Origin of the sequence: Gordonia sp. GONU, from assembly GCF_024733855.1 — a bacterium.
Classification (GTDB): Bacteria; Actinomycetota; Actinomycetes; order Mycobacteriales; family Mycobacteriaceae; genus Gordonia; species Gordonia amicalis.
On record NZ_JANRHB010000014.1, the window covers coordinates 1 to 113,984 of the forward strand.

Sequence of the window (113,984 nt, forward strand, 5' to 3'; positions counted from 1 at the left end):
CGGGTTGCTGCATCCCGAGCAGGGGTCGGTGATCATCGATGGCACCGATATCACGCAGTGTTCGGCCAAAGAGCTCTATGAGATCCGGACGTTGTTCGGTGTGCTGTTCCAGGATGGTGCGTTGTTCGGTTCGATGTCGTTGTTCGACAACATCGCGTTCCCGCTTCGTGAGCATACGAAGAAGAAGGAGAACGAGGTTCGCGACATCGTGATGGAGAAGATCGATCTGGTGGGTCTGACCGGTGCCGAGGACAAGCTGCCGGGTGAGATCTCCGGTGGTATGCGCAAGCGTGCGGGTCTGGCGCGCGCGTTGGTGCTCGATCCGCAGATCATTTTGTGTGATGAGCCGGACTCGGGTCTGGATCCGGTGCGTACGGCCTACATCTCGCAGTTGTTGATCGACATCAACGCCCAGATCGATGCGACGATCCTGATCGTGACGCACAACATCAACATCGCGCGGACGATCCCGGACAACATCGGCATGTTGTTCCGGAAGGAGTTGGTGATGTTCGGTCCGCGTGAGCAGTTGTTGACCTCGGAGCAGCCGGTGGTCAAGCAGTTCCTCTCCGGTGATCGGTTCGGTCCGATCGGTATGTCGGAGGAGAAGGACGAGGCTCTGGTGGCGCAGGAGGCGGCGATGGCGGCGGCGGGTATCTCCGGTGGTGGTACCAAGGAGGATTTCACCGAGATCATTCCGCAGGTGCAGCCGAATCCGGGTATGCCCGAACGCAAGGCGGTGGCTCGTCACCGGGAGCGCGTGCATGCGATGCTGCCCGACCTGCCGCAGAACGCGCAGGAGGCGATTCTGCGCAGTATGGCCGAGGAGGACCGCATCCGCGCGGAGGGCGACGCCCATGCGGCCGACGTGGCAGGCGGCGTCGCGGGCCCGGGGGCGCGGGACTGGCAGGACGCACCCACACAGGTCCTGCCCAGGATCTGAGAGCGCGTCCGGCGCCCCGTCGGCGCGCCGGCCGACGCATGCCCACTACCTATTGATGTTAGGTTTGTGTCCCGTGTACGGGCCGTGAACCGTCACGAGTGTCCATGCCTGAAGTGGAGGCGAATCGCCCATGAGAATTGATCCCCGTACCCCTGTCGTCGTCGGGGGCGGACAGGTGAACGAACGGAACGGCGGGGTCGAACCCGTCGACCTCATCGTGCGGGCCGCCCGCGACGCGGCCGAGCAGGCCGGGGCGCCGAAGCTGCTCGAGAACGTCGACTCGGTGCGTGTGGTCGGATTGCTCTCCTGGCGTTACCGCGATCCCGGGGCGCTCGTGGCAGAACGACTCGGTGCGGCACCGGCGCACACCGGTTACACCGGAAATGGCGGCAGTACCCCGCAGGTGCTCGTCAACGCCGCCGCCGAGGACATCGCCGCGGGACGGGCCGATGTCATTCTCATCGCCGGCGCGGAGTCCTGGCGCACCCGGATGAAGTTGCGTGCCAAGGGTGAGCGGCCGGCGTGGACCAAGCAGGACGAGTCGGTGCCGGCGGCCGAGATCATCGTCCCGGACGTGCCGATGGAGGCCGAGAGCGAGCGCCGGATCGGGCTGGACCGCCCGTCGTACGTCTACCCGCTGTTCGAGCAGGCACTGCGAGTCTCTGCCGGTCGGACCATCGCGGAGCACGCCGAGTACATGGGCGCACTCTGGTCGTCGTTCAGCGAGATGGCCGCGACGAACCCGCACGCCTGGACGCAACGTGCGCTCACCGCGGCCGAGATCGCGCAACCCTCGGAGAACAATCGCTGGATCTCGACCCCCTACCCGAAGTTGTTGAACTCCAACAACATGGTGGACCAGGGCGCGGCGCTCATCCTGTGCTCGGCGGAGGCGGCGGAACGTTTTGGCGTGCCGCGTTCGGAGTGGGTGTTCCCGCACAGCGGCACGGAATCGCATGACACCGACGCGATCGCGGCACGTGGCGCGCTGGACCGGTCGGCGGCGATCCGGATCGGTGCTCGACGCGCACTGGAGCTCGCCCGGGTGGGGATCGACGACGTCTCGTTCCTGGACATCTACTCGTGTTTCCCGTCCGCCGTGCAGGTGGCCGCCATCGAACTGGGCCTCGATCCGAGTGGTACGCAGCGCCCGCTGACCTGCACCGGTGGTCTCACCTTCGCCGGCGGGCCGTGGAACAACTACAGCACGCACGCCATCGCCACGGTCGTCTCACGACTTCGCGAGTCGCCGGGTACGTACGGTCTGGTGACTGCCAACAGCGGGTACCTGACCAAGCATGCGTTCGGCGTCTACAGCACCGAACCGCCGGTCGACGGCTTCCGCCGCGAGAACGTCCAGGCCGAGGTGGACGCCGAACCCACCACCGCGGTGGCGGAATCGCACGACGGTGTCGCCGAGATCGAGTCCTGGACCGTCGCCTTCGGACGAGACGGTAACCCCGAGAAGGCATTCGTGGCGGCTCGCGTACCGGGCGGCGCCCGCACTCTGGCAGTGGTCACCGACTCCGGTGACCTCCGTGAGCTCGCCGAGGCCGAGATGGCCGGCCGCCGACTGCGGGTCGAGCAGTCCGGCACGGCCCGCCTCGATTGACCGAGAATATCTAAAGACGTAAGGTTTATTGCACAGACGCCGGGCATCCGGCGGTGAAGGAGTGACGCGATGAGCGAGATCGACGACTTTCGTGCGCGCTATACGCAGCACGTCGGCCACGTCGCCGCCGGGGACATGAAGTCCGCAATGGCGGAGATGGTCCAGGAGAACCTCCCGACCGTGTTCGAGGGCGTCGACGTGCCCCGTGGCGCGATCGAGAACCACCGGATCGTCGGCGTCCGGGCGGACGGCGACCGGATGATCGGTGAGGCGGTGTACGCCTTCGATGGCCGCGAGATCGGCCTCCGCTCGATCTGGGAACGCCACGACGGCACCTGGCTGGCCGCGGCGCTGGAGAACTTCCCGCCCGGTGATCGCGCATGACCGCCCCGACGGTCGACGTCCCGTGGGGGCCGGCGGCAGACGGTCTCGATGCGCCGTATTGGGAGGGCCTTCTCGCCGGTGAACTGCGGCTACAACGCTGCGGCACCTGCCGGACCTGGATCTGGAGTCCGCAGTCGGTGTGCGGCTCCTGCCACGGCTTCGACCTCGGATGGGAGCGCGTCGAACCGGTGGGCACCGTCTACAGCTGGAGTCGGAGCTGGTACCCGTACATCGAGGAACTGTCCGACCGGATGCCCTACATCAGTGTTCTCGTCGAACTGGCCGACGCCGGCGGTCGCCGCGTCCTGGGCCTGCTCGTCGACGACGTCGAGCGGACACCGCGGATCGGCGAGTCCGTCACCGGTGTCTTCGAGCACAAGGCGGGCGAACCCTGGCCGCTGCTGCGGTGGCGCCGGGCCGACTCGCCGAATGGAGAGCAGTGATGTCCGGATCGATTCGTGGTGCGACCGCCGTCGTCGGCGTCGCCGAGATGCATTACAAGCGTGGGCAATCGCCCATGACCGAACAGCAGATGACCATCAAGGCCATCATCGACGCCTGTGCCGACGCCGGGGTCTCGCCCCGTAAGATCGACGGATTCGTCTCGTACGCAGGCGGTTCCAACGACGGCCCGATCCTCGGCGCGGCCCTGATGGTCGACGAACTCCGTTGGTCGAACATGATGTGGGGCGGCGGCGGAGGCAGTGTCGCCGCGGCCGTCACCAACGCGGCTGTCGCGATCGCATCGGGACAGGCGCAGTGCGTCGTCGTGTACCGGGCCATGTCCCAGGCCGACACCGGACGACTCGGATACGCCAAATACCACTACGGCCCGCATTTCGTGGCACACGGAGTGGGTTCACCCGCACAGATCTGCGCCATGCGGACGCAGCGGATGCTCGAGCACGACGGCGTCCCGCGGACGGCGATGCGCTCGCTCGTCCTGGCGGCCTATCAGCATGCGCAGCAGAACCCCACGGCTCAGGGGCACGGCCGGCCGCTCGACGAGGACACCTACGAGTCGTCGCGCCTGATCGCGGAGCCCTTCCACCTGTACGACTGCTCGCGGGAGAGCGACGGGGCGGTGGCACTCGTCCTGGTCTCCGCCGACCGGGCGCGCGACCTCCGTGCCGATCCGGCCTACGTCATCGCGGGCGCGCAGGGCGCGCCGGGCGGATACTCCGAACGCGTCGACAACGACGAGCAGTACTCGACGGCCGGTTTCGGTCCGGCCAACAACGGTAAACCCGGTGTCGCCGAACGTCTCTGGGCGTCGGCAGGTCTGGGCCCCGACGATGTCGACGTGGTGCAGGTCTACGAGAACTTCAGCGGCCCCGCGGTTGCGGCGCTCATCGACCATCGCCTCTGCCCACCCGGTGAGGCGGCCGGCACCGTGATGACGGTGGAGAACCTGACCGCCCCGCACGGCAAGCTCCCGGTGAACACCAGCGGCGGCAACCTCGCCGACTCGTTCATCAACGGACTGAACCTCGCCGTGGAAGCGGTGCGACAGATCCGGGGTACGTCGACCAACCAGGTCGCCGACGCGAAGACCTCGCTGTTCATCGGTGGTCCGATGGCGCCGCTGGTCAGCTCCGTGTTGTTCGGCCACGCAGACACCCTGTAGCCAGGCACTCAGACTCCGAAGGGTCATCATGTTGGATCGCAACGAACTGTTCATCGACGGCACCTGGACGGCGCCGGCGTCGGGTGAGCACGGCGACGTCATCGAAGCCGCCACCGAGAAGGTGCTCGGCCGAAGCGCTCTCGCGGGACCGGCGGACATCGATGCCGCCGTTGCAGCCGCGCGCGCCGCGCTCGACGGACCGTGGGGTTCGATGAGTCGCGCCGAACGTGCCGACCTCCTCGACCGTTTCGCGGCGGCGATGACCGCCCGTGCTCGTGGCACCGCCGAACTGGTGAGCCGGGAGAACGGGATGCCGATCAGCCTCGCGAAGCCGACGAACGGCTACGGCCCCGCGGCGATGCTGTCGTACTACGCCGGCCTGATCCGGTCGGCGGAGGACGAGGAGGTGCGGCCCGGTGCGCTCGGCGGTCGGACCGTGGTCCGCAGCGAGCCCGTCGGGGTCGTCGCCGCGATCACGCCGTGGAACTACCCGCAGCCGCTCGCCGCGATGAAGATCGCGCCCGCACTTGCGGCCGGCTGCACGGTGGTACTCAAACCGGCGCCCGAAACCGCCCTGGATGCTTTCGTCTTCGCCGACGCGGCCCAGGAGGCCGGTCTGCCGGCCGGTGTCCTCAACGTCGTCCCGGGCGGTCGCGAAGCCGGTGCCCACCTCGTCGGACATCCCGGGGTCGACAAGGTGGCCTTCACCGGGTCGACCGTCGCCGGACGGGCGATCGGTGAGGTGTGCGGTCGGCTCCTGCGGCCGGTGACCCTGGAACTGGGCGGCAAGTCGGCGGCGATCGTCGCCGAGGACGCCGATCTCGGGGTGTTCGCCGATCACCTGCTGGAGGTGTCGCTGGTGAACAACGGGCAGACCTGCCACGCCAGCACGCGGATTCTCGCTCCGCGGTCTCGCTACGGCGAGGTCGTCGACGCGGTCACCGAGACCGTCCGTGCGCTGCGCGTCGGTGACCCGCTGGACAAGACGACGGCCATCGGTCCACTCGTCAGCGCCGCACAGCGCGAGCGGGTACTCGGCCACATCGAGTCGGGCCGGGCCGACGGTTATCAGATCACCACAGGGGGAGGCGTTCCCGCCGACCTCGCGCAGGGCTGGTTCGTCGAGCCGACCGTCTTCGCCGGCGTCGACAACTCTGCCTCCATCGCGCAGGAGGAGATCTTCGGTCCGGTGCTCACCATCACCGAGTACGCCGACACCGACGACGCGGTGCGCATCGCCAACGACTCGGTGTACGGACTCGGCGGCACCGTGTGGACCGCCGACGAGGAGCGCGGACTCGAACTGGCCCGCCGGATCCGAACGGGGACGGTCGGTGTCAATCACTACGCCCTGGACCTCACCGCTCCGTTCGGCGGTGTGAAGGCATCGGGTCTCGGACGTGAACTGGGCCCAGAGGGTCTCGCGCCCTACCTCGCCCCCAAATCGGTGTACTTCGCCACCCGCTGATCGACCGACCTGCAACAGGAGTGACATGACGGATCTGCCCCTCACCGGTGTACGGGTCGTCGACGTGACCGACGGCCTCGGCGAGTCGTGCGGCCGATTCCTCGCCGACCTGGGCGCCGAGGTGGTCCGCGTGGAGCGGCCCGGTGGTTCGGCCTCACGCCGGTCCCAACCGGTCGAATCCGGGATCAGCATCCCGTTCGCATTGAACAACGCGAACAAGCGGGTCGTCGTCCTGGATCTGGACTCCGGACCGGACCGGACTCGTTTCCTGGATCAGGTTGCCGCCGCCGACATCCTGGTGGAGAGCACCCCGAACGGGCTGCCGACGGGAACGGGGTTGGGCGCCGCAGACCTCCTGGCCATGGCCCCCGGACTCGTCGCCGTCTCGATCAGCGGGTTCGGTCAGACCGGTCCGTACCGGGACTGGGCCGCGACCGAATCCGTGATCTACGCGATGAGCGGGGTGCTGTCCCGATCCGGCGAACCGGGCCGTGAACCGCTGCTGCCGCCGGCCGGCCTCGTCGAGCAGTCGGTGGGGGTGCACGCCGCATGGTCGGCGTTGCTCGCCTACTACGACCGACTGCGGACCGGCAGCGGACAACTCGTGGACATCTCGGCATTCGAGTCGGTGGTCCACGGCTTCGATCCCGGCTTCGGCGTGCAGGGGTCCGCCGCGGCCGGTCGTCGTGACGACTTCCCGCGTGGGCGTCCCGATGCGGCGAATTTCTATCCGGTCCTGCGGTGTGCGGACGGACAGGTGCGGATCTGCCTGCTGGCCAAGCGACAGTGGCGCGCGATGTTCGCCTGGCTCGGCGAGCCCGAGGAGTTCGCCGACCCCGCCTACGACACGATTCCGGCGCGCTTCGCCGCGGCCGACCGGCTGCATCCACTCATCGAAGAGCTCTTCGCCGGGCGCACGCGCGACGAACTGGTCGCCGAGGGTGCCGCGCGCGGGATTCCGATCGGGGGCGTGCTGCGTCCCTCGGAGGTGCTCACCAACGACCACTTCGCGGCTTCCGGCACCCTCGTCGACGTCGAGATCGCCCCGGGTGTCGAAGCGCGCATTCCGTCGGGTTACGTCAAGTTCGACCGACAGCGCGCAGGCTTCCGGCACGGCGCGCAGTCGCTCGACGAAGCGGCCGACTTCTGGTCCGGGACAAACGATCTCCACGAGTCGATCCCCGACGCGGGCGTGGCGGGGCCCCATCCGTTCACGGGGCTGCGTGTGCTCGACCTCGGTGTGGTCGTCTTCGGCGCCGAACTCGGTCGCCAGTTCGCCGACCACGGCGCGGACGTGATCAAGGTCGAGAACCGCGACTTCCCGGACGGTCTCCGCCAGTCGAAGAGGGGCGCTTCGCTCGCCGCATCCGTGGCGTGGGGACATCGCAACCGCCGCTCGCTGGGCGTCAACCTCCGCACCGACGAAGGCCGGGAAGTGTTCCGGCAGCTGGCCGCCGAAGCCGACGTGGTCCTGGCCAACTTCAAGCCCGGAACCCTCGACTCGATGGGGATCGGCTACGACGAACTGCGCAAGATCAATCCGCGCATCATCGTCTCCGACGGCAGCGCCTTCGGCAGCACCGGTCCGTGGAACAACCGACTCGGGTACGGGCCACTCGTGCGCGCGGCCTGCGGGGTCTCCGCACTGTGGCGATACTCCGACGCCGACACCGGCCTGAGCGACGGCTCGACCGTCTACCCCGACCACATCGGCGGCCAGGTCGCGGCGGTGGCCGTACTCGCCGCGCTGATCGCCCGACTGTCGCACGGTCGCGGTGCCGAGATCGAGGTGGCGCAGGCCGACGCCGCTCTCGTCGCGCTCGGCGGGCAACTCGTCCGCGAATCGCTGGCGCCGGGATCGGTGTCGGCGGTGGGCAACACCGACCCGTTCGCCGCGCCCGCGGGCGTGTACCCGTGTGCCGGTGACGACGAGTGGTGCGTGGTCGCCGTCCGCGATGATCAGGACTGGCGCAACCTCACTCACCTCATCGGCCGCGACGATCTCGCCGGCGACCCCCGATTCGACGGCGTGGCCAAGCGGATCGAGAACCGCGACGAGGCGGACAAGGTGCTGACCGAATGGCTGTCGGAGCGGACGCCGACCGAGGCGATGACCGCCCTGCAGGAGGCCGGCGTACCCGCCGGGGCGATGGTCCGGCTTCCCGAACTGCTGACCGACCCGCACCTGTCGGCGCGTGAGGCCTACACCCAACTCGAGCATCCGCTGCTCCCGGCGCCCCTGCCCACCGCGGTGCGCGTCGCGCGGTTCACCTCGATTGCCGACGCGCCCCTACGGCCGGCCCCTCTGCCCGGCGCCGACACGCACGAGATCGCCGTGGAGCTGCTGGGCCTCGACGAGGCCGGGTACAGCAGGCTCGTCGCCGACGGAGTGCTCCAGCCACTCGAGGAGAGTGCACGATGATCACCTATGAATGGCGTCCTCGCCTCGAGGGCGACGAACTCGACGAAGTGATCGAACTCGTCACCACCGCAGCCGAATACGACGACGAGGCCGGGTTCTCACACATCGACCCCGCGTTGGTGAGGGAGGTCGGTGACGGTACCCGCACCGTTGCGCACCTGCCCATCAAGGCACGTCGCGATCTCAGCCCGCTCGAGGACGTCCCGATGGTGATCGTGGCGTACCTGCACCTCACGGTCGACGCGGACGGGTTGGGGACCGTCTCCTGTGTGGTTCATCCGGACTACCGGTCGCGCGGTATCACGACCCTGCTCGTCGAGGAGATGGGTCTCGACACGGCCGGCCCGGACGGCTGGGATCACACCGGCGCCACCGCACTTCGGTGCTGGGCATATTCGACGCATCCCGCTTCGGGGCGCCTGACCCGGCGGTTCGGTGTCCCGGCGGTCAGCCGGCAGTGGACCCTGGTGCGGCACCTGACCGGGCCGTTCGCGCTGCCGCTGGACAAGCCGGTGGTCCCGGCCGGGGTCACCCTCACCGAGCCGCGGGAACTCACGGCCGACGACCCGGTGCTCGCCGATGTCCTCGAATCCGCCGAACTCGCACCGCGGCACCGTGATCGCATCACCGACGAGCTGCGGCTCGGCGGCAGGTTGATCGCCGATGCACGGAACGCGGACGGAGACGTACTGGGCTTCGTGTGGTTCTCGATCGACCACCGCCGTCACCTCGACCTCAGGTCTGCGCCGGTCCACGCGCTGGTCCTCTCGGCCGCCGCGCGCGGCGAGGGCGTGGGCACCGCGCTCCTGCTCGGTGCGCTCTGGCACCAGATCGACGCCGACGTCCAGCTGTCCACGTTGCGAATCGATCCGGAGGACACGGGCGCGGTCCGGATGTGTCGTCTGCTCGGCTACGAGCAAGAGGACGTGCACTCCTGCTACCAGGTCGGCGAGAGCGCGAGTCCGCCACCGGCATTCCGCTGACACGACGTCACGACATGTGAGAAGGCCCTAGATGAACGACAACCTGACCGGCGTCGGCGTGCTCGACCATCACAAGCTGCGCGTCGTCGCGAAAGAGGTTGCGGCCGAAGGGGTCGTATCGCTCGTCCTCGCCGACCCCGACGGCGGCGACCTCCCGGCGTGGTCGCCGGGCGCGCACCTCGATCTGGTGCTCGGGCAGAACCTGATCCGCCAGTACTCCCTGTGCGGTGCGGTCACCGACCGGCGTCATCTCCGGGTGGCGGTCCTGCGCGAACCGGAGGGGCGCGGTGGGTCGCAGAGCGTGCACGATGACGTGGCGGTCGGCGACCTGATCGCGGTCAAGGGGCCGCGGAACAACTTCCCGCTCGTCGACGCACCGGCCTACCTGTTCGTCGCCGGCGGAATCGGTATCACCCCGCTGAAGCCGATGATCGCCGAGGTCGACGGGTGCGGTGCCGAGTGGACCCTGCTCTACGGTGGCCGGACGGCGGCGGGGATGGCGTTCGCGGATGTTCTGGCACAAGAGTATTCGGATCGGGTGCAGGTGAGGCCGCAGGACGAGCACGGACTGCTCGACCTCGACGCGGCACTCGACGCCGTGAGTCCGGGTACTGCCGTCTACTGCTGCGGACCCGAACCGTTGCTGGCGGCTCTCGAAGAGAAGTGCCGGTCCCGCGGCGTCGAACTACACCTGGAGCGGTTTTCGCCGAAGTCCGTTCCGTCCGAATCGGATTCACCCGGCGATGCGTTCGAGGTGGTCCTCCACCGAAGCGGACGGACGGTGACCGTCGGAGCGGACGAGACGGTCCTCGACGCGCTCCTCCGCGATGGCGTGGAGGTCGACTTCTCCTGCCGCGAGGGCACCTGCGGAACATGCGAACAGACCGTCCTCGACGGCGTTCCGGACCACCGGGATTCGGTGCTCGACGACGACGAGCAGGCCGCGAACGACTGCATGATGGTCTGCGTCTCGCGCAGCTGCTCGGCGCGGCTGGTTCTGGATCTCTGACCCGAAAGGACCGTCCGAGCGCGCCCATCGTCAGCCCGCTGCGACCTCGTCCGCGGCCGGGAGGTCGTGATCCCGGATGATGCCGTGCAGGAAGCTCCGCATCATCGCCTCGAACAGCTGCTTCTGGGTCAGTTCGTTCTTCGACAACGCCTCGGCGAGAAGCGGTTGCGAATCGGCCGACACGTTGGGGAAGATCGCCGAGCGCGGTCGCGGCGGCCGCATCGCCTCCATGAGTACCGCGCCGATGGACAGCGTCTCCATGCCGTCGAGGATGCGGACATGCAGGTCGACGGGGACTCCTGACTCCAGCAGGAACTCGGCGGTGTCCTCGTAGGTGGCGGTGAACAGGTCGCGGGGCAGGTGCTGCAGCAGAACCGGTGCGGCATTGCGATGACGGAGGATCGACTGCCGGAAGTTCAGGGCCAGGTTCACGAAGAACTCCGGCCAGTCCGGTCCGGGTTTCATCCGGGGCCGGCGCACCGCGGTGCCGGCGATGTACCGGGCGACCTCGGTGAGGATCTCGTTCTTGTCGTCGAAGTGGTGGTACAACGACGGCGCGCGGACCCCGAGATGCTTGGCGAGTTTGGGGAGGCTGAAGGCGTCGAGCCCTTCGGAGTCGATGATCTCGATCGATGCCATCACGGCGGCATCGCGACTGATCAACGGCTTGGACGGCCGTGCCATTGTTCCCCTCTCAGCGCGTCACAAAGTGCGGCACACCTTATGCGCGCCCGCATCTGACCTAACCACAGTAGTTTCTGCGTGACCGATCGTCCATGTGGTGGGGGCGATTCTCTCCGGTCAGTCCAGGCGGCGCTCGGCGTACGCCCTGAGCTCCTCCACCTGGACCGGGTCGAGGGAGGGGCGGACCCGTCGCCGGGCCTCGGTGACATCGTCGGCGGTGACCGCGGCGGCGTTGATGTCCCGGCGCATCGCCGACAGGGCGGCTTCGCGCAGGAGCGCCGAACAATCTGCGGCGGAATAGCCGTCGAGGTCGGCCGCGAGTTCGTCGAGGTCGATGTCGTCGAGCGGGACGTCGCGGCCGCTGGCGCGCAGGATGTCACCGCGGGCGGCGGCATCCGGCGGCGGTACGAAGACCAGTCGTTCGAGGCGTCCGGGCCGCAGCAGAGCGGGATCGATGAGATCGGGCCGGTTGGTGGCGCCGAGCACGACCACGTCCTGCAGCGGTTCGACCCCGTCGAGTTCGGTGAGCAGCGAGGCCACCACGCGGTCGCCGACCCCGGAGTCGGTGGACTGTCCGCGGCGGGGAGCGAGGGCGTCGACCTCGTCGAGGAAGATCAGCGACGGCGCCGATTCCCGTGCGCGGGCGAAGAGGTCACGGACCGCCTTCTCCGACGAGCCGACCCACTTGTCCATCAGCTCAGCACCTTTGACGGTGTGCACCGACAACTGGCCGGACGCGGCGAGCGCCCGCACGACGAAGGTCTTGCCGCAGCCGGGCGGGCCGAAGAGCAGCACACCGCGCGGCGGGTCGACGCCGAGACGGGCGAAGGTGTCGGGGTGCTGCAACGGCCACAGCACGGCCTCGGTCAGGGCCTGCTTGGTCTCGACCATGTCGCCGACGTCGGCGAGCGTGATCGAACCCAGGGCCACCTCGGGTGAATCCGACCGTGAGACCGGGCGGATCACGTCGAGCGCGCCCACCAGGTCCTCGGTGCGGAGTGCCGGTTCGGACCTGGTGTTGCTGGCACGGGTGGCGGCGCGCAGCGCGGCCTCCCGGGTGAGCGCGGCGAGGTCGCCGGCGACGAAGCCGGGCGTGCGTGCGGCCACCGAGTCGAGGTCCAGGTCGCCCTCGGTCGGAACCGTCGACAGGATCGCCGACATCAGCCGCGCCCGCGTCGCGGCGTCGGGTAGGCCGATGATCAGTTCGCGGTCGCACAACGACGGATCGCGAAGGCGCGAGTCGAGGCGGACCGGCTCGGCCGTGGTCGCGACGAGTGCGATGCGACCGTCGGCGATGCCCGACCGCAACTCGTCGAGGATGAGGGTGGCGACCGGCTCGGGTTCGGACGGCAACAGGGCGTCGACGTCGGTGATGAGCAGGACCCCACCGGTCGCGCGGGCCCGGGCGACGGCGTCGGAGACCGTGCGCAGGCGGGTGTTGGGTTCGGTCGCGCCGGTCGTCGGGCCGTCGACGGTGACGAGTGTGCGTTTCGCGCAGACCGACCGCACCACTGTCGCCTTGCCGCCGCCGGCCGGCCCGGTCACCAGGACACCGAGGCGGGGTGCGGCTCCCAGGGTGCGCAGCACGTCGGGCTCGTCGAGCGTGATCGCCAGCCATTCGGTGAGCTTGGTGATCTGGGAATCGACGCCGACCAGCTCGGACACCGGCCGGACCGGGACGTCCGGCTCCTCCACCGGGAGGCGGCCGACGCCGGCCGCGGTCGCCGGGGCGGGTGCGCTGACCTGCGCCTCGGGCACGATGCCGAGTGCGCCCGGAAGACGCGGTGAACCGGTGCGGTCGTCGCCGAGCGGGGGTACCACGCCGGCGGTCGTCGACCACAACACCGCGGTGTTGGTCTGGACGCTGACGGGGGAGCCGGGATCGGTGCCGGTGACCGTGAGCAGTTCGGTGGTCCAGGTGATGCCGACGGACCGGGCCAGGGCGCGCGTCGCCTCGGTGGCGGCGAGTTCGGGGCCGAGGTCGCGCGGCAGCAACGACACCGCGTCGCCGACCGACAGCACCTTGCCGAGCAGCGCGCGCCGGAGCGTGGACTCGGTGATCGACTGGGTGGCCAGTACCGAACCGTTCACGATCACCCGGCTCGCCCCGTGCACGACCACCGGTGCCAGCACCACCGAGGCGTTCTCTCTGACCCCGGCGTTGGAGAAGAGGATCTCGTCGAGCAGCGCGATCCCGGTCGGCGACGCCGCGCCGGTCGCCGCGACCACCGCGGCGGTCACGCGGGCGCCGGTGATCGACACGGCGTCCCATTCCCGCAGCGACAGCGCGGTCAGCACCTCGGGATGGACCCGGATGATGCCGCGCCGGGCCTCGGCCGCGGAGGTGTTGAGCCGCGCGGTCAGCGTCAGGGACACCTGTGAGCTCACTCGGTCTCGCTTTCGGCTTCGGCGGCCACCGGTCCAGCGCCGGCGGTCGCGGCGTTCCGGTCCGCGGTGTCGTCCTCGGTCGGGCGATCAGCGGGCTGGTGAGCAATGGCCGGGGCGCCGGTCGGACGGTTGAGGCCGAGCCGGCGCTGCGACTTGAGGACGGGGCGTCGTCGACGGCCGTCGGGCTCGGTCTTCGACGCCTTCCGCTGTGCGCGACGTTCGGCGGGCCTCTCCTCCCAGTACTCCGGTCGGGAGGCGACCCAGCGCCGTGAGCGCCACGCGAACGGGATGTGGATCGCGTAACCGAGGATCGCGATCATCATCAGCACGTACGGGTAGGTCAGCAGGAGTGCCGCGCCGACCGCGACGAGGACGAGGAGACCGGCGACCGCGCGGGGCGGGATCGACGCGGTCTTCAGCGACGCGGTCGGGACCCGGCTGACGGCGAGGAAGGCCACCAGGACCAGCCAGCCGCCGACGGCGGGAAGCGACGTCCACCAGCCCTCACCGAACTGCTGGGCGAGACCGATCGGCAGCAGCGCGGCGATGGCGGCCGCGGGCGCCGGAACGCCGACGAAGAAGTCCCTGGTGTAGCCGGGTGCCTCCTCGTCGTCGAGCAGGGTGTTGAAGCGGGCCAGGCGCAGCACGACCGCGCAGCAGTAGACGAGCGCCAGCGCCCAACCGAGATCCTGGCCCTCGAGCAGGTGGAAGTAGACGATCATCGCCGGCACCACGCCGAAGTTGATCGCGTCGGCCAGGGAGTCGATCTCGGCGCCGATCCGGCTGGTCGCGCCCATGAGCCGGGCGACCCGTCCGTCGATGCCGTCGAGGAAGGCCGCGGCCACGAGCAGACCCATGGCGGCGTCGATGTCACCGGTGGTCGCCGCGCGCATCGCCGTCAGTCCGGCGCAGATCGCGAGGATCGTCAGCGACGACGGGATGATGATGCGCCCGGCCTGCGCCTGTCGGCGGACGCGACGCCGCTCGGGTTCCCGTGGCGCCGCCGGTGTCGGGGCGTGGGCCTGCGCCTGGCGTCGTGCCGACCGCGCGGTGGGGTTGCGGGTCGTGGAGGGTCGGGTCGGTCGGCGGATCCCGGGGCCACCGGCCCGGAGTCCGGAGTGGCCGTCGGAGGAGTTCGCTGCGGGGGGGTTCACGGGCGGGCCGGGTCAGAGATCCAGGTAGGCGAACGGGGTCTCGCCGCCGACGGCGCGCTGACCCACCGAGACGCGGGGAGTGGTGCCCTCGGGGAAGTAGACGTCGACCCGGGAGCCGAAGCGGATCAGCCCATAGGTGTCGCCGAGACGCAGCGTGTCGCCGACCTCCGGATCGCAGACGATCCGGCGTGCGACGAGTCCGGCGATCTGGACGACCGCCAGGTCCGGCCCCGCCCCTCCGCCGGTCGCCGTGGTGCGGATGGTCATCGTGGTGCGCTCGTTGTCGCGGCTGGCCTCGGGCAGGTCCGCGGACAGGAATGCTCCGGGCGTGTGGGTCACCGCGGTGACCGTACCGGCGATGGGCACACGCTGCACGTGGACGTCGAAGATCGACAGGAAGGTCGAGACGCGGGGCAGCGGCTCGGTGCCCAGGCCCGATTCGGCGGGCGGCACCGCCTCGTCGACCAGCGCGATCGTGCCGTCGGCGGGGGCGACGACCACGCCCGGCTCGGTCGGCGGGATACGGCCGGGGTGGCGGAAGAAGGCGGCACAGGCGCCGGCGGTGAGGGCCGCGGGGCGAGCGATCCAGCGGTGGCGGCGCCCGAGGAGCGCGACCGCCGCGGGAGCGGCGACGAACGGGATACCCGCCGGATGGATCGGTGGGATGGTCTCGCGGGCCAGGTCTAGGAAATGGGCGACACGGCCGGTGTTGCCCTCGTCCGGACGCGGACGTCTGGCCACGATCTACCTCCTGTTGTGCCCGGTGTGGGGCGACTCGATGAAACCTCGTGCACCACGGTGGGTGCGACTCCGGTCCAGCTTAGAGCTCAGCGCAGGACGAGCACGTCGACCGGAGATCCGGCGGCCAGGCCGTCGGTCTCGGTGGGCACGTCGATGAGCGCATCGGCCTCGGCGAGGAACCGCAGGTGATGGGACGCGGGCGGCCCGATCGGATCGACGACGACGCCCGATCCGCCCTCGTCCGTCCGAAGGACTCCGCGCAGGAATTGCCTCTTGCCCTGCGGTGAGCGGATGTCGGCGCCCAGGCGCGCGGTCACACGAGGCCGGTGCGGCGGCAACCCCGTCGCGGTGCGGAGGGCGGGCCGGATGAAGACCTCGAAGGACACCAGGGCGCTGACCGGGTTGCCCGGCAGTGTGATGATCGGCACGGTGGGTCCGGCCGTCCCGTCGGACCCGGCGGACGCGACGTGGTGACCGCACCCCTGCGGCATGCCCGGTTGCATCGCGACCTTGACGAACTCGACGGAACCGGTGGCCGACAGCGCGTCCTTCACGACCTCGAAGGCGCCCGCACTCACACCCCCGGACGTGATGATCAGGTCGGCCTCGCCGGCGACCTCGTCGAGACGCGCGAGGAAGTCGCCGGTGTCGTCCGGCACGAAGTGCACATGCCGGCCGAGCGCGCCGGCCTCGATGGCCGCGGCGGTGAGCATCGCCCCGTTCGATTCGTAGATCTGGCCGTGCTGCAACGGGTTTCCGGGTTCGACGAGTTCCGAACCGGTGGACAGGACCTCGACGCGCAGCGGGCGCGCGACGGTGACCTCGACGATCCCGAGCGCGGCGAGCAGCCCGACCTGCGGCGCGCCGATCACGGTGCCGGCGGGCAGTGCCCGTGCTCCCCGCCCGATGTCGGACCCCGCGCGCCGGATGTGTTTGCCGGACTCGACCGGTGCCGTGAAGGTGACCGTCTCGGCGGCCGCGACCGGGCCGATCACCGCGTCGGTCAGTTCCACCGGCACCACCGCGTCGGCGCCGGCCGGCAACGGGGCGCCGGTCATGATCCGGTGCGCGGTGCCGGGCGCGAGCGTGAGGGTGTCGGTGCGCCCGGCCGGGATGTCCGCGGCGACGGGCAGTGTGACGGGGGAGTCGGGGCCGGCGGAGGCGAGATCCGCGGCGAGGACGGCGAATCCGTCCATCGCGGAGTTGTCGAAGCCGGGCAGCGACAGTGGTGCGTCGACGTCGGCGAGCGTTGCCCGGCCCAGTGCCTCCGGGACGGGCAGCCGGACGGGGACGGGTGGGCCGAACAGCGCCGCGACGACGGCCTGATGCTCTGCGACGGTACGCATGCGCTCAGGATGCCAGGTGGGCGGTCGCGTCTCGCCGCGGTCCCCGATTCGCGGGATGCCTGCACTGCGTCGCCGGGGACCGCGGACTACATTCGTGCCCATGGCATTGGGTCTGCTTCTCGACATCGACGGGGTGATGGTCACCTCGTGGAAGGCTCTGCCCGGCGCGGTGGAGGCCGTCTCCCGACTCGCCGACCGCAAGATCCCGCGGATGTTCCTGACCAACACCACCTCGCGCTCGCGCAACGAGATCGCGGAACTGCTGAACGACTGCGGTTTCTTCGTCGACGGCGGCGAGATCCTGACCGCCGCGAAGCTGACCTCCGAGTATGTGGCGTCGACCTTCCCGGGAAAGCGGGTGTGGGTTCTCAACCAGGGGCCGATCGCGGAGGACATGACCGGCGTCGAACTCACCGACGACCCGTCGGACGCGGAGGTCGTGGTTCTCGGTGGGGCCGGGCCCGTGTTCACCCACCACGCGCTGTCGAAGGTGCTCGAGATGCTGCTCGACGGCGTGCCGGTCATCGCCATGCACCGTTCGATGACGTGGTCGACGGCCGACGGGCTGTCGATCGACACCGGCGTGTACCTCGAGGGCCTCGAGAAGGCATCGGGCAAGAAGATCAAGGCGATCGGCAAACCGTCGCCACTCGGGTTCCGGGCCGCCACCGACATGTTAGGGCTGGAGCCCAACCAGGTGGTGATGGTCGGGGACGACATGCACAACGACGTCCTGGGCGCGCAGGCGTCGGCGCTGATCGGTGTGCTGGTACGCACCGGCAAGTTCCGCGAGGAGGCGCTGAACGCGCTGCAGCGTGACGAGTTCGGGCCCTACCCGGACCACGTCATCGACTCGGTGGCCGACCTCCCCGAGCTGATCGACAAGATCAGCCGAACCTGATGGCCCTCAGACGCGGTCGAGCTTGCTCTCCGCGGCGCGCTTGATCTTGCCGAGGGTCTCGGCCATGCCGAGCTTGAGTTCGGCCTCGAAGGACTCGGTGCCGCCCATGACCTTGTCCACGAGGACCGACGACACCTTGGTGGTGGTGCCGTTCAGCTCACGACGTTCGGTCACGGTGACGCCCGACCCGTTCGGGGTGATGGTGTAGCTCCACACGGTGCGGTTCTCGGCCACGCGGAACGCGATCTCCTGGTTCGGCGTGAAGCGCACGACCTTGGAGGTGGTCGGCCACACCAGCGGTCCCCGGCGGTTGATGTTGATGGTCTTCGTCCCCAACCCGACGGTGCCGCCGCGGATGATCATCTTCTTGCACTGCGGGCTCCACTCGCCCATACGCTGGAGATCGGAGATCACCGACCACACCTGTGCGGGAGTGGCGTCGATGTCGATGGACTCTTCGATGAGTGATGCGGTCATGGTCGCCAACAGTATGGGCTTGTAGGCGCACCGTCAATACGTTGTTGGCGGACCGTCAACAAGCGCGATCGGTGCGACGGAGGGGCTCAGACCAGCAGTGTGATGCCGATGACGGCGCCGATGCCGACGAATACGGCAGCGGTGATCCACCCGGCGGGGTGCTCGTCGTTCTCGAGGAGCAGCGTGCCCAGCTTGCCGGGGGTCAGCCAGTCGATGAGCACGAACGACCACATCATCACGGCGATCGTCAGGACGACGTAGGCGGCGGTGTAGAGGAGCGCGCGCCACAGTGCGAGGAGTTCGGTGTCGACGACCGAACAGGCGAGCACGATCGACAGTCCGATCACCATCGACGTGGTGAGGATGACCGCGTTGCGGTTGTGGTCGACCCACACCAGCTGCCGCAGACGGCCGGGGGTCACCAGGTCGAGCGCCACGAATCCGAGGACGAGCAAGGCGATCCCGACGAGGCTGAAGGACGCCCCGGCGGCCAGATTGTCACGCAGCAGTTCCATCCGAGTCCCTCTCCATCGCCGAGTGTGCTGAGGAAACAGTATCGGTGGGTGGGGGTAAGTGGTCGCCGACACGAAAGCGCCTGCCGAACGACGACCCGCTGCCTGATCCGGAAGAACCCGCCACCGATCCGCCGGGCACCCGCGACTGGTACGCGGCGAAGTGACGTCGCGTGCGACCTCATTTCTTTCTCACTGACGCGGGCTCGGTGGCCAGATGAGCCGGCGGCGCGAAGCACTTCGTGATGCGGCGAGTCGTTGACGGACATGTCCCCGTGAGCATCCTCCGAGGGCATATTGCCCTCCGAAGCAGCTCAGATGGACGCGAATTTCCGATCGCGAGACCCGCTGTGGGGCATTCGTCGCCAGAACCGCGGAGAGCGCGACACTTCCGTGGGTAGCACGAGTTCTTTCGTCCTCACGACGGCCAGCAGGCCGCGGGTACTGAGGTGTGAGGAGCGAAAGCGACGAGCCACGAAGGGTTGGTGAGAATGTCACCAGCCCTTCGTGGCTCGCAAGCTCGCACCTCAGGGAGCGAGGAGATGCGTCAGCCGACGCTGAGCATGTCGTAGGAACCGAGGTCCTTCGACAGCTTGGTGACGTGCGCGTCCGCGTCACCGAGGGTGTGGCTGATCGCGGTCAGGCGGCTCACGTAGTGCGCGATCGGGTACTCGGCGGTCATGCCGATGCCGCCGTGCATCTGGATGGCCTCCTGGCCGATGAGGCGTGCCGAGCGAACGGTCTGCAGCTTCACCCGCGAGGCGATGGCCGCGTCGGCGATGCCGTCGGCGAGTGCGGTCGTCGCGTACAGCACCAGGCTGCGCGCGAGTTCGAGCTGGACGTACATGTCCGCGGCGCGATGGGTGAGCGCCTGGAAGGTCGCCAGCGGAACGCCGAACTGCTTGCGCGACTTGAGGTATTCGACGGTCAGCTCGAGGCTGCGTTCCATCGCGCCGAGGGCTTCGGCGCACAGCGCGGTCTGGATGCCGATCTCCGCGTTGGCGATGAGCTCCGACGCGTCGCCGCTGCCGAGGCGCGTTCCCTTCGCGTCGTTGAAGGTGATCTCGGCGCCGCGTCGACGATCGTGCGTGCGGTAGGGGGTGCGGGTGACGCCCTCGGCGTCGGCGTCGATGAGGAACAGGCCCACCTCGTCGCCGGCGCGCGCCGAGACGATCAGCTTGTGCGCTGCGTCGCCGTGTCCGACAAGGGATTTGGTGCCGTTGAGCACGCCGTCGGCGGTGGCAGTGGTGGCCACCGCGGCCACTGGCCAGCGGTCGCCGGGCTCGTTGTGGGCGAAGGCCATGAGCAGTTCGCCGGAGGCGAGGCCCTGACGCAGCTCGCCGCGGGTCGCGTCGTCGGCGGCCTCGAGGAGCGAGCCCGGGACGAGCACCGAGTCCAGGTAGGGCTCGGGTGCCAGGGCGCGACCGAGTTCGGTCATCACGCTGGTGAACTCGACCGGTCCGGCGTCCATGCCGCCCTCGGACTCGGGAAAGGTCAGGCCCAGGATGCCGATCTCCGCGAGCGACTTCCACACCTTCTCGCTCCAGCCGAGATCGGTGTCGGTCACCTTGCGGAGGGTCTCCACGTCGTAGGTCTTGGTGAGGACCTCGCGCACGGTGTCGCGCAACATCCCCTGTTCTTCGGAAAGCTCGAAATCCATTGTCGTCCTTGGTCTGTGAAGTCGAAAGTGAGGTCAGCGGGGCCGGCGGTCAGAGACCGAGGACCGCCTTGTCGATGATCTGGCGCTGGACCTCGGAGGAACCGCCGTAGATCGAGACCTTGCGGTAGTTCAGGTAGGTCGGGGCGGCGAGCTGGGCCCACTCGGGAGAGGTGACCGCTGCGCTGCCGTTCGCGGCGTCGACGTCGACCCCGGCGACCGGGAGCGAGTCCGGTCCGGCGATGTCGGCGATGAGTTCCATGGCGGCCTGCTGCAGCTGGCTTCCCTTGAGCTTCAGCAGCGACGACGCCGGGTTCGGCTTGCCGTCGGCCGACGACGCGGCGACGCGGAGCTGGGTGATCTCGAGGGCGAGCAGCTCGTTCTCCAGTTCGGCCAGGCGGGTGGCGAACAGCGGGTCGTCGAGCAGCGTGCCGTTGGCGGTCCGGACCTCCCTGGACAGTTCCTTGGCGCGCGCCAGCTTCGACTTCGTGTAGCCGACCCGGGCGATGCCGTTGCGCTCGTTGCCGAGCAGGAACTTGGCCTGCGTCCAGCCGCTGTTCTCCTCGCCGACCATGTTCTCGACGGGCACGCGGACGTCGTTGAAGAAGACCTCGTTGACCTCATAGCTGCCGTCGATGAGCTGGATGGGGCGCAGCTCGATGCCGGGGGTGTCCATCGGGATCAGGAACATGCTGATGCCGGCCTGCTTCTTGACATCCGGGTTGGTCCGGGCGAGCAGGAAGATCCAGTCGGCGTACTGACCGAGCGTCGTCCAGGTCTTCTGACCGTTGATGACGTAGTGGTCGCCGTCGAGGACCGCGCGGGTCTTCAGCGAGGCGAGGTCGGAGCCGGCCTCGGGTTCGGAGAACCCCTGGCACCACCAGATGTCGAGGTTGGCGGTCTGGGGGAGGAACTTCTCCTTCATCTCCTGCGACCCGAACTGCGCGATGACCGGACCGATCATGCTGACGTTGAACGGCAGCGGGTCGGGGACGAACGCCAGGCTCATCTCCTCGCGGTAGATGTGGTGCTGGATCGGCGTCCAGTCCTTGCCGCCCCACTCGATCGGCCAGCTCGGAGTCAGCACGCCGTGCTCGTTGAGGACGCGCGAGGCGGTGACGATGTCGTCGGGGTAGTTGAGGTTGCCCTCTTCGTTCCGCTTGCGGATGTCCTCGGGGACCTTCGCGAAGATGCCGCGCAGTTCCTCGCGGAACGCCTCTTCCTCCGGACTGAACTTCAGGTGCATGGGTTCTTCTCTACTCCTGTCGGGGGTTGCCGGGTGTTCGGCGACACCGGTCGCGGACCGCCTACCTGGAAAGACCGGGAAGACCGCCGCTGACTAAGCGCTTGCTTAGTGATATGTTGCACTATGCCGCGCCGCGTGGACGGTGTCAATCGGCAAGGTTGGCGCATGGTCGCCGAGCTAATTCGAGGAGGCGTACATGGTCTCGTCGACCGAACCGACGACCCGGGTGCAACCGGTCGCGGCCCGGCAACGACTCCTGCTCGCCGCCGTCGAGGCGTTCGCGGCGAAGGGCTTCAACGCCACGACGACCCGGGATATCGCCAACGGGGCGCAGATGAGTTCGGCCGCCGTCTACGTGCACTTCCGCTCCAAGGAGGAGCTCCTCTTCGAGCTCTCCGACGCCGGGCATCGAAGCATCCTCGACATGATCGACGAGGTCGATGATCCGGCGTCGTCGCCGGGTGACCGGCTGGCGACGGTCATCGGTGCGTTCACCGAGCATCATGCGCGCGAGCACGTCCGCGCTCGCGTCGTGAACTACGAACTGGCCTCGCTCGCGCCCGATCACCTCGAGACGGTCATGGAGCTGCGACGGGAGATCACCCGCCGGGTGCGGGCGATCGTCGATGCGGGTATCGAGAACGGCGACTTCGATGCTGCCGATTCGCAGGCCACCACCAACGCCATGCTGTCGATGGGTATCGACGTCGCGCGGTGGTATCGCGCCGAGAACTCGCTCCCGCCCGAGGAGATGGGGAAGTTCTACGCGCGGCTGGCCACCCGGATGGTGGGTCTGCGGGACCGGGACTAGCTGTACCAGCCCGTCGGTCAGGGTTCGCCGGCCGCCACCGGTTGTCGTGGGCCGGTGTCGCCGATCGTGGCGATGGCGCGGTCGGCTCTCGTGGCGGCACGACGCATGAGGAGGGCGAGTACCGCGCCGAACAGTGCGACCACCAGGACGTAGCCGATGATCGTCGCGCGAAGACCGATGTGGGACAGGACAACCCCCGCGATCACCGCCGGCACGCTGAACGCGAGGTAGCTCGCGACGAACACCGACGAGAAGACCTGCCCGCGCTGGGCGGGCGGTGTCGCGGCGGTGATGTTGTCCATCGCGCTGAGGAAGGTCGCCGCCCATCCGGAACCGGCCACGATAGAACCGAGGATGTAGAGCGGCAGGGCCTCGGTCAGCACGCCGGACAGCGAGATCAGCACGCCCGCGGCGAGGGTCGGGTAGCCGACGGCCTGCTTGACCGTCGACGGCCGTCCCGTGATGACCAGGGACGTGATGGTCGCGCTGGCGAAGAACGTGAAGAGGATGAGTCCGGCCGCACCGTGGTTGGTGACGCCGAAGACCCGTGCGACAACGGATGATCCGAGCGACAGGTACAGCCCGCCGAGGGACCAGGTGGCCACCAGGGTGGGCACCGCGGCGAAGAACACGGGACGTACCTCACGGGGCACGCGAACCTGGGGGGCGAGGGTGACCGCGAGGTGGCGGCGTGAGCGGAATCCCTCGCGCTCGCGCGTCTCGGGGATGATGAGCAGAGCGGCGAGAAGCATCGCGAAGAAGCCGAGAATGATCTCGTAGACCAGGATTCGCGGCGCGGGCGCGTACTCGACGAGCAGGCCGGCGACACCGACGCCGGCGGCGAGCCCGAACGCCGGTGCGGCGCCGATGATCGTCGAGCCGAGGCGAGCGGTGGGCTGGAGGTCGACGGTGGTCGCGGTGAGGGTGCCCATCGCCGCGCCGGTGGCCAGGCCCTGGAGTGCGCGGGCGGCGAGAAGCGTGCCCACGTCCTGGGCCGCGACGAACAGCACCATGCTGGCGATCAGCAAGACGAGCGCGACGGCGAGCACCGGGCGTCGGCCGATGTGATCCGACAGCGATCCGACCGTCAGCAGGCTCATCAGCATCGTGACCACGTACACCGCGAAGACCAGGGTCAGCGTCAGCGACGAGAACCCCCAGAGCTCCTGGTAGATCGGGTAGAGCGGCGACGGCGCGGCGGAGGCGACGAGGACCATCACGTAGGTGGCCGCGATCAGCCAGAACGCGCGGTGAGGATGTAGCGGTGCCATCTCGTCTCCTTAACGCAAACGCAGTTGCATTAAGCACGACGATAGGCAGGGATCGCTTCCAAAAGCAATTCGATTTGCAATAATGGTCGCATGGCTATGGGAAGCGCAACGTCGCAGTCGGACTCCGCGGATGCGGCGCCGCGCGCGAGGCGGCCCGGTGGCCGGAGTGCGCGGGTGCAGTCGGCGGTCTATGCCGCGGTCGGCCAGCTCGTCGGCGCCGGACAACGCGACACGATGACCATTCCCGAGGTCGCCGACCTCGCCGGGGTCAACCCGACCAGCATCTACCGCAGGTGGGGGTCGATCGACGTGCTCCTGGGTGAGGTGGCGGTCGCCGCCCTGACGCAGGGCGAACCGCTTCCCGACACCGGGGTGCTGCGCGAGGACGTCGCGGAGTGGGCGCGCGTCATAGCCGCCGACATCGGCCGACCCAAGCGCCGGGCGTACCTGCGGGCGATGGTCGCGGCCCGCGACGACGTCGTCGAGGTGTGCCCGTGCTGGGAGATCCGCCGTGAGCAGGCGGAGGAGATGATCGCGCGGGCCCGCGCGCGTGGCGAGTCGGCGCCATCGGTGCGGCAGCTGCTCGACCACGTGATCGCGCCGCTCTACCAACACGCGGTGTTCGGCCTGGCCGTCGACGATGCGTATGTCGCCGAGTTGATCGACGATGTCGTCTCGATGTTCTCCAGCCGCCCCGGAGACCCGCTTCCGGGCGATAGGGTCCGGGCATGAAGAAGGTTCACGCGTTCCGAGACGACGCGCTCGGTGATCTGGACGCGGTCGGCATCGCCGCGGCAATCGCCTCCCGGGAGATCTCGGCAGCCGAGGCGGTCGAAGCGGCCCTCGCCAGGATCGACGCGGTCAATCCGCAGCTGAACGCGATCGCCTTCGACGACCGCGAACGGGCCCGGAAGCGTGCCGTCGACAACGACTTCCCGCTCGGGTCGTTCGGCGGCGTGCCGTCGATCATCAAGAACAACACCGACTTCGCGGGTCTCCCCACGTGTCATGGGTCGGCGGCGGTCGCTCCGAACCCGGCCGTGGCGAACGAGGCCTTCACCAACCAGTTCCTGGCGACGGGCGTCAACTTCGTCGGCGCGTCGAACATGCCGGCCTTCGGGCTGACCGCCACGACGGAGTATGTCGACCGCGAGCCGACGCGCAATCCGTGGGACACCGACCACTCCGCCGGCGGCTCGTCGGGTGGGTCCGCTGCGCTCGTGGCCGCGGGTGCCCTGCCGATCGCGCATGCCAACGACGGTGGCGGTTCGATCCGAATCCCCGCTGCCGCATGCGGTCTGGTCGGTCTCAAACCGACTCGGGGTCGCACCGCGCCGGCGAAACAGGCCGAGGACGCCCCGATCGATCTCGTGTGCAACGGGATCGTGAGCCGTTCGGTGCGCGACACCGCCCGCTTCCTCGACGACTCCCAGGGTTTCCGTCCCGCGCCCGGCCTGCCGCCGGTGGGTCTCGTCGAGGGACCCGGTACCAAGCGTCTGCGGATCGCACTGATCACCGAACCGATCACCGGCCAGCTGCTCGATCGCGACACCCAACGGTGCGTCACCGATGTCGCCGAGCTCGTCGAATCCCTCGGTCACCGAACGGAAATGGTGCCGTTGCCCGTCGATCGCGCCTACATCCGGCAGTTCATCGACTACTGGTCGCTGTTGGCGTTCGCGCTGGACCGTACCGGTAAGCGACTGCACGACAAGGGGTTCGACCGCAAGAAGCTGGACACGTTCACGCGCGGCCTGTCGCGGAACGCGCTGCGCCACTTCTATCGCATGCCGTCGTCGATCCGCGGACTCCGTCGCTCCACGGCCGCTTTCCGCTCGCTGCACGACCAGTTCGACGTGATCTTGTCGCCGACTCTCGCGCACCTACCTCCGGAGATCGGATACCTCGACCCGGGTGTCGATTTCGCCGAGGCGATGGATCGTCTGACCCGGTACGTCGCGTTCACGCCCGCCAACAACACGTCGGGAACCCCGGCCATCAGTCTGCCGCTGGGGCAGTCGACGTCGGGGCTGCCGGTCGGAATCCAGTTCTCGGCCGACCTCGGCGATGAGCGCACGCTGTTGGAGTTGGCGTTCGAGCTCGAGGCGGCCCGCCCGTTCGCGCGGATTCAGGACGCCTGAGCGTCGGTATCGCCCTCCGCTGACAAACCCACCCCTAATCGGCAAAATCACCACCTGGAAGGGTGGTGATTCTGCCGAAAAGGGGTGGGTCTGCCGGAAAGGCTAGTGCTGCACTGCCTTCTCCGCGCCGATGCCGGTGAGCGAGCGAACCTCCATCTCCGCATTGCGCTCGGGGGTGCCGGTGTCCGCCGGGCTGGTCAGCGTGCCGATGATGCCGAGGACGAAGGCGAGCGGGATCGAGACGATGCCGGGGTTGGCCAGCGGGAACCAGGCGAAGTCGGCGCCGGGGATCATCGCGGTCGACGAACCGGAGACGGCCGGCGAGAAGACGATCAGCACGATCGTGGAGATCAGGCCGCCGTACATGCTCCACAGGGCGCCGCGGGTGTTGAACCGCTTCCAGTAGAGCGAGTACACGATCGTCGGCAGGTTCGCCGCCGCGGCGATGGCGAAGGCCAGTGCCACGAGGAAGGCGATGTTCTGACCGTTGGCCAGGATGCCCAGGACGATGCCGAGGATGCCGAGCACGACGACGGTGTAGCGCGAGACGCGGACCTGGTCGTCCTCACTCACCCTGTTGCGCTTGATGACCGACGCGTAGATGTCGTGGGCGAAGGACGCCGACGCGGTGATCGCCAGACCGGCGACGACGGCGAGGATCGTGGCGAAGGCGACCGCCGAGATGATGCCGAGCAGCACCACGCCGCCGATCTCGAACGCCAGCAGCGGTGCCGCCGCATTCTGTCCGCCGGCGGCGGCGAGGATCTTGTCCGGACCGACCAGAGCGGCTGCGCCGTAACCCAGGACCAAGGTGAACAGGTAGAAGGCGCCGATGAGCGCGATCGCCCAGACCACCGACTTACGAGCCTCTTTCGCGGTCGGCACGGTGTAGAAACGCATCAGCACGTGCGGCAGGCCCGCGGTGCCGAGGACCAGCGCGATGGCCAGCGACAGGAAGTTGATCTTCGATTCCAGCGAACCGCCGTACTGGGCGCCGGGCGCGAGAACGTCACGGGCGGCCACCTTTTCGCTCGCCGAGCCGGAGATGGCGTCCTGGGCCGAGCCGAGGATCGAGGACAGGTTCATGCCGAATTTGGCGAGGACGATGAAGGTCATGATCGCCGCACCGCTGATGAGCAGTACCGCCTTGATGATCTGCACCCAGGTGGTGCCCTTCATGCCGCCGATGAGGACGTAGACGATCATCAGCGCCCCGACCACGGCGATCACGATCGACTGGCCCACGCGGCCCTCGATGTCGAGGAGCAGGGCGACGAGGCCACCGGCACCGGCCATCTGGGCGAGCAGGTAGAACAGCGAGACCGCCAAGGTCGAGATGGCCGCCGCGAGACGGACCGGCCGCTGCTTCAGGCGGAAACTGAGGACGTCGGCCATGGTGAACTTGCCGGTGTTGCGCAGCAATTCGGCGACGAGCAGCAGAGCCACCAGCCAGGCGACGAGGAAGCCGATGGAGTAGAGGAAGCCGTCGTAGCCGTAGACCGCGATGGCACCGGCGATACCAAGGAAGCTGGCGGCCGACAGGTAGTCGCCGGCGATGGCGATCCCGTTCTGCGGTCCGGAGAAGCCACGGCCGCCGGTGAAGAAGTCCGCGGCGGAGTTGTTGTTCTTGCTCGCCCGGATGACGATGTACATCGTGATCGCCACGAACGCGGCGAAGATCGCGATGTTGGCGGCCGGACTGCCGACGGTGGCGGCGAGCGTGGTGGTGTGTACGGAGGTGTTCACAGCGACGGTCCGCCTTCCATCTCGTTGCGGATGGCCTCGGCGCGCGGGTCGAGTTCGCGGTTCGCGAAGCGCACGTACAGGCCGGTGATGACGAACGTGGTCACGAACTGCAGCAGGCCGAGGATCAGGCCGACATTGATGTTGCCCCAGACCTGGATCGACATGAAGTCATGCGCGAAGGCGCCGAGGAGCACGTAGACCGCGTACCAGATCAGGAAGAACGCGGTCATCGGGAAGATGAACTTGCGCAGCCGTGCCTTCAGTTCCTGGAACTGAGGGCTGTTCTGCATCTCGATGAACTGCTCGCCCGTCGGCGCATGCGGTGGTGCCGCTGCTGGTTGGTCGATGTTCGACACACTGTCCTCCAAGGTGATGGGGCCACGGTGGTGGAGCCCCACGGTGATGGCTCTTCGGGGAACAGCCTGATTGAGGCCCAGATCACACCGCAATCGGGTGTCGTGGGTCACACGCCGAAGGTCGTCGTCTGTGCGACGGACGGTCGATCGGATCCGACGAACGGTGAACGGTCAGACGTCGCGTCGGTCCGTCTGCCGATCGGCGGGAGGCGTGTCGACGGTCCGACCGGGTAGACGGTCCACGCCCATCCCGACGCGTTCGGGAACGTGCATGCGTGCGAACGTCCGGGCGAGGTCGCCGGGCAGCCGTCGTCGGGTGGCGAGGCTGACCAGCACCATCGTGCCGAAAGCGAGCGGCACGGTGACCGCGCCCGGATAACCGGCCAGCGCGGCCGCCCATCCGCCGAGGACGTCGTCGTCGATCACCCCGGCGATGGCGAGCGACGCCGCCGAACCCGACGACAACCCGCCGACGACCAGACCGGCGATCGCACCGGTTGCGGTGAGACCTCGCCACCAGATCCCCAGCACGAGCAACGGACACAGCGTCGACGCCGCGACCGCGAACACCAGCCCGACGGTCCGGGACAGTTCGAGGGATCCCGCCGCCAGCGAGAGGGCGATCGGGATCGCCCCGCCGATGACCGCTGCGATGCGGAAGTCGCGGACGCGTCCGCGGAGGACGTCAGTCGCCAGCGCGCCGGCCACGGACACCAACAGGCCCGACGACGTGGCGAGGAAGGCTGCGATGGCGCCGGCTGCCACCAGGGCCGCGAGGATCTGTCCGGCCAGACCGCCGACCGCCGCGCTCGGAAGGAGCAGGACCGCGGCGTCGGAGGTGCCGGTGATCAGCAGTTCGGGTACATAGAGGCGCGCGAACACCCCGAGCAGGACGGGGAACAGATAGAACAGCGACAGCAGGGCGATCGCCGCGAGCGCCGTTCGGCGGGCCGTGCGGCCGTCCGGGTTGGTGTAGAAGCGCACCAGCACGTGCGGCAGACCCATCACGCCGAGGAAGGTCGCGAGGATCAGAGACAGCACCTGGAACAGTGGATGGCGGTCGCCGAAACCACCGCCGGGGGTGACCCAATCGTCGCCGTGCACCGGGGCGCCCGCGACCACCGGGGTGGCCGCCCCGGCATCGAGTTCGATCACCGAGCCGGCGGAGATGACGTGACCGCCCGGGGCCGGGATCGGCGCGTCGACCACGGGAGCGCCGTCGAGTGTGCCGGTGACGCGCACGCCTTTGGTCTCGGCGACGGTGACCGACACGTCGGTCGTGACGTCGACGGTGGTGGCGGTCGTGACCCGGGGTGGCGCGGGCTCACCCACGCGTGCCGGATCATTGGCGAATACCCCGATGAGCACCAGGGCGGGGATCGCGATCGCGGTCAGCTTGAGCCAGTACTGGAATGCCTGCACGAAGGTGATCGATCGCATCCCGCCACCGACGACGTTCACGATCACGATGAGCCCGACGCCGACCGCGCCGGTCCACACCGGCGCGCCGAGCAGGATGTTGAGAGTGAGTCCCGCGCCCTGGAACTGGGGGATGAGGTACAGCACGCAGACGACGACCACGACCACCATCGCGGTCTTGCGCACGGTGGTGGAGGAGAGCCGGAACTCGGCGAAGTCGGGCACGGTGTAGGCGCCGGAACGACGCAACGGTGCAGCGACGAACAGCAAAAGTCCGAGGTATCCGGCGGTGAAACCCACGGGGTACCACAGCGCGTCGGCCCCGTACTTCGCGACGAGACCGGCCACACCGAGAAACGATGCCGCCGAGAGGTATTCACCCGATACGGCAGCGGCGTTCCAGCGTGGGCCGACGGTGCGTGAGGCCACCAGGAAATCCGAGGTGGTCCGGGAGAGCCGGCCGCCCCACGCCCCGACCGCGATAGTCGCGATCGCCGCGGCGAACAGTCCCACCGCGGTCAGCACGTCGACGCCGGTCACGGCCCGCCCGGATCGCCGGGGTCGTCGTCGACGAGGTTCATGAAGTCGCGTTCGGCGTGTTCGGCCAGTCGCACGTACAGGAGTCCGGTCAGGTACAGCACGGGATAGGCGAGGAGTCCGAGCACGATCCAGGTGATCCGGATACCGAAGATCGTCGTCTCGGCCAAGCTCGGGAACAGTACGGCGAGGAGGGGGATCGCCACCACGACGACGAGGAGGCTCCCGCCGAGGCGCAACGCCAGCCCGAGCTGAGCCCGCATCAGCCCGCGCACCAGCGCGTCGCCGACCTCGGTCTGCTCCTGGACCTCCACGCGGGTGCGGACCATCCGGGCGCCGCGCCGCGACGCGAGGACCACCCGTTCACGCTGCGGAGGGTTCTCAGACATCGCCGCGACCGGTGGGGGAGCGGTACTGGCGCAACGGGTCTCGGATGAGCCGGTCCTTCAGGTCGCGGACTTGACGACGACTGACCGGCAGTTCCACCGCCTCCGATGCCCCGTTCGCGCGGATGCTGACGAGTGTGCCGCTGCCGCTGCTCCGCAGTCCGGTGACCATGGGCAAGGCCACCAGGTAGGAACGGTGGACACGTGCGAATCCCTTGTCCTGCCAGCGTGATTCGAGGGTCGACAGCGGGATTCGGACCAGGTGGGCGCCGGACTCGGCGTGGAGCCGGGCGTAATCGCCGACCGCCTCGACCCAGGAGATCGAATCACGCCGGACCAGCGAGGTCACCCCACTCATCTCGACCGGGATCACGTCGTCGGAGCCGGTGCGCGGCTCACCCTGGGTGGCGGGGGTGGGAGTCGTCTCGGCGGGCTGCGTACGGGCGTCGAGGCCGGCGCGGACGCGTGCGATCGCCTGGGCGAGTCGTTCCTCGCGGAGCGGTTTCAGCAGATAGTCGATGGCGCCGACCTCGAAGGCGTCGACCGCCTTGTCCTCGTGAGCGGTGACGAACACGATCACCGGGGGCTGGGCGTACTTGGCGAGGACGCCGGCGAGTTCGAGTCCCGACAGTCCCGGCATGTTGATGTCGAGGAAGATCGCGTCGACCCGGCGGGAGTTGAGTTCGCGGAGCGCGCCGGTCGCATCCGTCGCGGTGTGGACCTCGGCGACATCATCCTGCCGGTCCAGGAGGTAACGGAGTTCGTCGAGAGCCGGGGATTCGTCGTCGACGGCGAGCACCACCAGCCCGGACATCCATCACCTCCCGACCGACTGCGCCTGACGTCCGACGACGGACACGAGGATCGTACCGCGTGGTCCGCATCACAGATCGGAACCGCCTGCAACGTCTGGCGGCGACTCGCTCGAGAACCGGCGAACGGTCTGCTAGGCGCGGATGCCGGCCCGGAACTTCGGTACCCGCATGCCCACCTTGGTGCCCGCGCCGACGGCCGTCTCGACCACCAGTCCGTAGTCGTTGCCGAAGGCGGCGCGGAGACGGTGATCGACGTTGGTGAGCCCGACATGGGCGCCCTCGCTGTGGTCCAACGCGTCGAGCGCACCGCTGCGCAGGAGTTCGGGGTCCATGCCGACGCCGTCGTCCTCGACGGTGATGACGCAGTCGGTGCCCTCGTCGGCCGCGGTGATCTTGATGGTGCCGCCGCCCTTCGACGCGAGTCCGTGACGGACCGCGTTCTCCACCAGCGGCTGGAGTGCGAGGAACGGTACGACGACGTTCAGGACCTCCGGCGCGACATGAAGTTTCACGTCGAGTGAGTTGCCGAACCGGGCCCGTTCGAGGGTGAGGTAGCGGTCGATGTTGCGCAGTTCGTCTGCCAGGACGGTGTATTCGCCGCTCGCGCGGAACGAGTAGCGGGTGAAGTCGGCGAAGTCGAGCACGAGTTCACGGGCGCGGTCGGGGTCGGTGCGGACGAACGAGGCGATCGTGTTGAGGGCGTTGTAGATGAAGTGCGGGCTGATCTGCGCGCGAAGAGCGAGCACCTCGGCCCGGTCGAGGCGGGCGCGGGACGCGTCGAGCTCGGCCAACTCGATCTGGCTCGACACGTAGCGGGCAACCTCGGCGACGGCACCGAGCATGCCCGGACCCGGACGACGGGTCGTGGCGACGACGAGGACACCCACGTTGACGTCGCTGGCGACGAGTGGCTGCGCGATGAGGGCTCGCACCGGTGACTCCGCGCCGCACGGGTCGGACACCAGGACACGACGCTGATCGCCGGTGGCCGACGCGGCGGCACGGGCGGCCTCGCGCAGCATGTCGGCATCCCAGATCGCATCGTCGTCCGGGTCGTGGGCGAGACGACGCGGCTCGTCGTCGAACAGGGCGACGGCCTCTGCCGAGGTCAGCGTGCGCAGGTGGGGGAGAGCTTCGCGCGCCGAGTCCTCGGAGAGCCCGGTGCGCAGCGATCGCGCCGCCAGCGACGCCGTGTGCAGCGCCATGTGCACCGCGCGTTCGGTGGGTGTGGTGACCTGGCGGCGCGTCCGGACCAGCACGACGAGGCCGAGAACCATGATCAGCAGCAGGATCGACCCGACGATCGCGACTTCGCTCGACATGGCGCCTCAGCTCCGGATGCCGGTCGCGGTGCCGCGCGAGGCCGCGGTGGTCGACACGGCGAGGTCGATGAGGCGGTAGCGGTCGGCGTGCCACTTCTCCGGCGGCAGGTGGCCGTGGATGTCGAGTTCGGTGACGCCGTGTGCCGTCGCCAGCAACAGTGCGGCGTGGTGCCGGGCCGCATCCCGCTCGGCGTCGGGGCCGATGACGCGGCCCACCAGGTTCATCAGGCCGTCCTGGGCTCGGGCGGTCGCCGGGATGGCGGGTGCGCCCGCCGGGGTCGCGAACATGAGGCGATACAGGTGCGGGCGTCCGACGCCGAGGTCGGACAGGGCGCGCAGAGCGGTGCGGAGTGCGTCCTCGGGGTGGAGTCCGGCGTCGGCGACGATGGCGTCGAGCCCGCCGGCGACGACCTCCCACGCCTGGCTCGCCAGCGCGGCGAGCAGTGCGTCCTTGTCGGCGAAGTGCCGGTAGGGGGCCGACCGTGAAACGCCCGCGCCGTTGCCGACCTCGCGCAGCGTGACCGCTTCTGGGCCTCCGGTGTCGAGGAGCGCTGCGGCGGCATCGAGGAGCGCCCGGCGCGTCTGGGCCGCGCTCTCGGCTCGGGTGGGCATGCCCACACCATAGTTGACATTGTCAACCGAAAGGGCTTGTCTTGAGTTGACAATGTCAACTGAAATGGGAGCCGCGATGGACTCGACGCAGATCGACTCGAACCCCTGGACGCTCGTGATGACCGGGGCGACCCGCGGTATCGGGCGCGTCGCCGCACGGCACGTCCTGGCGGAAGCGCCCGACTGCCATCTCGTCCTCCTCGCCCGCGGCGGCGGGCCGACCGGATTCGCCGACGACTTCGGTGACGTCGGCGGCCGACTGACCATCGTCGACGCCGACCTCGCCGACATGCGCAGCACGCGTTCGGCCGCTGCGGCCATCGGATGGCTGCTCGACGATGCGACGCTGCCGCCGCTCCGAGGCCTCGCCGGCAATGCCGGCATCCAGTTCGTCGACGACCAGCACACGACTGCGGACGGTCTCGAGGCGACGTTCGCGGTGAACGTGCTCGCCGAACATGTGCTGATCGGCGATCTGGCCGACCGCTTCACCCGCGGCTCACGGATCACGATCACCGTGAGTGACACGCATTTCGGGGATCTGCGGCACAACCTCGGGATGGTTCCCGCGCCGCGGTGGATGTCCCCGGCGCAACTGGCGCGGCCGGGCGCCTTCGGCGGCGCGCCCCCCGCGTCCGGGCGAACCGCGTACTCGACGAGCAAGCTCGCGGCCGTCCACCTCGTCCACGAGTGGTCGCGCCGATTGCCCGACGGCGTCGAGATCGTCTCCTACAACCCGGCTTACGTGCCGGGGACGGATCTGACACGGGACGCCGGGGTGGTGGAGCGCTTCGCGAACCGCCGGATGCTTCCGGTCTTCGCGCTCATGGGACTTCTCGATCGGGTGCCGGTCGCGGGACGGCGTCTCGGCGATGCAATCCTCGGCACGTCGTCCGCGGAATCGGGGGCCTACCTCGACCGTGGACGAGTCGCCGCATCATCGGCCGAGAGTTACGACCGGGCAAGGGAACTCGAACTGTGGGAGTTCCTCGAGGCGAAGCGCGTCACGCTCGGCAACGTTCAGTAGGTGGCCCACTCGCCCTGTGCGTACCGCAGGATGCGCGGGTCCATCAGAGTGGACGGCGGAAGGTCGAGTGGTTGCCGATCGAGGGGGAAGACAGTGGCTGCCGTCAACTGTTCCGCACTCAGGAAACGTAGTGGTCCAGGCGCGTTCATCGTCGGGCTGAGGGGTCCTCGGGTGCTCGCGAGGTGAAAACCCCAGTCGCCGAAGGCCGGGACGTCGACGTGGTACGGCGTCGCCGGAAGTCCGGCCTCGCGCATGGTGGAGGCGATGCACCAGAACGACTTCGGTGCGAAGTACGGCGAGCCCGCCTGCACCACGACGCGGCCGTTGTCGGCCAGGTGCGCTCGGACGAGGGCGTAGAACTCGGTGGAGTACAGCTTCGCGGTGGCGGAGTCGTCCGGATCGGGCATGTCGACGATGATCACGTCGAAGCGACGGTCGGTCTGGCGCAACCAGGTGAACGCGTCGGCGGTCACCACCTGTGCCCGTCGGTCGGTCATCGATCCCTGGTTGAGGGATGTCAGGCGCGGGTCTGTCCGGGCGAGGCGGATCATCTCCGGGTCGAGTTCGACGAGCGTCACGTCCCGCGCATCGGGGTATCGGAGTACCTCGCGCAGCGCGAGGCCGTCCCCGCCGCCGAGAACGAGCACCGACGAGTGCGCACCCGACATCGCCGGATGGACGAGCGTCTCGTGATAGCGGTGCTCGTCGATCGAGGAGAACTGCAGGTCGCCGTTGAGGTAGAGGCGGGTGTCGGGGCCTGTGCCGGTGGACTTCTCGGTGATCACGATGTCCTGGTAGGCGCTGCGGGCGGCCGCGACGATCGGGTCGCGGTAGAGCGCCTGCCGCGCCGTCACCTCGAACCGGGCAGACAACAGCAGGCCGGCCACGAGCGCCGCGACCACCGCCAGCGCTCCGGCGGACAGCAGGACGAGGTGGCTGCGGCTCAACGACTTCCGGAAGATGACGAAGACCAGGAAGCAGCCGGCCGCAGCATTGACCAGTCCCACCACGAGCGCGCCCCGCAACTGGCCGAACAACGGCAACAACAGGAACGGGAAGCAGAGGCCGCCGATCAGCGCGCCGATGTAGTCGACGGCGAACATGTCCGCGACCGCGGCGCCCGGTTCCTGCCGTCGAATCCGTTGGAGCAGGACCATCAGCAACGGGATCTCCGCCCCGATGAGGACACCCAGGAGGAAGGCGACGACGATGAGGGCCGGGGTGTAGAGCTCCAGGTAGGCGAAAGCGGCGTAGAGCGCCATCACCGACAGGCCGCCCAGGAGCGCCAGCAACAGTTCGATGACCGCGAACGCGGTGACCGAATGGGGTTGCAGTGGCTTCGCGGCGAGTGAGCCGGCACCCATCGCGAAGACCATCACCGCGAGGACGATCGACGCTTGTGTCGCGGTGTTGCCGATCAGGAAGGAACCCAGGGAGACCAGCGCCAGTTCGTACACCAGACCGCAGGCGGCGCAGACGAACACCACGGCCAGCAGCGCGGACCGGGCGAAGCGTGGTCGCGCGGAGAGCGGTTCGGTCGTGGTGTCCGTGAGTGTCACAGGAAGACGGTCGTCACAGGATGGAAGCGGCGATGATGATGGCCACCCCGATGTGCGCGATGCCCTGCACCCACACCGCCGGATGGCTTTCCGGCTGCACGAGGATCTCGCCGAGTTTGCCGGGGGTGAGCGCGTCGATGACCAGGAAGGTCACCCCCATCACGACCAGGCCGATCGCCGAGTAGACCACCGTGTAGGTGAGTCCCTCGAGCAGGCGGCCCTCGCTGGCGACGATGGCTGCCGTGACGATGATCGCGACCGCGAAGAGGTTGGCGCCGACCAGGATTCCGGCATTGCGGTTGCGTTCGGACCAGACCTGTTGACGCAGCTTCCCCGGCGTCAGCAGGTCGACGATCGCGAAGGACACGATCATCAGGATCACTCCGACACCCGCGTAGGCACCTGCGGCGTAGGCGTTCTCGGTCATGTCAGCGAGCATGGTCATCTCCGTGGGTTCGGTCGAACGGGATCGGTCGCAGGGACAGGGGGCCGGGTCCGGTCGTCATTTACCGCCACCTCCACTGCCGCCGCCGCGATTGCTGCTCCCGCTGCCGGAATAGCCCGGCATCGGAACCCAGAAGGCGCCGACGTAGTTGTGGTACCGGTTGTAGCCCGACCGGTAGTCGCGGCTCAGCATCACACGGGTCTGGTTGGCGGCGTACGGGAAGAGTGCGACCAGGTAGTCGGGGTACTGGAGGAACTGGGTGCCCGCGACATTGCCCGTTCCGGAGGCGCCGGCGCGCTGGTCGGTGGGGCGCTCGGCGTCGCGGATCTCCGCGGCCACCTCGGCGGGCGTGCCCTCGGCCACGTAGGCGTCCACATCCCCTTCGTCGAGGCCGGTGTTGCGCTCGTAGTTCTGCGCGATGTGATCGCGTGCCGAACCGCCCAGTCCGTCGCCGCGCAGGGCTCGGGCGCCGCACGCGCCGAGCAACGCGAAAATCGTGATCACCACGATGACGCCGATGATGATGTTGCGGATCCGGTTGAGGCGGCGGCGCGGATCGGGCGCCGGTTCGTCCGGGGACGGGGGTGGGTGGTTGCCGGGCGGCGGGTAGGTCATGCGGTTGCCGCCCCGCGGTGGATCACGCTGGTCGTGATGACCACCTCACCGGCCTGCGGGTAGGTGTGCCAGGTGTGCCACGAGATCGAGTCCGCCGACAGGTCGGAGACGATGGCGGTCACCGCGTGGGGATCGCCGGGAAAGACACCCATCACGCTCGGATTCCCCGCCGCCATCTGTTCGGTGACGCGGACGCCGAGTTGCTCGACGAGCGCGGCCAATCGGTCGTCGTCGGCCCGTTCGATCCGGGAGCTGAAGAGGTAGCCGCTGTCCTGGAGGCTCTTCGGCAGGGCCGAGGTCACCTCGGGCAGACATGCGACGGTCTCGCAGATGCGTTGCGCGCCGTCGTCGACGACGACCTGATGGCTGGCACCGAGCAGGCGGACCGACACCGTGATGCCGTCGATCTCCCCGTCCTCCCGGGCCAGGGGCTCCTGGAGCGGGGCGTCGAGCGAGAAGCCGAGCTGAGCGGCACTCGTGTCGGCGTACGCGACGGGGAGTCGAGTGACGGACGCACTGAGTTCGCCGGGCTGTTCTGACATGTGTCTCGCAGTCCTTCGTCGCTCAGGTGGTCTGATCGGTGGGGTTGCTGGGGAAGATCCGGTAATCGGCCCGGGTGAGGAGTTCGCCGCGCGCGCATTCCCACCCGCTGCCGTAGTCCTCGAAGGACAAGCGGTCCTCGCCGGCCTGATAGTCGTGGTAGGCCATCCGGCCGGATGTCGCGACCCCGGTCGTGCCCGCCGAGGTGAACCGGGCGTTGCCGGCCTCCTCGGAGTGATAGCGACGGCCGTCGACCTCGACCGTGTCGGGCCCGGGTTCGGAGACGACGCCGGACAGTTCGTGCCACAGCACTACCTCCAGGTCGGGATCGTCCTCGACCGAGATCCACGCCTTGGTGCCGAGCCCGGTGTCGAGGAAGTTCTCGGTCCAGGTGTAGCCGTCCTGGGTCAGCCGCAGCGTGCCGCGGACCGCGTAGGTCTCTCCGCGCAGCTCGACGAGGTCGCCGGGCTTCAGCTGCCGCGGATCGCCGTAGACCGAGTCGTCGTCGGCCGAGGAGAACGGGTCCCCGGGCCGGTAGGTGCGGTTGCGCAGGGCATCGGCCTCGGCCTGTCGGGCCCGGCGGTTGCCCAGAAAGTTGAAGATGACGACCACCGCGATGATCGCGAGCAGTGCCACGACGATGATCAGCAGGAACTCCACTCCGCCGACCCTATCCGGATCCCGGGAGACCGTCAGCCCGCTTCGGCGAGCCGAATGACGCCGCTACCACTCCGCCCGCGCGTCGACGCCGCGCAGGAGCTCGATGACCGGGGCGAACTGCTCGAGCACCGGTTCGAGGACCGTGAGGTAACTGATCCCGGTGGTCTCGCGGAGTTCGACGAGCCGGTCGGCGATGTCGGCGGCGGTGCCGATGAGGATCGACGGCAGATCGAGAAACTCCTGCGGACTCATCGACAGCTCCCACTTCTCGATGTTCTTCGCGGCGACGCCGGTCGCGTCGTCGGTGACCTCGACGATCTGCATCAGCAGGTTCCACTCGATGGTCCCGGCGCGGTCGCCGGCCGCGGCCCGGGCGAATGCGACGCGTTCGGCGAAGTCGTCCGCCGACAGCGGCTCGAGGTCGCCGTCGCGACCCGTGCGTGCCGCGGTGAACCCGACGATGTCGGCGTGCTCGGCGGCCATCCGGAGCACGCGGTCGCCGTTCCCCCCGAGGAGCAGCGGTACGCGCTCCTGCACCGGACGCGGGGTGTGGTCGGGGTCGGTCAGCAGCGACATCGTCCGCGCCACGGTGTCGCCCAGATGGTCGACCCGGCGACCCGCCGGCAGGAATTCGATTCCCGCCGACTCGAACTCCTCCTTGACGTAGCCGGTGCCCAATCCGAGCTCGACGCGACCGTGGGACAGCTGGTCGACGGTCGCGACGTCGCGGGCGAGCAGCGTGGGGTTGGTGAACGCGGCGTTGAGGACGAAAGGGCCCACTCGGAGGCGCTCGGTCGCGGCGGCAGCCGTCGCGAGTGCAGGCCAGGGGCTCGGGATGCCCAGGTGATCGGGGACCAGCAGGACATCGAAGCCGAGCTCCTCGACGTGCTGCGCTCGTCGCTGCCACGACGCGCCGCTGTCCACCGCGAGCATGTCGACCCCGAACCGGAACGCCCTGGACGCGAGAGACATGTCCACAACCTAACCGGGGCCGCGACGGCCGGCCGGGTGAATGCGGTGGCGTCGGGCCCGCCGCAACCTTGCACTCGGCAGGGGCGAGTGCTAAAACGGACGTTGGCACTCGCGAGCTGTGAGTGCCAGGTCGGGACGGTGAGATCGGTACCGAATGACACACCGGTCGTCCGTCGCGGGCACCGAGTCCGGCCATACGAACCTAGTGTCACCCCCTTCGGAGGATCACTTACCCATGGCCAAGCAAATCGCGTTCGACGAAGAGGCCCGTCGCGGCCTCGAGCGGGGCCTCAACAGCCTCGCCGACGCCGTCAAGGTGACGTTGGGACCCAAGGGTCGCAACGTCGTTCTGGAGAAGAAGTGGGGCGCCCCCACGATCACCAACGATGGTGTTTCCATCGCCAAGGAGATCGAGCTGGAGGATCCCTACGAGAAGATCGGCGCCGAGCTGGTCAAGGAAGTCGCCAAGAAGACCGACGACGTCGCGGGCGACGGCACCACCACCGCCACCGTGCTGGCCCAGGCTCTCGTCCGTGAGGGTCTGCGCAACGTCGCTGCCGGCGCCAACCCGCTGGGTCTGAAGCGCGGCATCGAGAAGGCCGTCGAGGCCGTCACCGAGTCGCTGCTGAAGAGCGCCAAGGAGGTCGAGACCAAGGAGCAGATCGCTGCCACCGCCGGTATCTCGGCCGGCGACCCCTCGATCGGCGAGCTCATCGCCGAGGCGATGGACAAGGTCGGCAAGGAAGGCGTCATCACGGTCGAGGAGTCCAACACCTTCGGCCTGCAGCTCGAGCTCACCGAGGGCATGCGCTTCGACAAGGGCTACATCTCGGGCTACTTCGTCACCGACGCCGACCGTCAGGAAGCCGTCCTCGACGACCCGTACATCCTGCTGGTCTCGGGCAAGGTCTCGACCATCAAGGACCTGCTGCCGCTGCTGGAGAAGGTCATCCAGGCCGGCAAGCCGCTGCTGATCATCGCCGAGGACGTCGAGGGCGAAGCCCTCTCGACCCTGGTCGTCAACAAGCTCAAGGGCACCTTCAAGTCCGTCGCCGTCAAGGCTCCGGGCTTCGGTGACCGCCGCAAGGCCATGCTGGCCGACATCGCCATCCTCACCGGTGGCGAGGTCATCAGCGAAGAGGTCGGTCTCTCGCTGGAGAGCGCCGGCGTCGAGCTGCTCGGTACCGCTCGCAAGGTCGTCGTCACCAAGGACGAGACCACCATCGTCGAGGGCGCGGGCGACCCCGACGCCATCGCCGGTCGCGTGGCCCAGATCCGTGGCGAGATCGAGAACAGCGACTCCGACTACGACCGTGAGAAGCTGCAGGAGCGTCTGGCCAAGCTGGCCGGCGGTGTTGCGGTCATCAAGGCCGGCGCGGCCACCGAGGTCGAGCTCAAGGAGCGCAAGCACCGCATCGAGGACGCCGTGCGCAACGCCAAGGCTGCCGTCGAAGAGGGCATCGTCGCCGGTGGTGGCGTGGCCCTGCTGCAGTCGGAGCCGGCCATCGACGCACTCTCGCTCGAGGGTGACGAGGCCACCGGCGCCAACATCGTCCGCGTCGCTCTCTCGGCTCCGGCCAAGCAGATCGCCGTCAACGCCGGCCTCGAGCCGGGCGTCGTCGCCGACAAGGTCCTGAACTCGCCCACCGGCACCGGCCTCAACGCCGCCACCGGTGAGTACGAGGACCTGCTGGCCGCCGGCATCAACGACCCGGTGAAGGTCACCCGCTCGGCGCTGCAGAACGCAGCCTCGATCGCGGCTCTGTTCCTCACCACCGAGGCCGTCGTCGCCGACAAGCCCGAGAAGAACGCTGCTCCGGCGATGCCGGGTGGCGACGAGATGGGCGGCATGGGCTTCTGAGCCTGAGCTCTCCACCTCGGAGCGACACGCTCTGACATCTCAACGGGACCGGCCCACTCCTTCGGGAGTGGGCCGGTTCTGTTGTCTCTCAACCGCTTTCTCCAAACCTGCCGGGAGCGCCCGGAATGCGGCGCGGTCGAAGGGAGTTGAAGACGGCATGGCCTCTCCCATCACAGTCGACATCGGGTCCGACATCGCGTGTCCCTGGTGCTTCATCGGGAAGCGGCGCTTCGAGGCGGGTCTCGCCGGGTTCGCCGGCCGCGACGACGTCGAGGTGACCTATCGCAGCTTCGAACTCGCCCCCGACACGCCCGTCGACTTCGAGGGCTCGGAGATCGAGTTCCTCGTGCGGCACAAGGGGATGCCCGCCGCGCAGGTCGAGGGGATGCTCGAGCAGGTCCGCGGGATCGCGGCCGACGCCGGGCTCGACTACGACTTCGACCGCCTCCAGCACACCAAGACCCTGAAGGCCCATGAGGCGCTGCACTTCGCGCGAGCCCACGGGCGCCAGCTCGAGCTGGCGGAACGACTGTTCCAGGCGTACTTCGAGCAGGGCCGGCACGTCGGCCGTCCCGCCGAGATCGCGGACCTGGCCGCCGAGGTCGGGCTGGACCGCGACGCGGTGCTGGCCGCTCTGGAGTCCGGTGACCATGCCGACGCGGTCGCCGCGGACATCGAGCAGGCGCGGGCCTACGGGATCAGCGGCGTTCCGTTCTACGTCTTCAACGGCAAGTACGGGGTGTCCGGCGCTCAGCCCGCCGAGACCTTCACCCAGGTCCTGGAAAAGGTCCACGCGGACTGATCGTGTGTGGACCGCCGGGCTCCGCGGGTAAGGCTGCGTGATGCAGACGTTCCTGCCGTACCCGGACTTCCGGCGATCCGCCGAGGCCCTCGACCCCACGCGGCTCGGCAAGCAGCGCGTGGAGACACTACAGATCCTGCGTGCACTCGAGCTGTACGACTACGGCTGGGGCAACCATCCCGCGGTCACCATGTGGCGTGGGCACACTCCCGCCCTCGTCTCCTACGGCCTCGCCTTCGTCGACGTCTGGCTACGTGGGGGACGCGCGGACACCACGGCCGCGATGATCGCCGAGTTCGCTCCGGAGGCGGTGGGCGTGTCCCAGTCGGATCTCGCCGACGCCGGTCTCATGCCTCCGTGGCTGGGCGACGATCGTCTTCATCGCAGCCACCGTTCGGCGTTTTCTGCGCAAGGACCCGGACTTCTACGTCGCCGAATTCGGCGACGTCCCCGATAACCTCCCGTACTTCTGGCCGGGACCTCCCGCGACGGTTCCCGACCTGGACGACCGGGGCCGAACGGTATGGATCATCCGGGCTTCGTCGACGGAGCAGTACGACGAATTCCGCCGCCGCGACATCGTCGGTCTCGGCGCGGAGTCCGGCATCGACTCCGATGCCGCGATGGCGACCTCAGATGGTCTGCGCGCCCTGCTCAAGGAGTGCAGCCCGGGACGACGGCCGGGCAAGGACCTCCGCGTCCTCGCGTCTTTCGTCGACGACCTGACCCCCGGTGACGAGGTGGCGGTCGTCGATCCCGACGACCCCGAGATCCTTCGGCTCGGGGAGATCGAGGGTGACTACGAATTCACGAGGCGGGGAAAGACTCTCGCACCGCATCGGCGGCGCGTCCGGTGGACCGGCACATTGGCACGTGCGTCCGTGTTGCCTCCCGCACTCCTGCAGAACCCGCGGACGATGTTCCCGGTGCCGGTCGAGACCGAATAGACAGGCCGGACCGGGAAGCGTGGTCCGTTTGGGTGAATTCGGCGGCTTGTCATAGCGAACCGGCGATTGCAGAACGCTATTACGTGGTGGTCGACCCTCCAATTCGTGTCCCGTCCCCGACATAAAGCGGACGCATCCGACGATGTTGAGTATCGTCCGACGTATCCGGATCGATTCCTATTCGTTCGTATTCCGTTGTCGAGACCGAGGCGCGGTTGAAGTCAGTTGAAGGGACACTGATGTCTGCTGTTGGCGGTGACCGCCACCGACGCCTGACCGTTGCGCTGGTCTCTGTCTTGACAACCGTTGCCGCCCTTGCCATCCCGTCGACGGCTTCGGCTGATGACGGGGTGCATGCGGCCCGTGTCGAGCGGCTGGCCGACGCCGTCGCGCAAGGTCGTGTCCTCGACCTCGCCGTACATTCGGCATCGATGAGACGTGACGTCCCGGTCCGCGTGCTGGTCCCTGCGGACAGGTCGAAACCGCGACCCACGCTCTATTTGCTGAATGGCGCCGGTGGCGGCGAGGGAAACGGGCATTGGTTCGAGCAGACCGATATCGTCGACTTCGTCGATGACAAGAATGTCAACGTCGTCGTCCCCATGCGCGGTGCGTACAGCTATTACACCGATTGGGTGAATGTGGACCCGGTCCTCGGCCGCAACAAATGGACGACTTTCCTGACCAAGGAACTCCCGCCGGTCATCGACGGCGAACTCAACACCACCGGGGTCAACGCCATCGCGGGTATCTCGATGGCGGGAACCTCGGCGCTGAGCCTTGCCGAAGCCGCTCCCGATCTCTACACCGCGGTCGCGTCGTACAGCGGCTGCGCGGAAACGAGCACCGACGTCGGCCGGCTGGCGATCCAGGCGGTGGTCGAACTCCGCGGTGGCGGTGACGTGACCAACATCTGGGGGCCGATCGGGTCGCCGGCGTGGCGAGAGCACGATCCGGTGGTCAATGCCGGCAAGCTCCGCGGGAAGTCGATCTACATCAGCTCGGGTACCGGCCTGCCCGGCCCGCACGACCGGCTCACCGGTGCGGGGATCGGCGGCGACACCGTCATCTACGCCGATCAGATCGCGGTGGGCGGTGTCATCGAGGCGGCGACGCATCACTGCACGCGCAACCTCGAGCGCCGGCTCGATCAACTCGGCATCCCGGCGACGATCGACTACGAACCCGGGACGCACTCCTGGCCGTACTGGCAGGACCAACTGGCCAAGTCGTGGCCGACGCTCGACCGCGCGCTGAGTCGTTGACCGCGGCGTGATCGGCCGCCGGTCGCCCGCTTTCCGCGCCGATCTGCCACGATGAGTCGCGTGACGACACCCGGTGCACCGAGCCCGATCGGCAGCCTGCCGAATCTGCGTGACCTGGGCGGCTGGCGGACCGGCGACGGGCGAGTGGTGCGCTCCGGGACGCTGTTCCGGTCGACGGACTTCTCCTCACTCGCCGACCCCGACCTCGCCGCGCTCGCGGGCCTCGGGCTCCGGACCGTGTACGACCTCCGGTCGGTGCATGAGCGGGAGGCCATCCCGGACCCGGCACTGCCCGGCGCCACCGGGATCGGCCTCGATGTGCTCGCCGATGCCCAGATGTCGATTCCGGCCAACATCGGTGCCGTGCTCGCCGATCCGGTGGCGGTCGCCCAGGCCGGTCAGATGCTGGCCGGCGGCAAGGCGCGCGAGATGATCTCCGGTACCTACCGCGAGATGATCACCCTGCCCAGTGCCATCGAGGCCTATTCGGAGTTCTACCGCGGACTGCTCGGCGACGCGCCCAGTCCGATCCTCTTCCACTGCACGACCGGCAAGGATCGCACCGGCTGGGCTGCAGCCGCGTTCCTGACGCTCGTCGGGGTGGGCGAAGCGGACGTCTACCGTGACTACCTGCTGACCAACGAGCGGCTCATCCCGGCGCTGAAGCACATCTTCGACGGCTTCGCGGCAGCAGGCGGCGACCCGCAGCTCCTGGTCGGCGTACTCGGCGTCGATGCGGGATATCTGGATGCCGCGTTCGACGAGGTGCACAGCAGGTTCGGCGGGATCGAAGGGTACTTCGTCGAGGCGCTCGGGATCGGTCCGGGCGAGCAGGAGAAGATCCGCGAGCGGTTCCTCGTCGAAAGCTGACTGGCACTCTGGCGTGCCGAGCTATGTATAGTTGCATAGACCACTCGGGCCCAGATGAAGGAGCAGGTCATGGCGCCGCATTCCGCCGAATCCGTCATCTCCGGATCGGAGGCGCGCGGTCCGCGTGAACGGATGATCGTCCATGCCGCGGACCTGATCGGACGTGATGGTGTCGCCGCGACCTCGATCGGCGACGTGATCACCGCGAGCGCGGCGCCCCGCGGGTCCATCTACCATCACTTTCCCGGTGGCAAGACACAACTCATGACCGAGGCCGTCCGCTACGCAGGCGATTTCATCGCCGAACGACTCGCGCGCCGGGCGACGCTCACACCGGCCGAGACGGTCCGCGAGATCGGCGACGTCTGGCGGCGGATGCTGGTCAACACCGATTATCAGTTCGGCTGCCCGGTCATCGCGGGCGGTCTGGCGCGACGCGGTGAACCCGAGGTCGCCGATGCCGCGGCCGAGATCCTCCGCCGCTGGGCCGATCTCATCACCGCCCGGCTCGTCGTCGACGGCGTGGACAGCGAACGCGCCGACTCGCTGGCCAATCTCGTCGTCGCCGCCATCGAGGGTGCCGTCGCGCTCTGCCAGACTCAGCGCAGCGTCGAGCCGCTCGACCGCGTCATCACCGAACTGGCCGCTCTCTGCGACGCCGCGGTCTATCGGCAGTGACGCCGGCCGGCGCCGCCTGAGGCTTCGAACCCGCAGGACCTGGTCCTGGTCATCTGTTCACCGTTGGTTTGGGAAGGGCTCCGTAGTAGGTTCACGGTGGCGCTACCGCGGTGGTATACGCCGTGAGAACGACGCTGGGCCGAGTTCGGGAGGAGATACGATGACGCCGGTCTTCCGGCACGAGCTGGGCTCGGACTTCGACCGCCTCCATCCCAACGTCGCATGGCGTTACGGCATCGATTCCACCTCCGGTGTCGCGCAGATCTGTCACGGGATGTACGAGTCGGTGTACGTGTCCTCGGCGCTCCCCCCGCCGGCTCTCTGGCACTACGCCAAACGGAATGCGCTGCCGTCCAAGACCAGCCGGATGGTTCCGTTCACCCAGGCCTACTACTGCTACACCGACGAGCTGGAGCGGGAATCCCTGGCTGTACTGCGGACCTTCCAGTACACGACCGGTCCGCGCAAGCTCAACTCGCTGCTCGTCGCGGGACGCACCGGGCTCGTCGACTACTTCGGCGACGGACCCGAGTTCCTGTATCCGATCGAGCCCTCGGTGACCCCGGGCGGCGAACTGCTTCTCGAGAGCGGACCGATGCGCTGGCTGGGACGCGGGCCGAAGGTGGGTATGCGCGGACTGTTCACCGCGCAGATGAAGTACATCGAGGGCTGGGACGAGAAGCGCGAACGCTTTCGCTGCGACATGACGGTCCGCAACCCCGTCATCGGCGAGATCATGCATTTCCGCGGTTGGTTCACCGCCGTGGACCAGGCGTGCACGCTCCGCGACATCCCCGACGAGGCGTGGCCGGTGAACCTGGTCGACCGCGAGAGCTGAGTCTCCGCCGCCGGCCGGACCGTGTTTTGGTCAACCGACCAGGATCGGGGCCCGTCGGCCGACGGTTCGTTGTGTGGCCGTGACCGTCGGGCGGTAGGTTCACCCCATGGCTGTCTCCGCGAACATCGAATTCCACGTCGCCGCCCCGGTCTCGGTGGTGATGGAAGTGCTCATGGACATCGAGTCCCTCCCCGATTGGTCGGGCCCGCACAAGGAGGCCGAGGTCCTCGACGAGCACGACGACGGCAAACCGAGGACCGTGCGCATGGTGGTCACCGCCGCCGGGATCTCCGACGAGCAGACGTGCACCTACGAGTGGACCGAGACGACCTGCGAATGGCACCTGGTCAAGTCGAATCAGCTCAGTGAACAGCACGGCAAGTACACCGTCACCGAAACCGACACCGGCGCGCACGTGCACTTCGACCTGGGCGTGGATCTCAAGATCAAACTTCCGGGACTGATCGTCAAACGAGCACAGAAGATGGCCGTCGACACCGCACGTAAGGGGCTCTCCGCCGAAGTCGAGAAGCGCGCCGCCGGCTGAACGATCAGGGTCGTGCCCCGGGGGTCGTCATCCGGACGATGTCGCTCCGACGATCCCCTCGGGTGGTCCGCACCGGCCCCGGGTACCCTGGGATCGTCATCTGCCCAGCCGTCGCGTCATGGAGGCCAAATCCTTTGAATATCAACAAATTTGCTGTGCGGGCACTGGTCCTTCTCGCCGGCGGAGCCGGTTGTGTCGCATTCGCCGGATTGTCCGGTGAAGGTGTCGCGTCGGCTGTTACGTGCTCGGCGTCCAACGGGACTCAGATCGAACGGGTCGTGGGTGCCAGCGGATGTGGCGCCAAGGCCGGGTTGGGCAGCCGCGCGATCGCCGAGGACCGCAGCGGCAACGGCACCGCCATCTCCGTGTCGGACAACGGCGGCAACGCATCGTCCTACAACCTGCAGCCCGGGTCGTCGGCGCTCGCGGGTGCCAACTCGCGCGGCGTGGCGTATTCGGTGACCACCGGCCCCAAGGCGTTGTCCATCGCGCAGGCGCGACGCGGCGGCACCACGGTGGCGGTCGGCGGGTGGGGCGGGCAGGCCTACGCCGGACCCGACGGGGCGCAGTGCAGCGGCGGTTTCGCGGCGGGCTTCGACTCGATCACCGGAAAGGCTTGCCTGCATTCGGGTTCCATCGATCTGCGGAACTGACCGGGTGAGCGGCCCACTGATCTGAGACGAAAACACCCGACGCGGCGCGTCGTTCACCGGCGCGTCGGGTGTTGTCCGCCCAGGCGTCCTATCGTGGGATCGTGACCGATCTCCACGACGCAGACCCCCACATCGGCCCGGACTTCAGTGTCCTGAACGGCCGGGAGGCACTTCAGCAGCTCGTCGACCTGCACGACGTCACGCAGTTCACGGTCAACGACGACGATGACGACGACCCGGTCCTGCTGACGCTGCCCCACCGCAACGTCGTCGACACCTGGCGCCAGGACTATCCGTACTCCGAGCGCATGAGCCGGCGCGAGTACGAGGTCACCAAACGTCGTCTGCAGATCGAACTGCTCAAACTGCAGAAGTGGTCCAAGCAGACCGGGCAGCGGCACCTGCTGGTCTTCGAGGGCCGCGACGCCGCCGGCAAGGGTGGCACCATCAAACGCTTCAACGAACACCTCAACCCGCGCGGTGCGCGCGTGGTCGCGCTGGAGAAGCCCAGCGAGCGCGAGGCGACCGAGTGGTACTTCCAGCGTTACGTCCAGCATCTGCCCGCCGGCGGCGAGATGGTCTTCTTCGATCGCTCCTGGTACAACCGCGCCGGTGTCGAACGGGTGATGGGTTTTTGCAGCCCGCCGCAGTACACCCAGTTCATGTCGCAGGTCCCGGCCTTCGAGAAGATGCTCGTCGACGACGGCATCAACCTGGTGAAGTTCTGGTTCTCGGTGACCCCGCTCGAGCAGCGCACGCGGTTCGCCATCCGCCAGATCGACCCGGTTCGGCAGTGGAAGCTCTCGCCGATGGACCTCGCGTCGTTGGACAAGTGGGATGCCTACACCGAGGCCAAGGAGGCGATGTTCGCCGCCACCGACACCGACCACGCGCCGTGGACGGTGGTGAAGTCCAACGACAAGAAGCGGGCACGCATCAACGCGATGCGGCACGTGCTCAGCCTGTTCGAGTACGACGGCAAGAACCGCGAGTTCGTCGGCCGGCCCGACCCACTGATCGTCGGACGTGCCGCCGACGTCGTGGGGGAGTAGCCGTCGGGCGCAGGAGTGGGGGATCGGTAGCCTCGTGGGGTGCGTAGCTTTCTCAGTGCCCTGATGACGCTCGTCGCGATGGCTGCGACCGTGCTCGCGGTCCCCGCTCTCTGGCTCGATCTGCGCATCGTCGACCAGGACGGATTCGTCTCCACCGTGGCGCCGATGGCCGAGGACCAGAAGGTGAAGGACTACCTCGCCGACGAGATAGCCGCCCAGGCCACGGCCCGGACCGATCTCCCGATCGCGGGTGCACTGGTGCGTCCACTGGCCGGCAGATACACCGACAGCGAGCAGTTCCGGCTCGACTTCGCCGACGTCGTCGGTCAGCAGCACGCCTGGCTGTTCACCGAACCCGCCCCGGGCGAGGACACCTCCGTCATGCAGCTCGACATCACCGCGATGATCAACCGGGCGCTCAACCTGACCGGTACCCCGAACGAGATCTCGGGACCGGTCGTCGTCGAATTGACCAATGGTGCATCGGGTCTCGAGGCCGGTAGATATGCCGAGGTGGGGAAGCAGATCACCTTCCTCGCCCGGGTGGCGGCAGCGGCGGCGGTCATCGCCGGGCTCATCGCTCTGTTGCTGGCCAGACGGCGCAGCACCGTGTTCGCCTGGCTCGGCCTCGGGGCCGTCGCGGCCGGGGTCGCCAGCTGGGCCATCGGAATGTTCTTCGCCGACCGCGCCAAGCATGAGGTCTCCGGTGCCGAATCGTCGGGTCGGCAGGTCGCGGAACTGATCATCGACGGCGCCTACTCCGACCTCACCCACGTCGCGCTCATCGTCGGCGGTGTGGGGGTTGCGATGTTCGTCGTCGGACTCCTGGGCCGGGTGATCTTCGCCGGCCGGCGCTGAGCGAGTCGCTCCCTGAGGTGCGAGCGAAGCGATCGTCCAGCGCTCCCTGAGGTGCGAGCGAAGCGAGCCACGAAGGGCTCAGTGCCCGGCGAACGCCTCGGCGAGCCACCAGGATCCGCCGTCATTCGTGATCTTGGCGTCGATGACCAGCGGACCGGACGGTTCGGGTGATTCGAGTGATGCGACCCAGCGTCGTACGTCGTCGAGGTCGTCGAACCCGGTGACCGTCACACCGGTGGCGCCATGGCCGCGGGCGATGGCGGCGATGTCGACCTCGGGAAACGTCACCGTGGTCATGTCGGCGTCGCCGAAGTGGTGTACTTCGGCGCCGTAGGCGGAGTCGTTGTAGACGATCACCACGAGTGGGAGTGCCAGGCGCACAGCGGTTTCCAGTTCGGAGATCGCCATCAGGAAGCCGCCGTCGCCGGTTCCGAGAACCGGGAGCCGACCGGGCTGGGCGATCGCCGCGCCGATCGCGGTGCCCAACCCGAGGCCGATCGACTGGAATGCCTGGGTGAAGCAGAAGCCGAACTCGTCGGGAACCGAGAGGTGCGTCGACGGGTAGCCCATGAAGTTGCCCGAATCGATCGAGAGAATCCGATCGATGGGCAGGATCTCGTCCACCGCGATGGTCAGGGAGCGCGGGTCGATCCGTCCCTCGACGGGTTCGGCGGTGACCGGTACGTCCTGCCACCGCGCGGACCTGGCGATCCGCCCGGCGACCTCGGGGGTGCGGTATCCGCTGTGCGTCAGCGGATCACCGGAAAGGGCGACGAGCACATCGGCAGCCGTGGCGGCACAATCTCCCACCACGCCGATGTCGACGGGACGGTGCGCACCGATCGCCTCGACCTCGACGTCGACCTGGGCCACGACGGTCTGATCGCCGATGAGGCGGCCGTGACGCATCGTCCACATGTTGAGCGCGCAACCCCACCCGACGATGAGGTCGGCGTCGGAGATGAGTTCGGCGACCGTCGGCGACGAGAAACCGCCGGAGATGCCCAGCGCGAACGGATTTCCGGCGAAGAGCCCGTTGGCGACGGCTGAGGTCGCGAGCAGCGCGCCGCCGGCCTCGGCGAGCGCGGTGATCTGCGGTCCGGCCTCGCGGCCGCCCCGACCCGCGACGAAGACCGGTCGACGGGACGCGCGGATGGCCGCGGCGAGGGTCTCGACCGACGTGGTGTCGGGCCGGACCCGCGGCGTCGCAACCGATGCGACGACCGGCCCGGTGATCTCGGCAGGAGCCGCGGCCACGTCGATCGCGACGTTCAGGACGACGGTCCGGCGCTGGGTCACCGCGGTGCGGTAGGCGCGGGTCACGTCGGCGACCACCGTGTCCGGTCCGTGGACGCGGTCGCTGACCGCGCCGACGCTCGTCGCCAGTGCGTCCTGGTCGATCCGGAAGTTCGACCGCAGCGCAGCCGCCGGGGCGTCGGCGGTCAGGACGATCATCGGGGTGCGACTCTTGGCCGCCTCGCCGATGCCGGTGACCGCGTTCGTCAGTCCGCAGCCCTGGTGCACGGTCAGCACACCCACCCGGCCCGACATACGCGAGTAGGCGTCGGCCATGGATGCCGCACCGCCTTCGTGACGAGCCGCGGTGAACCCGACCCCACCGGCGCGCAACGCATTCGTCATCACGAAGTTGCCGCTGCCGACGACCCCGAAGGCGTGACCGACGCCCAGGTCGGCGAGAACCCGGCCCACGACGTCGGCGACCGTGGGGCCGTACGTTGCTGCAGTGCCGGTCACACCGATCAGCTCTCGACGATCGCCAGGACCCGCGACGGGCTACCGGTACCACCGACGATCGGGAGCGGGCTGACGACGATCACGGCGCCGGTCGCCGGCAGCGAACCGAGGTTGCGGAGCGAGGTCAGGCCGTACTTGTCGTTGCCGAGGAAGTGGTAGTGGACGGGGAAGGCCGGATCGAAACCACCCGCGAGACCGGCGTCGACGCCGACGGTCTCGACGCCGAGCCCGGCGATCTGCCGCTGCGTGGCCAGCCACTGCGCGCACTCGACCGAGACGCCGGGGGTGTGCGAGCCGGTCTCGTCGACGTTGAGGAACTCGGCCTCCGATCCGCCGCGCGACTCCCAACCGGTGCGCAGCAGGAGCCAGGCGCCCGGCAGCAGCTCGCCGTGATCGGCCTCCCACGCCTCGACGTCGGCGACCTCGAGCAGGTAGTCGGGGTTGTCGGCGACCTGGGCGGTCAAGTCGAGGACCGCGGTCGGCCCGATCAGCCGCTGCACCGGGATCTGGGAGACGTCGTCACCGTCGCGACCACTGATCCAGTGGATCGGCGCGTCGAGGTGGGTGCCGATGTGCTCCCCGGTGTGGATGTTGTTGTGCCGCCAGTACGGTCCGGGTTCGTTGTAGGCGCTGACCTCTTCGAGACTGAAGTCGATCAGGTTCACGAACGGGGCCGGCAACCGCAGGGCCGGAGTCGAACTCGACAGCGGGGTGGTCAGGTCGATCACCTGCAGGGATCCGTCGGCGAGGCCGGTGAGGAAACCAGAGAGTGCGGTGGCGCTCACTTGCGGGCGCCCCGCCAGTTCATACCCCAGCCGTATGCCTCGTCGATCTTGTCCTGAGCACCGCGGATGTAACGCACCTCGCGGTTGATCACCAGTTCGCCGCCGCGGTTCTCGAGCAGCGCGATCGCGCAGGAGATCGCGGACTGGTCGGCCTCGTCGAGACGGACCTCGATCTCCGGGCCACTGGCCGGGGACAACGTGACGACGCCGTTGGCGCTCGCCCAGTTGGGGGTGCCCTCGTAGATGTAGGCGAAGATCAGGATTCGACGGATCCGGTTGGTGGCGGAGAGGTCGATGTACATGTTCTCGCCGCCGGCGCCGCGCCGGTCGTCACCGTCCAGGCGGATGATCGGTTGTCCGTCGCGGGGTGCCTGGAATGAGTTGCCGAGGGCCTGGACGATTCCCTTGCTTCCGTCGGTGAACTCCCACAGGCAGGCGAGGTCGAGGTCGATGCCCTTGGCCTTGCGGAACAGGCCGCCGCCGGAGGAGTTCGCGGTCCAGCTGAGGTTGACGCGGACCTGACCGGTGGTCGCGCCCTGCTTGCTCAGGGAGATACTCGGCGCCGACTTGGTCAGGGTGATCTTGGAGAGCGACACCGGCTGGGCGGGCGGCTGCTGACCATAGGCGGGGGTCGGAGCCGGTGCCTGCTGGCCGTAGCCCGGTGCGGGCGGAGTCGATGGGGGCTGCGCAGGCGGTTGCGGCGGTTGGGCTTTCGGGCGCTTGGTGTAGTCGATCCCCATCTCGTTCCTCATCTCGTCGTGCTGACATCGTCGTCGGTGCCGGCGATCTGCTGCCCAGGGTAGTGGAGAGTCGACGGCGTCAGCAGCCGCGTGCAGGAGCCTGGGCCCGGGCGCTCCGGCCGAATGTCGAGGCGATGACCAGCGTGCCCTCCGCTGTCCGGCCGTCCGGCGTCGGTGCGGACGGGTGTGGTGTGCCTCCCGGCGTCGGTGAGAGAGTTCTGGAACGAACCGGCGGGTGGTCGTGCGCTTGTCGCACCTCATGCATCAGGACTCGGGAGCCAGCTTCCGCCACAGGAACTCGAAGGCGAGTGCGGTCTTGAATGCGGCCTGCTTGTTGTCCGCGGCACCGCCGTGACCGCCCTCGATGTTCTCGTAGTACATCACCTCGTGGCCCGTCTCCTCCAGCCGCGCAACCAGTTTGCGGGCGTGGCCGGGATGGACGCGGTCGTCCCGGGTGGACGTCGTCACGAGGATCGGCGGGTACGAGGCATCCGCATCGATGTTCTGATAAGGCGAGAACGGCTGCATGAACTCCCACTGCTCGGGATCGTCGGGGTCGCCGTACTCGGCAACCCATGACGCGCCTGCGAGCAACAGGTGGTAGCGCTTCATGTCGATCAGCGGGACCTGGCACACCAACGCGCCGAAGAGCTCCGGGTAGCGGGTGAGCATGACGCCCATGAGGAGTCCACCGTTGGAACCCCCCTGTGCGCCGAGCTGTTCCGGGGTGGTGAGTCCGCTGTCGACGAGAGCCCCGGCGACGGCGGCGAAATCCTCGTACACCAGGTGGCGTCCGGCCTTCTGGGCCTGCGTGTGCCACGAGGGTCCGTACTCGCCGCCGCCGCGGATGTTCGCGATCACGTAGGTGCCACCGCGTTCGATCCAGTTCTTGCCGGAGATCGACAGGTAGTTCGGGGTGAGCGAGTTCTCGAAACCGCCGTAGCCGTACAGCAAGGTGGGGCCGGTGGTCACGTCCCGGCGGCGGATCACGAAGTAAGGGATCTGGGTCCCGTCCTCCGATGTCGCGAAATACTGTTCGGCGATCACCGATTCGGAGTCGAAGAACGTCGGGCTGCGCTTGATGACCCGAGGACTGGTGCCGTCGCTGTGCAGCAGACTCGGCGGATCGGTGAACGAGGCCGCCATCCAGAACACCTCGTCGCTCTCGTCGGGATCGGTGTCGAGAACCGACACGGTGGCGAGGTCCGGGAGGCCCGGGAAGTCGACGACCTCCCAGCTGCCGAGCTCGCGCACCTCGACCCGGGTGTGCACATCGTGCAACGTCACGATGATGAGATGTGAACGCGTGTAGGCATAGTCGACGAGGCTCGTGTGCGCGTCCGGGATGAACAGCACCGCGGCCTCGCGGCCGCCGGCACGGTAGTCGTCGTAGTCGAACGCGAGCAGGGTGCCCGGCGCGTGGGTCGTACCGGCGACCTCCCATTCCGACCTCGTCATCACCAGCAGCCAGTTCATCCGCACCCCGGCGTGAGCGTCGGTCGGGACGTCGACCAGTTCCGGTTCGCCGTCGCGCAGTTCGAACAACAGGGAGTTGAAGAAGTCCGTCGAACGCGAGACGAAGTGCCGCTCGAACCCGGGAGTGTCGTCGTAGGTCGCGTGCACCGACACGTCGCTCTTCTCGCCGGCGAAGACCGTGATGGCGTCCTCGAGCGGCGCACCCCGCGACCAGCGCTTGGCCACGCGGGGATAGCCGGAGTCGGTCAGCGAGCCCACACCGTCCGGCTGTTCCCCGAAATCTGTTCCCACGTAGACGGTGTCGCGGTCGATCCAGCGCACATTCGACTTGTTCTCCGGCAACGTGAAGCCATCGGTGATCCACTGCCGCGACGGGATGTCGAACTCGCGGATCACGCTGGCGTCGGCACCACCCCGGGACAGCGACACCAGCGCGCGCTCGTACTCGGGCCGGAGCACCGTCGCGCCCGACCACACCCAGTTCTCGTCCTCGGTGCGAGCGAGTTCGTCGATGTCGAGAATGATCTCCCATTCGGGCGCGTCGGTCACGTAGGACTCCAGCGTCGTCCGTCGCCAGAGCCCGCGAGGATTCGCCGCATCGCGCCAGAAGTTGTAGAGGAACTCGCCGCGACGCCGGACGAACGGGATGCGGTCGTCCGTGTCGAGGATCGCCAGGGCCGACGCCTCCATGTCGCGGAAGCGGTTCGACGACGAGAGCGTCTCTACGGTGGGTTCGTTGTGGGAGCGCACCCACGTCAACGCCTCGTCGCCGGTGACGTCCTCGAGCCAGAGGTAGGGATCGTCGATGCTGGTGGAGATGGCGTCGGCCTGCTCGGTCATGGCGTCAAACTTACGCGGGCCGGGTGCCGGTCGCGGGTGTTGCGGGGCCCGCCCGCGGTACGTCTGTGCCTCGCTCGGCCGAAATCGTGCCGATGAACTGGGGAATCGCGACCTGGCGACGCACCACGCGGTATCTTCTCTGCGCGAGGATGAGGAGATCCGCATGCCCACTTTCGATTCGGCCCCCGTCCGGCGCCATGGCCGTGTTCGCGGCCGCTTCTCAGGCAGTTTCCCGCGACGACATGCTCCCCGATGGGGGCGGGTGCCGTTGGCGGTCTGTTCGGCGCTCTCGGTGGTGGCCCTCGTCGCCGCGTGTGACAGCGGGTCCTCCGGTACCGGCTCCCCGCCGACCGAACCGTCGGGGTCGTCGGCGTTGGTGAACCCGAACGCCGTCGTCGCGAGGCCGTTGCCGGCCGACGCGGTGGACAAGGCCGTCGGGCAGCTCGACGGGCTCGTCGAGTCGCTGATGTCGTCGACCGGATTGCCGGGTCTGGCGGTGGCGGTGGTGTCGGGCGGTGAGACCAAGTATGCGAAGGGATTCGGGGTCAAGGACGTGACCACGGGGCAGAAGGTCGATCCCGACACCGTCTTTCAGCTCGCGTCGGTGTCCAAATCCGTCGGGTCGACGGTGGTCGGCGCGGCGGTCACCGACAAGACCGTGGCCTGGGACATGCCCATCGTCGACGGGCTGCCCTGGTTCGCGCTCTCCGATCCGTACGTCACCCGCACGGTGACCGTCGGGGACATGTACTCGCACCGATCCGGACTGCCGGACCACGCCGGCGACAAACTCGAGGACATGGGTTATTCGCGGACCGAGGTTCTCCAGCGGCTCCGCTTCATGCCTCTCGACCCGTTCCGGATCAGCTACGCCTACACCAACTTCGGTGTGACCACCGGCGGTGAGGCGGTTGCCGCGAAGGCGGGCAAGGACTGGCCGACGCTGTCGCAGGATCTCATCTACGGACCACTGGGCATGACCAGCACCAGTTCCCGCTACGCGGATTTCGAGAAGCGGACCGACCGTGCCGTCGGGCACATCAAGATCGACGGCAAGTGGGCCAAGACCACCATCCCTCGTGACCCGGACGCCCAGACACCGGCCGGTGGGGTCAGCTCGACGGTCAACGACATGGCCACCTGGCTGAAGATGGTTCTGGCGCAGGGCAAGCACGACGGCGCGGAGATCGTCGCCCCGGACGCACTGCTGCCCGCGGTGTCGCCGCAGGTCGTGTCGAGTCCGCCGGCGAACCCGGACACGCGTGCCGGCTTCTACGGCTACGGCTTCAACGTGGGCGTGACGGCCGACGCCCGCACCCAGTTCAGCCACGCCGGCGCGTTCGCGTCCGGTGCAGGCACCGTGTTCGCGATGCTGCCATCTGCGGACACGGCGATCGTCGTGCTGTCCAACGCCGCACCCATCGGCGCGGTGGACGCGCTGGCCGCCGAGTTCATGGACCTCGTGCAGTTCGGCGAGATCCGCAGCGACTGGCGCGAGCTCTATGCCAAGGTCTATGCGCCCCTCAGCGTGCCGAACGGCGAGCTCGTCGGAGAGCAGCGTCCGGCGAATACCACGCCGTCACAGCCGATGCCGACGTTCGTGGGCACCTACGCGAACGCTGTGTACGGACCGGCCGAGGTCGTCGAACGGGACGGCAAGCTGTTCCTCGAAATGGGTCCGGGCGGCGTCCGCAAGCACGAACTCGCCCATTGGGACCGCAACACCTTCACCTTCACCCTGCACGACGAGAACGCCGAGATCGGCACGATCTCGCAGGTGACCTTCGACGGTCCGAAGATGACGGTCGAGTACTACGACGACGAGGAGAGCGACGGGGTCTTCCTGCGGAGGTGAGACGGGTTCGACCGTGCAACAGCTGTCGCGGATCGGTTCGACCGGCGACACGATCTGCGACAGCTGCCGTGAGCGTCAGCTCGTCGGCGATGCGGTGGCGAGCGGGTCGGGAACCTCGCCCGTGCGGATCGGGCACCGCGTGTGCGAGTAGATCGTCGGCATGCAGAGGTTGCAGTGGATGCACCGCGACTTCGTCGACGGGTCCGCGGCGATCCGCAGCGGCAGATCGGGTTCTCGCAGGACCGCGCGGCCCATCGCCATGAACTCGAAGCCCTCGGCCATCGCCATGTCCATCGACGCCCGGTCGGTGATGCCGCCGAGCAGGATCATGGGCAGGTCGACCGCCTTGCGCAGCTCGCGGGCGAGCGGCAGCAGATAGCCGTCGTGGTATTGGTAGCGCTTGAGGAAGACCGGTGCGAAAGTCTTGAGCCCGTATTTCATTGCGCCGGAGAAGGCGTCGGCGAACTCCTTGCGCGGGGCGTCCCCGTGGAACAGGTACATCGGGTTGAGCAGCGAGCTGCCCGCGGTGGGTTCGATGGCGTCGAGATGGCCGTCGGACTCCAGCAGCTGCGCCACCTGACATGCCTCGTCGACGTTGAAGCTGCTCAGCTTGGCGCGCCCCTTCGCCCGTGCCTCCGGAGACCGCTCGATGTCGGGCTTGCCCACGCCGTCGTAGGTGTTGAGCTTCACCCAGATCGCGGCCTCGTTCCCGACCTCCTCACGCACGCTCTCGACGACCTCGCGGGCGATGCGTGCGCGGTTGACCAGGCTCCCGCCGTAGCCGTCGCGACGATGGTTGAGCAGGGGAGACAGGAAGCTGGAGATGAGATAGTTGTGCCCGCAGTGGATCTCGAGCCCGTCGAAGCCGGAGTCGACGGCGATGCGGGCGGCCCGCCGGAACTTGATCCGCAACTCGGCGATGTCCTCGACAGATGCCTTGTGGGTCAACGACATCCCCATCGGTGCGGGGATGCGGCCCGGACCCCACGCCTTCGCGCGGTTGGACACCGAGTTGGCCACCGCGCCGGCATGGCCGAGCTGGGCGGCGGCGAGTGCGCCCTCGGAGTGGATGGCGTCGGTCAGCTTGCGCAGACCGGGCATCGCCTCGGGACGCATCCAGATCTGGTGACGGTCGGTGCGACCTTCCGGCGAGACGGCGCAGTAGGCGACGGTGCTCATCGAGACACCGCCGGCCGCGACCTCGCGGTGGAACTCGATCAGTTCGTCGGTGACGAGGGCGTCGGGCGTCATGCCCTCGAAGGTGGCGCATTTGATCAGTCGGTTCCGCAGGGTGAGCGGGCCGAGCTGCGCTGGGCTGAACGGTCCGGCGTCGGGGCTGTCCACGTCGGTTCCTCTCAATCGGTGTCGGTTTGGGTGGGCTGGCTTTCTGCTCCCTGAGGAAGCCCGGAGCTTGCGGAGGGCTGTCACGAAGGGGGCGCCGACAGCCCCGCGGTGACGAACTCCGCGAGGGCGGCGACGGCTTTGGCGTCGAGCGGCTCGGTGCTGCCGAAGCGCAGGAGGATCAGCTGGAAGGCGAGTGCCCAGCGTCGGCGTGCCGCGCCGGCGGGCAGTCCGGGGATGGCGTCCAGCAGGATGTCGGCGAACGGATCGAGGCCGAACCACCGGGCGGTCCAGCCGACCGTCGGGTGGTTGAGGACGAACCGTGACAGCAGCCGCAGGTGCAGGTGACCGGTCGGATCGCCTTGGAGCTCGACGAACGGTGCGAGCAGCACGTCGACGACGTGACGCACCGAGTCGGTCTCGGGATCGATCGACGCCAGGGCGTCGGCCCAGCACGGCGCCAGCCGGGATTCGAGCAGGGCGATCGTCAGGTCGTCCTTGGTTCCGAAGTGGTAGTGCACGGCCGCCGGGTTGGCGTCGGCGGCGGCGCAGATCGCGCGGACGGACACCTTGTCGTAGCCGTCGGCCAGGAAGAGCCGTTCGGCGACGGCGAGCAGGGTCTCGCGGGTACCGGCCGATCCGGCCCCGGGTGCCGCCGCATCGGTGGTCTGGGTCACAGTGGGATGAAACCACAGATCAAACAGCGTTTCAAACAGTGATTGAACCCGTCGCGGTGTTACCGGCGAGTAGTGGGGACGGACTGCGACGGACCATCGACGGGACGTAGGGTGGCAGGCGTGGCTGAACACTTTCAAACAGTTGTATTGGGTGCAGGTCCAGGTGGGTACGTAGCCGCGATCCGGGCGGCTCAGCTGGGCATGAAAACCGCCGTCATCGAGGAGAAGTACTGGGGCGGTGTGTGTCTCAACGTCGGATGTATCCCGTCCAAGGCGTTGCTCCGTAATGCCGAACTCGCGCACATCTTCAATCACCAGGCCAAGACCTTCGGCATGAGTGGCGACGTGTCCTTCGACTTCGGCGCGGCGTTCGACCGCAGCCGCAAGGTCTCGGACGGCATCGTCAAAGGCGTCCACTACCTGATGAAGAAGAACAAGATCACCGAGATCGACGGTTATGGCGTGTTCACCGATGCCAAGACCATCAAGGTCGGCGATCGGGAGATCACCTTCGACAACGTCATCATCGACACCGGCTCGACCGTGAAGCTGCTTCCGGGCGTCGAACTGTCGGAGAACGTGGTCACCTACGAGACCCAGATCCTCACCCGTGAGCTGCCCGAGTCCATCGTCATCGTCGGCGCGGGTGCGATCGGCATGGAGTTCGGCTACGTGCTCGCCAACTACGGTGTCGACGTCACCATCGTCGAGTTCCTCGACCGCGTCCTGCCCAACGAGGACGCCGACTCGTCGAAGGCCGTCGCCAAGGAATACAAGAAGCTCGGCGTCAAGCTGCTGACCTCCACCAAGGTGCAGTCGGTCACCGACAACGGCGACAGCGTCACCGTCACCTACAAGGACGCGAAGGACAAGGACGGCGAGCTGACCGTCGACAAGGTCCTCATGTCCGTCGGCTTCGCCCCGCGCGTCGAGGGTTTCGGTCTGGAGAAGACCGGCGTCGAGCTCACCGACCGCGGCGCCATCGCGATCGACGACTACATGCGCACCAACGTCGACGGCATCTATGCCATCGGTGACGTCACCGCCAAGCTGCAGCTCGCCCACGTCGCCGAGGCGCAGGGCGTCGTCGCCGCCGAGACCATCGCCGGTGCCGAGACGATGACCCTGGGTGACTACCGTTTCCTCCCGCGAGCCACCTTCTGCCAGCCGCAGGTCGCCTCCTTCGGACTCACCGAGGCGCAGGCCGAGGACGAGGGGTACAACGTGAAGGCCACCACGTTCCCGTTCACCGCCAACGGAAAGGCACAGGGGCTCGGCGAGACCACCGGCTTCGCGAAGCTGGTCACCAACGCCGACACCGACGAACTTCTCGGCGGACACCTGGTGGGCGACGGCGTTTCCGAACTTCTCCCCGAGCTGACGCTGGCCCACAAGTGGGATCTCACCGCCAAGGAGCTCGCACGCAACGTGCACACGCATCCGACGATGTCAGAGGCGCTGCAGGAGACGTTCCACGGCGCGATCGGGCACATGATCAATCTGTGAGCCGCGCGTCGGGTTGGTCGGCCACGGCGCGATCGGGCACATGATCTACCACTGGCCACCGACAACGGCTGCTGCCGGTCCCATCCCGAAAGGGGCGGGCCGGCAGCAGCCGTTGTGGTCTGTGCTGTGGGCGAGGATCGGGCGGGTGACTATTCCCCGGTCCGAGCCCCGCTGTTCTGGGTCTCGCTGTTCTGCGTCTCCGCGGCCTTCTCGAGCTCCTCGAGGATCTGCAACGACAGGAAGGTCATCGGCCCGTCGTCCTCGAACTTGTCACTGACGTTGCCGGCGAGTCCGCCCTCGACTGCCAGGCGGCCGCACAGGTCGAGCTTGAGTTGCGGCGAACCCTCGCTGAAGTCCAGATCGGCGAGGTCGACCCACACGATGTTCGGGCGGGTGGTCGATTCGTAGACGAAACGCTTGTTCGTCAGATCCGTGACCGTCTGCCAGATGGTCTGCGACGCATCCGGTTTGCCCGGGTCCGGGATGCGGAAGGGTTGCGCGGCGTTACGGATGACGCTGAAGATCGCGGCGATGGCCTCGAGCTGGGTGTCCGGCTGGGCGAGACGTTCGACGTAGTACGACGCGCCGGCGAATCGATCGGCGGCGAGGGTGGAACCCGGCAGGGGTTTGTCGCCGCCGAGTCCACGGATCTCCTTGACCAGCTCGAGCTGCTTGTCGAAGGTCGGTGAATTGGTCATCACGCGGTAGGAGGGATCGTGGTAGACCTTCGGATGGCCGTCGATGTACTCGATGATCGCCGAGTCGCCGGTGGCGTCGTCGAGCGCCAGGTGGATGGTGGGCGGGGTGCCGCCGGTCGGGTCGTCCATCTGCACCACCTGGACGTCGGTTTCCTCCACCCACGCGACGGCGTCGGCGACCGTGGCGAAGTTGTCGAGGAAGTACTGCAACCAGATGGCCTGGCTGAGCGCGGTGCGCGACCCGTCGTAGGTGCCATAGGTGGATTCGGCCACCCAGAGCACATGTCCCGCCAGACCGGCTTCGTTGAGCCCATCGACCGAGATGATATCGACCGAGATGATGTCGAAGGCCGCCGCGATCACACTGCCGTACTTCGACGTCCAGGTCAGCTCACCCTCGACGCCGTCGTCGCGCTTCACGCCGCGTGGTTGCTTCCACAGGTTGGTCATCAGATCCTTGTGGAAATCCATGTTCCGGCCGACCAGCACCGAACCGTTGGCGTCGGGCCAGATCACTCGTGTGCACATGCGTTGTCACTGCCTAACTCATCGCGATGGGGATCGGTCTCCGCACAGACGGAGTCCGTCGCCGGTGAGCATACTCATGAGGATCTCGAATGTTCTGCCGCACAGTGAAGTCGGCGCATTCTTGACGCTGGGTCGGCAGGCGCCGGCACCCCGGCGCGGACTGTTCCGGTCCGCCCGGGAAGGGATCGCGCACCGGCGGCGACCGGGCTTCCCCGATCACCCGATTGCAGCCGACTCGAGGGCGGCAATTTCGTGACACAACAAGCGGTTCGGGCGGCAAATTTGAGCAGGTGCGGATTGCTCTGACACCGATTGCGGAACGCCTGGACAGATCGGTACGGGACACAGAAGCGGATGACGTGGGAGTTCGCCGCGATTCCGGCGTCCACCATCGAATTCGCACGTTCCAAAAGGTCCGCGCAGGCCTCTCCGGGATCGAATTGCGAATGCCCGGGAAGATCGGAATTCACGGTATAACCAAACGTTATGAGCACAACCATCCTGCACAATGCTCGTCTGATCGACGGGACCGGAGCCGACCCGATCGCCGACGCGGTTGTCGTGATCGACGACGGCAAGATCACCTACGCCGGTGCGGCTGCTGGTGCCCCGCAGATCGACGAGTCGGCGAAGCCGGTGAAGGTGGATGTCGGGGGCAACACCGTCACTCCCGGATTCTTCGACTGCCATGTGCATCTCTCGCTGCCGGGCACCAAGGGCTCACCGATCTCCGCAGCGATGGTCCCGCCGTCGTACCGCTACTTCGAGCTCATCGACCGCCTCAAGACCACGATCGGCGCCGGTGTCACCACCGTGCGTGACCTCATGGGCGTCGACGTCGGCGTTCGGGACGCGGTCGCCCACGGTCTCGTCGCCGGTCCGCGACTCCTGGTCGCCGACAAGATGCTCAGCCAGACCGGTGGCCACGCCGACTTCCACATCGCGTCCGGCCTCGACGGCACCGGCCTGATCGGCGGTCTCCTCGTGGACACCGTCGACGAGGCGCGCCGCGAGGTCCGCAAGCTGTTGCGCAGCGGTGTCGACGTCGTCAAGGTCGCCTCCAGCGGCGGTGTCTCCTCTCCCAGCGACGACCCGGACTGGCTGGGTGCCCGCACCGAGATCGTCGCCGCCCTCGTCGAAGAGGCCCACAACTACGGCGGTCGCAAGGTCGCGGCTCACGCCATCGGACTCGCCGGGATCCAGGCCGCCGTCCAGGGTGGCGCGCATTCGATCGAACACGGCTACGCCCTCACCGACGAACTGCGCGCCGAGATGGTCGAGCGCGGTCAGTACCTGGTGCCCACCCTCATCGAGACCCTCAAGCCCGACACCGCGACCCCGCAGGCGGTCGCCAAATCCGAGAAGTGGCACAACCTGGCACACGAGTCCATCGCGGCGTCGATCGAGGCCGGCATCAAGGTCGCCGTGGGCACCGACGCCGGTCTGGTCCCCGACCACGGGGCGACCCTCGGCGAGCTCGGCTGCCTGGTGAAGTTCGGTGGCATGACCCCGATGCAGGCCATCGTCGCCGGCACCCGCACCTCCGCCGAGCTCTGCGACGTCGCCGACACCCTCGGCACCCTGGAGCCGGGCAAGCTCGCCGACGTGGTCGTCGTCAAGGGCGATCCGCTCGCCGCCATCGATTCGCTGGCCGACCACGACAACATCCTCCTGGTCCTCAAGGAGGGCAAGACCGCCTCCAACCGCGGCGGATACGCACTCTGATCGATCGCGGGGAGTGAACTCGTGGAAGCGCTGAATCGCTTCCTGTGACGCATCGACGAGAGCCGGTGACCAGTTCGGTCACCGGCTCTCGTCGTATCCCGGCACTCTTTTCACGGCCGGCGGTTCGGAATGGCCGATGAATTCTTCGCACACATATCCCGTCCTTTTCCGGAATTCGGCGAGAAACGGACCTAGGAAGTGCGGACTACGCTCGGAGCGGTGAGTGTCGTCGAACGTGTCCGCGAGTGGGAGTTGCCGTGGCCGCTCGACGTTCGGGGCACTGTCGGTCATCTTCGACGGGGAGCCGGTGACCCCACGTTCGTCTACGGCAGCGACGGGTCGATCTGGCGCGCTGTACAGACCCCCGACGGCCCGGGCACCGAGACCCTGCGAATCGACGGTTCCCGAGTGCTGGGACGTGCATGGGGTCCGGGAGCCGACTGGCTGCTCGAGCAGTTGCCGGACTTCCTCGGTGCCTCCGACGACCCGCAGGCGATGACCGTGCACGACGACGTGGTCGCCGGACTCGTCCGGCGGTCGGTGGGCCTGCGCATCGGCCGGACCGACCGGGTGTGGGAGGCGCTCGTACCGGCGATCCTCGAGCAGAAGGTGGTCGGCGCCGAGGCCTTCCGCGCGTGGCGATATCTGGTGCGCCGCTTCGGCGAACCGGCGCCCGGTCCGGTACCCGACACGATGCGTGTGCCGCCGCCGCGGGCCGCGTGGGCCGACATCCCGTCGTGGGAGTGGCACCGGAGCGGCATCGAACCGGTGCGCATGCGCACGATCCGCGGCGCGACCGTGATGGACGTGGAGCGCCACCACGACCGGCTCCGGCTCCTACGGGGCGTGGGGCGCTGGACCGAGGCGGAGACGCGTGCGCGTGCGGTCGGCGACACCGACGCGGTGTCGGTCGGTGACTATCACATCCCGACACTGGTGGGCATGACCCTCATCGGCGAACCGGTCGACGACGCGGGCATGCTCGAACTGCTGGAACCCTATGCCGGACAACGGCGTCGGATCATCCGGATGGTCGAGCTGCACGGCGTCCGCCGAGAGCGGCGCGGACCGCGGATGACGGTGCGCGACTACCGGTCCTTCTGACCCGGAGCGTCAGCGTGATGCATCCGAGGGTGACGAGGGTCAGCGCGATCGCGCCGCAGTAGAGGAGTCCTCCGGTGGGACCCCACGGCGGCATGAACGCGAGTTCCTGTCCGGTGCCGAAGGTTCCGTTGAGGAAGGGCATGTACTGCTGCAGCGTATAACCGTCGGGCACCAGGCTGATCGCGTTCTCGATGACGTACGCCCAACCTAGCAGTGCCCCAACGGTTCCCGCGGGGTGGCCGATGATCGCGGCGAGTCCGATGCCGATCCCGACCGCGAACACCGCGAAGACCGGCACCGCGATCAGGAAGCGGACCCCCTCCGCCGAACCGATGTCGACCCCGCTGTAGACCTTCGGGAAGAAGGTGGGCAGCATCGCCATGACCAGCGCGACCAGTGCCGCGCTACACAGGGCGGCGCCAGTGCCGTAGGCGATCCACCGGGAGACCAGACCGGTCCAGCGCCGCGGGTAGAGGTGGCGGGCGAGCTCTCCCAGCGCACCGCGCTCCGCGGTCGCCTGGGCGTAGGCGGCGACCACGGCCCAGATCATCACGGTGAAGGTGATGACCCAGTAGACCGAATTGGTCGTGGTGACCGAGGTGACCTGGATGCTGCCCGAGATCGACGCGAACCGTTCGGCGACGGTGGCGACGCCGAAAGTGATGACGAGGGGCAGAAGTACCGCTCCCGGGATCAGCCCGTAGAGCAGAATGCTGCGTGCACCGCCGACACGGGTGAGCTCGGCGCGGGTGCCGCGACGGATCTGGCCCACCACGGCCGCGAGTGTGGTGGTCATGGGGTGACTCCTGCGGATGTCAGGCCGGCCGCCGCGGCGAGGTATGCCTCCTCGAGATCCGCATGCCCACCGATGAATTCGGTCAGCGGCGCATCGGCGGTGACATGACCGGAATCCAGGACGACGACGCGGTCGGCGGTGCGGGCCACCTCGTCGAGGTGGTGAGAGGCGATGAGCAGGCGGCGGCCGTCGTCGGCGAGGTCCCGGAGAAGGCCTCGGAGCCAACGGATGCCGTCGATGTCGAGACCGTTGACCGGCTCGTCGAGGATGAGCGTCCGGGCGTCGCCCAGGAGCGCGGTCGCGATCCCGAGCCGCTGCCGCATGCCCAGGGAGTAGTCGACGACCCGGCGGTCGGCGACGTCGGAGAGTCCGACGAGGTCGAGGACCTCGGCCACCCGGCCGGTCGGGATCCCGCCGGCCCGGGCGAGCCAGGTCAGGTGGCGCCGGGCGGTGTGTCCGGGATGGGCGCCGTCGGTGCCCAGGTGCATACCGATCACCGTCGATGGTGTGGCGAGTTCGGCGAATCGCTTGCCGTCGAAGAGGATTCGTCCCGCAGAGGGCGGGATCACACCGCAGATGGTCCGCAGTAGCGTGGTCTTTCCGGTGCCGTTGCGGCCGAGCAGATAGACGAGCTCACCGTCGTCGACGTGAGTGGTGATCCCATCGAGAACGGCCTGCCCGCCCACTCGGACGGACAGGCCGTTGATGTCGAGCACGCCGATCAGCTGTTGCAGTAGATGTTCAGGCCGACGGTCTTGACGCCCTGGCACAGCGAGCTCGCCGCGAGCTTCCAGTTGCCGTCGAGCTTCTTGAACTCGATCGTCATGCGGATCGTGGGACGGCCGGCCGAGCCGCTGTTGAGCGTGGCGGTGACACTGTTGCCCTTCTGGACCAGGGGGCCGGTCACGTCGTTCCAGCCACGAGGCGCACGGAAGAGGCCGAGTGAGTACACGGTCTTCGGGACGATCACGGCGTTCATGCCGCCCTCGACGTTGGCTGCCTTGGCCTGATCCGACGCCGGCGTCTCGACCAGGAACTCGACGATGTCGTTGAGATCGGCGAGCGTGGGACGGTCGGCGGTGACCTTGAAGTTCGGCGGGAAGGTCTTGGCGGCCGAGGCGCCGCCGGTGGCCGATACGAGCCCGATGACGGCCACGAGCGTCGCGAGCGCGGCGATGGTCATCCTCCGGATGAGCTGCATGACGTGGTTCTCCTGTGTCCGGCGGTGGTCGTTCGCCAACGCCTTTGGAGTAACTTAATCCTCAAAATTGATTGAGGCAAGCCTTACCTATGTACGTGTCTCAGGGGAGGGCTGCGCCGCGTCGCACCGGGGCCAGTCGCAGCACGATCTCGCAGTTGCCGCCGGACGGATCCGGGGCGACGCTGACGGCATACTGCGAACTGAGTGCGGGGGAATTCGCGGCAAGTGCCTGCTCGATGACCCCGCGAGCGATTCCGCGGGCGACCTCGGGGTGCGTGCGGGCGATGTCCTGCAACGGGCACGAGCACAGTCGTAGTTCGTGGGAACCGAAGGCGCTCACCATGTTCGACACCTGGAAGCCCAGTTCGCCGAGGGTTTGGGCGGCGACGGTCACGGGGTCGGGCAGATCGGCGGCAGGCACGGGGTGCGCATGCTGTTCGGCCCAGAGGCGACCGGCCTCGGCGCCGGCGTGCTCGCGAGCCGCCGTCGTGCTGCCGAGCTGTCCGAGGAGATGGCCCAGCAGCGCGCCGGTGGGCGCCTGCCGGACCATCCGATAACCGACGCGGGGACGTCCGACGCCTGCGGTCGGGACCGTCGTGGTCTCGACCCGCCCCTCCTCGACGAGCTTGGCGAGGTGGAAGCGGGCCGTGGTGACATGCAGGTCGAGGCGTACCGAGATCTCTCCGGCGACCATCGGCTCGGCCGATTCGGTGAGCAGGGCGATGATCTTGTCGCGCTGCTTGGTCGCCATGGGTTCCTCTCGATCTCGACGCGCACCGACGCGGAGTTCAGTTCGCAGTCGGATTCTCCAACACCACCAGTGTGACCACTGCATCGGTCCGCGCTTCGAGTGCGTGCGGGATGTCGGCGTTCACGTGGATCGCGACGCCCGCCTCGAGGCGCGTCGTGTCGTCACCCACGGTGAAGTCGATCTCGCCGCTCTGACCGATGACCAGGATCGGCCGGCCCGCGCGATGGTCGGGCATCGTCTGCCCGGCGAGGAACGACAGACGCACGACGTTGGCACCGTCGTTGCGGGAGAGTACGGAGATGTCGGGACGGTCGCCCGCCTTGCCGGTGTTCTCGGCAAGGCCGGTGATCACGGTTGTGTCGCTCATGCCGCGACCTCCGGCTTCGTCGCGATGATCTCGATGGCGGCCAGATGCGACTTGTACTTGGTGAAGGTCGAACGCATCGCGAGCACGCGTTTGCGGGCGTCGGCGTCGCGGATGACGTTGCCGACGAACTTCAGTGCGCGGCCGAGCCCCTCGTCGGCGATCACGCGGCGCGGTTCCAGCAGCGCCATCTCGGCGAACTTGACGGTGGTGACCTCGAAGCCGGCTTCGGTCAGCAGCTTTCGCCACTCTGCCTCGGTGAGCGGTCGCGCGTTGACTTTGATCGACCGTGCCAGGGACTTGCGGATCTCGGTCTTGTCCTCGTCGGGAAGGGTGTCGGGATTGATCGCCAGCTCGTGGATCGCGTAGCGGCCGCCGGGGCGCAGCACGCGGAACGCCTCCCCGACGATCTCGGCCTTGTTGCGGTCGGACTGCATCGTCAGCATCGCCTCGCCGACGGCGACGTCGGTGCTCGCGTCGTCGAGGCCGGTGGCCGAGGCGTCCCCGGCGACGACCCGACCGCGATCGCCGATGACGTCCTTGGTGAGGACGACGGCATCCGGATCGTCGTCGACGCCGACGTAACTGCGTGGCGATCGCTCGAGGATCGACGTGGCGGTCTTGCCCAGGCCGGGGGCGATCTCGAGTACGTCGGCGCCGTTGATGCGGGCGTTGTCGAGCAGGCTCTCGGTGAGCTCGCGTCCACCCGGACGCAGCACTCGCTTGCCGAGCCGGGCGAGCAGCCAGTGTCCCGGCATGTCCTCGGTTTTACGCCGCCCGAACGGCAGCTGATCGGCGGACGAAGTTTCGTTAGTCATACCTAACCTCCCTATTTCGAGGAGGACATTACTGTAAATCCCCTGCGGGCATAACCGGCCCCGGCTTCAGGCCCAGCACGTACTGTCCGTGGCCGGTGATGGTCTGTTCGACGTCCACCAGTCCGGCCGCACGCAGGCGGTCGACGATGGTGTGCTCATCGAAGATGTGAAAGCCGGTCAGGCCGACGACGCGTTGGACCCCGGGAAGTGACGTCAGTTCGGTCGCCACCGAAGTGAACACGACGACCTCGCCGCCCGGCCTGGTGACCCGTACGAGTTCGTCGACGACGCGGAGGGGATCGGGGATGAGATAGAGGGCGGCCAGGCAGGTGACGACGTCGAAGGTGTTGTCGCCGAACGGGATCGCGTGTGCATCGGCGCGAAGGAACGCGGCACGGTCGACGGCGTTGGTGCGGGCCGCCCGCGCGAGCATCGCTGCCGAGAAGTCGATCCCGATGCAGCGGCCGTCACCGGTCAGGCCGTCGGCGATCACGCGTGTGTAATTGCCTGGGCCACAGGCAACGTCGAGGACGAGTCGGTCGCCGGGGCGGGACAGGTATGCGCGCAGTGCGCGGTCGTAGTCCTCGGTGGCGCGCCCACCGAGACTGAACAACCGGGTGAACGTCGGTCGCCACAGGTTCTCGTAGATCTCGGCGAAGGCGGCGTTGCGCATCAGGCGCTGGCTGATCGACTCCATCGCTTCGCCGATGTCAGGTGTGACGATCGCGCTGGATGCGGAGCGTGTGAATCGTCGTGGCCAGGCTGTCGTACTGGCCGACGAGCAGCGTGAACTCGATCAGCTTGCGGTCGTCGAGGTGCCGCGACAGTGCGGCCCAGGCGATGTCGGAGACGTCCTTGTCGGCGACCAGCTCGTCGACGGCGCGCAGGATGGCCCGCTCGCGGTCGCCCCAACCGGCGTCCGGGCCCTCGAGGATGCGCTCGAACTCGACGTCGCCGATACCCGCCCGGCGCCCGAGTCTGCGGTGATGGTCGAGCTCGTACTCACAACCACGCAGATGTGCGACGCGGATGATGATCATCTCGGAGTCCTTGCGTGGCAACGTCCCGAACGGCATCAATCGGCCGCTGAAATGCAGCCAGCCGCGGAACAGGCCCTTCGCCCGGCCGAGCGTCGAGAAGATGTGCGCGTCATCGACTCCGATGACGCGGGCGGCCCCTCGCGCGAAGACGAAATTGAAACCTCCGAGTTCTCGGAGACCACCCGGTGTGACTCGCGGTGCGCTCATGGGGCCACGGTAGACTACGCCCACTATGACGAACAGCACACGGACGTTCAGAAGTGTCGAAGAACTGAAGGCCGCGATCGGCGAAGATCTCGGGTCGGGCGAGTGGCTGGAGATCACCCAGGAGCGTATCGACGCGTTCGCCGACGCCACCGGTGACCACCAGTGGATTCACACCGATCCCGAGCGCGCCAAGTCGGGACCGTTCGGCACCACGATCGCGCACGGGTATCTGACGGTCTCCCTGCTGCCGATGATCGCCGGCCAGATCTTCTCCGTCGAGGGTCCCAAGCTCGTCCTCAACTACGGCATGAACAAGCTGCGCTTTCCGAACCCGGTGAAGGTCGGCGCCCGCATCCGGTCCAACGCCGTCATCACCTCGATCGAGGAGACCCCCAAAGGCGTGAACATGGTCGTGACCAACACGGTCGAGATCGACGGTGAGTCCAAGCCGGCCTGTGTCGCCGAGAACCTGCGCGTGCTCGTCTACTGATCCTCGTCTTTCGATTCGGACTCTCGCGGCGCCCGGCCTCATCTGGCCGGGCGCCGCGGGCATCTAATGAGGTGCTATCAGCTCGCCGATCATGAATATGGTGATGGTCAGACCCAAGGCGATCGAGGCGTAGACAAGCAAGGCCCTTTCTTTATATCTGAATACACTCAGGCCCCCTGTAACGAGTGCCGCAACAGCCAGAACAAACACGCTGAGCATGGGAATGCTGACGTAAAGATTGTCTGTGAATGTTTCTCCACCTTCCTGGTGGAATAGCCCGACGATCACCAAGTTTGTGAATATGAATATCAAAAAGTATGCCGCGAGTAGCGCGGATGACCATTTGCCGAGTTTTGTTCTCGGGAGTATTTCCACAATCATTGATTGTACTCAGGCCGCCGGCCCTGGTCGGCTGTAGCGAAACCGGGGAACGACATTCGGGACAGGACCGGCCGATCGGTCGGTCGTCACCCAGGCAAGCGCCCGGATGTCGATGCCCGCCACCCTGGATGGACATTTCTTCGATATTCAACCGTGATCCCTCCGGGGGGATTTCTGCCTGAATCTGTTTGTGCCCTGCCGAAGTCCCCGCGGACGTTTAGCATGACGGAATTCGGACCGGAAGGGCGAGTTGGGCTGACCATCGGGGGTGAGCTGACCCGGGATCGCCGGTGTGACAGGAGTGTTGGCGATGCGCTCGAAGTTCAGGTGGCGATCACGGACGCTGTGTGTGGCGGCGACCGTCGGCGTCGCGACTGTCGGCCTGCTCGGTGGCGTGTGGGGGCCGGGGCTCGGCCCGGTGGCCCGGGCCGAGCCACCGAACCTGACCGCCGTACCGTCGGACATCCCGGGCGAGATCGACGCGGTGGTGCCGGCCCCGCCGGTCAAGAAGCTCAACCGAATACCGCAGCGGTCGAAGATCGAGGGCGGTTCCAAGGAACTGCAGGAACTGCGTGAGGCGGTCATGCCGTCGCCGGTGGGCGATCGTTTCTTCGATCACTGGCCCGCCGACCTCGCTGCACTCGAGCCCGGCGACCTGATCGCGACGAGAGACGTGACGCAGGTGGCCGGCTTCCTCGTCACCGTGCCGCTGCGGTCGGCCCGGCAGGTCAAGTTCCGCACCACCGACGCGACCGGCGGCCCGCTGTTCGGCACGGCGACCCTGTTCGTCCCGCAGAAGGCGTGGAGGGGTCCGGGTCCGCGACCGATCCTCGTCAACAACACACCGATCGTCGCGCTGGGCACGACCTGTACGCCGGGTTACACGTTCTCGCACGGGTACAACAAGGACACCAACAACACCGACCTGTTCCCGCCGCTGACCCAGCTGGCGCTCGATCGTGGTTATGCGGTGATCGTGCCCGACCACACCGGCGCCCGGATGGCCTATGCCGAGCCGTATGTCGGCGCGCATGTCGTCCTCGATTCCGTCCGTGCCGCGGCGAGACTCGATCCGATCGAGTTCGGTCGTGGCCCGATCGCCATGCACGGATACTCCGGTGGTGCGATCGCCACCAACGGGGCCGCGAAACTCGCCTCCACCTACGCCCCCGATCAGGCCGGACGCTTCGTCGGCGCGGCCATCGGCGGTGTTCCGGCGGATTATCGGGTCCTGGCCGGGGCGATGAACGCCAACCTCGCATCCGGGGTTTTCCACTCCGCGATGCTGGGTGTGGCGCGGGAACGTCCGGAGATCCTGGGGATGTCGAACCATGTCGCACGGTGGCTCGCGACCTCCGGGCTGCGCGACCTCTGCACCGGCGAGATGGGCATTCTGGGATTCTCCCATCTGCCGACGCAGCTGCTCTCGCTCGACCCCGACCCGTTCCATTCACCGGTCGCCGACCACATCTTCGACGTCACGTCGATGTCGGGGTACCGGGCGACCATGCCCCTGTTCATCTATCACGGGACCTACGAATGGTGGCTTCCCGCGACCCAGGCGCGTGCGCTGTTCGCCGAGCAGTGCGAACTCGGCGCGACCGCGATCTACCGCGAGTATCCGGGTGAGCACATCACGACGGTGTTCGAGGCCTTTCCCGATGTGGCCACCTGGCTCGACCGTCGATTGCAGGGAATCCCCGCCACCAACGAGTGTCGCTGATCCTCACCGTGTCTCGGTGATCGCCATGTACGGCGACACCGTGGAGGAGTGTTCGTTGACGCGCAGTGTGGCGCCCAGGGCGGGGAAGGCCCGCTGTGCGCACTGGGTTCGTTCGCAGACGCGGCAGCCCGCACCGATCGGGGTCACGTGCGCCTGCGGCCCGATCTCGAGGCCGTCGGAGTAGATCACCCGACCGGCATGGCGGAGTTCGCATCCCATGCCGATCGCGAAGGTCTTGCCGGGTTGCCCGTACCGCGCGGCGCGGCGTTCGACCGTGCGCGCCACCCAGAAGTAGTTGCGGCCGTCGGGCATCTCGGCGATCTGGGTGAGGATCTTGCCCGGCGAGGCGAATGTCTCGTAGACGTTCCACAGCGGACAGGTACCGCCGCTGGAGGAGAAGTGGAATCCGGTGGCGGACTGGCGTTTCGACATGTTTCCCGCACGGTCGACGCGGACGAACGACCACGGGATGCCGCGGAGGTTGGGGCGTTGCAGCGTCGAGAGCCGGTGGCAGATCGTCTCGTAGGACACCGCGTAGAACGCCGAGAGCCGTTCGATGTCGTAGCGGAAATCTTCTGCCGCGCCGTGGAACTGGCTGTAGGGGAGCACGACTGCTGCGGCGAAGTAGTTCGCCAGGCCGAGCAGCGCCAGTGAGCGCGCGTCCTCACTGGTGAAGTTTCCCTGGTCGACGAGTTCGTCGAGGAGATCGTGGTACTCGAGGTAGCAGAGCTCGCTGGCGAGCTTGAAGGTCCGCTGTCCGGCGGAGAGGGCGGCCGAGAACTCCAGGCGGCGCTCCTCGGAGTTCAGCCGGTGGAGAGTGTAGTCGCCGAGGTCGACGCGGCGCACGATGCTGATCCCGTGCACGTTCTCGATGCGGTTCATGATCTCGCGCCGGATGTCCGCCGAGTGCATGCGCATGCGGTTCGTCATCTCCTCGGCGGCGATGTCGAGCTCATGGATGTAGTTGCGGCGCTGATAGAAGTAGTCGCGCACTTCCTCGTGTGGTGCGCTGATCGTGCCCCGCATGCTGCGGTCGCCGCGTTCGTCGGTGGCCGCGGCGAGCTGGTCGGTCGCGATCCGGTAGCGCCGGTGAAGATTGACCATCGCCTGCGCAATCTCCGGATGCGAGGCGACCATCGTGCTGATCTGCTGGGCGTCGTGCGCGCCCGGACCGGCCTCGATGTCGTCGTCGAGCAGCACCTCGCGCAGTTCGGCGACCAATCGGAGGTCGTCCTGGGAGTCGAAGAACCCGGCGTCGACGCCGAACGCCTCGGTGATCTTGCGCAACACCGACGTGGTCAGCGGCCGGGCGTCGTGCTCGATCTGATTGAGATACGACGCGGAGATCGACAGCGTCTGCGCGAGGGCCACCTGCGAGAGTCCGCGCTCGGATCGCAACTGACGCAGCCGGGAGCCGACGTAGGTCCTGCTCACTCGCCACCTCCAGCACAGGGGATACCAGATCGATGATCCCCTTCAGGGTACGGTGACCGCGTGCGCTCACCCCGCGGCCGACCCCGCAGCCCGAGGCCGGTGGCGTCGGCCGTGTTCGCGCTGGTGGCCGCGGTGATCGCGGTCGCCGGATGTTCGAACGGGTCGGCCGAGGCACCCGCTCCTCGCACGCCTGCCGACCTGCTGCTCGAGCCATCCGACCTACCGCCGGGATTCACCGCCGAATCGCTGTCCGTCAGTGACCTCGTCGCGGGAAACCGGGCGGGCATCGACGCCGCGCGCACCGCCCGGGTGACCCCCGGGTTCTGCACCCCGACCGCCGACGCGGAATTGAACGGGGAGCTGACCGCGGACAGCTCGGCGGTCCTCGCCGCGCGTGGTGGCAAGGGGGTCCTCGTCGAGTTGGTCACCGAGGCGAGGCGCGACATCGACGCCGACCGGCTCTCCACGACCGGTCGCTGCTCGCGCACGACCACCGAGATCACCGTCGGAAATCTCGCCGGGAGCCGTGTCGTCACCGAGTACACGGAGATGGCGCCGCCCGAGGTGGACGGCGGGCTCGGCACCGGCGAGCAGATGCTGCTGACGCGGTCCGAGGTCACCACGACGCTGCCCGACGGTGGTGTCCGCCGCCAGATCGGCTTCGCCGGATATGCCGCCCTGGACCGTCCGACGTCGGGGCCGGTGACCGTCCAGCTGACGGTGTCGGGCGCGACCACGCCGGCCTCCGATCCGCCGACCGAACCGACCGAACCCGTCGACGCCGCGACCTTCGTGAGAGTCTTCGACGCCGCCGTCGGTCGCGTCACCGAACCCTGATCGAGGCAGTCCAAGCGCGCGTCGGGACGTCTGCGCGGTGTGAAAGTGGTCACTATTGCCGCGCCGGCGCCGGATGTCGGACCCCCGACGGCTCGCAGAGAAGTCGCGGAGTCTGCTGTACTCGGGAGTAGGAAATCCCAGTACGCGCGTACTTTTTTCGGGGATCCACGAAGGCTTTCACATGTCAAGATTTGCAAACTTTGCAACGCGGCGTCAAAAAATAACCCGGATTTACAGTCCGCGAGGGTTGGACCTGCGTGTTTGTCCTGTGGCACCCTTGCTGCAGGCACCTCAGACGGAAGCCCAAGAGTTCGCAAAGTCCGGCCGACACCGCCGCCGGACTCGCGAGTACAACGCTCTCGGGAACCACGTCGGATGTCTGTCAGCACTCCAGGCCTCGGCGGCGCGCCGGGCCGGTCGTCCCGATCCGACCCGGTCGAGACGAGCAGGACAACGAAAGCGAAGTAGCCAATGAGCAACGTCGGAAAGCCCCGCACCGCCGCGGAAATCCAGCAGGACTGGGACACCAATCCCCGCTGGAAGGGCATCAAGCGCGACTACACCGCCGAGCAGGTCGCTCAGCTCCAGGGTTCGGTCGTCGAGGAGCACACCCTCGCCCGCCGTGGCGCCGAGATCCTGTGGGAAGGCGTGACCAAGGGTGATGGCAGCTACATCAACGCTCTGGGTGCCCTCACCGGTAACCAGGCCGTGCAGCAGGTCCGCGCCGGCCTGAAGGCCGTGTACCTGTCGGGCTGGCAGGTCGCCGGTGACGCCAACCTGTCCGGCCACACCTACCCCGATCAGTCGCTGTACCCGGCGAACTCGGTTCCGAACGTCGTTCGTCGCATCAACAACGCGCTGCTCCGCGCCGACGAGATCGCCCGCGTCGAGGGTGACGACTCGGTCGACAACTGGGTCGTCCCGATCGTCGCCGACGGTGAGGCCGGCTTCGGTGGCGCGCTCAACGTCTACGAGCTGCAGAAGGCCATGATCGCCGCGGGTGCCGCCGGTACCCACTGGGAGGATCAGCTCGCCTCGGAGAAGAAGTGCGGCCACCTCGGTGGCAAGGTGCTCATCCCGACCCAGCAGCACATCCGCACCCTGAACTCGGCCCGCCTGGCCGCCGACGTCGCCGGTGTCCCCACCGTCGTCATCGCGCGTACCGACGCCGAGGCCGCGACCCTCATCACCTCCGATGTGGACGACCGCGACAAGCAGTTCGTCACCGGTGAGCGCACCGCCGAGGGCTACTACCACGTGAAGAACGGCATCGAGCCGTGCATCGAGCGTGCGAAGTCCTACGCTCCCTATGCCGACATGATCTGGATGGAGACCGGTACCCCCGATCTCGAGCTGGCCCGCAAGTTCGCCGAGGCAGTCAAGTCGGAGTTCCCCGACCAGCTGCTCTCCTACAACTGCAGCCCGTCGTTCAACTGGAGCAAGCACCTCGACGACAGCACCATCGCCAAGTTCCAGAACGAGCTGGGCGCCATGGGCTTCACCTTCCAGTTCATCACCCTGGCAGGCTTCCACTCGCTCAACTACGGCATGTTCGATCTGGCCTACGGTTACGCCCGCGAGCAGATGACCGCCTTCGTCGACCTGCAGAACCGTGAGTTCAAGGCAGCCGACGAGCGTGGCTTCACCGCCGTCAAGCACCAGCGCGAGGTCGGCGCCGGCTACTTCGACAGCATCGCCACCACCGTCGACCCGAACACCTCGACCGCAGCTCTCAAGGGCTCGACCGAAGAGGGCCAGTTCCACTAGGAGCTTTCCCGCCACTCCGGAACTTCGGCGAACCAGTCAGGCGGTCCGCGGCTTTCGCTGCGGGCCGCCTGTTGGTCTATCCAGGGCTTGGTTCGTACCCCGGGAGTCACCCATGTTCGTGCGAGATCAGTTGTTACCAGAACTTTCCCGTGAGGATTCGACATGAGAAGCGAGAAGGTCTGCCGAGTCGGCGTCGTCGGCGCCGGACAGATGGGTGCGGGTATCGCCGAGGTGTGTGCCCGGGCCCAGGCCGACGTGCTGGTGTACGAATCGACTCGCGATCTCGTCGCCGCTGGCCGTGCCCGCATCCTGAGTTCGCTCGATCGGGGAGTGTCGAGCGGCAAGCTGACCGAACGCGAACGCGACCAGGCGGTGGACCGCCTCACGTTCACCTCGGACCTGGGCGATTTCGCCGACCGGCAGCTCGTCTGTGAGGCCGTCGTCGAGGACGAGGCGGTCAAGACCGCGATCTTCACCGAGCTCGACAAGATCGTCATCGACCCGCATGCGGTGCTCGCGTCGAACACCTCCTCGATCGCGATCATGAAACTGGGCATGGCAACTCAGAACGCCGCCCGCGTGATCGGTCTCCACTTCTTCAATCCCGTACCCGTGCTCCCTCTGGTCGAGCTCGTCACCACGCTGATGACAGCTCCCGAGGTGACCGCACGGGCCGAATCCTTCGCACACGACGTACTCGGCAAACAGGTGATCCGTTCCGCCGATCGGTCGGGCTTCGTCGTCAACGCACTGCTCGTTCCCTATCTGCTCTCCGCGATCCGCATGGTGGAGAGCGGTTTCTCGACGGTCGAGGACATCGACAAGGCGATGGTGCTCGGCTGCGCTCATCCGATGGGGCCGCTGAAGCTCGCCGACCTGGTGGGTCTCGACACCGTCAAGGCGATAGCCGACAAGATGTACGAGGAGTTCAAGGAGCCGCTCTACTCGCCGCCGCCACTGCTTCTGCGGATGGTCGAGGCCGGTCGTCTCGGCAAGAAGGCCGGGCACGGTTTCTACGAATACGAGCGGCCCCTCGTCGGGAAAAGGTGACGTAGACCACAGGTGTTAGCAGAATGCTTGCATTTGCTAGCACAGCGTGGATACTGGAGTTCGGAAACACCAATACCGATGGCGCCGCGGTTTCTCATCTCGCGCGGTGACGAGCCGGAAGATCGTGGCGGCTTGCGACACCGACCATCGCGTCGAATCGACGACAACCCGACATGCGCCCGGCAACGATGCCGAGATCAGCGAGACCGCATGTGCTGCAGCGCGATTGGTGACCAACAGAAGGAGTGTCCTCGTGACCACCACCCGTAATTACGCCCCCCTCTATGCCGCAGTCGGCGCCGGTGACTATGCGTTCGCGCAGGTCACCGAGAAGATCACCGAGCTCCGTGAGCGCACCGAGGCCGCTGCCGAGACCGCGCAGACGCGTCTCGAAGCCCGCTACAGCGAGACCAAGGCCCTCATCACCGATCTGCCCGAGACGGCACAGACCCGCTTCGACGAGGCCAAGACCCGCATCGAGTCGCTCTCGGAGGAAGTCCCGACCGAGATCGAGGAGATCCGCGGCAAGCTGACCGCCGACGAGCTGAAGAAGCTCGCCGACCCGTACGTCGAGAAGGCCACCGACTTCTACAACACGCTCGCCGAGCGTGGCGAGGCCACCCTCGAGCGCCTGCGCAAGAAGCCGGTCGTCCAGGAGAACCTGTCTCGCGTCGAGAAGGTCTACAACGACGCAGTCGACCTCACCGAAGACGCCCTCGGCGTCGTGTCCTCGCAGACCCGCCTCGTGGGTGAGCGCGCCGCCAAGCTGGCCGGCCGCGTGAGCGAAGAGGTCGAGGACGTCGCCGTCGCCATCGAAGAGGCCGGCAGCGACATCAAGGAGCAGGCCGACGACGCGGCCAAGGAGATCGACGGCGCCGCAGGCACTGTCGAGGCCAAGACCCGCACCGCCAAGGCATCGCCGGCCAAGAAGGTCGAGGCTGCCAAGGACGAGTCGGTGCCGCCGGTCAAGAAGGTGCCCGCCAAGAAGTCGCCCGCCAAGAAGGCTCCGGCCAAGAAGGCGACCACCGCGAAGTAAGCAGTCGCACAACTCGATACGACGCCCCCGCTGAGCTCAGCGGGGGCGTCGTCGTGTTCGCGCTCGGTTGTTTCCTTCCCGCTGATCGAGCTCAATCAGCGCGAGGGAAGCGGTCGGAGCCGGAGGGGAAGCGTCAGGCGGGAAGTCGTCGTGGTTCCGGGAACAGCTTCAACCGCTCAAGCCAGGGGCGCAGGAGATCAACGAGTGCGCCCTCCTCGAGGACGGACCACGTCCAGCGCACGACGACCAGCCCGAGTGCGCGAAGTTCGTCCTCGCGAAGCTTCTCCTGGATCACGCTGTCGGCCACCGTCTTCCCCGGCTCGAGGAGGCGCCCGTACTTGACCATCCCGTCGAACTCGCCGACGAGCTTCTCGTCCCAGTCGTAGTCGGCGCGATATCGTCCGGTCCGCCCGCGGAACTCGCCTTGCAGGCGAGGTGTGGGCAGTCCTGCCTCAATCATCTGCGCGCGACTCCACGATTCGCCGACGCTCTCGGATCGGCTGTCCGCGTGCCTCAGCGCGCGGCGGGCAATGCGGACACCCTGGCGTCGACGGCCGGCCAGGGTCTTCTCGATCAGCGTGCGATCGGCCCCGGCGCGAAGAGCGTGATCGAAGACGGTCAGCGCCTGGGCGAAGTCACCCGAGGTTGCGACGTCCACCGCTGTTCGTTCGATGCGGGTGACCAGGACGCCGTCGACCTCGGCCAGTTCTTCATCGGTGACGACCCCCGAATGTATGTGCCGTATGTTCCGAATCGATCCACCGGACTCTCTCCCGTTGGTGACGTGGACCCGCTCGATGTTCGGTTTCAGCAATGGCAGGCCGTGCACGGCCGCTGCCGAGGCGTGGCTCAGCGGCAACCGTCGTTCCGGATCTCCGGACGTCGACAGGGCGATCGCCTTGAGCTTGTGCAGGCGTTGTGCACCGTCGTGACCGTCGAAATCAGTGGAGTTTTCGACCGCCACACCGGGATACAAGCGAACGAGATCACCGCGTTTGACCGCGGCAGCCAGCTGATTGTCGGCGAACGCTGCGTCGAGGGCGGCGCCGCGTCGGATGAGGCCGTACTGATCGAGGGGATAGTGCGTCATGTCTATTCGACGCACCGGGGCTCCGTTCGGCTCCATCCGGCGTAGGGGATTTTCTTCCCGCTTCCCCGGTTTCCTTCCCGCCGATTGAGCTCAATAGGCGGGAGGGAAACGGTTCAGCGGGAGGCGACGGGGGTGCGTGGTGTGTGGCGCTACCGGCTCGACGGGCGTGGTTGTGTGGCAGCGAGGGGATCAGTCCGACGCCGCGAGTCGTTTCTTCTCGGCCTCGACGTCGAAGTCCGCCTTGGGCCAGTCGAGGTCGAGCCCGGCCAGTGCGTCGGTGAGCAACTCGCAGACAGCCAGTCGGGCAAACCATTTGCGGTTCGCCGGGATCACGAACCAGGGCGCCGAGTCCTTGTCGGTGAGGTCGAAGATATCCTGGTAGGCCTCGAGATAGTCATCCCAGTGGGCGCGCTCGTCGACGTCACCAGGGTTGTATTTCCAGTACTTCTCCGGACGCTCGAGGCGCTCGGCGAGGCGGGCCTTCTGCTCGTCCTTGGACACCACCAGACAACACTTGATGATCGTGGTGCCGTTGTCGACCAGTTCGGACTCGAACTGGTTGATGATGTGGTAGCGCTTCTCCCACTCCGACTTCGGTACGAGGTTGTGCACCCGGACGGGTAGCACGTCCTCGTAATGCGACCGGTCGAAGATTCCGATCCGACCCGCGGGTGGCAGCGCCTTGTTGATGCGCCACAGGAAATCGTGCTGCAACTCTTCCGGGGTCGGCTTACCGAATCCCTTGATGGACAACCCCTGCGGGTCGAGGAGGCCGCCCACGTGCCGGACGATGCCACCCTTGCCCGCGGTGTCCATCCCCTGCAGCACGAGCAACACCGACCGGTGATCACCGGTGCGGCCGTTGGCGTACAGCAACTCCTGCAGATCGGCCAGCGTCTGACCGCGCTCGGCGAGAAGCTCTGCCCCGGAATCCTTGTCACCGTCGAATCCGGGCGTGGAGTCGGCGTCGAAGGAGGCGATCGGTCCGATGGTCCGGGCGCGGAGTGCCTCCACGGCGGGTGCCGTCCAAATCTTGCTCATGACAGGTCCTCTCGTGACGGGATTCGATCGTCGACGTCCACCTGGCGTGATAGTGGGAACAGTGGTCCGCCGCCGAACGCCGCACGATGCGAATCCGGCGGTGTCCCATCGTTGTTCACGATGCCGTAGCGGGTGCCCAGTTCGGCGGTGACGAGGGTGTGGCCGTTGTGTGCGGCGAGATCCGGGTCTCGGGCGAGGCGGGAGATGACCCGGCCCACGAACTCCGGGTCCTCGGCTCGCTGCAGCGAGAAACCGGCGAATTCGTCGATGCCGAGCGACAACAGCAATTCGGTGCGGATGAGGCCGAGCCACAACGAGATCGCGGCGACGCCCGTGTCCTTCAGCTCGACGGCCATGTCGGCGGCCATCTTGTCCAGTGCGGTCTTGCTCATCCCGTAGAGCACCGAATGCAGGTGGCCGCGGGACCCGAAGGACGAGATGTTCGTGATCAGACCCCGTCCCGCCTCGGTCATCATGCGTGCCGCATGAACCGACGAGACGTAGTGCGCGCGTAGGCCCACGCCGATCAGGGTGTCCCAGTCGTCGACCGGGCGTTTCCAGAACGGGTCGGAGAAGCCGCCGAATCCCTTGGGCGCTGCCCAGGCGTTGTTGACGAGGAGGTCGAGTTGCCCACTCGAGGAGGCGATCTCGGCGAAGGTCGCGGCCACCGCGGCGTCGTCGGTGTGATCGCAGCGCAGGGCGAGGGCGCCGTCGGGTCCGGTGCCGTGGCGGGAGGTGACGTAGGTGGTCCAGCCGTCGTCGACGAGTGCACGGGCGATACCGTGACCGACGCCCCGGCTGCCCCCGGTCACCAGCGCCACCCGGCTCACAACCCCCCTCCCGCGTCGGACGGTGCCTCGCGCGCGGGTTCGGTCAGCGGTGGGGGAGCGGCGAGGAAGGCCTCCCGCGACCCGTCGACGGAGGCAACGCCCACGATCGCGCTCCACACCATCATCGTCAGGTAGTCGACGACCTGGTCGGCGTCGAGCGTGCGGCTGGTCATCCACCAGTCGACGACGTGCTGGATACCGCCGACGAGGGCGTGCGACCACAGTTCCGCACCCGTGGTGTCCGCGCCCCGGTCGGCCATGCGCATCACGATGCTGCTCATGACCAGCTGCGACACCAGGCGTACCGAGTCGGCCGGGGCGGGTGACGACGTGGGCGAGCTGGCCAGCGCGAAGCGGTACAGGTTGGGTTCATCGTCGACCGCGTGGACGTACACGCCGATGATCGTGTGGGTGAGGGTGTACTCGTCGACGTCGTCGGAGATCGCCTCGGTCAGGCGCGGCCAGATCGTCGTCTCGAAGAAGCGCACGGTGGTCGCCACTCCGACGTCGCTCTTGTCGGTGAAATACCGGTAGAGGACGGTCTTGGACACCCCGATGTGCGCGGCGATCTCGTCCATCCCGACGTCGGCACCGAGCTCGCGGATCGCGGCGATGACGCCGTCGGTGAGCTCGGTGCGGCGTGCGAGCTTGTGCTTCTCCCAGCGCTGCTTGCGGCCGTCGGGTTTGGCGCCGGTGTCGGTGACGGTGGTCAGCACCTGTTCGAGGCCACGCGTCACGTTGGCCGCAGCCGCCATCGCTGCACGCGCAGCAGCTGCGGGATTCGGGCGGTTGGCCATCACGACGCCAGCGTAGTCGGTTGATGGGTGACACTGGTGCCATGGCATCGACAGTCATCGAAGGAGCCGCGGGACAACCCGAGGGTGTGCCGAAGGCGCCGTCCGCCCCTGGATTCGGTGGGGACAACGCGGGCGACGCCGGCAGGCGCAGGGACCTCCGCAAGATGAAGGCGGTCGCGACCGGCTTCCTGATCTTCGCGGCGGTGGTCTACCTCTTCACCCGCTACCTCGAGCACCGGGACGGTACCGACGTCGCCGCATGGGTTGGTTATGTGCAGGCGGCGTCCGAGGCCGGCATGGTCGGCGCGCTGGCCGACTGGTTCGCGGTGACGGCCCTCTTCCGGCATCCGCTCGGCATCCCGATCCCGCACACCGCGCTGATCCGCAAGAAGAAGGACGACATCGGCGACCAGCTCGGCGGCTTCATCGAAGAGAACTTCATGACGCCCGAGGTGGTGGTGTACCGCGCTCAGCAGATCGACCTGCCGCGGCGGTTCTCGACGTGGGTCGCCGACCCGCGCAATGCCCCGCGGATCTCCGGCGAAGCGGCTCGCGCGATCCAGCTCGCGTCGGAGATGCTGCGCGACGAGGACGTCGAACAGCTCATCCAGGCGGCTCTCAAGTGGGTGGCCGAGCCAGAGTGGGCGCCCCCGACCGGCCGCATCCTGGAACAGCTCATCGCCGAGGACCGTCTCGAACCGGTCTTCCAGATGCTGTGCGATCGCGCCCACGAGTGGGCGATCGGCAGCCAGGAGCTCATCGACCGCGTGGTCGACCGCGACGGGCCGCAGTGGACGCCGAAGTTCGTCAACACGCTCGTCGGCGACAAGATCCATCGGGAGCTCGTCGACTTCACCTACAAGGTGCGCTCCGACCCCGACCACGAATTGCGTCGGGCCATGCACGAGTTCGTGGAGAAGTTCGCCGACGACCTGCAGCACGATCCCGAGATGATCGCGAAGTTCGAGAACATCAAGATGGAGCTGGTCGGACGTGACGAGGTCACCGGTGCCGCGTCGACCGCATGGAAGACCGGCAAGGCCGTCATCGAGCAGATGCTCGACGACCCCAACAGCACGCTGCGAAACACTCTGTCGGACTCGATCATTCAGTTGGCCACGAGAATTCGCGATGACCGTCCGCTGCAGGAGAAGATGAACGGCTGGGTGGCGCGGGTCGCCCATCACATCGCCGCCAACTATTCGCAGGAGATCATCGCGGTCATCACCGAGACCGTGCGCGGCTGGGACGCCGACGACACGAGCCGCAAGATCGAACTCCAGGTGGGCCGCGATCTGCAGTTCATCCGCATCAATGGCACCGTCGTCGGTGCGCTCGCCGGTCTGGCCATCCACACCACGTCGGTGCTGATCTTCCACTGACACGGGATTAGCTGTGTGCTTGCACGTGCTAGCACCGACGCCGATACTGGGAAAGCGTGCGTGGCCGGGTGCGGCAGTGGGTATCCGGCCGGGGCGCCGCGATGATCGACCCCTGGAACGGAGCGTGATGAAGCGCGAGAAGGACAAGGCTTCCGTCGACGCCGTCGTGGACGGCCGGGCCGACTCCGGCGACCACGTGTCCGAGGACGGCCCGACGGCGATGGCGGTCGAGGCCGTGGAAGCAGTGGAGGCGGTGGCGACCGCCGCGCAGGACGCGGTGACGAATGCGGCCCAGGACATCGGCGCCTTCATCCGGTCCCAGCGTGTCGCCGCCAAGGTCTCGCTGCGGCAGCTCGCCGAACGCGCCGGCGTCAGCAATCCGTACCTCAGTCAGATCGAACGGGGATTGCGGAAACCGTCCGCCGACGTCCTCGCTCAGATCGCCAAGGGTCTGCGGGTGTCCGCGGAAGTGTTGTACGTCCGCGCAGGAATTCTCGAAGAACGCCCCGCGAGCCCGGTCCGTGATGCTCTGATCGCAGATGACTCGATCAACGAGCGTCAGAAACAGATGTTGCTGGAGATCTACGAATCCTTCCGGAAGGAGAATTCGATCTCCCCGACAGACCATGAGTAGCTGAGTCACCAGCTACTGGTGGGCCCGAAGCATCGCCGAGTCCTGAGAAGCCGAGTTCCGAGAAAACTGAGGCAGGAGTAGCTGAATGAGCGAGAACCCGTTGACGACAGCCGTGGGACAGGTGGCCGCGTTGCTGGCCGAGGTTCGTGAGCGTGGCGAGGCGGCGAGCGAACAGGCCCAGTCGAAGCTTGCGGAGACTGTCGGGACAACCCAGTCGAAGCTTGCGGAGACTGTCGGGACAACCCAGTCGAAGCTTGCGGAGACTGTCGGGACAACCCAGTCGAAGCTTGCGGAGACTGTTGAATCCACTCAGGCGAAGATCGCTGGTTCCCGGGACGAGGCGCAGGCGAGGATCGACGAGGCGCTCGCGACCGCGCTGGCCCTTTTCGAGGAGGCCAAGACGAAGCTGTCGACCCTGCCGGTCGAACTGCCCGCCGAGATCGAGGAACTGCGTGCCCGGTTCTCCCCGGATGAACTGCGCAAGGTCGCCGAGGCCTATCTCGCCGTCGCGGCCGGTCTCCTGACGTCGCTGTCGGAGAGGCGTGACGAGGCCGTCGAGAGGCTCAAGGCGCAGCCGGTCGTCGGGGAGAATCTGCCGAAGCTCGAGAAGGTCTACAGCGACGCGGTCGGTCTCACCGAGGACGCGCTGGGAACGATCTCCGAGCAGACGCGCGCCGTCGGTGAACGGGCGCTCCGGCTGGCCGGGTTGGCCGACGACGGCGGACCCGACGGGACGAGTCGCGACGCCAGCGCCGACGCGCCGGTGCGCGCGGTTGCCGCGCCGGCCCCGGCAGAAGACGTCGCTGTGGCGGAGGCGCCGCCGAAGAAGGTCGCGGCGAAGAAGGCCCCGGCGCCGAAGGCGCCCGCCGAGACGACACCTGCGGAGAAGGCGGCGGCGAAGAAGGCTCCGGCGAAGAAGGCTCCGGCGAAGAAGGCACCTGCGGAGAAGGCGGCCGCGACCAAGGCGCCGGCGGAGAAGGCGCCGGCGAAGAAAGCCGCAGCCAAGAAGGCACCGGCGAAGAAGGCCCCGGCCAAGACCGCACCGGCGAAGAAGGCCGCGGCGGTGAAGGGTGCCGCCGAACGCGCCGCGGCCAAGAAGGCACCGGCCCGTAAGGCCACCCCCGCCAAGGCGGCCACGAAGAAGACGCCTGCGGCGAAGAAGGCGTCCGCGGCGAAAAAGACCGCCGCGAAAAAGACCACAGCCAAGAAGGCGCCCGCCAAGAAAGCGCCTGCCAAGAAGGCTGCTCCCAGCGCCGACTGACCCGTGCGCGCATATTCCGGCCGCGCGCGCCGTCGTAGGCTGCTGCGGCAATCGAGGCGCACGGGACTAGAGTGTTCGGCGTGGACTTCTTCGGCGTGTTGGCCTATGGCCAGAGTCTGATCATGTTGGCCCTGACCGTGGTAGCGGGGGTCGCGGCGGTCGTCGCGCTGATCCACGCGGCCATTCAGCGGCCCGACGCGTTCCCGGCGGTCGACCGGCAGAGCAAGGTGATCTGGGTGGCGATCCTGGCCGGCGCCTCCCTGTTCATCTGGTTCTTCGGGGCGGTGAGCTTTCTGGGCATCATCGGCGTGGTCGCGATGCTCGTGTACCTGGTCGATGTGCGCAAGCGGGTCGACGACATCCAGGGCAAGTCCTGGTTCAGCAAAAAGGCCTGATGCATCGTGGCGGAGTATCGGATCAATGACCTCGCCGAGGCGTCGGGGGTCAGCGTTCGCAACATCCGGGTCTATCAGGACCGCGGACTGCTTCCGCCGCCCACCATCCGCGGCCGTGCTGGCTGGTACTCCGACCAGCATCTGGTCCGACTGAACCTCATCTCCCGCATGCTCGAACGCGGGTACACCTTCGCGACCATCAGCGAGCTGTTGCACGCGGCCCACCACGGTATGCGTGTCGAGCAGATCCTGCGGGGATCGCCGAAGGGCGGTCGGTTCCGCAACTTCAAACGCGCGGCGACCATCACCATCACCGAGTTGCGCAAAACCCTCAACGCCTCGGATCGCTCCATCGCCCTCAGCCAGAAACTGGGTCTGCTCGCCAAGGACGGCGCGCACTACGCCATCCGGAACCCCGAGTTGCTCGAGGGCGCGGAGATCCTGGTGAAGAGCGGCATCGACATCGACGTGCTCCTCGACCGCTGGGTGCGGGTCCAGGAAGACCTCGAGGACGTCGCGACCAGCTTCGTCTCGATCATCACCGACAAGTACTTCGACGAGAACCTACCTGACCTGGGTGAAGCCGGCGTGAGTGAGATGGCCGACCTCATCCAGACTGTTCGTCCGATGGCGCACGAGATCGTCGAGACGACCTTCCGCAAGGCACTCGACGAACAGATCTCCAAGGCCATCGGGCAGGCGGCGACCTACTTCGACGCGGCCACCGCGGACGACGAACCGGACACCGCGACGCTGGGTTCCACCGGTGACCAGCCGGGCCCCGGCTATGAGACAACGGATATTGGTACATTGAACACCGACACGGGACGCTGAACGCGGCGTCCCCGCCCGGGGTCTCCATCGCGGACGATCCCGTCCGAGGTTGAGGGGTGCCGGTGAACACGAAGTCGTTGAAGAGGGTCGGTGGAATCGCGACCGCGATCGGTGTGGCAGCGGTGGGGGTCGGTGTCGGCACTGTCCTCGCCGGGATCGCCCGTGACGCGCTGCGCGCCGAAGTCGCGGTCGACGACGGTCCCGACGACCTGCTCACCGCACCCGACTCCCCGCCCCGGCGGTTGCCGGTCCGCAGCTCCGACGGCACCCTCCTCAACGCGGAGGTCTACGGGGGTGACGACGACGGCGACGTCATCGTGATGGTCCACGGATGGACCTGCAACTCCGCTTACTGGTACCCCCAGATCAATCACCTCGCCTCGTCCGAGGGCGGCAGGCGACGGGTCGTCGTCTACGACCAGCGTGGCCACGGACTCAGTGAACGTGGTCGCCGCCGTCCGACCGTGGCCATGCTCGGACAAGATCTCGACGCCGTGCTCGAGGCGACCGTTCCGGCGGGGCGTCGCGCAATCCTGGTGGGGCACAGCATGGGTGGGATGACCATCATGTCGTGGGCGGACCAGTATCGCGAGAAGGTCGGGACGCGTGTCTCCGCCGTGGTGCTCGTCTCGACCGCTGCCAAGGCGGTCATGGAGAATCACGCCCTCGTGCCGGTCGATCTGCCCGCGTATGCGCGGCCCTTCGCGCCTCTGGTGTCCAAAGCGATCACCTCGGTGCCGGTGCCGATCCCCAAAACCTCGTACGGCGTTCGGTTTTCGCATTACATCGCCCTGGGGCCCAACGCACGTAAGGCGCATGTCGACTTCGTCGACGAGATGATCGGCGCGTGCCCGCCGCGCGCACGCGCCGGCTGGGGATCGGCGATGGGCAAACTCGATGTGACGGCCGGGCTGGCCGCTCTGTCGGTGCCCACCACCGTCGTCGTCGGGACCGAGGACCGGCTGACACCGCGCAAGCACGCCGAGCAGATGGCAGAGGTGTTGCGGCGCAACGGTTCCCTCCGGGAACTCGTCGTCTACGAAGGCGTCGGGCACATGTCGAGCATCGAGGCCGCCGAGCGGTTCAACGAGATGCTCGACGAACTGGTCACCGAGGTCTCGCGTACCGAGCAGCGGGTCAGCTGAGCCCGCACCTCCGGACCGTCGTCACAGCGCGCAGTTCACGAAGACCGGTTCCGGTCGAAGTGTGACACCGAAGGCGTCGAGCACACCATCGCGGACCTCGCGCGCCAGAGTCAAGAGCTGCTCGGTGGTGGCCGAACCGCGATTGGTCAGTGCCAGAGTGTGTTTCGTCGACAGGCGAACCGCGGCGTCGGCCCCCGGGTAGCCGCGGACGAAACCCGCCCGCTCGATCAACCAGCCCGCCGACAGCTTGATCGCGGTGGGGGAGCCGTCTGGCGTGCTCGGTTGCGGACCGGCCGGATAGGACGGGATCGCGACGTCGTCGCCGACCCGTCCCGCGATCCGTTCGAGCACGGCCGGGGCTTCCTCCCCGGGGATGATCGGATTGGTGAAGAACGATCCCGCACTCCAGGTGTCGAAGTCGTCGGGGTCGAGGACCATCCCCTTGCCACGACGCAGACCGAGAACCGCCTCGCGCGCGGTCACGGCGTCGACTCGTTCGCCGGGTTCCACGCCCACCTTCGTCGCCAGCTCGCGATAGCGGATCGGCTGACTCGCACGGTCGGCGTTGAGCCAGAACGACACCGCGACCACCACGAAGTCGTGGCGGTGCTTGAGATTGCTGGTGCGGTAACCGAGCCCGAGTTCGGTGGGCGAGACCCAGCGCAGGGTGCCGGACCGGCGGTCGAGAACCTGGACCGACCGCAGGATGTCGGCGACCTCGACGCCGTAGGCCCCGACGTTCTGAACCGGGGTCGCACCGGCGGCACCGGGAATCCCCGACAAGCACTCCAGCCCGCCGAAACCCGCCTCGACGGTCGCGGCGACCAGGTCGTCCCAGCCCACCCCCGCGTCGGCGACCACATGCGGACGGCCCGACTCGCGGCCCGAACCGAACTCGATGCCGCTGCTCGCGAGCACCACGGCGGTGCCGTCGAAGCCGGCGTCGCCGATCACGAGATTGGAGCCGCCACCGATGACGAGCACGGGTTCGGACTGCTCGTCGAGCTCCAGGATGGTCTCGACGATGCTGCGCGTGTCGGAGCAGCGCACGATCTCGCGGGCGGGGCCGCCGAGACGCAGGGTGGTCAGCTCGGCGAGGGGTGCGCTCAGCGGCGTCTGCGTGTCGGTCACGCGTTAAACGTTAACCGGCGAACGGTAGCGTTCTCTCCATGGCGAGCAAGCTGCAGCACCTGGACTCCTACCCGTTCTCCACCGAACGGCTCTGGGCGATCTTCACCACAGAGCAGTACTGGCACGATCTGGTGGAGCGGATGAACGCCGGTCACGGCCACGTGGAGAAGGTGACCATCGCGGGCGACACCGTGACGGTCGAGATGAACCAGGGCATTCCCGCGGAGAAGCTCCCGTCGGCGGTCACGAAGATCATGCCCGGCGACCTCCGGATTCCGCGGAGGAACACATATCGGCTGGTCGGAGACCGAATCGTGGCCGAGATGCACGCAACGGTCGAGGGCGCGCCGGTGCCGGTGAACGTGTACGGGACCATCACCACGTCGGGCGATCCGGCGACCAGCGACTGCGAGGCCGAGGTGTCGGTGAACCTGCCGATGTTCGGTGGGAAGATCGAGAAGGCCGTGGTCAGCGAGCTGGTCGGCCTGCTGGAGCACGAGCGTGGCCACACCGTCGATTGGGATTCGGAAAATCGGCTGACGTAGCCTGGTCGTCATGGCACGACGGCTCAGCTACTCCGCTCGCTACACCCATCCCGCGGAGAAGCTCTACCAAGCGCAGAGCATCAAGCAGTACTGGGACGACATGATGGCGGGATTCCAGATGATCTCGCCGCACTGCGAGGTCGCCTCCTTCTCCTCCGACGAGACCGGCGTCCGGGTCGTCCTGAAGCAGCACATCGGACGCGACCAGCTGCCCCCGCTCGCGCAGACGGTGATGATGAAAGACATGGTCATCACGCGTGAGGAGACCCTCGGTCCGTTCGATCCGGACAACACCAAGGGCACCTACAACGCGTCGATCCCCGCTGGTCCCGGCAGCCTCAACGGCTGGCAGGAACTGTTCCCGACCGACGAGGGCTGCACGATCCGCCGGACCAGCGAGGCGAAGGTCTTCGTCCCGTTCGTCAACGGCAAGCTCGAGCAGATGATCCTCATCAACCTCGTCGACCTGTTCCGCGCCGAGGCCGAATACGCCAAGGACTGGATCGACAAGAACTTGTGAGTCGTCTGGCCGCTCCTATCGGCCGGGTGACGCGCGGGACCACCAACATCAACCGCCTGCGTCGGGTGGATCGGTGGATGGCGCATGAACCGGCGGTGATCGCGGCGCTGGATGCCGCCCGTCCGCTGGTCGTCGACCTCGGGTACGGCGCACGCCCCGACACGACCGTCGAGATGGCGGGTCGGCTGCGTCGCGTGGCCCCGGATCTGCAGATGGTGGGACTGGAGATCGACCCGGCACGTGTCGTCGAACCGCGCGACGGTGTCCGGTTCGCCGTCGGCGGTTTCGAGATGGCGGGTCTGCGTCCCCGCGTGGTGCGCGCCTTCAACGTCCTGCGGCAGTACGACGAGGCCGAGGTCGACGCGGCGTGGTCGAGGCTGCGTGCGGCCCTGTCACCGGGTGGCGTGATCGTGGAGGGAACCTGCGACGAGATCGGTCGGCGGTGCACCTGGGTGCTGCTCGACCACACAGGCCCGGTGAGCTTGACGCTGTGTTGGGCGCCCGAACACTCCGATCGCCCGTCCGACCTCGCCGAACGCCTGCCCAAGTCGCTCATCCACCGCAACGTGCCGGGCGAGAAGATCCATGAACTGCTGACGCTCGCGGACCAGTGCTGGGACATCGCCGCCCCGCTGGCTCCGTACGGACCGCGGGTGCGCTGGCGTCATGCGCAGGACCTGCTGCGTGAGCGCGGCGTGGACTGCGTGGTCACGCGCCGCCGGATGTCGGACAACGTGCTGACCGTTCCGTGGTCAGTGGTCGCCCCGTCGGAGTAACCCCGAGGGAACCTGTCGGCACAGCGGGTGTCGGGCATTACTGTGGCGGCTATGCGTGTGGCGATGGCCCAGATCAGCTCGACCGACGATCCGAGCGAGAACCTGGCGACCCTGCGTGCGGCGACGCAGGAGGCGGCATCGCGCGGGGCGCGGCTGGTGGTGTTCCCGGAGGCGACGATGTGCCGGTTCGGCGTGCCGCTGAAGCCGGTGGCGGAGGAACTCGACGGGTCGTGGGCGCGCGGAGTATCGGAGGTCGCGGCGTCGGCCGGTGTGACCGTGGTGGCCGGGATGTTCACCCCTTCGGATGACGGTCGCGTGTTCAACACGGTCCTCGTCGCGCATCCCGACGGGTCGCGCATCGGCTACGACAAACTGCACCTCTACGACGCCTTCGGTTTTCACGAGTCCAAGACCGTCGCGGCCGGTTCGGAGCCGGTGACCTTCGACGTCGACGGGGTCACCGTGGGAGTTGCGACCTGCTACGACATCAGGTTTCCCGCCCTGTTCACGACCCTGGCACGACGCGGCGCACAGGTCGTCGTGGTGCCCACGTCCTGGGGTGCCGGGCCCGGCAAGGTCCACCAGTGGGAGGTGCTCGCCACGGCTCGCGCGCTGGATTCCACGACCTTCGTCGTCGCGGTGGGACAGGCCCTTCCACCGGATGAGGCGGTCGCCGGATCCGGGGCCCCGACCGGGATCGGACACAGCCAAATCACAGACCCCTTCGGTACGGTGGTCGCCGCGTACCCGGAGACGGTCTGTGTCGATGTTCACGACCTCGACCTGGAACTGGTCGAGAAGGCTCGTACGCAACTGGCGGTCCTAGCCAACGAGCGAGCGTTGCCGGTCGGCGATGCGGTGCACAGCGAGTTGACACCCGCCGGCGAACGGCTCCGAGAGTCCGACGACCGAGGACGGAACCCATGAGCGACGACAACAAGACTCCCGGTGATGACCCCCGAGACGCGGGCACACCCACCGGAGACGAACCGGTGACCACCGGCGACGAGTGGCGTCCGGTGTCCGGTGACGGTCCGGCCGAGTCGAACGCCGGGCCGGTCGTCCCCGAGACGGGGGAAACCGAACAGTTCCCGACGACACCGGTCACCCCGGGTACACACGCGTATTCGAACGTCCCGCCCTCCGAGGCGGATACCACCGGCCTGGGTGACGGACCGGGCACGCCGGGCACCGCGCAGTTCCCGCCCGGTGAGACCCCCTATGGCGATGAGTCGAGTGCACCCCTCGAGACGCCTGGCAGCGGCCCGGTGATCACCTCGCCGCGGAAGAATCGCAGCACCGGGAAGATCGTGGCGCTGAGCCTCGTCGCCGTGCTGCTCCTGGCCGTGATCGGCGCGGTCGGCAGCGAACTCTATCTGCGCAACAAGGTGACGAACTGCCTCGAGGACTCGTTCAGCGGCCTCACCGGCGTACCCACCTCGGTGTCCCTGAGTCGCAAACCGATCATCATGCAGGGCACCGGCGACATCCCGTACGTGCAGGTCGACACCAAGGACGGCTCCGACGCCAACGGAGTACGTCTGCACATGCGCGCCGACGGCATCTCCGGCGACAACACCAATACCGACATCCGCACCCTCAACGGCCACGGCTTCATCCCATACGAGCGGATCGTCGAGCTCAGCAAGGAGAGTGCGCCTCCGGGTGCCGGTGGCCAGAGCACCGGCAACGGTGCGAGTCCGGTCGGGTCGGTCGAGGAGATCACCGGCAACGCGGCCGAGGGCACCTTCGAGGTACAGGCCGGGTTCCCGGTGATGTTCTTCTCCGTGCCGGTCTCGGCGACCATCAAGCCGGTCCTCCAGGACGGCCGGGTCGACTTCCAGGTCGTCAAGGCCAGCGCGCTGGTGTTCGGCATCCCGCCGGACTTCGCACAGCAGATCGTCGACCAGGTCACCACGTCGGCGCTCGGACCGTTCTTCGACGAGGTCCAGGTCGATCAGTTGAAGGTCACCGACACCGGGCTCGAGTTCGCGATCAGCGGTTCCGACGTCCAGCTCACCAACGAGATGACCGGAAACCAGGAGTCGGGCGGCTGCTCGGCCTGACCGGGCCGTCGGTCACCGCTCGGCGTGAGCCGGGGGATCGACACGGTGGACCCACACCGTGGGCCCGTCGGTGAGCGTGTATTCGGCGCGGACAACCGACTTCCACCGCCGGGTATAGACCGCGGACATCACGGGGTCGGCCGTGCCCGCGGTCACCGGCAGGCCCTGCCGTCGCCCCTTCTCCACGATGGCGTCGACGAGGCGGGACAGTACCCCGCTGCGCCGGTGATCCGGGTGGACGAGACCGAAGATGATGCCGATCGACTCGTCGGCGACGGAGGCCTCGGCATTCGCGCGCCTGAATTCGGTGAAACGTTCGACGAATCCGTCCAGGGTCCGGACGTAGTACCGATTCCGCTCTTTGAGATCGGCGTCGACGATGCCTTTCGCCCGGCCCGGCTCCGAAATCGCGGCCAGCGCGATCAATCTCCCCGATTCATCGAAAACTCCGTACATGCCCGCAAGATTCTCGGCGAACAGGACCTCGCCGTACCACCGGTAGGCGTGGGCCGGAGCCTTTTCGCCGAGAACCCATCGATAGGCCGGAACCTCGCGGAGTCCGGTTTCGAGCAGGTCCAGTGCGTCTTCCCGATCGGACTCCGTCAACAGCCGAGCTCCGTTCACAGATGCCAGGATGCCTTTCGTCACCGCTACATATCAGCACAGCGACACCGCGCCGGGCACGCCTCCGCCGCGTCCGGGCGGTGCGGGTGCAATCGATCTGTAGACTTCACAACCGCCTGACGACATTTACGGTGTGAGGCAGCATTATGTCGGCGCCGACCTCCGACGCCGATTCTCGTCCTGTTCCGTTTCCAGTTCGGAGTGGTCTCGCCTGATGCCCGTCACCCCATCGTTCAACAGAGATGAGGTGCGCGCGCTTCTCGGTCTCGTGGGCACCGCGCTCAGGTCGTCACCGTGGGCGGTGGCCGGTTTCGTGGTCTTTCAACTCGCGAGCGTGTTCACCTCGCTCGCGCAGCCGGCCCTCAACGCCGCGATCATCGATGACGGAATCCTGCGCGGCGACGTGGGGACGATCAAGTTCGTGGGCCTCATCATGGTCGCGGTCGCGGTGGTCAATCTCGTGGTCGCCATCGGCGCGACCTACTTCGCTTCCCATGTGTCGGCGGTGGCCGCACGCGATCTGCGCAGCCGGCTCAACGGCCGTGTCGGAGCCCTCACGAACCAGCAGGTTGCCCGCCTGGGACTGTCCAGCCTGTTGACCAGGTCCACCGGCGACGTGGGGCAGATCCAAGGCTTCGTGTTCATCGGTCTCACGATCGTCGTGACCGCGCCGCTCATGCTGTTCGGTGCACTGATCCTGTCGCTCTCGCAGGCGTGGCAGATGGCTCCGGTGATCCTCGTCGCCGGTCTGCTCCTGGTCGCGCTGATCGGCACGCTGGTGCGGCGCCTCCTTCCGTGGGCCGCCGTCATGCAACGCCGTCTCGACGTCGTGAACCGGGTACTCCGGGAGCAGCTGCGCGGGATCGCGGTGATCCGGACCTTCCGTCGTGAGGACCGTGAGCGTGCCCGATTCGCCGTGGAGAACGACGAACTCACCCACGTGGCCCTGCGGCTGGGACGAACTCAGGTTCTGATGCTCCCGACCGTCACGGCCGTGTCCAACCTCGCGGCGGTGGCAGTGGCCGCGCTGGGCGCCGTCTACGTCGACCGTGGTCAGATGCAGATCGGCCAGATCACGGCCGCCGTCGGCTATCTCGGCCAGATCCTGTTGGCGGTGTCGATGCTGACGGTGATCGCCGGTGTCATCCCACGAGCGGTTACCAGCGCAGGCCGTATCGGCGAGGTGCTCGACACCGAGGTGCTCGAATCCGGTGACGCCGACCCCGCCACGCCATCCCCGGCACCCGCCCTGGTCTTCGAATCGGTGTCCGTCGGGTACCCGGGCGCCGAAGCACCCGCAGTCGACGGGATCTCGTTGACCTGCGCGGCCGGTTCGGTGACCGGTGTTCTCGGCGGGACCGGGAGCGGCAAGTCGACGCTGCTCTCGCTGCCCTTGCGTTTCGCCGACCCCGATGCGGGCGTGGTGCGCTGGGACGGAGCGGACGTGACCGGCTTGGCCCCGGCGTGGGTACGCGCGCGTTCGGCGTTCACCGGGCAGGGCGCCGCGCTGGTCACCGGCACGATTGCCGAGAACCTGCGGCTCGGACGTCCGGACGCCACCGACGCCGAACTGTGGGAGGCGCTCGAGGTGGCGGCGGCCGACGACTTCGTCGCCGCCCGGCAGGGTGGATTGGCCGCTTCGGTCGCGCAGGAAGGACGCAACTTCTCCGGAGGCCAGCGTCAGCGCCTGGCCTTGGCCCGCGCTGTCCTGCGACGCCCGTCGCTGTACGTGCTGGACGACCCGTTCAGTGCGCTCGATGTCGACACCGAGCAGCGAATCATCGCCAATCTGCGGCTCGCCCATCCGGAGTCGACCATCTTGATCGCGGCGCAACGGGTTTCGTCGGTGCGGCACGCCGATGTCATCGGTGTGCTCGAGGACGGCCGTCTGGTCGCGGTCGGTACGGACGAGACGCTGCGCACCGACAGCGAGATCTACCGCGAGATCGCCCACGCGCAGGCGGTGACCAATGCCTGACGGCACCAGACGCGACGGCTCGTTGCGGTGGCTGATGCGGCAGCTGCATCTGAGCCGCGGTCGGGCGGCCACGATTTCTCTCTTCGCGATCACGGCCTCGGTGGGAGGAGTCGTCGGGCCGATCCTCTTCGGCGCGATCACCAACGTGATCGTCGACGGAGCGACCGGGGCCGGGATGGACTGGAACCGACTCTGGTCGCTGCTCGGAGCGCAGGCCGTGATCTATGTGGTCGTCGCCTGCCTGACCTTCACGCAGGGGCAGTTGTTGACCATCGCGGTGCAGCGATCCGTGGCGGGGCTGCGCACTCGCATCGAGGACAAGGTCCACCGGCTCCCGTTGCGCTACTTCGAGTCCAACAATCGCGGAGTGCTGGTCAGCAAGCTCACCGCACACACCGACAACTCCGCCACCGTCATCGCTCCCGTGCTGGTGACGGTCCCCACGAACCTGCTGACCCTGGTCGTGGTGACGATCGTGCTGTTCGTCATCTCGCCGCTGCTGGCCGTGGTCGCACTCGTCGCCGCGCCGGTGTCGGCGGCCGCTTCGGTCGTGATCGCGCGCAAGGTCCGACCGTTCCTGGAGACCAGGTGGACCACCACGGCAGCGCTCACCGGACACATCGAGGAGGAACTCAGCGCCCGTCGCATGTTGCAGGCGTACAACGCCGAGCCCCTCGCCAGACGCCGCTTCGACGACCTCAACGAGAGGTTGTTCGGTTCGACGCGTTCAGCACAGTGGACCGCCGGCACCCTCGCACCGGTGCTAGGCGCGATCAATGCCGTCGTCTTCCTGATCCTGGCGGTCCTCGGTGGCATCATGGTCGTCGATGGAACCCTGAGTCTCGGCGCCGCTCAGGTGGCCGTGATCTTCGCGCAGCAGCTGTCGTCCGCGGTGCGCGAACTGGCCGGATTCGTGACCAAGGTGCAGTCGGGCACGGTGTCGGCGAGCAAGGTCCGCGAGGTCCTCGACGAGCCGGAGGACGCCGCGCCCGAAGGCGCCGAGGAGTCAGAGCCTTCGGCGCGGCATCGCCGTCCTCCGGAGATCGTCTTCGACGACGTCGGCTTCGCATACGACGAGGGCTCGCCGGTTCTGGACTCGGTGAGCTTCCGCATGGCGCCGGGCACGACCACGGCGATCGTGGGGTCGACCGGGGCCGGCAAGACGACCCTCACGAACCTGCTGCAGGCCTTCTACCGCCCGACCTCCGGCTCGATACTGATCGACGGCGAGGACTCCGCAGAGCTCGGTCCGCATCGTGTTCGCAACGGGATGGCGGTGGTGACGCAGGACCCGTGGCTGTTCACCGGAACCGTCCGCGAGAACATCGCATACGGCACGTCAGGTGACGACGCGGTGGCCAAGGCGGTTCACGACGGCCACCTGGATCAGATCCTGGCGGCCCTGCCGCAGGGTATCGACACCGAGATCGGCCAGGAGTCGGAGAACCTCAGCGCGGGCGAGAAGCAGCTCGTGACCGTTGCTCGGGCCATCGCGGCATCTCCACGGATACTCATCCTCGACGAGGCGACCAGCGCCGCCGATCCGCGCACCGAATTGCTCGTCCAGCGGGCGCTGCAACGCCTGCGCGCCGCTACGACGACCCTGCTGATCACCCACCGGATGGCGACCGCCGCGCTCGCCGATCAGATCGTCGTCCTCGAGGGCGGCACGATTGTCGAGGCCGGAACACACGACGAGTTGGCGGCCGGCGGCGGCGTCTACGCGCGCCGCTGCGGCGTCGACCTGGCATCCCGGGCCGAGATGAATCGGTAGAGGTCAACGACCCTTTTGCGGGCGTAATGGTCTAATTTTCGGAACCTATTGACTGATTCGTTTGACTCGATTCGAACGCTTGACCCACTTTGAAGGATCGTGGAACGAGAATCTGTTGATCGGGAAAGTCACGGTTCGGAAGGTTTTGACCGCGGCCGGTCGAATTCGTGGTAAACGGCGCGCGTCGCCAATGGCACATAATTGTGGATTTCGACCGAGAACGTTGCAGCGACGTTGCTAACCCCCGTTCTGCCACCGGGTTTACGGACATTCGTCCAACTGAAATCGATTGTTCGATTAAAGAGGGGTTGTTGACCTGCGCTTTTCGCCGGGATGGATGGCGGAGAAAGAATATTCGTGACAAGAACTGCGAAGTAATGAAGACATTGCCGAGGCGGATATGTAATCTCTGTCTCGAGCCGTCGCACTGGTGGGAGCAGGCGGTCATATTCCAATCATCTCACCAACGGATGGAGGAGAATCATGGCTGATTCAATCGGAGACTCGATCAACGACGGCATCAACGAAGCGATCACGAGCGCGATCCTCGAAGCGTTCACCGGTTCGCTCGACGGCGGCACCGAAGAGCCGGCGACGTAGATCGACAGACTTTCGAATCGCCTCACAGCCTCGGCTGTGGGGCGATTCGCGTTGGGTGGTCGGAGCGTCGGCGTCGCGGAAGCGTCCGGGGGACCGAATGATCCGCGGTGCGTGTCCGCCGGGCGGCCCGACGCGATACGGTCCATCTGACACGACCCGTGCCCGCCCGAGGCCGATCGGGATTCGACGAGGAGGAATGCATGAACCAGCGACTGCGTAGAGGAGGCGCCGCGATCGCGGTCGCGCTGGGCATCGGGCTCACGCTGTCGGCCACCGGTACGACAGGCGTTGCGGCGGCGGCACCGGGTCTCGTGACCGCGGGTTCGCCCACCGAACGGGTCACCGACATCGTCGTGCACTCCGATGCGATGAACAAAGACATCCCGCTGACGGTCATCAAACCCGCCGATGCGTCCAAGCCGCGTGGGGTTCTCTACCTGCTGAACGGCGCCGGCGGCGGCGAGGACGGTGCCAACTGGCTGGCGAAGACCGACATCGTCGAGTTCACCAAGAACAAGAACCTCTACGTCGTCATCCCCAACCAGGGCCAGTTCAGCTACTACACCGACTGGGAGAAGCCCGACCCCGAGCTCGGCGTCCACAAGTGGTCGACCTTCCTCGGCAAGGAATTGCCGCCCGTCTTCGACGCGCACTTCAACACCTCCGGACGCAACGCGATCGGCGGCATCTCCTCATCCGGTACGTCGGTGCTGAATCTCGCGATCGAGCATCCGGATCTGTACGAGGCCGTCGGCTCCTACAGCGGTTGCCCGACCACCGCGGACCCGTTCGGGCAGAACAGCATCCGTCTCGTGGTCGAGCTGCGTGGCGGCGGTGACGCCAGGAACATGTGGGGGCCGTACAACGGGCCCGGGTGGCGCAAGCACGATCCCGTCATCAACGCCCACAAGCTGCGTGGCACCAAGCTCTACATCTCCAACGCGACCGGGCTGCCCGGTCCGTATGACAGCCCGGCGTACGTCAAGAAGCAGGACACCCTCGCCGACCAGATCGTGGTCGGTGGCGTCATCGAGGGCAGCACCATGGCCTGCACCCTGCAGCTGGTGAACCGCCTGCGGCAGTTGAACATCCCCGCGACGGTCGACCTGCCGTCCGTCGGCACCCATTCCTGGGGATACTGGCAGGACCAGCTGCACCGCTCCTGGTCGTTCTACGAACGCGCGCTGAACTAGTTGAAGATCACGGTCTTTCGGCCGTGCACCAGGACCCGGTCCTCGAGGTGCCAGCGCAGTCCGCGGGACAGTACGAGCGTCTCGATGTCGCGTCCCTGACGCACCATGTCGGTCACCGAGTCGCTGTGATCGACACGGATCACGTCCTGTTCGATGATCGGACCCGCGTCGAGGTCTGCGGTGACGTAATGGCACGTCGCGCCGATCAGTTTGACGCCCCGGGCGAAAGCCTGGTGATACGGGCGGGCGCCGATGAAGCTCGGCAGGAAGCTGTGGTGGATGTTGATCGCGCGGCCGGCCCAGGCATCGCACAGCTGCGGCGGCAGGATCTGCATGAACCGGGCCAGGACCACCGCGTCGGGCTGATAGCCGTCGACGACCCTGGCCAGTTCGGCGAAGGCCTCCGCTTTCCGCTCTCCCCCGAATGGGACGTGATGGAACGGGATTCCGAAACGGGTCGCCAACTCCTCGAGTTGGGGATGATTGCCGACGACGGCCCTGATGGTCGCCGGCAACTCGCCTCGATGTGCACGTCCGAGAAGGTCGATGAGACAGTGGGTTTCCTTGCTCACCAGGAGAACCACGGACTTGGCCTCACGTGTGTCGGTGAGGCGCCACTCGGTCTCGGGGCCGAGCTCGGCGGCGACCTCCGCGGCGAAGCGTGCGCGTAGTTCCTCGGCACTGAACGAGACCGTGTCGGCACGGATGGCCTGGCGGGTGAAGAACCAGCCGGTGTCGGGGTCGGAGTGGTACCCGGCCTCGGTGATCCAGCCGCCGATCTCGGTCAGGAAGGTCGAGATCCGGGCGACGATGCCCGTCCGGTCGGGGCAGCCGAGCGTCAGCACGTAGCGGTGCTCGGTCTGGTCGGTGGGGGTCGTCTGTCCGCTCGTCACGACAGTCAGTGTGCCAAGCTCGTCGATGTGACGAACACGGACCTGCGGCGTAGCGACGTCGCCGCCATCATCGACCACACGCTTCTCAAGCCCGAGGCCACCCGAGCGGACGCGGAGGCCACCGTCGCCGAGGCCGCTCGTCTCGGTGTGTTCGCGGTGTGCCTGTCGCCGTCGATGCTGCCGATCGACACCGGCGCCCAGCGGACCTGCGTCGTCGCCGGCTTCCCCTCCGGTAAGCACCACTCGCTGGTCAAGGCCGCCGAGGCGCGTCTCGCGGTGGACTCCGGGGCGGATGAGGTCGACATGGTGATCGATGTCGGCGCCGCGGTCGACGGCCGGTTCGACGAGGTCTTCGCCGATGTGCTGACCGTGCGTGAGGCGGTGGGGGATTCGACGCTGCTGAAGGTGATCATCGAGTCCGCGGTCCTGCTGCAGCTCGCCGGCCCGGACACGGTGACCGAGGTGTGCCGCCGTGCCGAGCGGGCGGGTGCGGGCATGGTGAAGACCTCGACCGGGTTCCATCCCGCCGGTGGGGCGAGCGTCGAGGCGGTCCGCCTCATGCGTGCCGCGGTCGGCGACCGTGTCGGGGTCAAGGCGAGCGGAGGCATCCGGACGGCGGAATTCGCCGCCGAGCTCATCGCCGCCGGCGCGACCCGGTTGGGCCTGTCCTCGTCCGCGACTGTGCTCGACGGCTTCCCGGAGTGATCGGGGCGAGGCCGGTCACGCGACGGGCGCGAGCTTCTGTTGCACGTCGGCCATCACCAGATCGGCGTTGATCGCCGCGCCGGCCGAGACCCCTTCACCCATCGCGACGGTCACCACCGCGTTGAGCGTGGTGTTGTTGCCGGCCGCCCAGACACCGGGAATCGCGGTCGCACCCATCGGGCCGGTCTCGACGACCGCGCCCATCGGGGTCTGCGCAAGCGTGCCGCCGAGCCGTTCGTAGAGATCTCCGCGCACCACGAACCTCGGTGCGACGACGACGGCGTCAGCGCCGAGGACGGTGCCGTCGGACAACTCGACACCATCGAGGCGGGCGTTCGCGTCACCGGTGTCCGTGACGTCGTCGCGGATTCGTAGGCGTTCGACGGCCGTGTCGATCACCGTGATCCCGGCCGCGCCGAGGTTCGCGCGCTCCTGGTCGCCCAGCGCCGCCGCGGTGTGGGCGACGACGGTGACGGCGTCGCTGAGCTGTCCGAACAGGAGAGCCTGATGGGCGGACATCGGGCTCGTCGCCAGCACCACGATCCGGGACCCGCGCACCTCGTAGCCGTGGCAGTAGGGGCAGTGGAGGGCGTCGTGTCCCCACAGTTCGGCGACGCCGGGGATGTCGGGGAGTTCGTCGACGAGACCGGTCGCCAACAAGAGGCGTCGCGCCCGTACGGTGTCGCCCGACGCGAGCGCCAGGACGAACCGATCGCCGTCCCGGCGGGCGTCGACGACCGTGTCGGTGCGGATCTCGCCACCGTACCCGCGGACCTCGGCACGTCCTCGCGCCAGGAGTTCGAGCGGCGGGATGCCCTCCTGGCCGAGAACGTTGTGGGCACCGTCGGCCGGGGCGTTGCGGGGTTCACCGCCGTCGATGACGACGACGGAACGCAGCGAACGGGCGAGTGTGGTCGCCGCGCTCAGTCCTGCGGATCCGCCGCCGATGATCGCGACGTCGTGATCAACGGTGACGGAGCCGGTTTCGGTGAAGGTCGAGTCGGTGGTGGAGTTCATGAGTCCTCGCTCGGGTGTCGGTGGTCAGGTGCCGCAAGGGTGTTCAGGCGGCCGGCTTTGCGACCCACAACAGGCGTCCGGCGGTCAGCATGAGGTCGGCGCGCTTGTGCAGAGATGCGGGGTCGGTGGGGGCGATGAGGCAATCGAGTGATGCCAGATCAGAGCCGGAGAGGTCGTCGGCCAGTCGATGCCGGAACTGGCTGAACCAGTGGACCGCGTACCGGGCGACGCTCTCGCTCGGCCCGGTACGTGCCACGTGGATCGTGTCCCGGTACATCACGTCGTAGCCCGCAGCGCCGAGGGTGTCGGTCCAGTCCACGATGGCCTCCCATCCGGCGCCGGAAGCGGCGGCGTGGCATCGGGCCTCGAGTGTGCCCAGCGCGGTGTCGGCGTCGGGAGCGAACCGGGGCAGGCCCGCCATCTCCACGATCGCGACGACGCCGTCCGGGGCCAGGGCGGCGGCCGCCTGACGCAACAGTGCGGCGGGGTCGGCGACGTGATGCAGCGACATGGCGGCCCAGATCACGTCCGGGGAGCCCAGCGGCGGAAGTCCGTCGTCGAGGTCGGCGACCAGGGTGGTGGTTCTCGACTCGAATCCGCCGGCGCGGGCCCGTTCGTCCACGCGGGCGATCATCTCCGGAGAGCTGTCGACCGCGACGACGTCCGCCCCGTCGAAGTTCCGGGCCAGAGCCTCGGTCCCGGTGCCGGTCCCGGCGCCGAGGTCGACGATCCGCTGCGGAGTCCGGCCGAGGGATCGGGTGATCGCCGCTGCCGCGTCGTCGAGGTAACCGCCGACGAGCTCGGCGTCGAGGTCGAGGGCCGACGCGAGATGTGCGTGCTCATGGGAATGGGTCATGGGATCGACGGTAGCGCGGCTATGCGTTAGAGGCATACCATCTTGCCTATGACGCAAGAACTCGACGCGGTCGTCCGCCAGCGCATCCGTGGCCTGCGGCTGGCCAAGGGCTGGACCCTCGACGCCCTGGCTGCGCGGTGCTACCTCTCCCCGTCGACGCTGAGCCGTATCGAGACCGGACATCGGCGGGTCGCGCTGGACCAGCTGGTCCCGATCGCCCGAGCGCTGGCTACGACGCTGGATCAGCTCGTGGAGCCCGCCGACGACACGGACGTCGTGATCCGCCCGCAGCCGCACACCGTCGAGGGGATGACGATGTGGCTGCTCTCGCGCGAGAACAGCCCACAGGGGGTGACCGTCGCGAAGATGCGCTTCGAACGTGAAGAACCGCTCGACGACCTGAGGGTTCACCCCGGTCGGGAATGGTTCACGGTGCTCTCGGGCACAGTGCGGCTTCGGCTCGGCGACCGCACGATCATCGTCCCGGAAGGTGATGCCGCGGAGTTCTCGACCATGATCCCGCACGCGATCTGTGCCCACGACGGTCCGGTGGAGGTGCTCTCGATCATGGATCACGCGGGCGAGCGCGCCCACATGCCGTCCGTGGCGACGGTCGCCGAGGAGCCGGCCTGAGCCACGCGGCTCACCCGGTCGATCACGTGCGGTCGGTAGTGTTGAGCGCGTGATGACTTCTCAGGCCCCGGTGAACCGACGTGCTGTGCTCGCCGCGGCCGGGGTCGGCGTACTCGGGGTCGCGATCGCGGCGTGTACGGGTTCCGACGCCGGCTCGGGCGGCGACAAGCCTGCCGAACCCAAGGTCCGGCTGACCTTCACCCCGCCGCTCGACGGTGAGGCGCCCAGCCCGATCGCCGAGATCTCCGTGCAGGCCGCGGACGGCACGCTCAACCCCGATGTGAAGCTGACGAATCCGCGCGGGCGAGTGGTGAACGGCCGGCTGTCGGAGGACCGGACGAGCTACACCATCGCCGAGCCCCTGGGCTATGGCACCGAATACACCTGGAGCGGAACGGCTCTCGGAACCGATGGCAAGACCGTGCCGGTGGCGGGGAGCTTCACCACGCTCGAGCCGTCGAGTCAGCTGAACGTCGTGGTCAACATCGGCGACGGTCAGGAGGTCGGCATCGCGGCGCCGATCATCCTGAAGTTCAACGGGACGGTCGAGGACAAGGAAGAGGTGGAGCGGGCCCTCACCGTCACCACCACGCCGCCCACCGAGGGGTCGTGGGCCTGGCTCGGCGAGGACAACGGATCTCGAGTGCACTGGCGTCCCCGCGAGTACTGGGCCCCCGGCACCAAGGTGCACATGGACGCGAAGCTGTACGGCCTCGACCACGGCGGCGGCGCCTATGGAGCGGCCGACGTGACCAGTGATTTCTCGATCGGGCGCGCACAGGTGGTGCAGGCCGTGGAGTCCTCGCACCGCATCGTCGTGATCCGGGACGGCGCCGAACTGATGTCCCTGCCCTGCAGCTACGGCGGTGGCGACCTCGACCGCAACGTCACCCGGTCGGGGATCCACGTGGTCACCGAGAAGTACGACGAGTTCTTCATGAGCAACCCGGCGGCCGGCTACTTCAACATCCGGGAACGCTGGGCCGTGCGCATCTCCAACAACGGCGAGTTCATCCACGCCAACCCCGAGACGGTCAATGTGCAGGGCACGGCCAACGTCACCAACGGCTGCATCAACCTGTCCGAGGCCGACGCCGAGCGGTATTTCACCACCGCCGTCTACGGTGACCCCGTGGAGGTCTCGGGTACGCGCATCCAGTTGTCGGAGGCCGACGGTGACATCTACGACTGGATCTTCGACTGGGAGACCTGGCAGGGGATGTCGGCGATCAAGGGCGAGGTGACGGAGTCGTCGGTGCCGGCGACGCCGAGCGGCGCCCCGACCACCAACGCTCCCGCTCCGCGCTAGCCCCCGGAGCGAACGCTAGCCCGTCTTGATGTTGCGCCGCGCCGACGCCTGGTCACGCGGCTTGAGCACGATCTGGTCGAGGTTCACGTGCGGCGGGCGGGAAGCCACGAAGCCGATGACCTCGGCGACGTCCTCGGCGGTCAGCGGGGTGAGGCCCTCGTAGACGGCGTCGGCGCGTTCCTGATCGCCGGCGAATCGCACGAGCGAGAAGTCGGTCTCGACCATGCCCGGCGCGATCTCGGTGAGACGCACCGGCTTGCCGAGGAGTTCGCCGCGCAGGGTGCGGTGGGTGATCGCCTGAGCGTGTTTGGCCGAGGTGTAGCCGGCACCGTTGTCGTAGGCCTCCAGCGCGGCGACGGAGGTGATCGCGACGATCAGTCCGTCCCCGGAGGCGATGAGCGCGGGGATGAGGGCCTTGGTGATCCGCAGGCTCCCCAGGACGTTGGTCTCCCACATCCAGCGCCAGTCGTCGAGGTTCGCGGTGGAAACCGGGTCGAGGCCCTTGGCACCACCGGCGTTGTTCACGAGTACGTGCACGCGGTCGAGGCCTTCGACGAACGCCGCCACCGAATCCTCGTCGGTGACGTCGAGCTGCTTGCCGGTGCCGCCGATCTCGGCGGCGAGTGCCTCGACGCGGTCGACGCGCCGCGCGCCGAGCACCACGTGGTAGCCCTGCTTCGCGAGTTGACGAGCGGTGGCGGCGCCGATCCCCGAACTCGCGCCGGTGACGACGGCGATCGGTCGCTGATCAGCGTTCTGTGCGGTGGCGTCGGTGCTGGTGTCAGGGCTCATGCGCCCACCTTACGACGCATTGCGACATCCCCGCCGACGCGTCGGTGTGCGCTCGCGCACTGCTACATTCGTCCCATGCGTGGGGGAGTGATCCCGGCGGCGCTGCAACTGACGTCCACTCCGGCGGCCGCGGTCTTGCATGCGATCCGGGTCAGCGGGCCGGTGACCCGGGATCAGCTCGCCGCGACGACGGGCCTGTCCGCGGCGACGATCAACCGCCAGGTCCATGCGCTGGCGGCACACGGCCTGATCGCCGAGCGACCCGATCTTGCGGGTCCGAAAACCATTGGCCGCCCGAAGAATCCGCTCACCATCGACCGGGACTCGCTGTGCGTCGCGGGGATGCACATCGGTGCCCGGCGCACCGTGCTGGTGATCGCCGATCTCGGTGGGCGCACGCTGCACAGTCATGTTGTACTCACCCCGTCCGGTGACCAGCAGGAGGCGATAGGACAACTGTGCGCACAGCTCGCCGAGCTCGCCGGCCGGTTCAGCGGACGACGTCTGCTGTGGGGCGGGGTGGCCGTCGGCGGCGCGGTCGACGTCGAGACGGGTGTGGTGGATCACCGTGTTCTCCGATGGCATCAGCTCCCGGTGGGCGCAACCCTTGCGGCCCGCCTCGACACCCCGGTGTCGGTGTGTGAACACGTGGAGGCGATGGCTGCCGCGGAACTGTTGCTGGCCGGACCGCGGGACGGGTCCGGGACCGGCCTCTTCTTCTACGCCCGCGAGACCGCAGGTATGGCAATGACTCTCGAAGGCCGCGTGCACATCCCCGAACGGGGCGCCGGGACCATTGCGCACCTACCCGTGTCCGCGCCGGTGCTGGCTCCCGGACTCACCCGCGTCCGGCTGCAGAACGTCATCGGTGACGACGCGGCGCGGGCCGCCGCGCAGCGCCTCGGCATCGATCCGGATTCGTCCCGCATCGTCGACGAACGCGCGCGGGTCCTCGGGGAGGCGGTCGCGTTGATCCGTGACGTGATCAACCCGGACACGATCGTCGTCGCCGGTGACGCGTTCTCGGCGCACCCGCGGGGCCTCGCGCCGGTACAGGCGGCCTTCGACGAGGCGTCGACCATCGAGTGGTCGCTGGAGATCGCGCCGTCGAGATTCGGTGTGCACGTTCAGGAGAGCGCCGCGGTCGTGGTGGCGCTGAGTGTGATCTACGCCGATCCGATCGCTGCCGTCGCCACACTCTGAACCGCGGTCCGTTCGCGGACGCCGACCGCCACGTGTGCCGAGCCGGGGGTGATCACCTACGGTGGGGGACATGACCCTGCCCCGCGATGTGTCCGCCCGGCTCGAGGTGCGCATCGACGACCCGACCGAACTCGAGATGCAGATCACGGTCGCGAAGCTGCCCGGCCTGCAGTTGCAGGAGGAACTCAAGATCGAGCTGGACGGCGACGCCGTCGCCGCGGAGGAGCTCGTCGCCGACCACGGGTCGCGGATCCACCGGATGCAGCTCGACCGTGGACTGCTGACGATCGACTACACCGCCGAGATCCTCACTCCCGCGGACCCGCTCCCGGTGGAGAGCACCGACCGGTCGCGGTACCTGCGGCCCAGTCGGTATGCGGAGTGCGACAAGTTCTTCGGGTTCGTCGCCGGGCAGTTCGACCTGTCGCTGCCCGAGGGGGAACTCCTGGATCAGGTGGTGACCTTCGTCCAGAAACGGCTCAGCTACATTCCCGGGACGAGCGACCCCATCGACGGTGCCGTCGACACCCTGCTCGCCGGGGCCGGGGTGTGCCGGGACTACGCACACCTTGTCGTCGCACTCCTCAGAGCGCTGAACATCCCGGCTCGGCTCGTCGCCGTGTACGCGCCGGGATGCTCCCCGATGGATTTCCACGCTGTCGCGGAGGCGATCATCGACGGTCGATGGGTGGTCGTCGACGCCACGCGGCTGGCCCCCCGGCAGTCGTTCGTCCGCATCGCCACCGGACGCGACGCCGCGGACACCGCCTTCCTCGACAACCACCGCGGCACGATCACCCTCAACTCCTATGCGGTGACCGCAACGGTCCGTGGTGACCTGCCCTACGACGACGCGACGACCCGCATCACCATCGGCTGAACCGGATCAGGCGCCGAGAACGCCTCGCCGCGCGGTGGCCACGTGATCGAGAACGGCGGCGACGTCGTCGGTGTCCCCGATCCGGAATCCGGCGGCCGTATCCCCGTCGCCGACCTTGATACCGATGTCCCCGGCGTCGGGACGCAGGTGCGCGAACGCCTTCTCATCGGTCACGTCGTCGCCCAGGTAGATGACGACGTCGCAGTCGAGACGCTCCCGGAGGGTGTCGAGTGCATGTCCCTTGCTGGTTTCGATGACCGCGAGTTCGAGCACGCTCTTGCCCTCGGTGGGATGTACGCCGTCCCAGGCGCCGGGGCCGGATCGTGCGCATTCGAGTGCAGTCACGGCGTCATCCGGGTCCGCGTTTCGCACGTGCAGCACGGTGCTCGCGGGTTTGGTCTCGACCGTCGAGCCGGGGAATCGAGCTGCGATGCCGCGCAATTCGTCGATGAGCCGGACGAGCAGTGCGCGTGCCTCGTCGGTCACCTCGACCGCGAAACCGGTGTCGAATTCGCTGCCGTGACTCCCGACCAGTGTCACCGGTGCCGACAGGCCGGACAGCGCTGCGAGGACGGCGAGCTCACGACCGGAGATGACCGCGACCTCGGTGTCGGCGAGCGCAGCGGCCGCCTCCAGGGCGATGACCGACGCGGGATCGGGTACCGCGTCCTCCGGACGCGACACGATCGGCGACACGCATCCGTCGTAGTCGGACGCGACGAGCAGCCGCCGTGTGCGCGCGGCCTCTTCGAGGGCCTCGCGTAGCGCCGCGGGAATCCCGGTGTCGCTCATACGTTGTCGACGACCCCGTCCGACGCCTCGGCGGCCTCGGCGTCCGAGTCCACCAGGTGTACCCCGCGGTTCGGTTCCAGTTCGGTCTCCGAGTTCTCGCCGAGAGTACCCAGGAAGCTGCGGGCCCATTTGTCGACGTCGTGGGCGAGTACCTGTCGGCGCAGCGCCCGCATGCGGCGTCGTCCCTCGTGTTCGCTCTGGTTCACCGCTGCCTCGATGGCGTCCTTCACTCCGTCGAGGTCATACGGGTTGGCCTGGTACGCCGACCGCAATTCGGCTGCGGCACCGGTGAACTCGCTGAGCACCAGGGCGCCGCCCAGGTCACTGCGGCAGGCCACGTACTCCTTGGCCACGAGGTTCATGCCGTCGCGCAGGGGTGTCACCAGCATGACGTCGGCGGCCACGAAGAAGGCGATGAGCTCATCGCGCGGCACCGGTCGGTGGAGATACTGGACGACCGGCCGGCTCACCGTGCTGCTGTGGTTGCCGTTGATGTTGCCGACCAGTTGCTCGATTCCCGCGCGCATCCGCTTGTAGCTCTCGACGCGTTCCCGACTGGGGGTGGCGAGCTGGATCATCACCGTCTCGGACGGGTCGAGCCGTTCCTCGTCCAGCAACTCCGAGATCGCCTTGAGGCGGACGTCGATGCCCTTGGTGTAGTCGAGTCGGTCGACGCCGAGCATGATCGTCCTGGGGTTGCCCAGTTCCTTGCGGATCTCGGCGGCCCGATCACGGATCTTCTTGGTCTTCGCCAGTGCGGCGAGTTCGCCGGAGTCGATCGAGATGGGGAACGCACCCACGCGCACGGTGCGGAAGCCGGCCTGGACGACGCCGAAGCGCGACCGGACACCGACGGTGCCCTTGCTGGTGGCCTGGCCGGCCAGCCGGCGCGCGAGGAAGAGGAAGTTCTGAGCTCCGCCGGGCAGGTGGAAACCGATCAGGTCGGCGCCCAGGAGGCCCTCGACGATCTCGGTGCGCCACGGCATCTGCATGAACAGTTCCACCGGCGGGAACGGGATGTGCAGGAAGAAGCCGATCTTCACGTCGGGCCGCAGCATGCGCAGCATCTTCGGGACGAGCTGCAGCTGATAGTCCTGCACCCACACGACGGCACCCTCGCCGGCCGCCTTCGACGCGGCCTCGGCGAACCGCCGGTTGACCTCGACATAGGTGTTCCACCACTCGCGGTGGTACTCGGGTTTGACGATGACGTCGTGGTAGAGCGGCCACAGTGCACCGTTGGAGAAGCCCTCGTAGTACTCGGCGATCTCCCGGGTGGACAGCGGCACCGCGTGGATGTCGATGCCCTCGATGTCCGGGGGATTGTCGTCGGAATCGGGGATGCCCGACCATCCGACCCACGCACCGGTGTTGGCTCGCAGAATCGGTTCGAGAGCGGTCACCAGGCCGCCGGGACTCCGCTTCCAGTTGACCGTGCCGTCGGGCAGGACCTCCTTGTCGACGGGCAGACGGTTGGCGACGACGACGAACTCTGCGCCGTCGTGCGGAGCAACCCGGTTGGGCCCCTCCCCGTGCTCGCGGTCTCGGGCGGCGTCGTGCCCGGTTCCAGCCGGTCGCGGCGTCACCTGATCAGGCGTTCTCGCCCGGCGCGATCCCCAGCATGGCGAGCAGCATCCGGCATTCGTCGGCGTCGGTGGCGTAGGCGGCCACGACGCGACGCGCCGAATTGGCGGTCTCGTCGGCTACCGGTTCCAGTTCTTCGTCGGCGATGTCGGTGGTCTTCGCGGGCATGTGAGTCCCCTCGTAGTGCGTGCGGTGTCGCGGTGTGGCCTGGGGCCGTACGGGCTGGAGCGGCCGATGGGTGGCGCGCCCGATTCGCCATTCTACCCGGGGGATGAGGGTGCTCAGAACCGCCGCGGTGGTGGGGGCCACCGGCGGTTCTGGCGGATCGCCCGCCCCTCGCGGGCCTCGCGCTGGGCGAGGAGGCGGCGCCGCAGGCTCCAGTCGGGCCGAGGGGGCAGCTGTGGCCGGCGCAGCGACCGGGCGACGAACTCGCCGAGTGTGACGCCCGCGGCGAGGGCGCATCCGATGGCGAGGGCGTTCGCGATCCAGGTGAAACCGCTGAGCGTCTGTTCGCTGAGGATGCCGTACAGGCCGCGGTAGACGGCCAGACCCGGCAGGAGCGGGGTGATGCCGGCGACCGCGACGACCAGCGGCGGCGTCAGCGCGCGGCGGGCCATCAGGCCGCCGACGAGTCCGACGAACGCGGCGGCGAGACCGTTGGCGATCACGTCGCCGATCGAGGTGAAGGTCGCCGAGGCCGCGACCGCGGTACCGATGAGGCCGCCGAGGAAGGCAACCCCGAGCGCGCGTGTCTCGGCATAACTGGCCAGTGCGTAGGCGCAGGCCGCGAAGGCGCCCGCAGCCACCCGGATCGGCAGTTCCACCGCTTCGAAGCTGGTGGTCGTGGTGATCGTCGGCAGGAAGATGCCGCCCGCCTCGAGCAGCCGGATGGCCACACCGACACCGGCGATGATGCCGCCGGTCATGAGGAGGAGTTCGAAGAACCGGGCGACGCCGGTGATCGGGGCGCCGGTGATGGCGTCCTGCACCGAACCGACGAGCGACAGCCCCGAGAGCAGGACGACGATGCCGGCGGCGATGACCTGTGACGGTGTTATCTCCACACCGAGCCGGTCGGCCGCGCCGAAGACGAGGGCCGCCGGGACCACGGCGATGAATCCGCCGACGAGCTGCTGAAAGAAGACGGGCGTACCGATCCGGTTGAGGTTCCGGTTGATCACCACGATCGCGACCGTGGTGAGGAACGCCAGGGCGGCAACCAGGTACTGGCCGCCGAGCAGGACGGAGATCCCCGACGCCATCGCGCCCCAGGCAATCGTCGCGACCCAGTGCGGGTACGGATGTGGCGCGGTGATGATCTCGTCGACCATCCGGTGCGCGGTCGACGGGGTGATGCCGGAGTCGCGGATGCGCCGGACGAGCCGGTCCACCTGGGCGAGCCGGGTGAAGTCCATCGAGCGGTAGTAGACCTGCTCCATCGTGGTGATCGGCGGGAGGGTGGCGCCTCGCCGGGCGCTGACGACGATCGTGTTGTACGTCACGTCGACGTCGACGTCGTCGAGGCCGTAAACGCCTGCGACGAACTTGATCTGGGTCTGGGTGTCGATCGCGCCGGTGCCCGAGTCGAGCAGGACGGCGCCGATCTTGGTGGCGAGGTCGAGCACCTCGGTGATCGCCGCGACGTCGAACGGTTCGATCGGTTTGCGCGGCGACACCATGATGCTGCCGGGTTCGATCGTGTCGATCGTCGCCTGCCGGGTACCGGTGAGTCGACGAAGCGCGCGGCCGAGCTGTTCGCGCACGCAGTCCTCCTGGGGTCGGTCGTGGGAGCACCCGGTGTGTAACCGAGTGGCCGTTGCACCAATCCTGTCAGGAACTCCGTATGGCCCGGCGTGCGGACCGCACGCCGGGCCATACCGTGGGTAGCGCTACTCGGCGGCCGTGGCGATCGAGGCCATTCGTGCGCGAGACGCCTCGGTCACCGCGGTGGTGGCGTCCTTGTCGGCGCCGGCGCGTTCGGCGAGTTCCCGATAGGTCAGCGGGGCGTGTTCGAAGGCACCCTCGTGGGCGGCCACGGCTTCGCGCCGGGTCGCGAACTCGGGATTGCGCTCTTCGAACCGGGCGCGCTCGTCGAGCCGTCGGCGCCAGTGCGCCACGTACTCGCGATCGCCACGACGGGTGCCCTCCCACGAATTGGGCGCCGCCGCCGCCGACGGCGGGAGCGTGGCACCACCGCCGATGTTGACGGTGCGCAACAGACGGGTACTCGCCCCGCCACAGTGCGGGCACGCGGGCGCCTCGTCCTGCCAGGACGAGAGCAGGTGTTCGAACTCGGTGCCACAAATGGCGCGAAAATCATACAGGGGCATGGGGTTCTCCTCCTCGGCCTCAGGTGTAGTAGTTGCCGACGCCGGTCTTGAGCGTGGTGATCTGTTCTGCGTCGTGTCCGAACACGACGGTGGCATCGGTCTTCTCGGCGATGGACCGGATCCGTTCCACCGAATCGAACCAGGACACCGTGTCGTAGACGATCCCGGCCGCGACCGCCGGCGGACCGTAACTCTCGCTGCGGTACAACGAGTCCGAGGTGAATATCATCGTTCCCGAATCGGCCAGGTCGACCTGCAGGGACAAGGTGCCCCAGGTGTGTCCTGGGGTGCGTAGCAGGGTGATACCCGGCAGCAGCTCGGTGTCCTCGTTGATCGTGGTGAAGTCCAGACCGTCGTAGTCACACTTGATGTGCGCACCCTTGTTGTAGCCGTCGAAGCCGAAGGCGCCTTCCTTCTCCCGTTCGTCGACGATGAGGGTTGTCGAGGTGCCTGCCCAGAGCTGCGCGTTGGCGGCGTGGTCCATATGGAGGTGTGACAGCAGCACATAGTCGATGTCAGCGGGTTGCAGGTCGAGCTGATCGAGCCGAGAGTCCATCCAGCGTTCTTCGTCGACGTCGTCACACGGGAAGAACTTGTCGAAACCGGTCGGACCCCATCGCTGTTCCCAATCACGGGGAATTCCGGTGTCCCACAACAGTTTCTTTCCGTCGGGATGTTCGATGTAGACGACGTGGGTGGGCACGGCCACCCAGTCGCGCTGCCGATCGCGGTTGTCGCTGGTCAGCATCCGGGTGGGATCGATCAGAAGCCACGTCAGGTCGGAGTGCATGGTGCCGGTGGGGAGGATGGAGAGTTTGATCTTGTCGTTGTCGCTCACGGTCGGTCTCCTAGCTGTCGGTGTGCGGGGCGTGGGGAAGGTGGATGCTCAGGCGACCGGGTGTCGCTGCCCGACACCGAGAGTCGAACGCATGCCATCGGAGCCACCGGCGGCGTGCATGGATCGCAGTTCTTTCTTGTTGAACTTGCCGACGCTGGTCTTGGGTATCTCGGACAGCAGCAGGAACTCGTCGGGCAGCCACCACTTGGCGAAACGCTGCCCCAAGAACGCGCGGAGTTCGTCGTCGTCGAGTGAGTCGTCCTCAGGGACGACGCAGGCCAGCGGACGCTCGAGCCACTTCTCATGAGGCACCGAGATCACCGTCGCCTCACGAACCTTGGGATGCTCCATGAGTGCGTTCTCCAGGTCGATGGAGGAGATCCACTCGCCACCGGACTTGATGAGGTCCTTGGACCGGTCCTTGAGGCTCACATAGCCGTCGGGATCGATGCATCCCACGTCGCCCGTCCGGAACCAGCCGTCGACCATGTTCTCGGCGGTTCGGTCGTCGTTGAGGTAAGCGGCCGCGGTGAACGGGGATTGCACCCAGAAATCACCGACACTCTTGTCGTCCCAGGGCAGTTCGTTGCCCGACTCGTCGAGCACCTTGATCTTCATCAGTGGGATCGGCTGGCCCTGTTTCTGCCGCAGTGCGTAGATCTCCTCCGGCGAACTCTGTTCTGTCAGCGTGCTCTTGATGGAAGAGAAGCAGATCTGCGGAGTGCACTCGGTCATTCCGTAGCCTTGGACGACGTGGGTGCCGTAGGACTGCTCCCACCACTCCATGATGGCGCGCGACGGTGCCTGCCCGCCAAGCCACATGGTGTCCAGGGTCGACAGGTCCCAGTCGCGGTCGGAGTCCCGGATGAAGTCCCGCATCATCGTCCCGATGGTCACCGCGGCGTTCATCCCGGTGACCTTCAGATCTTCGATGATCTGGACGTAATCACCGTCGACGGGGTGGACACCGGGCAGCACCAGAGTCGCGCCCTGCAGCAGCGCCGTGTGCGGAATGTTCCATCCGTTGGCGTGGAACATCGGCGCCACCTCTAGCCACACCTGGCGTTCGCTCATGTTGAGCTTGTCATGCATGGCCAAGCACATTGCCTGCAGTACCTGGGCACGATGGCTGTAGACCACGCCCTTGGGGTCGCCGGTGGTGGCCGAGGTGTAGCACATGGCCGATGCAGTGTTCTCCGAGAAGGTCGGGAACTCGAAGTTCTCGTCGCCCGATGCGACGAGGTCCTCGTACCGGTGTACCGGGGTGAGCGTGGTTTCCGGAAGGGGGCCGTCGCCGATGACGATGAATGCACGGACATTCGGAATGCCCAGTGCAACAAGCTGTTCGACAAGTGCAATCTGATCTTCATCAATGATGAGCACCGAATCGTCCGCGTGGTTGATCAGGTACTGCTGCTGCTCGGGGAACAGTCGCATGTTGATGGTGTGCAG

112 protein-coding genes (1 of these 112 running past the window's edge) are annotated in these 113,984 nt (G+C 67.7%); 55 read left to right on the forward strand and 57 right to left on the reverse strand.

Annotation, left to right across the window (positions count from 1 at the left end):
* From NWF34_RS14150 to NWF34_RS14190, 9 genes are all read left to right on the forward strand, one after another.
* A partial coding sequence (locus NWF34_RS14150) for an ABC transporter ATP-binding protein (protein WP_258325341.1) occupies positions 1-943 on the forward strand: 943 nt, incomplete at its 5' end.
* A 130-nt stretch (positions 944-1,073) separates the two neighbouring features.
* Positions 1,074-2,555 (forward strand): acetyl-CoA acetyltransferase, encoded by a 1,482-nt coding sequence (locus NWF34_RS14155; protein WP_096272966.1) that lies wholly within the window; start codon positions 1,074-1,076, stop codon positions 2,553-2,555.
* A gap of 69 nt (positions 2,556-2,624) precedes the next feature.
* Complete coding sequence (locus NWF34_RS14160; RefSeq protein ID WP_096272968.1) at positions 2,625-2,939, forward strand: hypothetical protein; 315 nt, start codon at positions 2,625-2,627, stop codon at positions 2,937-2,939.
* Entirely contained in the window at positions 2,936-3,382 is a 447-nt protein-coding gene (locus NWF34_RS14165) for a Zn-ribbon domain-containing OB-fold protein (protein ID WP_096272970.1), read from the forward strand. Before NWF34_RS14160 ends, NWF34_RS14165 begins: the two co-directional genes overlap by 4 nt.
* The gene (locus NWF34_RS14170; RefSeq protein WP_096272972.1) at positions 3,382-4,566 is read left to right on the forward strand and encodes a transporter; all 1,185 of its coding nucleotides are present in this window, start codon (positions 3,382-3,384) and stop codon (positions 4,564-4,566) included. Before NWF34_RS14165 ends, NWF34_RS14170 begins: the two co-directional genes overlap by 1 nt.
* Before the next feature lie 28 nt (positions 4,567-4,594).
* A complete protein-coding gene (locus NWF34_RS14175; RefSeq protein WP_096272974.1) occupies positions 4,595-6,034 on the forward strand; it encodes an aldehyde dehydrogenase in 1,440 nt (479 codons plus the stop codon).
* A 25-nt stretch (positions 6,035-6,059) separates the two neighbouring features.
* The gene (locus NWF34_RS14180; protein WP_096272976.1) at positions 6,060-8,456 is read left to right on the forward strand and encodes a CaiB/BaiF CoA-transferase family protein; all 2,397 of its coding nucleotides are present in this window, start codon (positions 6,060-6,062) and stop codon (positions 8,454-8,456) included.
* Positions 8,453-9,439 (forward strand): GNAT family N-acetyltransferase, encoded by a 987-nt coding sequence (locus NWF34_RS14185; protein WP_006436881.1) that lies wholly within the window; start codon positions 8,453-8,455, stop codon positions 9,437-9,439. The genes NWF34_RS14180 and NWF34_RS14185 overlap by 4 nt, the downstream gene beginning before the upstream one ends.
* A 31-nt stretch (positions 9,440-9,470) precedes the next feature.
* Entirely contained in the window at positions 9,471-10,448 is a 978-nt protein-coding gene (locus NWF34_RS14190) for a PDR/VanB family oxidoreductase (protein ID WP_006436880.1), read from the forward strand.
* A gap of 30 nt (positions 10,449-10,478) precedes the next feature.
* Here NWF34_RS14190 and NWF34_RS14195 read toward each other — a convergent pair whose 3' ends face one another.
* From NWF34_RS14195 to glp, 5 genes are all read right to left on the reverse strand, one after another.
* On the reverse strand, positions 10,479-11,132 hold the full coding sequence (locus NWF34_RS14195; RefSeq protein ID WP_006436879.1) for a TetR family transcriptional regulator: 654 nt from the start codon (positions 11,130-11,132) through the stop codon (positions 10,479-10,481).
* A gap of 117 nt (positions 11,133-11,249) precedes the next feature.
* A complete protein-coding gene (locus tag NWF34_RS14200; protein ID WP_006436878.1) occupies positions 11,250-13,520 on the reverse strand; it encodes an AAA family ATPase in 2,271 nt (756 codons plus the stop codon).
* Positions 13,517-14,674 carry a phosphatidylcholine/phosphatidylserine synthase gene (locus tag NWF34_RS14205; protein ID WP_006436877.1) on the reverse strand — a complete coding sequence of 386 codons (1,158 nt, stop codon included), beginning with the start codon at positions 14,672-14,674 and terminating at the stop codon, positions 13,517-13,519. Before NWF34_RS14205 ends, NWF34_RS14200 begins: the two co-directional genes overlap by 4 nt.
* Before the next feature lie 12 nt (positions 14,675-14,686).
* Positions 14,687-15,415: a phosphatidylserine decarboxylase gene (locus NWF34_RS14210; protein WP_006436876.1), complete on the reverse strand. Its 729-nt coding sequence runs from the start codon at positions 15,413-15,415 to the stop codon at positions 14,687-14,689.
* A gap of 86 nt (positions 15,416-15,501) precedes the next feature.
* The gene (gene glp, locus NWF34_RS14215; RefSeq protein WP_006436875.1) at positions 15,502-16,761 is read right to left on the reverse strand and encodes a gephyrin-like molybdotransferase Glp; all 1,260 of its coding nucleotides are present in this window, start codon (positions 16,759-16,761) and stop codon (positions 15,502-15,504) included.
* Positions 16,762-16,861: 100 nt separating this feature from the next.
* Here glp and NWF34_RS14220 point away from each other — a divergent pair, with 100 nt between their 5' ends.
* Positions 16,862-17,662 carry an HAD-IIA family hydrolase gene (locus tag NWF34_RS14220; RefSeq protein ID WP_006436867.1) on the forward strand — a complete coding sequence of 267 codons (801 nt, stop codon included), beginning with the start codon at positions 16,862-16,864 and terminating at the stop codon, positions 17,660-17,662.
* Positions 17,663-17,668: 6 nt separating this feature from the next.
* Here the strand turns inward: NWF34_RS14220 and NWF34_RS14225 are convergent, their stop codons facing one another.
* The 4 genes from NWF34_RS14225 to NWF34_RS14240 all read right to left on the reverse strand — a co-directional run bounded on the left by NWF34_RS14225 (position 17,669) and on the right by NWF34_RS14240 (position 21,554).
* The gene (locus NWF34_RS14225; RefSeq protein WP_006436865.1) at positions 17,669-18,139 is read right to left on the reverse strand and encodes an SRPBCC family protein; all 471 of its coding nucleotides are present in this window, start codon (positions 18,137-18,139) and stop codon (positions 17,669-17,671) included.
* A gap of 86 nt (positions 18,140-18,225) precedes the next feature.
* A complete protein-coding gene (locus NWF34_RS14230) occupies positions 18,226-18,654 on the reverse strand; it encodes a DUF350 domain-containing protein (protein ID WP_006436864.1) in 429 nt (142 codons plus the stop codon).
* Between the two features lie 544 nt (positions 18,655-19,198).
* Complete coding sequence (locus tag NWF34_RS14235; RefSeq protein ID WP_006436863.1) at positions 19,199-20,311, reverse strand: acyl-CoA dehydrogenase family protein; 1,113 nt, start codon at positions 20,309-20,311, stop codon at positions 19,199-19,201.
* 49 nt (positions 20,312-20,360) lie between these two features.
* Positions 20,361-21,554: an acyl-CoA dehydrogenase family protein gene (locus NWF34_RS14240; protein WP_006436862.1), complete on the reverse strand. Its 1,194-nt coding sequence runs from the start codon at positions 21,552-21,554 to the stop codon at positions 20,361-20,363.
* Positions 21,555-21,750: 196 nt separating this feature from the next.
* Here NWF34_RS14240 and NWF34_RS14245 point away from each other — a divergent pair, with 196 nt between their 5' ends.
* Positions 21,751-22,365 carry a TetR/AcrR family transcriptional regulator gene (locus NWF34_RS14245; protein ID WP_006436861.1) on the forward strand — a complete coding sequence of 205 codons (615 nt, stop codon included), beginning with the start codon at positions 21,751-21,753 and terminating at the stop codon, positions 22,363-22,365.
* Between the two features lie 17 nt (positions 22,366-22,382).
* Here the strand turns inward: NWF34_RS14245 and NWF34_RS14250 are convergent, their stop codons facing one another.
* Positions 22,383-23,636: an MFS transporter gene (locus tag NWF34_RS14250; protein WP_096272978.1), complete on the reverse strand. Its 1,254-nt coding sequence runs from the start codon at positions 23,634-23,636 to the stop codon at positions 22,383-22,385.
* A 90-nt stretch (positions 23,637-23,726) separates the two neighbouring features.
* Between NWF34_RS14250 and NWF34_RS14255 the strand changes: the two genes are divergently transcribed.
* The gene (locus tag NWF34_RS14255; RefSeq protein WP_258325342.1) at positions 23,727-24,368 is read left to right on the forward strand and encodes a TetR/AcrR family transcriptional regulator; all 642 of its coding nucleotides are present in this window, start codon (positions 23,727-23,729) and stop codon (positions 24,366-24,368) included.
* Entirely contained in the window at positions 24,365-25,777 is a 1,413-nt protein-coding gene (locus tag NWF34_RS14260; RefSeq protein WP_006436858.1) for an amidase, read from the forward strand. The genes NWF34_RS14255 and NWF34_RS14260 overlap by 4 nt, the downstream gene beginning before the upstream one ends.
* Before the next feature lie 102 nt (positions 25,778-25,879).
* On the opposite strand, the gene NWF34_RS14265 is transcribed toward NWF34_RS14260, so the two are convergent.
* The 7 genes from NWF34_RS14265 to NWF34_RS14295 form a co-directional block, all read right to left on the reverse strand.
* Positions 25,880-27,523: a cation acetate symporter gene (locus NWF34_RS14265; RefSeq protein ID WP_006436857.1), complete on the reverse strand. Its 1,644-nt coding sequence runs from the start codon at positions 27,521-27,523 to the stop codon at positions 25,880-25,882.
* Positions 27,520-27,879: a DUF485 domain-containing protein gene (locus tag NWF34_RS14270; RefSeq protein ID WP_006436856.1), complete on the reverse strand. Its 360-nt coding sequence runs from the start codon at positions 27,877-27,879 to the stop codon at positions 27,520-27,522. The genes NWF34_RS14265 and NWF34_RS14270 overlap by 4 nt, the downstream gene beginning before the upstream one ends.
* A gap of 171 nt (positions 27,880-28,050) precedes the next feature.
* Positions 28,051-29,838: a cation acetate symporter gene (locus NWF34_RS14275; protein WP_006436855.1), complete on the reverse strand. Its 1,788-nt coding sequence runs from the start codon at positions 29,836-29,838 to the stop codon at positions 28,051-28,053.
* Positions 29,835-30,224 carry a hypothetical protein gene (locus NWF34_RS14280; protein ID WP_006436854.1) on the reverse strand — a complete coding sequence of 130 codons (390 nt, stop codon included), beginning with the start codon at positions 30,222-30,224 and terminating at the stop codon, positions 29,835-29,837. Before NWF34_RS14280 ends, NWF34_RS14275 begins: the two co-directional genes overlap by 4 nt.
* On the reverse strand, positions 30,217-31,035 hold the full coding sequence (locus NWF34_RS14285) for a LytTR family DNA-binding domain-containing protein (protein WP_006436853.1): 819 nt from the start codon (positions 31,033-31,035) through the stop codon (positions 30,217-30,219). The genes NWF34_RS14280 and NWF34_RS14285 overlap by 8 nt, the downstream gene beginning before the upstream one ends.
* Before the next feature lie 132 nt (positions 31,036-31,167).
* Positions 31,168-32,358, reverse strand: coding sequence for a sensor histidine kinase (locus tag NWF34_RS14290; RefSeq protein ID WP_006436852.1), 1,191 nt, complete (start codon positions 32,356-32,358; stop codon positions 31,168-31,170).
* 6 nt (positions 32,359-32,364) lie between these two features.
* Entirely contained in the window at positions 32,365-32,970 is a 606-nt protein-coding gene (locus NWF34_RS14295) for a TetR/AcrR family transcriptional regulator (protein WP_006436851.1), read from the reverse strand.
* A 76-nt stretch (positions 32,971-33,046) separates the two neighbouring features.
* Here NWF34_RS14295 and NWF34_RS14300 point away from each other — a divergent pair, with 76 nt between their 5' ends.
* Entirely contained in the window at positions 33,047-33,997 is a 951-nt protein-coding gene (locus NWF34_RS14300) for an SDR family NAD(P)-dependent oxidoreductase (protein ID WP_006436850.1), read from the forward strand.
* On the opposite strand, the gene NWF34_RS14305 is transcribed toward NWF34_RS14300, so the two are convergent.
* From NWF34_RS14305 to NWF34_RS14330, 6 genes are all read right to left on the reverse strand, one after another.
* A complete protein-coding gene (locus tag NWF34_RS14305; RefSeq protein ID WP_006436849.1) occupies positions 33,991-35,556 on the reverse strand; it encodes a polyamine aminopropyltransferase in 1,566 nt (521 codons plus the stop codon). The two genes, NWF34_RS14300 and NWF34_RS14305, sit on opposite strands and share 7 nt — an antisense overlap.
* A gap of 13 nt (positions 35,557-35,569) precedes the next feature.
* A complete protein-coding gene (locus NWF34_RS14310) occupies positions 35,570-35,995 on the reverse strand; it encodes a DUF350 domain-containing protein (RefSeq protein WP_006436848.1) in 426 nt (141 codons plus the stop codon).
* A 63-nt stretch (positions 35,996-36,058) separates the two neighbouring features.
* A complete protein-coding gene (locus NWF34_RS14315) occupies positions 36,059-36,616 on the reverse strand; it encodes a DUF4247 domain-containing protein (RefSeq protein WP_006436847.1) in 558 nt (185 codons plus the stop codon).
* A complete protein-coding gene (locus NWF34_RS14320; RefSeq protein WP_006436846.1) occupies positions 36,613-37,158 on the reverse strand; it encodes a DUF2617 family protein in 546 nt (181 codons plus the stop codon). The genes NWF34_RS14315 and NWF34_RS14320 overlap by 4 nt, the downstream gene beginning before the upstream one ends.
* Before the next feature lie 22 nt (positions 37,159-37,180).
* Entirely contained in the window at positions 37,181-37,816 is a 636-nt protein-coding gene (locus tag NWF34_RS14325) for a DUF4178 domain-containing protein (RefSeq protein WP_006436845.1), read from the reverse strand.
* Between the two features lie 63 nt (positions 37,817-37,879).
* Positions 37,880-38,788 (reverse strand): TIGR03621 family F420-dependent LLM class oxidoreductase, encoded by a 909-nt coding sequence (locus NWF34_RS14330; protein WP_006436844.1) that lies wholly within the window; start codon positions 38,786-38,788, stop codon positions 37,880-37,882.
* A gap of 235 nt (positions 38,789-39,023) precedes the next feature.
* Between NWF34_RS14330 and groL the strand changes: the two genes are divergently transcribed.
* The 12 genes from groL (at position 39,024) to NWF34_RS14390 (ending at position 49,159) form a co-directional block, all read left to right on the forward strand.
* Positions 39,024-40,649, forward strand: a complete 1,626-nt coding sequence (gene groL, locus NWF34_RS14335; protein ID WP_006436843.1) for a chaperonin GroEL — start codon at positions 39,024-39,026, stop codon at positions 40,647-40,649.
* Positions 40,650-40,806: 157 nt separating this feature from the next.
* Positions 40,807-41,451, forward strand: coding sequence for a DsbA family protein (locus NWF34_RS14340; RefSeq protein ID WP_006436842.1), 645 nt, complete (start codon positions 40,807-40,809; stop codon positions 41,449-41,451).
* A 40-nt stretch (positions 41,452-41,491) separates the two neighbouring features.
* Positions 41,492-41,908: an MSMEG_6728 family protein gene (locus tag NWF34_RS14345; RefSeq protein WP_309148638.1), complete on the forward strand. Its 417-nt coding sequence runs from the start codon at positions 41,492-41,494 to the stop codon at positions 41,906-41,908.
* A 166-nt stretch (positions 41,909-42,074) separates the two neighbouring features.
* The gene (locus NWF34_RS14350; RefSeq protein ID WP_232513163.1) at positions 42,075-42,398 is read left to right on the forward strand and encodes a hypothetical protein; all 324 of its coding nucleotides are present in this window, start codon (positions 42,075-42,077) and stop codon (positions 42,396-42,398) included.
* Between the two features lie 239 nt (positions 42,399-42,637).
* Entirely contained in the window at positions 42,638-43,663 is a 1,026-nt protein-coding gene (locus tag NWF34_RS14355) for an alpha/beta hydrolase family protein (RefSeq protein ID WP_096272982.1), read from the forward strand.
* A 51-nt stretch (positions 43,664-43,714) separates the two neighbouring features.
* Positions 43,715-44,533 carry a tyrosine-protein phosphatase gene (locus NWF34_RS14360; protein WP_096272984.1) on the forward strand — a complete coding sequence of 273 codons (819 nt, stop codon included), beginning with the start codon at positions 43,715-43,717 and terminating at the stop codon, positions 44,531-44,533.
* A 69-nt stretch (positions 44,534-44,602) separates the two neighbouring features.
* Positions 44,603-45,211 carry a TetR/AcrR family transcriptional regulator gene (locus NWF34_RS14365; RefSeq protein WP_096274891.1) on the forward strand — a complete coding sequence of 203 codons (609 nt, stop codon included), beginning with the start codon at positions 44,603-44,605 and terminating at the stop codon, positions 45,209-45,211.
* Between the two features lie 160 nt (positions 45,212-45,371).
* Positions 45,372-46,049: a DUF4166 domain-containing protein gene (locus tag NWF34_RS14370; RefSeq protein WP_006436837.1), complete on the forward strand. Its 678-nt coding sequence runs from the start codon at positions 45,372-45,374 to the stop codon at positions 46,047-46,049.
* Between the two features lie 106 nt (positions 46,050-46,155).
* The gene (locus tag NWF34_RS14375; protein ID WP_006436836.1) at positions 46,156-46,596 is read left to right on the forward strand and encodes an SRPBCC family protein; all 441 of its coding nucleotides are present in this window, start codon (positions 46,156-46,158) and stop codon (positions 46,594-46,596) included.
* Between the two features lie 134 nt (positions 46,597-46,730).
* The gene (locus NWF34_RS14380; RefSeq protein ID WP_006436835.1) at positions 46,731-47,249 is read left to right on the forward strand and encodes a DUF6764 family protein; all 519 of its coding nucleotides are present in this window, start codon (positions 46,731-46,733) and stop codon (positions 47,247-47,249) included.
* Positions 47,250-47,350: 101 nt separating this feature from the next.
* Positions 47,351-48,301, forward strand: a complete 951-nt coding sequence (ppk2, locus tag NWF34_RS14385) for a polyphosphate kinase 2 (RefSeq protein WP_024500235.1) — start codon at positions 47,351-47,353, stop codon at positions 48,299-48,301.
* A gap of 63 nt (positions 48,302-48,364) precedes the next feature.
* Positions 48,365-49,159, forward strand: a complete 795-nt coding sequence (locus NWF34_RS14390) for a hypothetical protein (protein ID WP_238064271.1) — start codon at positions 48,365-48,367, stop codon at positions 49,157-49,159.
* A 78-nt stretch (positions 49,160-49,237) separates the two neighbouring features.
* Here NWF34_RS14390 and NWF34_RS14395 read toward each other — a convergent pair whose 3' ends face one another.
* From NWF34_RS14395 to NWF34_RS14410, 4 genes are all read right to left on the reverse strand, one after another.
* A complete protein-coding gene (locus NWF34_RS14395) occupies positions 49,238-50,914 on the reverse strand; it encodes a thiamine pyrophosphate-binding protein (RefSeq protein WP_096272986.1) in 1,677 nt (558 codons plus the stop codon).
* A gap of 5 nt (positions 50,915-50,919) precedes the next feature.
* Positions 50,920-51,699, reverse strand: a complete 780-nt coding sequence (locus NWF34_RS14400) for a cyclase family protein (RefSeq protein WP_096272988.1) — start codon at positions 51,697-51,699, stop codon at positions 50,920-50,922.
* Positions 51,696-52,439, reverse strand: a complete 744-nt coding sequence (locus tag NWF34_RS14405; protein ID WP_006436830.1) for a hypothetical protein — start codon at positions 52,437-52,439, stop codon at positions 51,696-51,698. Before NWF34_RS14405 ends, NWF34_RS14400 begins: the two co-directional genes overlap by 4 nt.
* A 264-nt stretch (positions 52,440-52,703) precedes the next feature.
* Entirely contained in the window at positions 52,704-54,755 is a 2,052-nt protein-coding gene (locus tag NWF34_RS14410) for a prolyl oligopeptidase family protein (protein ID WP_096272990.1), read from the reverse strand.
* A gap of 262 nt (positions 54,756-55,017) precedes the next feature.
* Between NWF34_RS14410 and NWF34_RS14415 the strand changes: the two genes are divergently transcribed.
* Positions 55,018-56,610: a serine hydrolase gene (locus NWF34_RS14415; RefSeq protein ID WP_096272992.1), complete on the forward strand. Its 1,593-nt coding sequence runs from the start codon at positions 55,018-55,020 to the stop codon at positions 56,608-56,610.
* A gap of 75 nt (positions 56,611-56,685) precedes the next feature.
* On the opposite strand, the gene NWF34_RS14420 is transcribed toward NWF34_RS14415, so the two are convergent.
* Positions 56,686-57,954: an NADH:flavin oxidoreductase gene (locus tag NWF34_RS14420; protein ID WP_096272994.1), complete on the reverse strand. Its 1,269-nt coding sequence runs from the start codon at positions 57,952-57,954 to the stop codon at positions 56,686-56,688.
* Positions 57,955-58,034: 80 nt separating this feature from the next.
* Complete coding sequence (locus NWF34_RS14425) at positions 58,035-58,628, reverse strand: TetR/AcrR family transcriptional regulator (RefSeq protein ID WP_096272996.1); 594 nt, start codon at positions 58,626-58,628, stop codon at positions 58,035-58,037.
* 120 nt (positions 58,629-58,748) lie between these two features.
* Between NWF34_RS14425 and lpdA the strand changes: the two genes are divergently transcribed.
* Positions 58,749-60,134 carry a dihydrolipoyl dehydrogenase gene (lpdA, locus tag NWF34_RS14430; RefSeq protein ID WP_006436825.1) on the forward strand — a complete coding sequence of 462 codons (1,386 nt, stop codon included), beginning with the start codon at positions 58,749-58,751 and terminating at the stop codon, positions 60,132-60,134.
* 149 nt (positions 60,135-60,283) lie between these two features.
* On the opposite strand, the gene NWF34_RS14435 is transcribed toward lpdA, so the two are convergent.
* Positions 60,284-61,360 (reverse strand): linear amide C-N hydrolase, encoded by a 1,077-nt coding sequence (locus NWF34_RS14435; protein WP_096272998.1) that lies wholly within the window; start codon positions 61,358-61,360, stop codon positions 60,284-60,286.
* A gap of 486 nt (positions 61,361-61,846) precedes the next feature.
* On the opposite strand from NWF34_RS14435, the gene NWF34_RS14440 reads away from it, so the two are divergent.
* Together NWF34_RS14440 and NWF34_RS14445 are read left to right on the forward strand one after the other, a co-directional pair.
* On the forward strand, positions 61,847-63,085 hold the full coding sequence (locus NWF34_RS14440; RefSeq protein WP_096273000.1) for an amidohydrolase family protein: 1,239 nt from the start codon (positions 61,847-61,849) through the stop codon (positions 63,083-63,085).
* A 219-nt stretch (positions 63,086-63,304) separates the two neighbouring features.
* Positions 63,305-64,189, forward strand: a complete 885-nt coding sequence (locus tag NWF34_RS14445; RefSeq protein ID WP_040004800.1) for a DNA-3-methyladenine glycosylase — start codon at positions 63,305-63,307, stop codon at positions 64,187-64,189.
* Here the strand turns inward: NWF34_RS14445 and NWF34_RS14450 are convergent.
* The 8 genes from NWF34_RS14450 to NWF34_RS14485 all read right to left on the reverse strand — a co-directional run bounded on the left by NWF34_RS14450 (position 64,107) and on the right by NWF34_RS14485 (position 69,366).
* Positions 64,107-64,985: an ABC transporter permease gene (locus tag NWF34_RS14450; RefSeq protein ID WP_096273002.1), complete on the reverse strand. Its 879-nt coding sequence runs from the start codon at positions 64,983-64,985 to the stop codon at positions 64,107-64,109. The genes NWF34_RS14445 and NWF34_RS14450 overlap by 83 nt on opposite strands.
* Positions 64,982-65,701, reverse strand: coding sequence for an ATP-binding cassette domain-containing protein (locus NWF34_RS14455; protein WP_096273004.1), 720 nt, complete (start codon positions 65,699-65,701; stop codon positions 64,982-64,984). The genes NWF34_RS14450 and NWF34_RS14455 overlap by 4 nt, the downstream gene beginning before the upstream one ends.
* Positions 65,702-65,706: 5 nt before the next feature.
* Positions 65,707-66,186, reverse strand: a complete 480-nt coding sequence (locus NWF34_RS14460) for a hypothetical protein (RefSeq protein ID WP_006436818.1) — start codon at positions 66,184-66,186, stop codon at positions 65,707-65,709.
* A 100-nt stretch (positions 66,187-66,286) separates the two neighbouring features.
* On the reverse strand, positions 66,287-66,937 hold the full coding sequence (locus NWF34_RS14465) for an ArsR family transcriptional regulator (protein ID WP_258325343.1): 651 nt from the start codon (positions 66,935-66,937) through the stop codon (positions 66,287-66,289).
* 37 nt (positions 66,938-66,974) lie between these two features.
* Complete coding sequence (locus NWF34_RS14470; protein ID WP_258325344.1) at positions 66,975-67,304, reverse strand: cupin domain-containing protein; 330 nt, start codon at positions 67,302-67,304, stop codon at positions 66,975-66,977.
* A complete protein-coding gene (locus NWF34_RS14475; protein ID WP_258325345.1) occupies positions 67,301-68,119 on the reverse strand; it encodes a class I SAM-dependent methyltransferase in 819 nt (272 codons plus the stop codon). Before NWF34_RS14475 ends, NWF34_RS14470 begins: the two co-directional genes overlap by 4 nt.
* A gap of 28 nt (positions 68,120-68,147) precedes the next feature.
* Positions 68,148-68,816 carry a class I SAM-dependent methyltransferase gene (locus NWF34_RS14480; protein ID WP_258325346.1) on the reverse strand — a complete coding sequence of 223 codons (669 nt, stop codon included), beginning with the start codon at positions 68,814-68,816 and terminating at the stop codon, positions 68,148-68,150.
* Between the two features lie 13 nt (positions 68,817-68,829).
* Positions 68,830-69,366: a carboxymuconolactone decarboxylase family protein gene (locus NWF34_RS14485; protein WP_006436813.1), complete on the reverse strand. Its 537-nt coding sequence runs from the start codon at positions 69,364-69,366 to the stop codon at positions 68,830-68,832.
* 25 nt (positions 69,367-69,391) lie between these two features.
* Here NWF34_RS14485 and NWF34_RS14490 point away from each other — a divergent pair, with 25 nt between their 5' ends.
* Positions 69,392-69,856: a MaoC family dehydratase gene (locus tag NWF34_RS14490; RefSeq protein ID WP_258325347.1), complete on the forward strand. Its 465-nt coding sequence runs from the start codon at positions 69,392-69,394 to the stop codon at positions 69,854-69,856.
* 63 nt (positions 69,857-69,919) lie between these two features.
* Here the strand turns inward: NWF34_RS14490 and NWF34_RS14495 are convergent, their stop codons facing one another.
* A complete protein-coding gene (locus tag NWF34_RS14495; RefSeq protein WP_258325348.1) occupies positions 69,920-70,231 on the reverse strand; it encodes a hypothetical protein in 312 nt (103 codons plus the stop codon).
* 316 nt (positions 70,232-70,547) lie between these two features.
* Between NWF34_RS14495 and NWF34_RS14500 the strand changes: the two genes are divergently transcribed.
* The gene (locus NWF34_RS14500; RefSeq protein ID WP_258325349.1) at positions 70,548-71,960 is read left to right on the forward strand and encodes a lipase family protein; all 1,413 of its coding nucleotides are present in this window, start codon (positions 70,548-70,550) and stop codon (positions 71,958-71,960) included.
* A 3-nt stretch (positions 71,961-71,963) separates the two neighbouring features.
* Here the strand turns inward: NWF34_RS14500 and ramB are convergent, their stop codons facing one another.
* Positions 71,964-73,394 carry an acetate metabolism transcriptional regulator RamB gene (ramB, locus tag NWF34_RS14505; protein ID WP_006436809.1) on the reverse strand — a complete coding sequence of 477 codons (1,431 nt, stop codon included), beginning with the start codon at positions 73,392-73,394 and terminating at the stop codon, positions 71,964-71,966.
* Positions 73,395-73,454: 60 nt separating this feature from the next.
* Between ramB and NWF34_RS14510 the strand changes: the two genes are divergently transcribed.
* The 4 genes from NWF34_RS14510 (at position 73,455) to NWF34_RS14525 (ending at position 78,084) form a co-directional block, all read left to right on the forward strand.
* Positions 73,455-74,231, forward strand: coding sequence for a hypothetical protein (locus NWF34_RS14510; protein WP_258325350.1), 777 nt, complete (start codon positions 73,455-73,457; stop codon positions 74,229-74,231).
* Positions 74,232-74,702: 471 nt separating this feature from the next.
* Positions 74,703-75,998, forward strand: a complete 1,296-nt coding sequence (aceA, locus tag NWF34_RS14515) for an isocitrate lyase (protein ID WP_006436807.1) — start codon at positions 74,703-74,705, stop codon at positions 75,996-75,998.
* A gap of 162 nt (positions 75,999-76,160) precedes the next feature.
* Positions 76,161-77,048: a 3-hydroxybutyryl-CoA dehydrogenase gene (locus NWF34_RS14520; protein ID WP_258325351.1), complete on the forward strand. Its 888-nt coding sequence runs from the start codon at positions 76,161-76,163 to the stop codon at positions 77,046-77,048.
* A gap of 253 nt (positions 77,049-77,301) precedes the next feature.
* A complete protein-coding gene (locus NWF34_RS14525) occupies positions 77,302-78,084 on the forward strand; it encodes a heparin-binding hemagglutinin (protein WP_258325352.1) in 783 nt (260 codons plus the stop codon).
* A 133-nt stretch (positions 78,085-78,217) separates the two neighbouring features.
* On the opposite strand, the gene NWF34_RS14530 is transcribed toward NWF34_RS14525, so the two are convergent.
* The 4 genes from NWF34_RS14530 to NWF34_RS14545 all read right to left on the reverse strand — a co-directional run bounded on the left by NWF34_RS14530 (position 78,218) and on the right by NWF34_RS14545 (position 81,842).
* A complete protein-coding gene (locus NWF34_RS14530; protein WP_258325353.1) occupies positions 78,218-79,174 on the reverse strand; it encodes a hypothetical protein in 957 nt (318 codons plus the stop codon).
* A gap of 189 nt (positions 79,175-79,363) precedes the next feature.
* Complete coding sequence (locus NWF34_RS14535) at positions 79,364-80,215, reverse strand: polyphosphate kinase 2 family protein (protein ID WP_258325354.1); 852 nt, start codon at positions 80,213-80,215, stop codon at positions 79,364-79,366.
* A complete protein-coding gene (locus NWF34_RS14540) occupies positions 80,212-81,045 on the reverse strand; it encodes an SDR family NAD(P)-dependent oxidoreductase (protein WP_258325355.1) in 834 nt (277 codons plus the stop codon). The genes NWF34_RS14535 and NWF34_RS14540 overlap by 4 nt, the downstream gene beginning before the upstream one ends.
* Entirely contained in the window at positions 81,042-81,842 is an 801-nt protein-coding gene (locus tag NWF34_RS14545) for a TetR/AcrR family transcriptional regulator (protein WP_024500210.1), read from the reverse strand. Before NWF34_RS14545 ends, NWF34_RS14540 begins: the two co-directional genes overlap by 4 nt.
* A gap of 41 nt (positions 81,843-81,883) precedes the next feature.
* On the opposite strand from NWF34_RS14545, the gene NWF34_RS14550 reads away from it, so the two are divergent.
* The 6 genes from NWF34_RS14550 (at position 81,884) to NWF34_RS14575 (ending at position 87,493) form a co-directional block, all read left to right on the forward strand.
* Positions 81,884-83,224 (forward strand): DUF445 domain-containing protein, encoded by a 1,341-nt coding sequence (locus tag NWF34_RS14550; RefSeq protein ID WP_258325356.1) that lies wholly within the window; start codon positions 81,884-81,886, stop codon positions 83,222-83,224.
* Between the two features lie 127 nt (positions 83,225-83,351).
* Positions 83,352-83,858 (forward strand): helix-turn-helix domain-containing protein, encoded by a 507-nt coding sequence (locus NWF34_RS14555; protein ID WP_024500208.1) that lies wholly within the window; start codon positions 83,352-83,354, stop codon positions 83,856-83,858.
* Positions 83,859-83,943: 85 nt separating this feature from the next.
* Positions 83,944-85,119, forward strand: coding sequence for an apolipoprotein A1/A4/E family protein (locus NWF34_RS14560; RefSeq protein WP_258325357.1), 1,176 nt, complete (start codon positions 83,944-83,946; stop codon positions 85,117-85,119).
* Positions 85,120-85,190: 71 nt separating this feature from the next.
* Entirely contained in the window at positions 85,191-85,514 is a 324-nt protein-coding gene (locus tag NWF34_RS14565; RefSeq protein ID WP_006438739.1) for a DUF2516 family protein, read from the forward strand.
* Positions 85,515-85,520: 6 nt separating this feature from the next.
* Positions 85,521-86,348, forward strand: a complete 828-nt coding sequence (locus tag NWF34_RS14570) for a MerR family transcriptional regulator (RefSeq protein WP_258325358.1) — start codon at positions 85,521-85,523, stop codon at positions 86,346-86,348.
* 62 nt (positions 86,349-86,410) lie between these two features.
* On the forward strand, positions 86,411-87,493 hold the full coding sequence (locus tag NWF34_RS14575) for an alpha/beta fold hydrolase (RefSeq protein ID WP_258325385.1): 1,083 nt from the start codon (positions 86,411-86,413) through the stop codon (positions 87,491-87,493).
* A gap of 21 nt (positions 87,494-87,514) precedes the next feature.
* Here NWF34_RS14575 and NWF34_RS14580 read toward each other — a convergent pair whose 3' ends face one another.
* Positions 87,515-88,624: a UDP-N-acetylmuramate dehydrogenase gene (locus NWF34_RS14580; protein ID WP_258325359.1), complete on the reverse strand. Its 1,110-nt coding sequence runs from the start codon at positions 88,622-88,624 to the stop codon at positions 87,515-87,517.
* Positions 88,625-88,662: 38 nt separating this feature from the next.
* Between NWF34_RS14580 and NWF34_RS14585 the strand changes: the two genes are divergently transcribed.
* Genes NWF34_RS14585 through NWF34_RS14605 form a run of 5 tightly spaced genes read left to right on the forward strand, consistent with a single transcriptional unit; the run spans position 88,663 to position 92,531 of the window.
* On the forward strand, positions 88,663-89,169 hold the full coding sequence (locus NWF34_RS14585; protein ID WP_006438735.1) for a DUF2505 domain-containing protein: 507 nt from the start codon (positions 88,663-88,665) through the stop codon (positions 89,167-89,169).
* A gap of 10 nt (positions 89,170-89,179) precedes the next feature.
* On the forward strand, positions 89,180-89,689 hold the full coding sequence (locus tag NWF34_RS14590) for a DUF2505 domain-containing protein (RefSeq protein ID WP_258325360.1): 510 nt from the start codon (positions 89,180-89,182) through the stop codon (positions 89,687-89,689).
* A gap of 26 nt (positions 89,690-89,715) precedes the next feature.
* The gene (locus NWF34_RS14595) at positions 89,716-90,465 is read left to right on the forward strand and encodes a class I SAM-dependent methyltransferase (RefSeq protein ID WP_258325361.1); all 750 of its coding nucleotides are present in this window, start codon (positions 89,716-89,718) and stop codon (positions 90,463-90,465) included.
* Between the two features lie 51 nt (positions 90,466-90,516).
* A complete protein-coding gene (locus NWF34_RS14600) occupies positions 90,517-91,392 on the forward strand; it encodes a carbon-nitrogen hydrolase family protein (protein ID WP_258325362.1) in 876 nt (291 codons plus the stop codon).
* Positions 91,389-92,531 (forward strand): LmeA family phospholipid-binding protein, encoded by a 1,143-nt coding sequence (locus tag NWF34_RS14605; protein ID WP_258325363.1) that lies wholly within the window; start codon positions 91,389-91,391, stop codon positions 92,529-92,531. Before NWF34_RS14600 ends, NWF34_RS14605 begins: the two co-directional genes overlap by 4 nt.
* Positions 92,532-92,543: 12 nt before the next feature.
* On the opposite strand, the gene NWF34_RS14610 is transcribed toward NWF34_RS14605, so the two are convergent.
* Positions 92,544-93,137 carry a hypothetical protein gene (locus tag NWF34_RS14610; protein ID WP_258325364.1) on the reverse strand — a complete coding sequence of 198 codons (594 nt, stop codon included), beginning with the start codon at positions 93,135-93,137 and terminating at the stop codon, positions 92,544-92,546.
* 232 nt (positions 93,138-93,369) lie between these two features.
* Here NWF34_RS14610 and NWF34_RS14615 point away from each other — a divergent pair, with 232 nt between their 5' ends.
* From NWF34_RS14615 to NWF34_RS14625, 3 genes are all read left to right on the forward strand, one after another.
* Positions 93,370-95,133: an ABC transporter ATP-binding protein gene (locus tag NWF34_RS14615; RefSeq protein WP_258325365.1), complete on the forward strand. Its 1,764-nt coding sequence runs from the start codon at positions 93,370-93,372 to the stop codon at positions 95,131-95,133.
* A complete protein-coding gene (locus tag NWF34_RS14620) occupies positions 95,126-96,907 on the forward strand; it encodes an ABC transporter ATP-binding protein (RefSeq protein WP_258325366.1) in 1,782 nt (593 codons plus the stop codon). The genes NWF34_RS14615 and NWF34_RS14620 overlap by 8 nt, the downstream gene beginning before the upstream one ends.
* A gap of 800 nt (positions 96,908-97,707) precedes the next feature.
* Positions 97,708-98,700, forward strand: coding sequence for an alpha/beta hydrolase family protein (locus tag NWF34_RS14625; protein ID WP_258325367.1), 993 nt, complete (start codon positions 97,708-97,710; stop codon positions 98,698-98,700).
* Here the strand turns inward: NWF34_RS14625 and purU are convergent.
* A complete protein-coding gene (purU, locus tag NWF34_RS14630; protein WP_258325368.1) occupies positions 98,697-99,593 on the reverse strand; it encodes a formyltetrahydrofolate deformylase in 897 nt (298 codons plus the stop codon). The genes NWF34_RS14625 and purU overlap by 4 nt on opposite strands.
* A 27-nt stretch (positions 99,594-99,620) precedes the next feature.
* Here purU and deoC point away from each other — a divergent pair, with 27 nt between their 5' ends.
* Entirely contained in the window at positions 99,621-100,298 is a 678-nt protein-coding gene (gene deoC, locus NWF34_RS14635; protein WP_258325369.1) for a deoxyribose-phosphate aldolase, read from the forward strand.
* A 15-nt stretch (positions 100,299-100,313) separates the two neighbouring features.
* Here deoC and NWF34_RS14640 read toward each other — a convergent pair whose 3' ends face one another.
* The gene (locus NWF34_RS14640; protein ID WP_258325370.1) at positions 100,314-101,315 is read right to left on the reverse strand and encodes an NAD(P)/FAD-dependent oxidoreductase; all 1,002 of its coding nucleotides are present in this window, start codon (positions 101,313-101,315) and stop codon (positions 100,314-100,316) included.
* A 43-nt stretch (positions 101,316-101,358) separates the two neighbouring features.
* Positions 101,359-102,171, reverse strand: coding sequence for a trans-aconitate 2-methyltransferase (locus tag NWF34_RS14645; protein WP_258325371.1), 813 nt, complete (start codon positions 102,169-102,171; stop codon positions 101,359-101,361).
* A 48-nt stretch (positions 102,172-102,219) separates the two neighbouring features.
* On the opposite strand from NWF34_RS14645, the gene NWF34_RS14650 reads away from it, so the two are divergent.
* Both NWF34_RS14650 and NWF34_RS14655 read left to right on the forward strand, forming a co-directional pair.
* Positions 102,220-102,804 (forward strand): helix-turn-helix domain-containing protein, encoded by a 585-nt coding sequence (locus tag NWF34_RS14650; protein ID WP_258325372.1) that lies wholly within the window; start codon positions 102,220-102,222, stop codon positions 102,802-102,804.
* A gap of 52 nt (positions 102,805-102,856) precedes the next feature.
* Positions 102,857-104,113 (forward strand): Ig-like domain-containing protein, encoded by a 1,257-nt coding sequence (locus NWF34_RS14655; protein WP_258325386.1) that lies wholly within the window; start codon positions 102,857-102,859, stop codon positions 104,111-104,113.
* A 15-nt stretch (positions 104,114-104,128) separates the two neighbouring features.
* Here the strand turns inward: NWF34_RS14655 and NWF34_RS14660 are convergent, their stop codons facing one another.
* A complete protein-coding gene (locus tag NWF34_RS14660) occupies positions 104,129-104,905 on the reverse strand; it encodes an SDR family NAD(P)-dependent oxidoreductase (RefSeq protein WP_258325373.1) in 777 nt (258 codons plus the stop codon).
* 75 nt (positions 104,906-104,980) lie between these two features.
* Here NWF34_RS14660 and NWF34_RS14665 point away from each other — a divergent pair, with 75 nt between their 5' ends.
* On the forward strand, positions 104,981-106,108 hold the full coding sequence (locus NWF34_RS14665; RefSeq protein WP_258325374.1) for an ROK family transcriptional regulator: 1,128 nt from the start codon (positions 104,981-104,983) through the stop codon (positions 106,106-106,108).
* A 70-nt stretch (positions 106,109-106,178) separates the two neighbouring features.
* Positions 106,179-106,988 carry a transglutaminase family protein gene (locus NWF34_RS14670; protein ID WP_258325375.1) on the forward strand — a complete coding sequence of 270 codons (810 nt, stop codon included), beginning with the start codon at positions 106,179-106,181 and terminating at the stop codon, positions 106,986-106,988.
* A gap of 6 nt (positions 106,989-106,994) precedes the next feature.
* Here NWF34_RS14670 and otsB read toward each other — a convergent pair whose 3' ends face one another.
* From otsB to NWF34_RS14705, 7 genes are all read right to left on the reverse strand, one after another.
* Entirely contained in the window at positions 106,995-107,780 is a 786-nt protein-coding gene (gene otsB / locus NWF34_RS14675; protein ID WP_258325376.1) for a trehalose-phosphatase, read from the reverse strand.
* Positions 107,777-109,366, reverse strand: a complete 1,590-nt coding sequence (locus NWF34_RS14680) for a trehalose-6-phosphate synthase (protein ID WP_258325377.1) — start codon at positions 109,364-109,366, stop codon at positions 107,777-107,779. Before NWF34_RS14680 ends, otsB begins: the two co-directional genes overlap by 4 nt.
* Before the next feature lie 4 nt (positions 109,367-109,370).
* The gene (locus NWF34_RS14685) at positions 109,371-109,532 is read right to left on the reverse strand and encodes a hypothetical protein (protein ID WP_005200235.1); all 162 of its coding nucleotides are present in this window, start codon (positions 109,530-109,532) and stop codon (positions 109,371-109,373) included.
* Between the two features lie 113 nt (positions 109,533-109,645).
* Positions 109,646-111,127 (reverse strand): threonine/serine exporter ThrE family protein, encoded by a 1,482-nt coding sequence (locus NWF34_RS14690; RefSeq protein ID WP_258325378.1) that lies wholly within the window; start codon positions 111,125-111,127, stop codon positions 109,646-109,648.
* Between the two features lie 126 nt (positions 111,128-111,253).
* Positions 111,254-111,694, reverse strand: a complete 441-nt coding sequence (locus tag NWF34_RS14695) for a zinc ribbon domain-containing protein (RefSeq protein ID WP_258325379.1) — start codon at positions 111,692-111,694, stop codon at positions 111,254-111,256.
* Positions 111,695-111,713: 19 nt separating this feature from the next.
* Complete coding sequence (locus tag NWF34_RS14700) at positions 111,714-112,532, reverse strand: N-acyl homoserine lactonase family protein (RefSeq protein ID WP_258325380.1); 819 nt, start codon at positions 112,530-112,532, stop codon at positions 111,714-111,716.
* Positions 112,533-112,580: 48 nt separating this feature from the next.
* A protein-coding gene (locus NWF34_RS14705; RefSeq protein WP_258325381.1) for a long-chain fatty acid--CoA ligase crosses the window boundary here: on the reverse strand, positions 112,581-113,984 show its 3' portion. Its footprint extends 270 nt past the window's final position; the window shows 1,404 of its 1,674 coding nt (coding positions 271-1,674); the start codon falls outside the window, past its right edge; the stop codon is at positions 112,581-112,583.

Excerpts from the sequence above, each read along its gene's own strand:
- NWF34_RS14290 (WP_006436852.1), bottom strand. The coding sequence starts at position 32,358 with ATGTCGAGCGAAGTCGCGATCGTCGGGTCGATCCTGCTGCTGATCATG.
- NWF34_RS14435 (WP_096272998.1), bottom strand. The coding sequence starts at position 61,360 with ATGTGCACACGAGTGATCTGGCCCGACGCCAACGGTTCGGTGCTGGTC.
- NWF34_RS14520 (WP_258325351.1), top strand. The coding sequence starts at position 76,161 with ATGAGAAGCGAGAAGGTCTGCCGAGTCGGCGTCGTCGGCGCCGGACAG.
- NWF34_RS14460 (WP_006436818.1), bottom strand. The coding sequence starts at position 66,186 with ATGCAGCTCATCCGGAGGATGACCATCGCCGCGCTCGCGACGCTCGTG.
- NWF34_RS14185 (WP_006436881.1), top strand. The coding sequence starts at position 8,453 with ATGATCACCTATGAATGGCGTCCTCGCCTCGAGGGCGACGAACTCGAC.
- NWF34_RS14245 (WP_006436861.1), top strand. The coding sequence starts at position 21,751 with ATGGTCTCGTCGACCGAACCGACGACCCGGGTGCAACCGGTCGCGGCC.
- NWF34_RS14600 (WP_258325362.1), top strand. The coding sequence starts at position 90,517 with ATGCGTGTGGCGATGGCCCAGATCAGCTCGACCGACGATCCGAGCGAG.
- NWF34_RS14605 (WP_258325363.1), top strand. The coding sequence starts at position 91,389 with ATGAGCGACGACAACAAGACTCCCGGTGATGACCCCCGAGACGCGGGC.
- groL (WP_006436843.1), top strand. The coding sequence starts at position 39,024 with ATGGCCAAGCAAATCGCGTTCGACGAAGAGGCCCGTCGCGGCCTCGAG.
- NWF34_RS14235 (WP_006436863.1), bottom strand. The coding sequence starts at position 20,311 with ATGGATTTCGAGCTTTCCGAAGAACAGGGGATGTTGCGCGACACCGTG.
- NWF34_RS14685 (WP_005200235.1), bottom strand. The coding sequence starts at position 109,532 with ATGCCCGCGAAGACCACCGACATCGCCGACGAAGAACTGGAACCGGTA.
- glp (WP_006436875.1), bottom strand. The coding sequence starts at position 16,761 with ATGCGTACCGTCGCAGAGCATCAGGCCGTCGTCGCGGCGCTGTTCGGC.
- NWF34_RS14410 (WP_096272990.1), bottom strand. The coding sequence starts at position 54,755 with ATGACCGAGCAGGCCGACGCCATCTCCACCAGCATCGACGATCCCTAC.
- NWF34_RS14315 (WP_006436847.1), bottom strand. The coding sequence starts at position 36,616 with ATGACCTACCCGCCGCCCGGCAACCACCCACCCCCGTCCCCGGACGAA.
- NWF34_RS14295 (WP_006436851.1), bottom strand. The coding sequence starts at position 32,970 with ATGCCCACCCGAGCCGAGAGCGCGGCCCAGACGCGCCGGGCGCTCCTC.
- NWF34_RS14620 (WP_258325366.1), top strand. The coding sequence starts at position 95,126 with ATGCCTGACGGCACCAGACGCGACGGCTCGTTGCGGTGGCTGATGCGG.
- NWF34_RS14660 (WP_258325373.1), bottom strand. The coding sequence starts at position 104,905 with ATGAGCCCTGACACCAGCACCGACGCCACCGCACAGAACGCTGATCAG.
- NWF34_RS14250 (WP_096272978.1), bottom strand. The coding sequence starts at position 23,636 with ATGGCACCGCTACATCCTCACCGCGCGTTCTGGCTGATCGCGGCCACC.
- NWF34_RS14170 (WP_096272972.1), top strand. The coding sequence starts at position 3,382 with ATGTCCGGATCGATTCGTGGTGCGACCGCCGTCGTCGGCGTCGCCGAG.
- NWF34_RS14375 (WP_006436836.1), top strand. The coding sequence starts at position 46,156 with ATGGCTGTCTCCGCGAACATCGAATTCCACGTCGCCGCCCCGGTCTCG.
- NWF34_RS14390 (WP_238064271.1), top strand. The coding sequence starts at position 48,365 with ATGACGCTCGTCGCGATGGCTGCGACCGTGCTCGCGGTCCCCGCTCTC.
- NWF34_RS14320 (WP_006436846.1), bottom strand. The coding sequence starts at position 37,158 with ATGTCAGAACAGCCCGGCGAACTCAGTGCGTCCGTCACTCGACTCCCC.
- NWF34_RS14220 (WP_006436867.1), top strand. The coding sequence starts at position 16,862 with ATGGCATTGGGTCTGCTTCTCGACATCGACGGGGTGATGGTCACCTCG.
- NWF34_RS14370 (WP_006436837.1), top strand. The coding sequence starts at position 45,372 with ATGACGCCGGTCTTCCGGCACGAGCTGGGCTCGGACTTCGACCGCCTC.
- NWF34_RS14260 (WP_006436858.1), top strand. The coding sequence starts at position 24,365 with ATGAAGAAGGTTCACGCGTTCCGAGACGACGCGCTCGGTGATCTGGAC.
- NWF34_RS14190 (WP_006436880.1), top strand. The coding sequence starts at position 9,471 with ATGAACGACAACCTGACCGGCGTCGGCGTGCTCGACCATCACAAGCTG.
- NWF34_RS14355 (WP_096272982.1), top strand. The coding sequence starts at position 42,638 with ATGTCTGCTGTTGGCGGTGACCGCCACCGACGCCTGACCGTTGCGCTG.
- NWF34_RS14665 (WP_258325374.1), top strand. The coding sequence starts at position 104,981 with ATGCGTGGGGGAGTGATCCCGGCGGCGCTGCAACTGACGTCCACTCCG.
- NWF34_RS14340 (WP_006436842.1), top strand. The coding sequence starts at position 40,807 with ATGGCCTCTCCCATCACAGTCGACATCGGGTCCGACATCGCGTGTCCC.
- NWF34_RS14175 (WP_096272974.1), top strand. The coding sequence starts at position 4,595 with ATGTTGGATCGCAACGAACTGTTCATCGACGGCACCTGGACGGCGCCG.
- NWF34_RS14475 (WP_258325345.1), bottom strand. The coding sequence starts at position 68,119 with ATGACTAACGAAACTTCGTCCGCCGATCAGCTGCCGTTCGGGCGGCGT.
- NWF34_RS14555 (WP_024500208.1), top strand. The coding sequence starts at position 83,352 with ATGAAGCGCGAGAAGGACAAGGCTTCCGTCGACGCCGTCGTGGACGGC.
- NWF34_RS14490 (WP_258325347.1), top strand. The coding sequence starts at position 69,392 with ATGACGAACAGCACACGGACGTTCAGAAGTGTCGAAGAACTGAAGGCC.
- NWF34_RS14310 (WP_006436848.1), bottom strand. The coding sequence starts at position 35,995 with ATGCTCGCTGACATGACCGAGAACGCCTACGCCGCAGGTGCCTACGCG.
- NWF34_RS14240 (WP_006436862.1), bottom strand. The coding sequence starts at position 21,554 with ATGCACCTGAAGTTCAGTCCGGAGGAAGAGGCGTTCCGCGAGGAACTG.
- NWF34_RS14230 (WP_006436864.1), bottom strand. The coding sequence starts at position 18,654 with ATGGAACTGCTGCGTGACAATCTGGCCGCCGGGGCGTCCTTCAGCCTC.
- NWF34_RS14285 (WP_006436853.1), bottom strand. The coding sequence starts at position 31,035 with ATGTCCGGGCTGGTGGTGCTCGCCGTCGACGACGAATCCCCGGCTCTC.
- NWF34_RS14645 (WP_258325371.1), bottom strand. The coding sequence starts at position 102,171 with ATGACCCATTCCCATGAGCACGCACATCTCGCGTCGGCCCTCGACCTC.
- NWF34_RS14465 (WP_258325343.1), bottom strand. The coding sequence starts at position 66,937 with ATGGCGACCAAGCAGCGCGACAAGATCATCGCCCTGCTCACCGAATCG.
- NWF34_RS14155 (WP_096272966.1), top strand. The coding sequence starts at position 1,074 with ATGAGAATTGATCCCCGTACCCCTGTCGTCGTCGGGGGCGGACAGGTG.
- NWF34_RS14590 (WP_258325360.1), top strand. The coding sequence starts at position 89,180 with ATGGCACGACGGCTCAGCTACTCCGCTCGCTACACCCATCCCGCGGAG.
- NWF34_RS14350 (WP_232513163.1), top strand. The coding sequence starts at position 42,075 with ATGGCGACCTCAGATGGTCTGCGCGCCCTGCTCAAGGAGTGCAGCCCG.
- NWF34_RS14670 (WP_258325375.1), top strand. The coding sequence starts at position 106,179 with ATGACCCTGCCCCGCGATGTGTCCGCCCGGCTCGAGGTGCGCATCGAC.
- NWF34_RS14330 (WP_006436844.1), bottom strand. The coding sequence starts at position 38,788 with ATGTCTCTCGCGTCCAGGGCGTTCCGGTTCGGGGTCGACATGCTCGCG.
- NWF34_RS14560 (WP_258325357.1), top strand. The coding sequence starts at position 83,944 with ATGAGCGAGAACCCGTTGACGACAGCCGTGGGACAGGTGGCCGCGTTG.
- NWF34_RS14195 (WP_006436879.1), bottom strand. The coding sequence starts at position 11,132 with ATGGCACGGCCGTCCAAGCCGTTGATCAGTCGCGATGCCGCCGTGATG.
- NWF34_RS14180 (WP_096272976.1), top strand. The coding sequence starts at position 6,060 with ATGACGGATCTGCCCCTCACCGGTGTACGGGTCGTCGACGTGACCGAC.
- otsB (WP_258325376.1), bottom strand. The coding sequence starts at position 107,780 with ATGAGCGACACCGGGATTCCCGCGGCGCTACGCGAGGCCCTCGAAGAG.
- NWF34_RS14535 (WP_258325354.1), bottom strand. The coding sequence starts at position 80,215 with ATGAGCAAGATTTGGACGGCACCCGCCGTGGAGGCACTCCGCGCCCGG.
- NWF34_RS14470 (WP_258325344.1), bottom strand. The coding sequence starts at position 67,304 with ATGAGCGACACAACCGTGATCACCGGCCTTGCCGAGAACACCGGCAAG.
- NWF34_RS14480 (WP_258325346.1), bottom strand. The coding sequence starts at position 68,816 with ATGGAGTCGATCAGCCAGCGCCTGATGCGCAACGCCGCCTTCGCCGAG.
- NWF34_RS14160 (WP_096272968.1), top strand. The coding sequence starts at position 2,625 with ATGAGCGAGATCGACGACTTTCGTGCGCGCTATACGCAGCACGTCGGC.
- NWF34_RS14650 (WP_258325372.1), top strand. The coding sequence starts at position 102,220 with ATGACGCAAGAACTCGACGCGGTCGTCCGCCAGCGCATCCGTGGCCTG.
- NWF34_RS14655 (WP_258325386.1), top strand. The coding sequence starts at position 102,857 with ATGACTTCTCAGGCCCCGGTGAACCGACGTGCTGTGCTCGCCGCGGCC.
- NWF34_RS14165 (WP_096272970.1), top strand. The coding sequence starts at position 2,936 with ATGACCGCCCCGACGGTCGACGTCCCGTGGGGGCCGGCGGCAGACGGT.
- NWF34_RS14500 (WP_258325349.1), top strand. The coding sequence starts at position 70,548 with ATGCGCTCGAAGTTCAGGTGGCGATCACGGACGCTGTGTGTGGCGGCG.
- NWF34_RS14440 (WP_096273000.1), top strand. The coding sequence starts at position 61,847 with ATGAGCACAACCATCCTGCACAATGCTCGTCTGATCGACGGGACCGGA.
- NWF34_RS14550 (WP_258325356.1), top strand. The coding sequence starts at position 81,884 with ATGGCATCGACAGTCATCGAAGGAGCCGCGGGACAACCCGAGGGTGTG.
- NWF34_RS14450 (WP_096273002.1), bottom strand. The coding sequence starts at position 64,985 with ATGACCACCACACTCGCGGCCGTGGTGGGCCAGATCCGTCGCGGCACC.
- NWF34_RS14585 (WP_006438735.1), top strand. The coding sequence starts at position 88,663 with ATGGCGAGCAAGCTGCAGCACCTGGACTCCTACCCGTTCTCCACCGAA.
- NWF34_RS14485 (WP_006436813.1), bottom strand. The coding sequence starts at position 69,366 with ATGAGCGCACCGCGAGTCACACCGGGTGGTCTCCGAGAACTCGGAGGT.
- NWF34_RS14255 (WP_258325342.1), top strand. The coding sequence starts at position 23,727 with ATGGCTATGGGAAGCGCAACGTCGCAGTCGGACTCCGCGGATGCGGCG.
- NWF34_RS14615 (WP_258325365.1), top strand. The coding sequence starts at position 93,370 with ATGCCCGTCACCCCATCGTTCAACAGAGATGAGGTGCGCGCGCTTCTC.
- aceA (WP_006436807.1), top strand. The coding sequence starts at position 74,703 with ATGAGCAACGTCGGAAAGCCCCGCACCGCCGCGGAAATCCAGCAGGAC.
- NWF34_RS14300 (WP_006436850.1), top strand. The coding sequence starts at position 33,047 with ATGGACTCGACGCAGATCGACTCGAACCCCTGGACGCTCGTGATGACC.
- NWF34_RS14280 (WP_006436854.1), bottom strand. The coding sequence starts at position 30,224 with ATGTCTGAGAACCCTCCGCAGCGTGAACGGGTGGTCCTCGCGTCGCGG.
- NWF34_RS14225 (WP_006436865.1), bottom strand. The coding sequence starts at position 18,139 with ATGACCGCATCACTCATCGAAGAGTCCATCGACATCGACGCCACTCCC.
- NWF34_RS14405 (WP_006436830.1), bottom strand. The coding sequence starts at position 52,439 with ATGGGGATCGACTACACCAAGCGCCCGAAAGCCCAACCGCCGCAACCG.
- NWF34_RS14640 (WP_258325370.1), bottom strand. The coding sequence starts at position 101,315 with ATGAACTCCACCACCGACTCGACCTTCACCGAAACCGGCTCCGTCACC.
- NWF34_RS14345 (WP_309148638.1), top strand. The coding sequence starts at position 41,492 with ATGCAGACGTTCCTGCCGTACCCGGACTTCCGGCGATCCGCCGAGGCC.
- NWF34_RS14695 (WP_258325379.1), bottom strand. The coding sequence starts at position 111,694 with ATGCCCCTGTATGATTTTCGCGCCATTTGTGGCACCGAGTTCGAACAC.
- NWF34_RS14625 (WP_258325367.1), top strand. The coding sequence starts at position 97,708 with ATGAACCAGCGACTGCGTAGAGGAGGCGCCGCGATCGCGGTCGCGCTG.
- NWF34_RS14530 (WP_258325353.1), bottom strand. The coding sequence starts at position 79,174 with ATGACGCACTATCCCCTCGATCAGTACGGCCTCATCCGACGCGGCGCC.
- NWF34_RS14545 (WP_024500210.1), bottom strand. The coding sequence starts at position 81,842 with ATGGCCAACCGCCCGAATCCCGCAGCTGCTGCGCGTGCAGCGATGGCG.
- NWF34_RS14365 (WP_096274891.1), top strand. The coding sequence starts at position 44,603 with ATGGCGCCGCATTCCGCCGAATCCGTCATCTCCGGATCGGAGGCGCGC.
- NWF34_RS14360 (WP_096272984.1), top strand. The coding sequence starts at position 43,715 with ATGAGTCGCGTGACGACACCCGGTGCACCGAGCCCGATCGGCAGCCTG.